Genomic DNA, 115,343 nt, shown 5'->3' with positions numbered 1-115,343 from the left:
CAAAGACAAGGTGCTCCAGTTTCTTTGGTCCATGCCTCTTTTCCAGTATTGCTGATGCTGTTTATGGTGCTAAAGCCTACCGTTTTTACCTGATCGGATAATTGAATGCCTAGATCGGCTTCGATCTGTGAATTGCTCAACATCTTGATATCCCTATTAAGCTTCATGCTGAGCACGGTACCTGCATAATTTTTCAATTCTGCAGTTTTCTCCATGCTTGCTGAATTTCCAGTTGCTGAGAGCAGGGTCCAAGCTTCCGTGTCAATGGCAGTTGGTGTTTTCCAGTTATCATAGACCATTTCACTGCCTTTTTCGAAGTATAGGGAAAATGGACCTCCTTCTGGACCTAGCCAGAGGCGGTCTTCCCCTCCATAGGCATTCATATGGGGATCAACCGGCGCAGAGAAGGCTTTGTAATTTACCCAGCCAAAACTTTTACCGTCCGGCCCATCTGCAGTTGAGGTAAATACCTTACCCTGATATTTTGGGGACACCAGGATCTGCCCTAGTCCACTTTCGTTGCTCAAAATCAAAATGCTATCATACTTCTGCAGGAATTGCAGGTCGTAGCCAAATTGCCCTTCATTATAGTTGGTGCTCACGGTATCCTGGATTGATGATTCTTGTTTTTTGGTTTCTTGGCAGGAGCTTGCCAGCAAAACTGCCGAAGCTCCCATAAATGCATGTAGCCATGTCTTTTTCATAGAAATTTAGTTTACTTCAAGATCGTTTTTGGATGGTAGATTTGGAAATTTGTTATGGGGTTCGGATTGATACCAATAGGCTACAGAGATCATATCGGACTTCTGCGGTAGGTATCTACCTTCCGAACGCCATCCTAAATCCTGTATGGTCACTTTAAGGTCCCCATCAAACCTCACTGGATCCATGATATGCCAACGGTACATTCCGAAGCGCGCCTGGGACTCATATACGCCATCAGGACGAATTACTTGGTGCAAGCCAGCGTATGGGGTGGAATATTCTTGATATTGCCTTGTGGCCTTGTTTTCGAAGTTGTAGGAGCCACAGAAATAATCCTCCAGTCCTGTTCCAACTATCGTTGCATAATCCTTATCACCATCCATAAAGAACTTAATCTCTCCTTCTCCCCACCAACCTATGTTGTTGACACCTACCCCTAAATATGTTCCTACGTACTGTCCTTTCCCTTTGATTCCATCGATTATAGTGTGCAAGGAGCCTTGAGTAGGATTGGATCGACGGTATTGGGCATGGAAATACCCTTCATCTTCAGGAACCTCTGTAACAGCATAATCTATCTGGTAATACAGGTTCATGGGCTCACTGGAAATATTCTCCATAGTAATCTTGGCACTTTTCCGAAATGGCATTTTCCAGTAGGAATTGAATGCACTTCCCGGATTAACGGTCATAGCCAAGGAATTCAATGGGGCGAAACGATGCCAAGCCATCCCAAAGAATGGCCCTACTGGAGATTCTACCGAAGGAGTTGACTCGCCGTCCCAATAAATCCTGAAAATCGTGTGGTTCCAATTGCCTGTTGGAGTCATCCACATGTGCTGGATTACACCTGATTCATTGATTTCGGCCATGGTAAAGGTCTCACCGGGCGCAATCGTGATATAGGGATTTACCTTCCAACCCACTCCTAGCTCCCTAGATGCATGTGAAGCATTGGCAACATTCTTTTGACCAGCCTGTTTCGCTGGATCTGCCATTCCTCCTTTCCCCTTGGCACCGGTAAAGTTTTCTGGACTAATTGATCTGGTTTTGGCATTGGAAAGTTTGGAAAGGTTTCCCAAACTCATATCTATTCCATTAAATGGCTGCTTTTGCTGGGCATAGGTCATGCCACAGAGCAATAAGGAAGCTAATAACAATTTAATTTTCATGATTTATTTATTAGTTGATTATTCAAATGTCCAATCGGAAGCCACATTCTATTTTTGAAAAGAACTACCAAATCTTTCGGTTAGTAAAGGGTTTTGGCTATTGCTTTAATCGTTTAAGCATCTTAAGCATAAAGGAAGACTGCTCAAGACAATTAGATTAAAACAAATGCGGAACTTTTCAGTTTATAATTACACAATGTTAATGCTTAAACGTTTAATATCAAAATAAAATCTTAAAATGTTAAGTCCGAATCTGATAAGAACCAATGGTTAGAAATGGGATTTTACATCAAAAACAGGATTTGTTTTAGATAGAATAAGATTTTGAATGAAGTATTTCGTTTGTAACAATTTATTTAGGAGGAAAGGGATAAAAAAAGAGCTGCTTAATGAAAGCAGCTCAATTGAGTTTACTAAAGGTTGATTACAAATATATCTTGTTATACTTAATCATTGATCAATGCTCTATCTAAGTGCACATAGCCCCCATCCACATGGATTAACTGCCCAGTAGTATGGCTTGATCGATCAGACAGTAAGAATACGGCCATATTGGCAATTTCTTCCACCGTAGTCATCCGGTTTTCAAGCGGAATCCTGCTCGTTATTTTTTTCAATGTTTCTTCTGGATTAGCAATGGTTTTTATCCAACTTTCATATTGCGGTGTCATGCTTTCTGCAACAACTATGGCATTGACACGAATGGAATATGGAAGCAATTCAACCGCCCATTCCCTTGTCAAAGCATTCCTTCCACCATTGGAAGCAGCATAACCGGATGTCCCTCCCTGTCCAGTTTCGGCAGTTTTAGAAGTAATGTTCAATATACTTCCTTTGCTTTTCTTCAATTCAGGGAGACAGTGGTGCGCCATCAGATAATAATGGACCAAACTATTGTGCAGCGACTTTACAAAAGAGTCATAATCGCCATCTTCTAGGCTCACACCATCATTCAAACCTGCATTATTTACCAATCCATCAATCCTGCCCCACTTACCTATTACAGCATCAACGGCCTTTTTACAGTCTTCTGGATTCGTTAGTTCAGCCTGCACCGCGAAAGATCTAAAGCCTTTTGCAGCTAACTCCTCCTCTACGGCAAGGTTGTCTTTTTCCTTTCTTCCAATAATTACCGGAACCGCTCCTTCCTCAGCTAAAAGCTCAACAATTCCCTTTCCAATTCCTTTGGCACCACCGGTAACCAAGACCACTTTATCTTTTAAATTTAAGTTCATATAAACTATTTTAAACCGTAGAACTTCACTGCATTATCTCCCCAGAAACCTTTCAATTCCTGTTCCGTAAAATCACCTAAGCGATGCTCAACAATCTTGAGCGCGTCCTCATAACTACCGGCCAACAGGCATACCGGCCAATCGGACCCGAACATCAATCTTTCCTTACCAAAGCATTGAATGACATGGTCCAGGTACTCCGTAAAGTGATCCAACTTCCAATGTTTCCAATCTGCCTCAGTGCCTAGTCCTGAAATCTTACAATGAACATTCGGATAGGAAGCCAATTGTTCGATATAGCTAGCCCATTCCGTAAATTCCTGGGATTTGATTGGTGGTTTAGCAATATGGTCCAAAACAAAAGCTTGATCCGGATTAGCTGCCACGCATTTTAAGGAACTCTGGTAATGCCTTGGGCGCAACAGAAGATCATAGGTGTATTTATATTTGGTCAATGCGGCAATTCCGCGCAAGGATTCATCCCGATGGAGAAAGTCAGGGTCATCCTCACCTTCAACGATGTGCCTGAATCCTTTGATGACCTGATGTTTTGAGAAGCTTTGGAGATGCTCTTCTACATTTTCAGACCTGAGATCCACCCATCCAACGATACCCTTGATCAAGGCATAGACTTGGGATAACTCCAGCAAAAACGCTGTTTCCTGATGGGATTGGTCTGCCTGAACAGCAACAACACCATCAAAACCTAGTTGCTTGAGGGTTCCAGAAATATCATTGGGAAGGAAATTCCGTTGTATTACCGACATTTCATCTGTAATCCAAGCGTCCTTTACGGGATCAAATAACCAAAAATGTTGATGAGTATCTATTCTCATGGTCTCTTTTAATTTTTGTAGAAAGCGATTACTTCCTGACGCTGCTCGCCAAGATAATCAGCCCCCAATTCAACCACATCTCCTTCTTTAAGATAAATTGGAGGATCAAAGCCTAAGCCAACCCCAGCAGGCGTTCCTGTGGAGATCACATCCCCTGGCAACAGGGTCATAAACTGAGAGACATAGGAAACTACAAATGGCACATTGAAGATCAGGTTGGCGGTATTTCCGTTTTGATAGGTCTTGCCATTCACTTTCAACCAAAGTTTTACGTTGTTGATATCAGGAATTTCATCAGTAGTCGTCATAAATGGGCCCATAGGCGCGAATGTGTCACATCCTTTCCCTTTATCCCAAGTTCCGCCACGCTCCAATTGGTACTCACGCTCTGAAACATCATTGTGAAGAACATAACCAGCAACATAGTCCAAGGCTTTAGATTCTTCGACATAAGTTGCTTTCTTACCGATAACAATGCAGAACTCAACCTCCCAGTCGGTCTTCACTGAATTCTTAGGAATCATCACTTGGTCATTAGGACCTACCAATGCAGTAGTGGATTTCATAAAGATAATTGGCTCTGCTGGGATCTTAGCCCCAGTTTCCTCCGCATGGTCTTTATAGTTCAAGCCAATACATACAATCTTGGATGGTCTCGTGAATGGAGCTCCCAATCGAGAATCTGCAGGAATCTCTATCAGTTTCCCATGATTCGCTTTCACAAACTCTTCCAGACGGGCAAGTCCATTGTCTGTAAAAAACTCTTCGTTAAAGTCTCCGCCAAATGCCGAAACATCATAATTCTTTCCATCGATGTTCACACCGATCTTTTCTCTTCCTGATTCTCCGTATCTGATTAATTTCATTTTTCTATACTTTTAGGGACAATAGACACGAGACATAAGAACAATCAAGTCACCAAAGTCTAATGTCTTTTATCTATTGTCTTATGTCTATTTTAATTATTCAACTTAACAAAACCTCCATCGATAGCATAGTCATTACCAGTAATAAACGATGCGTCATCTGAACAAAGGAACAAGGCTAATTTTGCAATTTCTTCCGGCTCTGCCATACGTCCGATAGGTTGGGTTTTAGAGAGCTTTTCAAACATTTCGGCCTCTTTACCAGGATAGTTTTTGGCGATGAATCCATCCACAAAAGGCGTATGTACTCGTGCCGGGGAAATGGAGTTTGATCGGATATTATCTTTCAGGTAATCCTTAGCTACGGACAAACTCATGGCAAACATAGCACCTTTACTCATGGAATAAGCAAAGCGATCTGGGATACCTACTAGGGTTGCAATGGAAGCCAAATTCAAGATTGCTCCACCACCATTAGCTTTCATCACCGGAACGACCGCAAATAAGGCGTTATAAGCGCCTTTTATGTTCACTTGGTAAATCCGGTCCATATCTTCCTCAGTACACCCTTCTAGGTTGCCTACATGAGCAATACCGGCATTATTCACCAATATATCCACCTTGCCAATCTGTTTTACCACATCCAGTACTTCAGCTTGCTTGCTCACATTACAAGTATGGACTTCACATTTTCCACCTTCGTCTTCAATCAACTTCTTGGTTTCTTCCCCACCAGTTGGGTTCAGGTCCAAAATATGTACAACTGCTCCCTCCTTGGCAAACAAAGTGGAAATGGCTTTTCCTATCCCACTTGCCCCGCCTGTCACAATCGCTACTTTATCTTTTAGCCTAGACATAATTATTTCTATTTAAATGTTTTATTATTATTTACTAAAGTGAAACTCCACGTCTCCAAGGAATAAAATCATCCTGACCAAGCTTAACTGCTTTTGCTGTTTCTTCACCACTCGCAACCGCAATGACATAATTCAAGATGCGGTGTGCAGCTTCCTCAATGCTTTCTTCCCCATCGATGATGGTCCCACAGTTCAGGTCGATTGCATCGTTCATTTTATTGTAGACTTTAGTATTGGACGACACCTTGATAACAGGAGTAATCGGATTCCCTGTTGGAGTTCCCAAACCGGTAGTGAACAAAACTACATTGGCTCCAGCCGCAACTTCAGCCGTGGTACTCTCTACATCATTTCCAGGAGTACATAGCAGGTTTAAACCAGGACCGTTTGCCAATTCAGGATAATCTACTACAGCTGCCACGGGAGAAGTCCCACCTTTCTTTGCAGCTCCAGCTGATTTAATTGCATCCGTGATCAATCCATCGCGGATATTACCTGGCGATGGGTTCATATAGAATCCAGAGCCATCAGCTTCCGCTTTCGCGTTGTATGTTCGCATTAACTGAATAAACTTCTCTGCGGTAGGTTCATCTATACATCGATCGCTCAATTCCTGTTCAACACCACACAACTCTGGGAATTCCGAAAGGATGACCGAGCCACCTAGGCTTACAAGCATATCCGAAAGGTATCCTAAAGCCGGATTTGCCGAAATACCGGAAAAACCATCCGAACCTCCGCACTCCAGCCCAATGCACAATTTATGCAACCCTGCTTCTTGGCGTTCCAGTTTATTTGCCTCTACCAATCCAGTAAAGGTGGATTTGATAGCTTTCTGCATCAACTCCTGCTCTGTCCCTTCAAACTGTTGCTCAAATACAAACAACGGTTTATCAAAATGGGGATCTCGTTTTGCAATCTCAGCTTTCAAAATAGAAGCTTGGGCATGCTGACATCCTAGGCTCAACACTGTTGCTCCGGCAACATTGGGATGCGTAATGTATCCAGCCAATAGGCCACATAGGGCATCCGAATCCATCCTAGTTCCACCGCAGCCCATATCATGGTTCAGGAACTTCACGCCATCTACATTGGAAAAAAGCCTCTTTTTAGACTTATTTTCTCTCGCGGCACTCAGGTCCACAGACATCAGATCATCTATGGAAGCTCCACTTTGATATCTGGAAATCAACTCATCAACCTCATCCGAATAATCTTTCGATTCAACTTGGTAACCTAATTTCTCTTCCAATGCCGACTTCAAGGTCAACACGTTCCTGTTCTCACAGAACACCAATGGAATAACCAACCAATGATTAGCCGTCCCTACCAATCCATTACTCCTATGGTAGCCTCGAAACGTTCTGCCTAAGAATCCAGAAACATCAGGCTTTTGCCATTCTAATTTTCTATCACCTAGTTTAAAATCGTCAGCGGCATGGCGCAGGTTATTTACATCCAATAACTCGCCACTTTGCAGGTCTTCATTCACCTTTCCCACCAAAACGCCGTACATATAAACCTCATCGTCCTTTTGGAAAGGATCTATGGTAAACTTATGCTTGGCGGCCACAGCTCTTTTCAGGCTGATTTCTTTCCCTTCAAATTCCAGGGAATAGCCAGCTGGCAGGTCACGAAGAGCCACCAGGACATTATCTTTAGGATGGATTTGTAAAAACTCCAATCTCTCTTTTTCCATTTGGTACTATAATTCAAATATTTGTTCCATCATTACCCATTTTTCGCCAGGTTTAGATCCTGGAATAGACTCCTGATATTTCCACATCAACTGCTCCCAAACCTGCACAGCAGGATTCTCAGCGTCCATCTTATCTTTTCGCTCAAAGCTAAAGCTCTCATCAACCTCCATGATCATAAACAGGCGATTAGCAAAGCGATATATATCCATCACCGTTACACCAGCATCAGTAATCGACTTTTTGATTTCAGCAGAAACTCGCCTATGGTGATCTTCATATTCGGCGATCATTTTTGGATCATCAACCAGATCCAAAGCCATGGCATATCTTTTAATACTCATAATCTTTTTATCAATGTCCCTGTTTAACAATCAGCTTATCGCTCTTGTTTTGGGTAGCAAACAAGGCCACCACTAAGAAACAAACCAAAACCACAAAATACCCGTATTGCATATGACCGGTCAAATCTGACACATACCCCAACACCGGAGGCAATAAAGCCCCTCCAACGATGGACATAATGATCAAACTTGATGCAGATTTAGTATCCGCACCTGTACCCTCTACTCCAATCGCAAAGATCGTTGGAAACATGATCGACATAAAAAATGCTATGGCAACCATACTGTAAAGCGTGATGACTCCTGTACCAAAAATACACAATAAGGTCAGTAAGGCCGAAATACCGGCATAATACAACAACAGCTTCGCCGGAGCGATATAACGCATAAAGAAGGTCCCAACAAATCGCCCTAACATAAACATCAAGCCAGCAACCCCTGCATAGTATTTAGCATCTTTCGCTTCAATACCTGATACTTCCACGGCATATACGATCAAAAAGCTCAACACACAGACCTGTGCACCAATATAAAAGAACTGTGCAAGGACGGCCCAAGCAACGTTTTTATGCCTCAAGGCCTTTAAAAAGCCTTTTCCTTCGCCCTCTTCTTCCTTTACTTCAGGCATCTTGATGAAGAAAAAGATCAATGCAACTACCAAAATAATGACCCCCAAAATAACATAGGGCCCTTTTACCACGGCCGTTTCCGTCTGTATATAGGCCAAACGCTCCGCATCAGTCAAGGCCGCAACCTGTTCAACGGTTTTGGGATCTTCCGTCAGAATAAACTTCCCTCCGACGATCGGAGCAACAAAAGCAGCCAAACCATTAAAAGATTGGGCGAAATTCAGACGTTGGGTGGCTGTATTAGGATCCCCTAAGACAGTCATATAGGGGTTTGCAGCGGTTTCCAGAATCGTGATTCCACAGGCCACCACGAATAAAGCAGAAAGAAAGAACATATAGCTCATCGTGTTGGCTGCCGGTACAAACAAAAAACACCCTACCGCAAAAAGGATCAATCCCACTAAAATCCCCACCTTATACCCATACTTCTGCATAATCAGACCGGCCGGAATACCCATGACCAAATAAGCAATAAACACTGCTGAATCCACCAATGAGGCTTGGAGATGGGTCAAACTGAACGCACTCCTGAGGTGGGCTATCAATATAGGGTCCAGGTTATGGATAAATCCCCAGAAAAAAAACAGGGACGTGATTAATACGATAGCTATAGTGTTACTCCTATTGTTCATAGTGTGGAATATAATTGAGAAACTAAATACGAGATATTTCAGCAAAAAGTATTGAACTATATTACCTAATTAATAAACTATTTTACCATTCACAGCCTTTGCAATTCAATTTTTATGAATAAATTAGACATTATGATCATCAAGCAACTCACTGTTCCAAAAACAGAGAATCAAAGTTTCCAGATGCGAAGGGATTATTTCCCCAAGCATCAATCCATTTGGCATTATCATGAAGAATGGGAACTGGTCTATGTCAAGAAAGGATCGGGAACTCTTTTTATTGGTGACCGAATAAAGAGTTTCCATGCTGGAATTGCTGTGCTTATCCCATCTCAGATCCCTCATTATTGGCTTTTTGATGAAATATCCAATCCAGAAAAGCCTGACGAAACAATAGATTGTGTTGTTGTCCATTTTATCCAGGACTTTGGAATAGAGAAGTTTTTGCAAGCACCTGAGTTAGTACAGATCAAACAGCTGTTGGATCAAACGAGTAGAGGCAGGTATATCCCCATTGATCAGGATGGTTTATTTGACCTGCAGATCCAGAAATGCATCCAATCCAGCGGAATGACCAAGTTTTTCCTCTTATTGGAATGCTTGCAGGAGGCATCCAACCTAGTAGCCGAGGAATTGATCAGTACAAATTATTCCATTCTCAATCAGTCAGAAGACCAATATCGGATGAACAGCCTGATGGGCTACATTCGTGAAAACTACAAACACAGAATCATGCTTCAGGACCTGGCCAAGGTTGCCGGAATGACCGAAAACTCCTTTTGCCGCTATTTTAAGAATAAAACCGGAAAAACGCCGGTGCAATTCATTAACGAAGTCAGGATATCACATGCCTGTTTTCAATTGCGGAACAGCAACATTAGCCTGAAAGAAGTATGCTATGACTCTGGATTCAATAATTTTGTGAGCTTCCACAAGTCTTTTAAGAGCATTACGGGCACCACGCCCAATCAATTCAGGACTTAATTACGAAGTAAATAAGTCCTTGATATTTTTTCTCGAATGCTCCCTTTTTTATTTTTTCAATTCATATTAAACGATATTTTTGCAGGCAGAATCACACTGCCATGAACAAACTATACAGATTTTTAAATTTACATTTTGGGGAAGAAGCGAAGGATAAGGTTTTGGAAAACGTCACCTCCAGCATATCTTTTCGCGGGGCCAATGTATGGATTTTGGCATGTGCCATTGTTGTTGCCTCGGTTGGACTGAATGTCAACTCCACGGCTGTCATCATCGGCGCCATGTTAATTTCTCCATTGATGGGTCCGATTGTTGGCGCGGGCTTTGCCTTAGGGACCTATGACTTCACCCTATTGAAGAAATCGATCAAGAATCTGGCTATCGCCACGGTTGTCAGTCTATTCGTTTCCTTTGTATACTTTCTTTTAAGCCCTTTTAAGGAAGCGCAATCAGAATTACTGGCTCGTACCGCTCCAAACATTTACGATGTCCTCATAGCATTCTTTGGTGGCTTAGCAGGCGTAATAGCATTGACCAGGGTGGAAAAGGGAAATCCTATCCCCGGGGTTGCGATTGCTACCGCACTCATGCCGCCCCTCTGTACAGCTGGATATGGTCTCGCCATCGGAAATTTCAGTTATTTCGGAGGAGCACTGTACCTTTACACCATCAACTGTTTCTTTATCTGTATCTCCACCTTCTTGATTGTTAAATTCCTGAAATACCCTAAGGTAAAATTCGTGGATGAAGCCAAGGAAAAACGCATTACAAGAACCATCAGCACCCTGATCTTGGTGATCCTAATTCCAAGCTTCTATTTGGCTTACCTCCTACTACAAGAAAAGAAATACAGCCAAAACGTTGATAATTTCATCCAAAATGAATTTGTGAACAAGGGCTACACCTTGATTTACGAGAACACCTATTTCAACAGCAGGCCCAAAAAGATTGAACTTGCTTTCCTGGACAAGAAATTCGACTCCTTGGAAATCAAGGATCTCAAAATGAAGTTAGCTACTTATAATCTAGAAAATACGGATCTTCTGATCAGACAGGACAGCACAGATCTCAAAAGAGATATTTTGGCAGAGATCAACAGGCAATCTAGAAATGTCTCTGAAAAGGATGTGACGATCCAGAACCTAAGGAAAGAACTCGCTTCCTATACCTTCGATGACCAGAACCTAATCAAGGAAATCAATATCCTATTCCCTGAATTGGCACCCTACAGCATAGGAAAACAACTGGTCGTTGTATCATCCGACAGCAGTCATTACCAGAATATCATTACATACAATGCTCAGAAGGATATAAACGCTGAGGAACTTGGCAAATTAAAGAAATGGCTGGAAAACAAATTGGAAACTGGCAATATCCAAATCGTAAGGGCAAATTCACAATAAAAAAAGGGAGGCATTTATCAGCCTCCCTTTGTTAATTACTTATATTCTTTCTTGGAATTTAAGGCGAGATATCCAAATACCCCCGCCAATAAAGAAGTCAATAAAATGGATAGTTTAGCTTCAGAAACATGGTCTGGATTGCTAAACGATAAGATGGCGATAAAGATGGACATGGTAAAACCAATACCAGCCAACAGCCCTACTCCAATAATATGCTTCCAATTACTTCCTTCAGGTAGAGAACTTAGTTTAGCCTTCGTACATAAAAAGGAAGTTAACAGGATACCGATCGGTTTCCCGACCAATAATCCCAATGAAATCCCCAACCCTAAGCCAGAAGTCAGTCCGCCCAACATTTCCTTTTCCAGGGTTATATTGGTATTGGCAAAAGCAAAAAGTGGAATGATCAAGAAGTTAACCGGCTTGGTCAAAGCATGCTCCAAACGCTCCAATGGCGATTCAATTGCCGTATCATTGGTAGGAATGGTCATCGCCACCAAAACCCCAGCAATAGTAGCGTGGATACCGGAATGATGGATAAAATACCAAATAAAAACACCCGGAATCAAATACAGGTAAGGATTCAGCACATTGAATTTGTTCATCAGGATCAATACAACCATACCCGCAACTGCATAGTATAGATAAGTCAATTCAATTCCCGAAGAATAGAAAAACGCGATCACCAAGATAGCGATCAAGTCATCCACGATAGCCAAGGCAGCTAGGAATATCTTGAGACTGGAAGGAATCCTGTTTCCCAACAGATTGATCACCGCCAATGCAAAGGCAATGTCCGTCGCCATTGGGATACCCCAACCACTTGCCGTTTCCTGTCCAGCATTAAAGGACAAATAGATCAATGCAGGCACAACAGCACCACCAATAGCACATAAAATCGGTAAACTCGCTTTTTTAGGTGAAGACAGTTCACCTTCCACGATTTCACGTTTGATCTCCAACCCTACCAATAAAAAGAAAACAGCCATCAGACCATCATTGATCCACAGCAGAACTGAATATTTCAAGTGAATGGATTCCGTTTCGAAACCTAGTGGCAGGTCCAAAAGATTTTGAAGGGCTGCCGCCAAGGGACTATTTGCAATGATCATGGATAGGATAACACATAGAAACAACATGATCCCACCCGCGTTACTCGACGCAAAGAAATCCTTAAAAACGTTCAGATTAATTAATTTAGCCATAGGTAATTATATATTTTTATTTTTCTCCCAAATCCCCACATCTGAAAACTTCGTTTCAGCATTATTAAATACCGGATCCTTTCCTTCTTTTCGTTGTTGGTTATAATCCTTGAAAAGTTTCAAGACCTTATTATGCAACAAAATAATGGCGATCATGTTTAGCCAAGCCATCATTCCTACGCCAATATCGCCCAGATCCCAGGCCATCTTGGCTGTTGAAATACATCCTAGATAGACCGAACCCAATATCATCACCCTCAAAACCCAGATCAAGGCAGTCCTGCTCCTGTTTTTTCCTATAAAGCTCACATTACATTCGGCGATATAGTAATAGGCCATAATCGTTGTAAAAGCAAAAAACATCAATGCGATGGCAATGAAACCCGCCCCTAAGGAAGGAAAATGCTGCGAAACGGCCAATTGGGTAAACTCCGGACCTGCTTCAATACCTGGGATGTGCTGCACAATAAATCCGCCAGCGGAATCTGCTACATTATATTGCCCTGTAAACAGGATCATCAACGCCGTAGCCGTACAAACAAATAAAGTATCCACATAAACTGAAAAACCCTGCACCAAACCCTGTTTTACAGGATGGCTCACCTCGGCAGCTGCTGCAGCATGTGGCGCAGTACCTTGACCGGCTTCATTGCTATAGATCCCTCGTTTTACACCCCAAGAAATCGCGGAACCCACGATCCCGCCAAATGTGGCATCCAAATTCAAGGCTGACTGGAAGATCAGTTTAAAAACTGCCGGAACTTGCTGGATGTTTAGGATTATGATGACAACGGCCATTAAGATATATGCACCAGCCATAAATGGAACCACATATTCGGCAACCTTAGAGATTCTTTTTACACCACCGATAATGATAAAACCCAATAACAGCACCAAAAAGATCCCGATAACCATTGGAGAAAGGTCAAAAGCTGACTTCATGGCCAAGGCAATGCTATTGCTCTGCACACTTGGCAATAAGAAACCCGTACTGATGATGGTCACAATGGCAAATATCCAAGCAAACACCTTACTCTTTAACCCTTTTTGGATATAATAGGCTGGTCCACCGCGGTATTGCCCATCCTTTTCCTCTTTATACAATTGACCAAGAGTGGCCTCAATAATCGCCGATGAACTTCCCAAGAAAGCAATGATCCACATCCAGAATACGGCGCCTGGTCCACCCATACCAATGGCTGTAGCCACACCAGCAATGTTTCCTGTCCCCACCCGACCCGATATGGCCAATGAAAAAGCCTGAAAAGAGGATATTCCCTTTTTGGAACTATTGCCTTTAAAGAGAAGGCGGATCATCTCTTTCAAATAAATTAGTTGTGGAAATTTAAAGCGAACCGTAAAATACACCCCTGCCAAAAGGCACAAGTACACCAAGGCATCACTCCAAACTATACTATAAATTTTGTCTATAATTTCCTGCATAAATCCATCCCTCAATTGGTAGGTCCGCTAAAATATAGAATACTTCCAACGCTTTACAGAATTATTGCATAGATAATCTCTATATGTCACGCTAATTTTATAGAAAGAATTGACCCAATTTTTCTATAAAATACAAGCAGAAAATTTAAGGAAAGGATAATTTTAACTAATATCAACACAAAAGAAAAAGCATCTTGCTCCAGTTTTACCTTTCTTCAAGATGCTTCTTACATTTCAGAAAATATGTTCTATTTAGATTTTTCTTCTGTAGACTTTACTGTGGTCTTATGTTTCCATGGATCTCTAGGCCTTTTTTTACCGTATGAACCCATGATGATCTTTCCTTTTCTACTTTTTTTATCTCCTTTTCCCATAAGCTTGTTATTATGTAATTGTTAAATAAAAATATATTTTGGATTCTCAAGTTACTAAAAATGAGACATATTACAAAATGAACAAAAAGGAAATAGGCGAAAACAAAACAGGGTTATGGCAAAACCATAACCCTGTTTAAATACCCCATGGAGGCGAGTTTATCCTCTACTGTTGTAGTTAGGTGCCTCTTTAGTAATTTGAATATTATGAGGATGAGACTCACGCAATCCAGCACCTGTGATACGAACAAACTTCGCTTCTTGTAATTTTTCAATGGTTGCAGCACCACAGTAACCCATGGAAGCACGTAATCCCCCGATATATTGGTAAACTACCTCTGCCAAGGTCCCTTTATATGGTACACGACCTACGATTCCTTCTGGAACCAATTTCTTGATATCATCTTCCACATCTTGGAAATAACGGTCTTTAGAACCTTTTTCCATAGCTTCTACAGAACCCATTCCACGATAGGACTTGAATTTTCTACCTTCTAATAGGATAGTTTCACCTGGTGCTTCTTCAACACCGGCAAACAATGAACCAGCCATAATGGTATTTGCGCCGGCAGCAATTGCTTTCGCAATGTCTCCTGTCTGTTTGATACCCCCGTCAGCGATCAATGGTACACCAGTTCCTTTTAAAGCCTTAGCGACTTCATAAACGGCATACAATTGAGGAACACCTACACCAGCAATGATACGGGTTGTACAGATTGATCCGGGACCAATACCCACTTTAACCGCATCTGCACCAGCGTCTGCTAACATTTTCGCCGCATCTCCCGTTGCAATGTTTCCTACGATCACCTGTAGGTTAGGATATGCTGCCTTTACCTCTTTCAATTTATTGATAACACCTAGGGAATGTCCGTGTGCAGTATCAATTGTAACCACATCAACACCAGCTTTAACTAAAGCTTCAACACGTTCTAGGGTATCTGGCGTAACTCCTACCGCTGCACCAACCAATAGACGACCATGTTCATCTTTTGCTGCATTAGGATAGTGTTTGTATTTCTGAATGTCTTTAAAAGTAATCAATCCTTTCAAGACACCGTTTGTATCAACTACTGGTAGTTTTTCAATCTTATGGTTCTGAAGGATCTCTTCAGCCTTGATTAGATCGGTCCCTTCAGGAGCAACCACCAAATTGGTTTTGGTCATCAGTTCACTGATCGGGCGGGCCATATCTTTCTGGAAGCGAAGGTCACGGTTTGTAACAATCCCAACCAGCTTACTTTCCAAATTAATAACCGGAATACCACCGATTTTATGATCTTTCATGATCTGAAAAGCATCACCTACGGTTGCATTTTCCAATAAGGTAACCGGATCTTGGATCATTCCGCTTTCTGAACGCTTTACTTTGCGCACTTCAGCTGCTTGTTCCGCGATCGTCATATTCTTATGTAACATACCGATTCCGCCTGCCTGAGCAATCGCTATCGCTAGATCAGCACCTGTTACGGTGTCCATAGCGGCCGATACCAAAGGAATATTTAATTTGATTTTCTTAGTTAAGAATGTACTTGTGTCTACGTCACGAGGTAAGATTTCTGAATATGCAGGAATTAATAATACATCGTCGTAGGTAAGTCCTTCTTGTACGAATTTTTGTGGATCTAATTGCATAGCAAATATTAAATGGGGTTTCCTATTTGCGAGGCAAATTTACGAAAATTTATAAAATAATAAAACTCTAAATAACTATTTACATAAAATCGACATTAAGGTGCAACTACCGGAAAACAGGTAATTGAGCAATTAGTTAAAGGAATGTTAAATTTTTGGCAAGCTAATTGCTATTCATGTATAAATTAAAGTTTAATTAACACAATATTTATGAAAAAGACATTACTATCATTAGCAGCTGCAGCTGCATTAGTTTTTGGTTTTAACGAAGCAAAAGCTCAGACTCCTTATAAAACAGCAATCGGTTTAGCTATTGACTTAGGTGATGGCGCAACTTTGTTTGGCCCACAGATCAAACATTCATTCGGTGGAAACAATGCTGGTAACGCGCAAGTTTTATTCGGTGATAACTTCACCGCGGTTGGAGCTGACTACTCTTACAACCAACAATTCGCTGGTACTAACGGTTTAGGATGGTATGTAGGTGTTGGTCCTCAGTTAGGTTTCGGTGGTGATGAGACTTGGTTTGCTGTACGTCCAGCTGCTGGTCTTGAGTACAAAATCCCTGCTGCTCCTTTAGCATTACATTTTGACTGGAAACCTTGGTGGAACCTTTCTCACAGCTCAAACTTTGAAGCTGCTCGTTTTAGCTTAGGATTTAAATTCACTTTGAAATAAGCTGAATCAAAATGTATAAAAAAGGCTTTTCGTTATCCGAAAAGCCTTTTTTAATGGATCAAATCCTAGACACTAAAAACCCTTGAACCATTCCTGGAACATAGGCCCAACCACTGGAACTGCATTTTCCTTCCCATTGATAGCGCCGATCAATCCGATTACCCAAAAGATAAACAGTGCGATAAAGACTAGATAAGCTACAATCCCTCCTACCCCTGGTATATAGTGCAAGACACCTGCAACCAGGCCCAGGATAAACAAACCTAGGTTTTGGCGAATATGGAACTTGACAAAGGGATCGTTCTTGTCCCTGTTCATCAAAAATGCCACTAACAAACCAATCCAAGTCAAGTAGGATACGACAGCTAATGTCTTATTGTCTTGAATCCTTTCCTCATTCATTTTCAAATCATTTCTGTTCATATTATTTCTGTTTATTTAATTAATAGTCCGTAAAAAGCCAATGTTCATCGATCAGAGTTGCAAACTTATCAAAATGGACCAGAGGAAAACATCCCTGAATTCAGGGCATTTTAGGGTAATCGAAAATGCATTGATCGGAAGAATGTGGAAAAGAATGCTTGGCTATCGCCAAAAAGTTTAACCCAATAATAACACAGAAAATTAGGAATTTGACGATTCCATTCTAATTGAAAATGAAGACAATATTTAATAACAACTTTTTCCGTATTAAGTTTGATATACTATTTTCATTATATAATTTTTTTATACCTTTGCGAATCTTGGTAAAATATTATTAAGCTTAAAAAAAACATAAAAAACCATAATTTATTACGATTAGACAATGAGTAAAGGGCTGATTAAATTTTTGGTGATAGTGGTTTCCTTAGCGTGCCTCTACTCCTTATCATTCACTTTTGTAACTAGAAAAGTTGAGAAAGACGCAGCGGAATACGCCAAAGGCGACATGGCTAAAGAAAAAGCCTACCTAGATTCCATTGCTGGTGAGGAAGTATATAATATAGGTATCGCTAAATTCACTTATCGCGAAGCAAAATCCAATGAAATTGCACTAGGCTTGGACCTAAAAGGTGGTATGAACGTTACAATGGAAATTTCATTGAACGAATTGATCGCCAATTTAGCAGACAATCCTAAGGATGCAAACTTCAACAAAGCATTAGAAAATGCAGTGAAAAAAAGTAAAACGACCAACACTTCGTTGATTGATTTATTTTTAAATGAATATAAAGCGACCGGTGCAAGCACGCCGATTGCTTCTTTCTTTGCTACAAAAGATAACTCCGCTGTAATCTCAGGTAACAGCTCTGAATCGGATGTCCGTAATTTCTTGGACAAAGAAGCTGACAACGCTATCCAAAACTCCTATAAAGTTTTGCGTACGCGGATCGATAAATTCGGTGTAGCTTCTCCAAACATCCAAATCCAACAAGGAACCAACCGTATCTTGATCGAATTGCCTGGTGTAAACGATGAAGAACGTGTTCGTAAGCTTTTACAAGGTTCTGCGAAATTGGAATTCTACGAAACTTACCAAAACCCACAAGTATATTCTTTATTAGAAAATGTGAACAGAACATTGGCAACGACCTTGAAAGCTGATAAACCAGCTGCAAACGTTGCTTCTGATTCTACTGCTGCTACTACAGCTGCAGACAGCACTAAGAAAGAAGATAACTTATTGGCAAAATTAGGGGCTAACCAAAAGTCTTCTGACTCTGCAAAAGCTGACTCTTCAGCTCAACCTAATGCAGCTGCTCTAGCAGACAATCCTCTATTTGCTGTATTATCTCCTTCTACCTTCAGCCAAAACGGCCAACAACAATTGGCACCTGGTGCTGTGGTAGGATATGCTAACTTGAAAGACACTGCTAAAGTAAATGCTTTGCTTGCTCGTCCAGAGGTAAAATCGATTATCCCTGCTAACTTGAAATTGTTATGGGCTGTAAAACCTGAAAACAATGCAAAGGATTTCCTTTCGTTATATGCGATCAAAACTACTGGTGCTGAAAACGGTCCTGTAATGACGGGCGAGGTTATTACCGATGCTCGTGACGGATTCGACCAACAAAACAGCCCTATCGTTTCTATGGAAATGAACGCTGATGGTGCTCGTCAATGGAAACGTGTAACTGCCCAAGCGGCACAAAACAGAGACGCTATCGCTATCGTATTGGATGGTGTCGTGTATTCTGCTCCTGGAGTAAACGAAGAAATCCCTAACGGTAATTCTCAAATCTCAGGTAACTTCACTATTGAAGATACCAAAGACTTAGCTAACGTATTGAAAGCTGGTAGGCTTCCAACAACTGCTAAGATCGTTGAAGAAGCTATCGTAGGTCCTTCATTAGGTCAAGTGGCGATTGATTCAGGTGTAAACTCAGCAGTTATCGGTATCATCGTTGTTATGGCGTTCATGATCGCTTATTACAACCGTGCAGGTATTGCTGCAAATATTGCTGTAATCTTCAACGTATTCTTCTTAATGGGAGTTCTTGCTTCCTTGAATGCTGTACTGACCCTACCTGGTATCGCAGGTATCGTATTGACGATGGGTACCGCGGTGGATGCAAACGTACTGATCTATGAACGTATGCGTGAGGAACAAGCACTTGGTAAATCTCCGCGTCAGATTGTTGCCGATGGTTATAAACATGCCATGCCTTCGATCCTTGACTCGCAGATCACTACATTCTTGGTAGGTTTGATCCTATTCTTTACAGGTTCTGGTCCTATCCAAGGTTTTGCAACGACGTTAATGATCGGTATTATTACCTCTTTGTTCACAGCGATCTTCATCACACGTTTGATTTTCGAATACATGTTGAGCAAAGACATGAAAATCACTTTGTCTTTCCCTTGGTCAAACCATACCTTGAAAAATGCCAACTTCCAATTCATCAAGAAAAGAAAAGTTGCATACGGAATTTCAGTTATAGCGGTGATCCTTTCATTTGCTGCTATCATGGTCAAAGGTTTCTCTTACGGAGTTGACTTCCAAGGTGGTCGTACGTATACCGTTCGTTATGATCAAAACGTTGTTCCTGATAATGTTCGTGAGAACCTAGACAATGTATTTGGTACAACAACAGAGGTTAAGACTTTCGGTAGTGAAAACCAATTGCGTATCACTACTTCTTACCATATTGAAGAAACAAGCGATGAAGCTGACAATGAAGTATTAGGTAAATTGAATGAAGGACTTTCCAAAATTCAAGGAAACAAATATGAAATCCTATCGCAACAAAAAGTAGGACCAACCATTGCAAGTGACATCCGCGACCGTGCTATCTATGCGTCAATCTTATCGATTATCGTAATTGCAGCATATATCTTGATTCGTTTCCACAAATGGCAATATTCAGCTGGTGCAGCTATTGCAACAGTTCACGATGCGATCATCCTATTGGGGCTATTCTCGATCTTAGATGGTATCGTACCGTTCTCATTGGATATTGACCAACACTTCGTTGCAGCGATCCTAACCGTATTAGGTTACTCGGTGAACGACACGGTGGTTGTATTTGACCGTCTACGTGAATACTTGAAGAAACCAAATGCACACCATGAGGACATGGGTACTACCATCAACAAGGCGATCAATTCTACATTGAGCCGTACCGTGATTACATCTTTGACTGTAATCTTCGTGTTAGCTGTATTGTTCGTCTTTGGTGGCGAGGTTATCCGTGGTTTCTCATTCGCTATCCTTGTGGGTATCGTAGTAGCTACTTACTCTTCTATCTTCTTGGCAGCTCCTGCTATTTATGACCTAAGTGCTGGTAAACACTTAGCAGACTCTGCAAAAGAAAAAGACAAAAAACAAGCTAAAGTAGTAACTCCATAATACTTGGAATCTACCTGAAAAATAGAAGGCCCTGAACATTCAGGGCCTTTTTTTATGCAATCTTAAATCCTTCGGTCAGAATAGGCCATTTATTATGTCAAAATAATGTTTATTCTAGGATCGCAGCCGGCATACTCTATATTTTTTATTAGTTTTGAATCTTAAACACAAGACATGAGAAATAAATTAATCCTATCCTCTCTTTGCCTTTCTTTAGGTGTATTAGCTGTGGGATGCAATAACCAACCGCAGAAAACAGAAAATACGGAAGCGCATGATGAACATGCCGGCCATGACCATGCTGCCCATGACCACTCAGCACATGAGCAAACGCCACAATCAAGCAACCCTGCTCCTGCTGCTCCCCAAACAACAAAAGCTGCGGCATTGAGTATCCCTGAGTTCAATTTTTATAAAGTAAAATCTGGAATCTCTTATACCAAGGCCGATCTGCCGGCTGGAAAGAATACCGTATTCGTACTGTTCGATCCAGGATGTAGCCACTGTCAAAATGAAACCAAAGGTTTAGCAAAGAATTACGATAAGATCAAGGACATCAATGTGATCTATGTATCCATGAATGACCCAGCTCTGATGGCGCAGTTCTTCACAACCTTCGGTAAAGAACTTGACGGAAAACCAAATGTTCAAATGCTGTGGGATAGAAACCAAGAGTTTGTTCAAAAGTTCCATATCCCGAATATGTTCCCTGCCAATTATGTTTATGGTCCAGACGGCCAATTAAAAACTTATTGGGAAGGTGAAAAAAACATCAATGAAGTAATTGCTGAATTTAACAAATAATGAGAATTGCCATCAATGGTTTTGGCCGTATTGGCCGCCATACCCTCAGAAATCTACTGAACAGAAACCTCGACCAGATGGAGGTTGTTGCCATTAATGACCTTGCAGATGCAAAGACATTGGCACATTTATTCAAATACGATTCGGTCCATGGGCCATTGAATCGAACGGTAGATTTTGATGGAAATCATTTGATCATTGATGGCAGATCCATCCTGATATTAAACCAGAGAAATCCAGAAGACCTACCATGGAAAGATCTGGATATTGACGTGCTGGTGGAATCTACAGGTTTCTTCGTCAAGGCAGAATTGGCAGCAAAACATCTGGACGCTGGCGCAAAACAGGTGGTCATATCTGCTCCTTCTCCCGACAAAGAGATCCCGACCCTAGTATTAGGCATCAACGATAAGGATTTTGATTGGAACAGCCCAATTTTCTCTAATGCATCCTGTACAACCAACAATGTTGCGCCATTGATCAAGATCTTGGATGAAAACTGGGAAATAGTAGATGGCTATATCACAACGGTACATTCCATGACCGGTGACCAGAATTTACATGATGCACCCCATCGAGATCTTAGGAGATCTAGGGCCGCATCAGCATCCATTATACCGACAACCACCGGAGCTGCAAAAGCCATCACCAATGTCTTCAAACATCTAGATGGTAAACTTGGAGGCGCCGGAATCAGGGTGCCTGTCCTAAATGGTTCTCTAACGGACTTCACCTGCAACCTAGCCAAAAAAACTACGGTGGAAGAAATCAACCAAAAATTTAAGGAAGCTGCAGAAGGTGAATTAAAGGATGTACTATACTATACGGAGGATCCCATCGTCTCCGTCGATATCATCAATAATCCCTATTCCTGCGTCTTTGATTCGGAACTGACCAGTATTGTGGGAGGCTTGGTCAAAGTTGTAGGCTGGTATGATAATGAATTTGGCTATTCTAACCGCTTGGTGGATATCCTCCAAAAATTATCGAATCGATGATCCGATTTATCCAAGTTGATGATGCTTTGCCGTTAAGAAGCGCTGTATTGCAAAAAGGCAAAGCTCTGGAACTTTGTATCAACCCCGAAGATTTAAGGCCAGACAGCTTCCATTTAGGGCTGTATGACGATGAAAACCAATTGCAATGTATTCTGACCGTTCACAGAACCAACAATCCCAAGCTTCCACATGAAGGGTACCGTTTGCGGGGAATGGCAACTGCCCCCGAAGCCAGAAGAAAAGGCTATGCAAAAGAATTATTAGGAGCGGCGATCTACCATATCAAATCCCAGTTACATGGAGATTATCTATGGTGCATTGCCCGTGAAACAGCATATCCCTTTTATTTGGATATGGGATTTGAATTTATATCTGATGAATTCGAATATAAGGATGCGGGTAAGCACAAGGAAATGTATATCCCCTTTTACTAAGTGCCTATAACTCCCCAGCAACTCCCAGTCCAAACAAAGCAAAATCATATTTAACAGGATCCTTGGGATCCAAGGACCGCAGATTTTCGGTCAGTTCCAAGGCTGTTTTCCAATTTACTTTATCCGATTGGATCAACCCAAACTTCCGGCCTACCCTTTCCACATGCACATCGCAAGGACAGATCAGGTCTTTGGCATCAATCCTCTTCCAGATCCCGAAATCCACGCCCTTATCATCTTTCCTAACCATCCAGCGAAGGAACATATTCAAACGCTTACAACTTGATTTCTGCATTGGCGAGCTCACATGCTTCCGGGTCCTTTCCGGAAAATCCGCCAAAGAGAAAAAATAAGATTTGAAACCATTTAAGGATTGCTCCACAGTAAACTCCTCTCCTGCCTCCATCTGCAAAAAGGCATCTTCCAAGCTATCGAAATGATGGTAATGGTAATGGAAAAAACTGATGAAGTAAAGGAGATCGGTATCATTGAAGGTCCTATGTTTGAAACCTAACATATTTTTCAGATCATGCCCCTGATGGTTCAGCATAAAATCATAGGGACTGCCATCCATACGTTGGATAAGCTCATTACATTTATTGATAATGGTTTTCCGTTGTCCCCAAGCCAATATGCTCGCAAAGAACCCCATGATTTCAATATCCTGCTTTAATGAAAATTGATGCGGAATACTGATGGGGTCATTAGGAATAAAATTCGGTTGGTTGAATTCCTCCACTTTACGGTCCAAAAATTCCTTTAATGATAAATCCATTGTTGCGAAAATAAGGAAAAAAGACAGGAGTTTCGAGGGAGAGTTTGAACCAGGATTGAAGGGATGGGAGGATGGACCAAGATTTGGGCATGAACCAGGATTCAATGGATGGGAGGATGGACCAAGATCAAAATTCCCGTATATGTTCGGCATATTTGATAGGAGCGTATCGCCTACAGCCACTTTATGATTTTGTATGTATAAGCGTACAGGTCCTCCATCTTCGATGGGGATGACAGCAGGTATTTGGACATTTACTTACAGATTCTTCACTTTTCGTTCAGAATTGGAAATGTGCTAAAGAGCATTCTGAGAAACGCGAAGAATCTATACGGTTCTCCTCCCACCGACCCTGTCATCCTTGACCGAAGGTCAAGGAACTGTACGCCAATCGCAGCTATAACCGAGGGCTAAGAAACTGTATGTGACAAAATAAATGATGGAATTATTATTGGAAGTTTGGATTGTTCCGAGATGTTTCGTTCCTCAACACGACAGAAAAAATAAAGATTTCCAGCGGAATGTCTGCCATAATCTTGGTCTATCCTCGAATCTCTTGAATCCTGGTTCAAAAAAAAGCCATCTTTCGATGGCTTTCATATCATTAAGAATTGATTTCTTTCCAGATCATGTCCTTCAGTTGCTGGATATTTTTTCCGGTAACGGAAGAAATAAATAGGTAAGGAATTCCTTTCGGTACTTGAAGGGCCATTTCCTTTTCCAGTTCTTCATCCAGCATATCCGATTTACTGATTGCCAAAAGCTTTGGCTTATCCAATAATTCCGGATTATAGGCGGTCAATTCATTCAATAGGATCTCGTATTCTTCAGCGATGCTACGGTCAGTATCTGCAGGCACCAAGAAAAGCAGTACCGAATTTCTTTCGATATGTCTCAGGAAACGGTGTCCTAAGCCTTTACCTTCAGATGCCCCTTCGATAATTCCGGGGATATCGGCCATTACAAATGACTTCCCATCACGGTAACTTACGATCCCTAGATTTGGCACCAAGGTCGTAAAGGGGTAATCTGCAATTTCAGGTTTTGCTGCCGATACCACAGATAGTAAGGTCGATTTACCCGCATTTGGGAATCCCACCAAACCAACATCTGCCAATACCTTCAATTCCAGGATCATCCACTCTTCGATACCCGGTAATCCCGGTTGAGCGAATCTCGGCGTTTGAACGGTAGAAGACTTAAAGTGCCAGTTACCCAAACCACCTTTTCCTCCCGGAGTCAAGATCTTGGTTTCTCCATCTTCGGTGATTTCGAACAGGACCTCTCCAGTTTCGGCATTCTTGGCAACGGTACCTAGTGGCACCTCCAGGATTTCATCCTTACCGTTTGCACCGGTACGCAAAGCACTTCCCCCAGATTCACCGGGTTCAGCAATAATATGTTTTCTGAATTTCAGGTGCAATAAAGTCCAGTGCTGATGCGACCCTTTCAGGATAATATGTCCACCGCGACCACCATCACCACCGTCAGGTCCCCCTTTTGCCGTGTGTTTATCACGGTGCAAATGGGCTGATCCGGCACCTCCGTGTCCAGAACGGCAACATACTTTTACATAATCAACAAAATTTGACCCCTGAGCCATATCTCTCCCTATTCAGAATATTTTTATTAATAATTATCGATAACGTTTGAAAGGTCGGCAAAAATCGTTTCGATTTCACCGATACCGTTCACTTTTGTCAACTTACCTTGATTTTCGTAGTAAGGCAACACATGAATGGTCTTTCCGAAGTATTCTTCGATACGTTTTTTCAATTTGTCAGCTGCATCATCCGCACGTCCTGAAATCTCCTGACGCTTAGCGATACGCTGGGTAAGTTCCTTTTCATCCACATCCAATGCAATCACTCCAGTGATCGATGTATTGTTCGCTTCCAAAAATTTATCCAATGCCTCTGCTTGAGCTACTGTACGTGGGAATCCATCAAAAATAAACCCTTTAGCTTCAGGATTGTTTTTCAACTCCTCTTCCAACATAGAAATTGTAATCGAGTCAGGAACCAAATTACCATCAGCAATGATCTGACTCACTTCTTTGCCCAGTGGAGTCTGATTTTTGATGTGCCCTCTGAACATATCTCCAGTAGAAATATGGTGCAAGGCATATTTATCGATCAATTTAGCCGATTGGGTCCCCTTACCTGCCCCCGGAGGTCCGAATAAAACTAGGTTTAGCATAATGTGTTGTTATTTTTTTAGATGTAAAAAAACAAAAGCCTAATCCCGTATAAGAATTAGGCTCTTTCCAAGTGCGCTCAAAGGGAGTCGAACCCCTAACCTTCTGATCCGTAGTCAGATGCTCTATCCAATTAAGCTATGAGCGCGGCAACCAATACTATACGACTGACGCCCTTTCTGTTTTGGTGATGCAAATATAAGGAAATAATATCCTCAGCAAAATTTTTTTTCACATTTAAAACCAATTCCTTTCAGCCTCAATGACTTATTTTTCCCCTTTTCGCTACGGGAATTCAATTTTTAAAGGAAGATGTTATGGCTGTGTTTATAAAAGAAAGTGCGCTCAAAGGGAGTCGAACCCCTAACCTTCTGATCCGTAGTCAGATGCTCTATCCAATTAAGCTATGAGCGCATTCTTTAAAGGACAAATTGTCCTTTGAGGTGGCGCAAATATCGGGACTTTTTTAGATTTTCCAAATCCTTTTTCCCTTTTTTGATCATTTTCAAACTATATTTTGCTTATCGTGTTGATATTTATATATTTAAAATTATGGCGGAACGTATAATTAAAAGCAACAAGATCCGGATTGGAGATATCAGTATCTCCTATTATATCAAAAAGGCCAGCGAACAACCTGAAAAAACGATCATTTTCCTACATGGTTTTCCCTTCAATAAAAAAATGTGGCGAGATCAGCTCGAAAGTTTAGAAGATAACATTACTGGTATTGCAGTCGATATTCGCGGACATGGAAATACAACAAAAGGTCATGGATTTTTTTCCATCGATGTATTTGCTAAAGACCTCGGCGTATTCATGCGCAAACTTGAAATTGACAAAGCTGTCCTCTGTGGGGTTTCCATGGGAGGCTATATAGCCCTAAGGGCCTATGAATTGTATCCAGATCGGATTTCTGGACTGATCCTCTCCGATACGCACAGCAAACCCGATGAAAATGCAGGTAAACAGAAGCGTTTTGATGCCATACAGGCAGTATTGCAATATGGTCGCAGACCTTATGCCATTGGATTTATTGCCAACCTGTTCTCGAAAAAAAGCATTGATTCCAATCCCGAAGCCATCGAATTGATCAAGAGCAGTATCCGAAGGAACAGCATCGAATCCATCTGTGCAACCTTGCTGGCACTGGCAGCCCGAACGGACACTACGGAAGTCCTTCCAAAGATCAATGTTCCCACTTTAGTGGTTCGCGGAAAAGAAGACAAGATCACCCCCGCCAATCTCATGGAAGAACTGTCAAAAGGAATCAAGGGTTCAAAATATATTGAAATGGAAGATTGCGGGCACCTTCCAAACCTGGAACATCCTGAGGAGTTTAATCTCCACATGAATAAATTATTGCTAGAGGTCGATTAAACGACCTCTTTTTCTTTCTCTTTTTCTTTAGGAGTTTTGCTGTTTTTCTTGGTCTCCTTCTTTTTTATCGGTACATCAGGAACCACTTTGTCCGTTAGCTCCTTCCCTTTCTCGATCATAAAAGATGCTTTGTCATAGTCCCAAATCCCTGCGATATTATGGGGAATATTGATCACGTAATCGGGCTTGTACAGTTCAACCGATAGTTGGCTCAATCGTCTACGCATCATAAAATAGGACTCCTGAAGCATGGATATGGCATTCAGTCCTTTTGCACCATTGTATGGCCCATATTCAGCATCCGGTTTGCCATCGAGATTGACCGCAATAATGATGTTCCTTCGCTTCCTCCTGACGTAATTGATGGGCAATGGATTGATGACCCCTCCATCCACCAGGTTCCAGTCCTCGCTTTCTATACTGGTAAAAACAGCTGGAATGGCAATGGAAGCCCGAATGGCTTTGTAAACGCTCCCTTTATCAAACACAACTTCTTTTTCGCTTACCATATCGGTCGCGATGGCCCGAAATGGAATATCCATATCCTCGATGTTCTTATCCGGGAAGATTTCTTTCAGGGATTCAAAGACCCTCTCGCCTTTGAGCAGCCCAAACTTTGGATTGGTAAAATCCATCAGTTTAAAGACCTGCCTTCGGGTAATGGACCGCATCCATTCTTCCAGTTTCCCCATTTTCCCTTCGACATAGGCCGCTCCAATCAAAGAACCGATCGAACATCCTACCACCTCATCAATTTCATATCCTTTCTCCTCTAAACTACGAATTACCCCAATTTGAACCAGTCCACGAGCTCCGCCGCTGCCTAAGACCAATGATACCTTGCGTTTACTTTTTAAGAAGTTCATCCTTAAAGTTAGAATTTATTTCCCGAAGCTCATTGTCATTTTGATGTATGTTTTTAATAGATGTTTGCAACATATAAATATCATTGTTACTTTTGCTAACACTGTTAACTAAATGCAGCATGGGACTTACAGAAAGAAAACTCAGACAACAGCAAGAACTTAAGGAACAGATCATCGTCTGCTCCCGAGAAATCGTCGAAAAAGAAGGTTGGGCGTCACTTTCCATCCGAAAGATTGCAGATGCCATCGAGTATTCTGTCCCTGTGATCTACAAGCATTTTGAAAATAAGGAGGCTATTTCTGCTTATTTCGTAAAGGAAGGATTTATCCAATTACTGGATTCCATCAATCAAGAGATAGACCCTCAAGAAAACATCGCAACAAAGATCAAACAGCTTTCGGTTGGATATTGGTTGTTCGCCGCAAAATACCCCAAACATTATGAGATCATGTTTGGTCTGGGAATCCCAACCTGCGAAAAAACCAACGAATCGGAAGAGATAAAAAGGGTATCTAACCTGATGTTATCCCTGATCGATGAAGCGATCAAGGCCAGCGGAAAGAAGGACCTTGACCGATACCTCAAACTGAAGACCCTATGGTCTATCCTGCATGGCATTGTCGCCATGGACTTGCTAGCTCTGAGCAGCAAGGAAAACATCTGTCCATCGGCTGTCCTTGCGGACGCCATAGATGGCTATATCAAATCTATATTGATTTAACGTAAAATACTATCATAAATTTCAAGAGAATGAGCTTACTACAAGATTTACAATGGAGATACGCTACTAAAAAAATGACAGGAGCGGCTGTAGAACAAGAGAAAATTGATTACATAACCGAGGCAGCTAGGCTTGCCCCCACTTCTTCTGGCTTACATCCTTTCAAGGTAATCGAAATCAGCAACCAAGAGATCAAAGAACAGATTCTCCCTTTAGCATATAACCAATCGCAGATCGTTGACTCTTCACACCTGTTGATCTTTGCGGCATACGATGAATACACCCAAGAGCGCGTGGATTCAGTGTTCTTACAACAGGAGCAAGAACGCGGATTGCCTGCTGGCTTCGCAAATGACTATAAGAACAACTTGATGACCAGGTTCAATAGTCAGACGAAAGACCAGCATTTTGAACACGCTGCACGCCAGGCCTACATTGGTTTTGGTATCGCGATTGCCGCTGCTGCTGAACAACGTGTTGATGCCACTCCGATGGAAGGTTTTAACAGCCAAGCCCTGGACCAATTCCTAGGACTTAATGAATTAGGTTTACGTTCTGTAACCATCTTGGCTTTAGGTCACCGCGACGAATCAAAAGATTGGTTGGTAAACTTGAAGAAAGTGAGGATTACCAAAGAGAACTTCGTGATCAGCAAAAACTAAAAGTTCATCCAACATATTTGAAGAGGCCTTGATAGATTCGTGGCCTCTTTTGCATACCTTTATTCCGAACTCGATCAGACGACCGAAAAGGCCTCCAATTTTTAAGGGCAAAGCCAAGGCTTCAGAAGAAAGTTTTTTAGCCAATTTACCCATTCAAACTTTACCCTTATTCGAGACATATTTCGAATTTTCCGAATATGGCTCGAATAAGGGTAAAGCTTCTCCCGAAGCTTATTCTTAGCCAAAATCTTATCCACAACAAAGAAAATGCGACAAGTTATGCCGCTAATTTTGCCTCGAACCAGCCATTTTTTGTATATTAAATCAGTAATCAACAAGACAAAACAGATGAATAAAAGCTCAAAAGAAAAGATGATCGCTGGCGAACCCTATATCGCTTCGGGAGATGAACTATATAAAGAAAGGCAACATGCCAAAGTGGAATTACAGAAGTTCAATCTAATGGACCCTACAAAGATCAAGGCGAGAAACCAGATCATCAAACAATTGTTTGGGAAGACCACAAGCCGATTCTTTATTGAGCCACCATTCTATTGTGATTATGGATACAATATTGAAATCGGTGATAATTTCTATTCCAACTATAATCTGACCATTTTGGACTGTGCCAAGGTAAAGATCGGGGATAATGTGATGATCGCTCCAAATGTAAGCCTGTTCACCGCTGGACATCCCGTTGATCCTGTATTGCGGGTTGAAGGTTGGGAATATGCACTACCCATTGAAATTGGTGACAATGTCTGGATCGGAGGCAATACGGTGATCAACCCTGGTGTGAAAATCGGCAGCAATACAGTGATTGGCTCTGGTTCTGTCGTAACCAAGGACATTCCCGAAAATGTAGTTGCGGCAGGAAATCCTTGTCGGGTATTGCGGGAGATCAATATCAGGGATAAGGTATACTACTTTAGGGACTTGAAATATAATTTTGAGGAAGAGTAATTTGGGGATAGACCCCAAGCGGCAATGTCGTTAAATTTAGGTTTTTTTGTGTCATGCTGAGGAACGAAGCTTCTCGGAGAAATGCGAACCTTCAAAAAGAAATACATTCATTGCTGTATTGGCGAACAGGTCCTTTACCTTCGGTAAAGGATGACAAGCATATTTTTATAAGAACCGTACAGATTCTTCACTGATCGTTCAGAATCGGAAGTGTGCTAAAGAGAGATTCAGAGTGAAACGAAGAATCTATTTTTGTGTTTTTAGGAAAATTTGATCATTCCAAAATCGTAAGTTGAGGAAACTATTTCAAATGAAGATTTGATAGTTCCTAGACCCTTCGTTTCACCCCCAGGTGTCACTAAAAGTTAAAAACTTGTCATCACAGGAATCCAAAAAATAAAAATACCTGAGATTGGGGATCTCAGGTATTTTTCCAAACCAATTATTAACCTAAATTATGAAATTATGAATTTACTATCTAAACGGTAACTAAATCGCTTTATTATAAGCGATTGAATATTTTTTTATTTTTACTGGAAGGTCTAAAAACAAAAATACCCGGAGCGGAGAACTCCAGGTATTTTACCAAACCAATTATTAACCTAAATATTTTCTATTTATCTAGATAGTGTATTAACGACATATACCTTGCCATATTGTGCGAAATCATAAAAAAAAGACCGCTTTTTTTGAAGAATATACATATCACATTGATTATCAGGAAAATAGTTTTATATTATTTTGAAATAACTTCTACAACTTTATCACTTAATTTAGTAATATCGGACTTCAGACCGACCATTATTGAAAGCACATTAACCGGATTTCCCTGCATTTTCCTAAAATTGTGCAGGTAACCTACTTCCATGCCCAAGAAGAATCCCTTGAACTTATAGTCCGACCCTACCCCCATTTTTATGGCCGGGGATATACTGTACTCGTAATTAAGTTCTACCGTACCGTCCCCTTTATCTTCAGAACGCGGTTCCATATTAAGCGCTCCGGAAGGACCTAAATAAGCATAGGTATTCAAGCGTTCCCATTGCTTACGCATCCCTCCTGCCAAACTCAATACATACATCGTAGACCTTGCATTCTTTAAGACCCGGTTGTATTCTGAATCATCCAATAGTTGATCGTAGCCGAAACTCAACATGTACAGGGTGGGTTGCAGGTAATATTTTGGATTTTTCAAGGAGATATCCAGACCCATACTTCCCGTAAATAGCTTTGTGGTGAGGACGTTCTTGGTTTTCCCCAAAGGAAATGAAAGGCCCGTTCCTCCAAAATAGTACACTTTACGGTAATGTAGGGTATCAGCACCTGTTTGTGCAAATGCTGAAATCGCCATAAAAAAGCAAAAGCAGATCAATACAATTTTCTTCATGAAATAGACTGTTAAAAAACAGAACGCTAAACATAAAGAAATTGTTTCAAGAAGAAAATAAAAACTGATTAGAAATAGTTTTTCGACTGGGGTCCTTGACTGAACAAAAGGTCTATAGTACTCAAATTAGGGAGAAACCCATTCTTATCTTCAAACAACTGATAATATGGCTTTTGTTGCTGTATTAGGGAAGGCAATTTAGGATGGATTGCTTTCCGAAAATCTATTTGGTTAGGCGATTCTGCCTCATATTTTTCACTGAGCACAATTTCACGGTTGATCTTTAGTAATTTAAGGATCAGCTTCAATTGGTCCACATTAAACTCCAGGAGATGGCTATATTCCTTTTCGTAAAATTCACGGAAATCATCCTCATAGTATTCAAAATAGGCCGAGCTACGGTAAGCTGTCTGAATACTTAACCAATGCAGCCTTTGCCAAGGATGGTCGTAATTGATCAAAACATCCTTCATGACCTGTCTCTGTTTTTTACCGTGCTGTATAGGCACTAACAAATCCAACACCCCATTTGCTGTAGCAATTTGGGTTCGGGTACGGAAGGTCTGTTTGGGAAAGTTTTCAAACTGTTCCACGATAATGGGACCATCGTTATTTTTTATGGTTTGTAAATAACTGATATTAGGCAGGTAGAGTGCCGGTAAAAGAATTCCTGTTGACATAAACGAATATTCACTTCAATTTGTCCGCAAAAATAACTTTATTTGGGGATATTTGTAAAGTACTTTAAAATTGGCATGAAGGAAAAACTGATTTACGGGACATTGTATTTGCTATCACTTCTGCCCTTTTGGTGCCTTTACCTGATCTCCGACTTCCTTTTCGTCCTGATTTACTATGTATTTGGCTATCGTAAGAAAGTGGTCTTTGAGAACCTGAGGAATGCATTTCCAGAGAAACCCGAGGAAGAGATCAAACAAATAGCCTATAAATTTTACCGTTATTTTCCCGATCTATTGGTGGAATCGGTAAAAATGGCGACCATCAGGCCCGAAGAAGTCATCAAGCGCATCGAATTATTGAATCCTGAGGAGGTATATCAATATACGGACCAAGGGAAAGGGGTGATTGGGGTGACCTCACATTATGGGAACTGGGAGTTATCGATCCACCGTTTGTCGTTGATGATGGATGTACCCGAGCTGATTGTCTACAAACCTTTAAACAATAAAGTCTTCAATAAGATTCATAATCAGATCCGTTCACGGTTTGGAGCAGAAATGGTTCCCATGAAACAGATCTTAAGACATATTATAAAGTTGAAAAATGTTCCGCATATTAGTATGTTTGTAGCGGACCAGACACCTACCTATCAGGATTCTGATTATTTCATGGAATTTTTGAACCAAGACACCTTGGTTTATACAGGTGCCGAGCGTATTTCACGATTGACGAAGTTTCCGGTGGTTTTCTGTGAGGTCAGGAGAAAGAAGAAAAGAGGATATTACAGCTGTAAGTTTACCACCTTGGTGGAAAATCCAGATGTGTATCCAGAACATGAGATTACCCATATCCATAATAGGTTTACGGAAGAAATCATCCGTTCCGAACCTGCCTATTGGTTATGGTCCCATCGTAGATGGAAGCGTAAAAGAAGAAATTAAATGTCAAATTACCCGAAAGTTGCCGTTGTCATATTAAATTGGAACGGGAAGTATTTCTTGGAGAAATTCCTTCCTTCGGTATTTAATAGTACATACCCAAATATAGAGTTTATTATCGGCGACAATGGATCGACCGATGATTCCATTAGTTATGTGGAGGAGAACTTCCCCATGTTCAAGATCATTCGCAACAGCGAGAACTTAGGTTTTGCTGGCGGATACAATGAAATCTTGAAGAAAGTGGAAGCGGATTATTACATCCTATTGAATTCAGATGTAGAGGTTTCAGAGAACTGGGTTGAACCAGTCATCGCATATATGGAGCAAGACCCATTATTGGTAGCCTGTCAACCTAAGATTCAGGCATATCATAGCAAGGGGGAATTTGAGCATGCAGGCGCTGCCGGAGGCTATATTGATTATTTTGGATTTCCATTCTGTCGAGGGCGGATCTTGGATAAAGTTGAAAAAGACCAAGGCCAATATAATGATGCCCAAGAGGTGTTCTGGGCGACAGGTGCCGCACTGTTCATTAAATCCAAGGCTTGGAAAGAAGCAGAAGGATTTGATGCTGATTTCTTTGCACATTTTGAAGAAATCGATCTTTGCTGGAGATTAAAGCGAATGGGTTACAAGGTGGGCTATTGTCCAGATTCCATTGTCTACCATGTGGGAGGAGGAACCTTAAAAACCAGCAATCCGCAGAAGACCTATCTCAACTTCCGGAACAATTTGGTCATGATGCAAAAGAACCTACCGGTTGCTGCTGGGATTTGGAAAATATCCTTAAGATTATGGTGGGATCTTTTTGCTTTAATCAAGTTTCTTTTTGATGGAAAAACGGCGGATGCTTGGGCTGTAAGCCGTGGTCATCAGTATTTTTTCAAGAATTTCTTCAAAACAGCAAAGAAAAGAAAGAAATATGCACAAAAAGAGAACAATAAAGGACAATATAAGAACTCCATTATTTGGGATTATTACATGAATAAAATCCATAAATACAGCGACCTTCATGAAAATAATTTCCATTAATCGCGAAAGTCCTGAATTATCTTTTCCCATATAATTTTCATTGTTTAGCAACACATTACGGGAGTAGCCAAATTTTGTTTTAAATTATTTTACCCTTAATATATTTTGTATTTTCGTGGTCTATGTCAATTGATATTCAAGCGAAGATAACAGAACTTACACGTGAGCTGAACGAATATAATTATCAATATTATGTTTTAGCGCAACCCTCCATTTCCGATTACGATTTTGACCATAAATTAAAGGAACTGGAAGCGTTGGAACTCCAATATCCTGAATTCAGAGACCCTAACTCCCCTACCCTAAAAGTTGGCGGAGATATCACACAAAGATTCCAAACGGTTCGTCATAAATGGCCAATGATGTCATTGGGCAATACCTATAACGAACAGGAGTTAAAAGACTTTGACAACAGGGTCAGGAAGGTAGTTGGTGATCAGGTTCAATACGTTGCTGAATTGAAATTTGATGGTCTTTCCATTTCTATTTCATTTGAAAATGGAAAATTGGTCCAGGCTGTCACCCGCGGGGATGGAACCCAAGGTGATGATGTGACCAACAATGTGAAGACCATCCGCAGCATACCGCATCAACTGAGGAAAGGCGACTATCCTGAAAGCTTCGATATCCGTGGGGAGATCTTTATGCATAAATCGGCCTTTTTGAGGTTGAACAAAGAAAGGGAAGAAAATGGAGAGCAGACCTATGCCAATCCAAGGAATTTTGCTTCTGGGACCATCAAGTTACAGGACTCCTCGGAGGTTGCAAAAAGACCATTGGACTGTTTCCTTTATTTTCTGTACTGTGATAACAGAAACAAATTATTCCACGACCACTGGCATAGCATTGAGGAAGTGAAATCATGGGGATTTCCAGTTTGCGAACATAGTAGACTGTGCAATTCCATCGAGGAAGTACTGGAATTTATCCATCATTGGGATGAGGCCAGACACCAACTTTCCTATGAGATCGACGGAATCGTGATCAAAGTAAATGACTTTGCACAACAGGAAGAATTGGGCTTTACGGCAAAATCTCCGCGTTGGGCAATTTCCTATAAATTTAAAGCGGAGCGGGTTGAAACGATCTTGAACAGCATCAGCTATCAAGTTGGGCGTACAGGGGCGGTGACTCCCGTAGCGAACCTGAAACCAGTCCTGTTGGCTGGAACAACAGTAAAGCGGGCTTCACTGCACAATGCCAATGAAATCGAGCGACTGGGCTTGCACGAGCATGATACGGTCTTTGTAGAAAAGGGCGGCGAGATCATTCCAAAGATTATTTCAGCAAACGTTGAAAAGCGTCGCGACGGAGCTAAACCATTTGAATACCCTACTCAATGTCCAGAATGTGGCACAACCTTGATCAGGGAAGAAGGCGAAGCAGTTCATTATTGCCCGAATGAGGATGGCTGTAAACCGCAGATTGTAGGAAAGCTGCAACATTTCATCGGCAGAAAGATGATGGATATACAAGGCTTAGGCGATGAAACCATCGAAACGTTCTTCAAGCTAGGATTGATCCGAAAAATTTCGGACATCTATACCCTAAAAGATAGGGAGCCTGAACTGGTCGGCATAGAAAGATTCGGGCAAAAGTCCATAGACAATATGCTGAAAGGTATCGAGCAATCGAAGAATAAGCCCTTTGAGAAAGTATTATTTGGTTTGGGCATCCGACATATCGGTGAGACCGTAGCCAAGAAATTGGCGCAGCATTTCAAAAACATCGATGCGATCCGTGCTGCTACCGTAGATGAAATTCTTTCTGTTCAGGATATAGGCTTGCGCATAGCCGAAAGCATCAATGCCTATCTGGTTAATCCAGAGCATTGGGAAGAGATCGAAAAACTAAAGGCCATGGGTTTACAGTTTGAGATTGAAGAAAAGGAAGTGTTATTAGCTAGCGATAGTCTCTTGGGCAAAACCTTTTTGATATCGGGCGTATTTGCGGACCATTCCCGGGAAGAATTGACAGAACTGATTGAGTCGCATGGCGGAAAGATGTTGAGCAGTATTTCTTCAAAACTGAACTATCTGGTGGCAGGAGACAAAATGGGACCATCGAAATTAGCGAAGGCAGAAAAACTTCAGGTTCCGATGATCTCGGATGTTCAGCTCCTGGCGATGATCAATAAATAAGAATAAAATAAATAAATAAATATACATAAACGATGAACGAGCTTCAAGGTGCGGGAGTGGCATTAGTCACTCCATTTCACGCAGACGGCACAGTAGATTACGAAAGCCTCGGCAATCTGATAGATTTTCAGATTGAAGGTGGCATTGATTATTTGGTTTCATTGGGTACCACTGGAGAAACAGCTACCCTAACCCAAGATGAACGAAAGAAGCTGTGGCAATTTACTTCGAAGCACGTTAATAAGCGTATTCCATTGGTAGCTGGAATTGGTGGAAACAACAGCTATGAAATCGTGGAGCAGATCAAGAACTTTGAGATCCTTGACTATGCTGCGATCCTTTCGGTTTCTCCATACTATAACAAACCAACACAAGAAGGCATCTATCAGCATTACAAAGCAATCGCGGAGGCATCTAAACTTCCTATTATCCTTTATAATGTACCAGGAAGGACGGGCAGCAATATAAGTCCAGCGACTACCGTTCGTTTGGCCAAGGATTTCAAAAATATTGTAGCGACCAAGGAAGCATCGGGGAATTTTGCACAGTTCAGTGAGATCCTTCGAGATAAACCAAAGGACTTTCTCCTGATTTCTGGGGATGACCCCGTTACATTGCCTATGATGGCGATGGGTGCGGCCGGAATCATTTCGGTTGTCGGCAATGCCTACCCTACCAAAGTTTCAGCCTTGGCACATCTATGTCGCGAAGGAAACTATGTGGAAGCAAGGGCCATTCACTTGGAATTATTGAAGATCATTGACCTTTGTTTTATTGAGGGAAATCCTGCTGGTGTCAAATATATCCTAGAAAAGAAAGGGATTGGCAAAGACCATGTTAGGCTTCCATTGGTTCCGGTAAGTGACAAGACCAAGGAAGCAATCGATGCAGAGATGCAGCTACTAGGTTAAAAAAAATATAAGGTTGGCAATGGAAATTCGCCAACCTTTTTTATTTTTAGGTATTCTTTTTGTTACCAAATAGAAACTGAATCAAAAAAAATGGAAACAACTAACCCACAACCTAGCACTAAAGGTTCAAAGTTCAAGAAATTCATCAGCTGGTTTTTACTTATTCTATTTCTGGCTTTTGCTGGATTTGTTTATTTCAAATATTATTTTGTATTTGGAGAAGGCGTTAAATCTGGCGTTTTGAATTATGCGGTAAAAAAGGGAAATTTATTCAAGACCTACGAAGGAAAGCTGATCCAAGAGGGAATCCGTTCGCAAAAGACCGGGACCGGTCTTTCGAGCAATGAATTTGAATTCTCCATTGAAAACGACTCAGTTTTCCATATCTTGGAACTAAATAGCGGGAAAGCCTTTGACCTTCATTATAAGGAATATCATGGCGTATTACCATGGCGTGGGAATACACGCTACGTGGTAGACAAAATCATTCAAATGCGTGATGCGAAGACAACTACCTTTTAGTTGATCGGAAATATATATCAGAAAAATATTGGGGCTTCAACCGACGTTAGAGAAGGGACTAACAAAGGTTGAAGCCCTGGTCTTTATAGGGAAAAGTGGTAATGGGATCTGCCAAAGAATAAACTTTTCAGAAAAAGATTGCAAAATTAAATTTCGTGAACTATATTTGCGGAGTACTTCGATAGTGGTACGCTAATCATTACCTCTCTAAAAAGATGGTCTTGATTTATAAAGAAGTGGCGAGAGACTGGCTCAATGACCCACTGGCAACCTTCAATAAGGATTGAAAAGGTGCCAATTCCTGTCCGAGGCAATAAAGCCCAGGAGCATATAAATGAAATAGACTATGACTTCAAAATTTTCAAAATCGGAATTAGTGTATCTTGTTGGAAAACCAGCAACAGATCTCAACATTCAATTTATTTCCAGCTGTATTATTTGCATTACCCGAATGCGATAGTCGTCACTATGTTTGAGCACGAGGAAAAAGTGCAAAAATAATAGAGTACAGACGACCAATAGCATAGCAAGAAAGGAAATCATATATTCAATTTACTAACATCAATAATCAACATAAAAATGGCAGACAACAAAAATCTTAAATTTGAAACACTACAAGTGCACGCAGGTCAAGATGTAGACCCTACAACTGGATCCAGAGCATTACCTATATATCAGACTACCTCCTATGTTTTCGAAAATGCGGAACATGGCGCGAATTTATTTGCCCTTAAGCAATTTGGAAACATCTATACGCGGATCATGAATCCAACTACGGATGTTTTTGAAAAACGTATCGCGGCATTAGAAGGTGGTGTGGCAGCTGTAGCTGTGTCTTCTGGTCAGGCAGCACAATTCTTGGCCTTGACCAATATCCTCGAGGCAGGTGAAAACTTTGTTTCAGGATCAAATCTTTACGGAGGTACCTATAACCAGTTCAAGGTTTCTTTTAAGCGATTAGGCATTGAGGCAAGATTTGCTGAAGATTCGGATGCAGATAAAATTGAAGCCTTGATCGACGATAAAACTAAAGCGATCTATGTAGAAACGATTGGGAATCCGAGTTACAATATTCCTGATTTCGAGCGTATCGCATCGGTTGCCAAGAAACATGACCTACCATTGATCGTGGACAACACTTTTGGTGCTGGCGGTTATCTGTTCAAACCATTGGAGCATGGCGCCAATGTGGTTGTAGAATCGGCAACAAAATGGATCGGTGGTCACGGAACGAGTATTGGTGGTGTGATTATCGATGGCGGTAACTACAACTGGGGAAATGGTAAATTCAAACAATTCTCAGAGCCTTCTGAAGGTTACCATGGTTTAGTATTCTCGGATGTATTCGGTGAAGGCGGACCGTTTGGGAACATTCAATTTGCTATCCGCGCTCGCGTTGAAGGATTAAGAGATTTCGGCCCTGCCCTATCTCCATTCAATTCATGGCTTTTGGTACAAGGTCTGGAGACCTTGTCTCTTCGTGTTCAACGCCATGTTGACAATACCTTGGAAATCGCACAATGGTTGGAAGCACATCCACAAGTAGAGCAAGTAAGCTACCCAGGATTGAAAAACCACCCATACCATCAGAATGCACAAAAATATCTGAAAAACGGATATGGTGCGGTATTATCCTTTACCATCAAAGGTGGAGTTGATAAGGCGAATGAGTTCATTGACTCTTTGGAATTGATCAGCCATTTGGCGAACGTAGGAGATGCGAAATCCCTGATTATCCATCCTGCGGCAACGACACACCAACAATTGAGTGCAGAGGCGCAGAAAGCAGCTGGAGTTGCTCCAGGTCAATTGAGACTTTCGGTGGGTATCGAGCACATCGACGATATTAAAGCAGACTTAACACAAGCATTTGACAAAATCAAGTAAGTGGGGGCTTAACTGATTTTTTAGGAGGAAGATAATTAAAGAGAATGAGTGTAAAGACTTTCGGATATAGCCAAGACTTCGAATTAGAGAGTGGTAAAAAACTGGCAAACCTACAGATAGCCTACCATAGCTATGGAAAGCTAAATGAGGATAAATCCAATGTAATTTGGGTATGTCATGCATTGACTGCAAATTCAGATGTTTTTGACTGGTGGCCAGGATTATTTGGCGAAAATGAGTTATTCAACGATAAGGATTATTTCATTATCTGTGCCAATGTACTGGGCTCACATTATGGGACGACGAATCCCCTATCCATTGACCCTGACACCAACCTACCCTATTATTCGGACTTTCCTCAGTTCACGATCAGAGATATTGTTAAAGCACATGGACTATTAGCTGATCATCTAGGGATCCAAGAAATCAACACCTTGATTGGAGGATCTCTAGGCGGTCAACAAGCTTTGGAATGGACGGTATCCAAAACCATAAAGATCCATAATCTGATTGCTATCGGAACAAATGCGTTTTTCTCACCGTGGGGTATCGCATTCAATGAAAGCCAAAGGCTTGCGATCGAAGCAGATTCCAGCTTTAAAGAGCAAAGGAATGATGCTGGATTGAACGGATTAAAGGCGGCCCGCAGCATGGCATTATTGTCGTATAGGACATACAATGCCTATGGAACGACCCAAGTGGAATCGGACCATGACAAAACAGACGCTTACAAAGCATCCTCCTACCAAGCCTATCAAGGGGATAAATTAGTCAAGAGATTCAATGCATTTTCCTATTGGTATTTGACCAAAGCCATGGATAGCCATCATCTAGGCAGAGGACGTGGACAGGTGGAGCAAGTATTAAGCTCAATTGAGGGCGTCAATGCCCTGATCATAGGTATTCCTTCGGATGTGCTATTCCCTCCACAAGAACAGGAATTCATCGCGAAACATATTCCAAATGCGGAATACTATGAGCTGCATTCCTTTTTTGGACATGATGGCTTCTTGATTGAAACAAAAACCCTGACTCAAGTCATAGGCAACTTTCTTGAGAAACATAATACAAAAGCAGAAAATCACTTAAATTTAATTAAAGAATAATGAGTAAGAAACTTACCATCGGGATGTTTGGATTTGGTGTGGTGGGACAAGGTTTATACGATATCATAAAAACAAAGAACCTAAACTTAGAGATCAAGAAATTTGTTATCAAGAACGCGGATAAAAAAAGGACCTTGCCTGCGGAATTGTTTACCACAGATGCCAATGCTATTCTGGAAGACCCAGAGATCAATACCGTTGTTGAATTGATCGATGATGCCGAAGCTGCTTTTGAGATTACAAAAAGAGCATTGACAACAGGAAAGAATGTTGTTTCTGCCAATAAAAAAATGATCGCTACCCATCTAGAGGAATTGACCGAGATCCAAAATCAACATGGTACTTCCCTATTATATGAAGGAGCAGTCTGCGGTAGTATCCCTATCATCAGAAACCTAGAAGAATACTATGACAACGAGCTTTTACACTCTGTAAGCGGTATCTTCAATGGTTCTTCCAACTACATCCTTTCCAAGATCTTCAATGAAAACCAAAGCTATGATGAGGCATTGAAAAGAGCCCAGGAATTAGGATTTGCAGAAACTGATCCGACATTGGATGTTGGTGGATATGATCCCAAATACAAATTGGCCATTGTAGCATCTCATGCCTATGGCATTTACATCAACCCGGACGAAATCCTGAATTTAGGGATCGACACATTGGGCAATGCCGATATCAGATATGCCAGAGAGAAAAACTATAAAATTAAATTGATCCCTTTGGCCAAGGAGATAACAAATAACAAGGTCGTTCTTTATGTTCTCCCTAAATTTATCTCCAAAGGCAATATCTTGCAGAATGTAGAAAACGAATACAATGGGGTATTGGTTAAAGCTGCGTTTGCCGATGAGCAATTTTTCTATGGCAAAGGAGCCGGTGGCCACCCTACAGGTTCTGCAGTACTTTCAGATATTGCTGCATTAAGATATGATTACAAATACGAGTACAAAAAACATTTAGAGGCACAACAGGTGGAATATTCAACTGACTACGCTCTAAAAGTTTATTTCCGATATGAAGATGAGGATGTTTTGGAAAACATTGATTTTATCAGTATTTCTGAGCGGTTCTTTAGCGATGATCATAAATATGTGATTGGAACCATTAATCTTCAAGAAATTATCGCCAAGCGCGAAATTATCCATCAACAGGGTAATTTTTTAGCTGAAATCATTTAATTCCATTTTAAATTAAGATAGAAAGTGTTTTTCCTGAAAAGGATTAACACTTTTTTTGTTTTAGAACGATTTCTATTTAGGCCATAAAGAGGTTGAAATACAATCAGATACCCTTCTATTTCATTTGAAAATTTTTGTTTTTTGAAATAAAAAAACAACTAAATGGATGACAATTACGTTTTCAGGGTAACATTATCATTACAATAGCGGATTTTGGCATTTAATAGGTTAAATAATTGTTAATACATTTGCTTTGTCATGGTTTTTGCGTTATATTATTCGTATATTATTATATAAACTTAAAAAACAAATTGATCATGAGAAAGTGGAATGTGTTAGTACTACTAAATGCAGTATCTATTGGTTTGTTTGCACAGGACAACACCAACGCTAGCACGAGTGAGGGATCTGCATTACCGTATTTAATAATCGGAATTATAGTTTTGACCGTTGCTATATATATGTTATATAGTCGACAAAAACGGAAATTCAACGATTAACAACGTATTAAAATATACGTATAATAAAAAAAGGCCTGATTAGATCAGGCCTTTTTCGTTGTATTGTGTTTGTATAATATTTCAAGATATTAAGCTTAGTCTCTTTTCAGTCCGAATTTTTCGATCTTACTGTACAGGTGACTTCTTTGTATATCAAGGTCATCAGCTGTCTTGGAGACATTCCAATTGTTTCTTTCCAATTTGTATTTAATGAATTCGCATTCAGAGAAGTCTTTAAAGTCTTGGAAAGAGGTAAATTGCTCCATATCAAATCCATTGCTCGTATGGTTTCCGGCAAGGCTATTTGCAGTGATCGGACCGCCTGGGTTAGCAAATTTCAACACATCTTCTTCGGTGATTTTCTTATCACACAAGATGATCAAGCGTTCGATCATGTTCCTTAGCTCACGGATGTTACCGCTCCAAGGCAAAGATTGAAGGGTTTTCATGGCATCTGGTGTAAAAGCTTTGACAGGCATGCTATACTCTGCACACACTTCTTCGCAGAAGGCATTGGCTAAAGTTGGGATATCATCCTTACGTTCGGCCAAAGAAGGCACATGGATCAAGATAACACTAAGACGGTGGTACAAGTCCATACGGAAGTTGCCCTCTTCAATCTCTTTCAAAAGATCTTTGTTGGTTGCAGCAATCACACGCACGTTGACATCGATTTCTTTTTCGCCACCTACCCTAGTAATTTTGTTTTCCTGTAATGCCCTCAATACCTTTGCTTGAGCAGAAAGGCTCATATCACCGATCTCATCCAAGAAAAGGGTACCATTGTTAGCTTGTTCGAATTTTCCGATTCGCTGTTTTACCGCTGAGGTAAAGGATCCTTTTTCATGGCCGAACAATTCAGATTCGATCAATTCAGAAGGGATTGCGGCACAGTTAACTTCGACCAAGGTTGAGCTAGAGCGAGAGGATTTCTCGTGCAGCCAACGCGCGACCAATTCTTTTCCGGCACCATTGGCCCCTGTGATCAATACGCGGGCTTCTGTTGGGGCAACTTTGTCAATGGTATCTTTGATCAAATTGATACCCGAGGAGTCACCAAGGATTTCTTTAGTTTTGGAGATTTTACGTTTCAGGACTTTTGTTTCCTTGACCAAGGAGCCTTTTTCCAGGGCATTCCTTACGGTTATCAATAACCTGTTGAGGTCAAGAGGTTTTTCCAGGAAGTCGAAAGCACCTTTACGAGCAGCTTCAACAGCTGTTTCGATGGTACCATGACCTGAGATCATGATGAACGGGATGTCGGAAAATTCTTTAGCAGCGGTCAGTACTTCCATACCGTCCATTTTGTTCATCTTGATATCACATAATACCAAGTCGATTTTTTCTTTCTGCAAGATCTTCAGACCGTCCTCACCGTTGTCGACATCGAGGACTTTGTAGTCTTCATATTCCAAGATATCACGTAACGAGCTACGGATTGGGCGCTCATCATCTATAATTAAAATTGTTGTCATAACTTAACACACTTGTTTATAGGCAATAGAAAATGTACAATAATTAAAAAAAAGAAGCAAACCTTGTAAGCCGGGTTCTGTATTCTAAAATAAGAATTTCTATCATTTATCTAGGTCTGCATTCACACACAGACTCCATCAACCTACCCATTGCAAGTGCCCGAAGGCAGAAAACGAGCCGCTTCCTAATCTTGCAACCTATTTGGTCTTTCAACATACGAGGTTTACCGAGATGTATGTCGCCATACAAATCCGTGAGCTCTTACCTCACGTTTTCACCCTTACCCCGAGGGGCGGTATATTTTCTGTGGCACTTGCTGTCTGATAAAAAATCAGCCTTCCCGTTAGGAAGCGTATCGCCCTATGTTGCCCGGACTTTCCTCTCCATGTAACATGCAGCGATAGAACCAGTTTGCTTCAATGTGCAAAACTACGAAAAATTCAATGGAATAAGGCTAAACATACATTTTTGATAGAATTGAAAAATAATTAACAAGAAAAGTAAATATTTTTCACTTCGCCTGTAGCGAGCTAAATTTTATTGTCGTTATATGATAAAACATAAGTCGACAAGATGTTCTTTTTAATTATTTATTAAACATTATTTATAACTTAACATGAAAACTACTACATTTTTAAGGACATTATTAGCTGTTACAGCAATGGCAGGCGCATTGACAACTATTTCTTGCACGAAAAAGGAGGATCCAAAACCAACAAAGAAAAAGACCAAGCTAGTAAATGTGGTCTACAGAATTAACTCTCAGGAAAAAGATTTGAAGTTAAAATCTTTAGTGGTAACTGGATACAAAGGTCAAGATTCAACTATCGCAGTTAAAGACACAGACAAACTTCCAAGAGAAATCAGATTGAGAAGACCGGCTCCAGCTAAGAACGCTGCATTGAAAATCAAAACTACAGTAGACAAACCAGGAAAAGTGAACCTAGAAATTTTGGTTGACAACAAATCAGTAAAAAAAATAGAGGCTAACATTACTGACATTAAAAAAGAAGGTCTTTTAGAGCACAAGTTTTAATCATATAAACCCAAGAACAAGAAACTACTTTTTCCAAAATAATTACCAAGGCTGTACGTAAAAGTTACAGCCTTTTTTATTGTCAGCAAGTTTCTCTTAAATATCTTGTGCGATAGCAAAGCCAGCGGCCCATGCCCATTGGAAATTGTAACCACCTAACCAACCGGTGACATCCACTGCTTCCCCTCCAAAATAAAGCCCTTCCTGCTTTTTACTTTCCAAGGTTCTTGGGCTCAATTCATCAGTGGCTATCCCTCCTCGCATAACCTCAGCCTTATCATAACCCTTATCTCCGGCAGGTTTAACTTTAAACTTATGGATGCTCTCTGATACCAATTTGGCATCAGCCTTACTCAGGGAGGCTATTTTTAGCTGAATAGGCAGGAACTCCCCTAAGGCATCTACCATCTTTTTAGTAAAATGGTCGTTCAATAACTGCCCAATAGTCCTTTTTCCAGCATTGTTTCTTTCTTCCTTGATCAGGTTTTCCAAATTGAATTTCGGCAAAAGATCAATGGTAAACTGTTCTCCAGGTTTCCAATAGGAAGAAATCTGTAGGATTGCTGGACCGCTTAGTCCCCAATGGGTAAAGAGTATATTTTCTTCAAAGGAGATCTTATCGTTATAGACTCTGGAGAACACGGAATTTCCCGCAAGCGAGGCATACCAATTTGCATCTTTACCAGTAATCGTCAAAGGGACCAAAGCAGGTGCAGTCTCTACTATCCTATGGTCAAACTTACGCGCCAGCTTGATGGCAAAATCGGATGCCCCTAATTTGGCAACAGGTAAACCTCCGGTAGTTAAAACGACTTTAGGTGCAGATATTTTAGCTTTTTTACCGTTTTTCTCATAGCTGATTTCGAATCCGGTATCTGTTTTCTGCACATCAGTCACTAAGGTATCTAACCAGATATCCTGCCCTGTATCATACATCAACTTGGTAAATACCGCGACAATATCCTTGGCTTTATTCGAGACTGGAAATAATTGACCTAAGGTCTTTTCATGGCCTTCAATATTCCCAAATTGTTCGAAGAAGGTAATGGTATCTTCCACCGTCCATTGGGAAAACACAGCATTAAGGAATTTCGGATTTTCTGAAACGAAATTATCTGTTGAGGTATATAGGTTTGTAAAGTTACATCGACCACCACCAGAGATCAGGATCTTGGCACCAGGTTTTTCATTGCGTTCAATCAACAAAGTTCTTTTTCCCAGCAATCCTGCCTGTACTGCGCACATCAGTCCGCAGGCACCAGCTCCAATGATTATCGCGTCATAATCTTTCATTAGGAAATCAGCTCTCCTTCCAAAGAAATGGTTCTTTGTTCTGCCCAAGATTTTTCTGCTAGCTCCAATATGCGAATGACATCGCGCGCTTGCTCAGGTTTGATAAACAAATCTTCCTCACCTTTGATGGTAGCGACAATATTCTTATAGAAATCTTGTCCTGACCCATATTCGCTTTCAATTTTCTCTTCCACATCTTTTCCATTTTCCAGAATGGAAAGGGTACCCTGAAAAGCTGGATCTTCCATACCCCAGTCTTGGATATTTGCGGGAACCGCACCATCACGCAATAAAGCTTCCTGAGCATCTACGCCCCATTTCACAAAACAGCCGTTCATACCATAGACCGCATATCTGGCAGTAGGGATTTTAGCTAGCATCTGTCCTTTAAGGGACACCTTAATCCCTGGAAAAGACAGGATAAATTCGAAATCATCAATAGCCTTGGCCCCATCGCGCTGAACACGGAGGTCAGCGAAAATGGATTCTGGTTTTCCAAAGACCTGCAATGCTTGATCGATCAAATGAGCACCTAGGTCATAGTGTATTCCTGACCCCGGAAGGTTCTCCTCACGCCAAGCTCCAGCTCTCAAGAAGTTCCTGAAACGGTCGTAACGCGCTTCATAATTCACTACCCGACCCAATCTTCCAGATTCAATTACTTTTTTAACGGTTTTGAAGTCTGAATGATAACGTGCATTGTGATGTACGGAAAGTAGAAGTCCCTTTTCTTTTGCCAATGCAATCAATTCATCAGCTTCAGAACTATAATTAGTAAATGGTTTTTCAACGATCACATGCTTACCTGCTTCAAGAGCAGCTTTCGCTAAACTGTAATGCACATCATTGGATGTAGCGATCGCAATGATATCCACTTCAGGATCATTGATGATATCATCTGCCGACAATACTCCGATAGCATTGGGATAACGCTCGGCCAACATTTTCTGTTGTTCCGGTTTGCGTGCGGTGACTTTGTATAATTCTAGATCAGGGTTGCCATCAATAAATGGGGCATGAAAAACATGCCCCCCTATTGAAAATCCGATTAATCCGACTTTAAGATTTTTCATAGTTACATTCTTTCCGGTACTTGGATCCCTAGCATGTTCATGCTTTCCGCAATAATCCTTGCTGCCGAAGCAGACATTTGCAGACGGAAACCTTTGACATTTTCGTCTTCAGCTTTAAGGATCGTTTCCTCGTGATAAAATTTATTATAAAGTTTTGCTAGATCATAAGCATAGTTAGCCAATTGCGCAGGACTGAATTCTTGCGCAGAAGCTTCGATGATAGCAGGATAATTTGCCAATGCCTGGATCAAGTCGCGCTCATAAGTTGAAATGGATGCAGGTGTTTTCACATCGGCACCAGTATATTCCGCTTTGCGAAGCACTGATTTAATCCTTGCATGGGTATATTGTACAAATGGGCCGGTATGACCTTGGAAATCCACGGATTCATTTGGATCAAAAAGCAAGCGTTTTTTAGGGTCTACCTTTAACAAGAAATATTTAAGGGCCCCCATACCGATGGTTTGGTAAAGCGAAGTTTTTTCTTCTTCATTAAAGCCTTCGGTCTTACCTAATTCTTCTGTTCTTTCCTTGGCCGTTTCTATCATTTCAGCCATTAGATCATCGGCATCTACGACTGTTCCTTCTCTGGATTTCATCTTGCCGGAAGGAAGGTCCACCATCCCATAGGATAAATGGTAAAGGCCATTTGCCCATTCCTTGCCTAGTTTTTTCAAGATGGCGAACAACACCTTGAAATGGTAATCTTGCTCATTTCCTACAACATAGATGGATTCATCCATGTTGAATTCATCATATTTCAATTGCGCAGTACCTAAGTCCTGAGTGATATATACCGAAGTACCATCACCTCTAAGCACCAGCTTTTGGTCAAGGCCTTCATCGGTTAGATCGATCCAAACAGAGTTGTCTTCTTTTTTGAAGAAAACACCTTTTTCAAGACCTTCTTGTATGATGTCTTTACCTAAAAGGTAAGTTTCAGATTCATAATAGAATTTATCGAAATCTACACCCAGTTGTTTGTAGGTTTTATCAAATCCAGCATATACCCAGCCATTCATGGTTTTCCAAAGGTTGATGACCTCTGCATCGTTTGCCTCCCATTTTTGGAGCATCACTTGTGCTTCTTTCATCAATGGAGCATTCTTTTTAGCTTCATCTTCGGTTTGGCCATCTTGTTTCAGCTGGTCAATTTCCTTTTTGTATTCTTTATCGAATACCACATAATATTTACCCACTAAATGGTCGCCCTTTAAACCAGCGGATTCAGGTGTTTCACCGTTACCGAACTTTTGCCAAGCAAGCATTGATTTACAGATATGTATCCCTCGGTCATTGACTAAGTTGGCTTTTATCACCTCATAGCCGTAAGCTTTAAGGATTTCAGCCACGGAATAGCCCAATAAGTTGTTACGAATGTGACCTAGGTGCAAAGGTTTGTTGGTATTTGGGGAAGAATATTCCACCATCAGTTTTTTACCGTTTTGAGGGTATTTTCCGAATGAATCAGGGAGGATGGTTTTGTTCAACAGTTCTATCCAGTATTCATCAGAGAAACTGAGGTTCAAGAAACCTTTGATCACATTGAAGTCGCTGATCTCTTGAATGTTTTCTTTTAGATAAGTACCTATTTCATTTCCAGTAACTTCCGGAGATTTTTTAGAAAATCGGGTAACCGGAAATACAACTAAAGTGATTTGACCTTCAAACTCTTTTCTAGTCTCTTGTAATGCGAGTTGAGAAGCAGGGATTTCCGCTCCATACAATGCATTTACCGCTTCAACTGTCTTCTCAATAAGCAGCTCTTGGATTGATTTTGCCATGTAAATATTTCGTAATATTCGTAACTTTCTGATAATGAATTTAAAAAATAACACGTTGATTATTTAGGTATTCATCGTGAAAGCATATCTTTGCCAAAAATAATAAAAAATGCAGAGCTATCAGGAATTTCTTGACTTAAGTGTTGGTTTTCCGCAAGACGGATTCGATATCATCGATGACGAATTGTACTTCCACGATTTGAATTTGATGGAAATGATAGAAACGTACGGTACTCCCCTACGTTTTACCTATTTACCCATTATCAGCAAAAAGATACAACAAGCGAAGATCTTATTTCAAACAGCCATGTTGAAATATAATTATCGCGGATCATATAAATACTGTTATTGTACTAAATCATCGCATTTCAAACACATCGTTGAAGAGGCATTGAAGAATGACATCCATTTGGAGACCTCTTCGGCTTTTGATATGCCAATGATTGATGCGCTGGAGAGACAAGGAAAAGTCACCAAGGACATTACAGTAATTTGTAATGGTTTTAAAACCTACCAGTACAAACAATATATCGTCGATATGTTGCATGATGGATACCACAATATCATTCCAGTTTTGGACAATAAAGAGGAATTCAACATGTATGATGATGAAGTTGAGCTTTCTGAACCTTGCAACTTAGGTATCCGTATTGCAGCGGAAGAACAGCCAGATTCACAATTCTATACTTCCAGATTAGGGATCCGTATGGAAGACGTTATCGACTTCTACAACAGCAAGATCGTAGATAACCCGCACTTTAAAGTAAAGCTATTACACTTCTTTATCAATTCGGGTATTTCTGACACACCATATTACTGGAATGAGTTGGAGAAATATGTGACCCTTTACTGTAAGTTCAAAAAGATCAATCCTGATCTGGATACCTTGGATATTGGTGGAGGTATGCCATTTAAAGACTCATTGGTTCATGATTTCGATTATGAATACATGGTCAATGAAATTGTAAACCGCATCAAGCAGATCTGTGCGCACCATGAGGTGGTAGAACCAGATATCATTACAGAATTTGGTAAATACACCGTTGCGGAGGCTTCAGGTATCCTTTATAAGGTATTGGGCAGAAAACAACAGAATGACCGTGAGAAATGGTTAATGTTGGATGGTTCGTTTATCACCAATCTTCCTGATGTTTGGGCTCTGAACCAGAAGTATATTTTGTTACCGATCAACAATTGGGATTCAGAATATGAGCGTGTTAACCTTGGTGGTATCACCTGTGATGGCCAAGATTACTATAACCAGGAAGCACATATGAACTCGGTATTTATGCCGAAAACAAGAAAAGTACAATACCTTGGATTCTTCCATACGGGAGCTTATCAAGAAGTATTGAGCGGTTACGGAGGTATCCACCACTGTTTACTGCCATCACCAAAGCATGTTTTAATCCGCAGAAATAGAGATGAGACATTTAACTATGAGGTGTTTGGCGAAGAGCAAAACTCAAAACAAGTCATGAAATTATTGGGATACCAATAAGCAAGAAGATTTTGAAATAAAAAAAGCAAGTTAACATACATTAACTTGCTTTTTTGTTTTATCGCTAAAACATGCTACCTTTCATCCATCCAGCAACATTAGCCCACTGATCTCTTTTCGTAACGGTCGAGGCAATTGCATAAATACCTCAGGTTTTAAATTTAGTTTTAGGTTTTTTGAGCCTGCAATTGGTAAGACCCAAAACAAATTTTGAAATCCCCCGCCTAACCACTTTCCATCATTAGCGAGGTACTCTTGATACTTCTTGTCCAAATCATTAATTGTTTTAAAAAACGACTGGATCGAAGAATCTTCAATTAAATACATGACTTACTGTTTATGTTAAAGAACTAATGTAAAATTATAAATGATATTTAACTATTCGTTAATTATTTTATTATTTATTGATTAACTTTTACATAATTATTGATATTAAGACTAGGATACTTTAACTAATTCATTTATTGCAATCAGATTACAGATAATACTGTAAATTGTGCCGCATTAACATGAAAAAAATATTTAAGATACTTATGTATATCATTCTTGCCTTAGTCTTGATCATCGCTGTGGCAGTATATTTATTGAGCCGGTCGGATCAAATGGGCGCTTTGGCTTCTGCGGATCGATTGAAAAGAATGGAGCATACCGCCACCTTTAAAGATGGGGTATATGACAATCTAGAAAAAACACCAGCAATCAAGGAAGGTGTAAGCCAAGTCGCTGTATTCAAGTCTTTTTTCTTTGAAAAGGATAAAAGGAATGTTCCTTCAAAACCATTACCGGTAGAGATTACTGATTTAAAAAATATTCCCTTGGACCAGAATGTCTACGTGTGGTTTGGTCATTCCTCCTATTACATGCAATTGGATGGAAAAAGAATATTAGTGGATCCCGTATTGAATGGGAATGCTTCACCGATTCCAGGCAGCGTGAAAGCATTCAAAATGACCCATAAATACAAGGCGGAGGATTTTCCTGAAATCGATATCCTTATCCTTACCCATGATCACTACGACCATTTGGATTATCCTTCCATATTGCAATTGAAAAGCAAGGTCAAGGATGTCGTGACAAGTTTAGGTGTTGGAGCCCATTTTGAAAAATGGGGCTATCCTACTGAACGGATCCATGAGTTATATTGGGGTGAAAAGTTAACCCTAGACAGCTTGCAATTCACTGCTGCGCCAGCAAGACACTTTTCAGGCCGTTGGTTAAAGAGAAATACCAGCTTATGGTCTTCTTTTGTCGTTGAATCCGATTCGTTGAAGATATTTGTAGGTGGAGATTCTGGCTATGGCAAACATTTTAAGGAAATTGGTGAGCAATACGGTCCTTTTGATGTTGCTATCCTTGAAAATGGACAATACAATGAATTATGGAAATACATCCACCTGATGCCTGAGGAAGCTGTTACAGCTGCCCAGGATTTACTGGCGAAAAGAATCATTCCTGTTCATAATTCTAAATTCCCACTTGCCAACCATGCTTGGGATGATCCTATGATCCGAATTAGCAAAGAAGCTAAAAATAAAAATGTTCCCATTTGGACTCCAAAAATGGGACAGCTTATTTACTTAGATAAAGATAATGACACCAAAGAATGGTGGATAGGGGTTGAATAAACCCCTATGATGTTTTTCTATAGTTCCAAATGGCAAGGCCATTCAGCAAAATGGCAAATCCTATAATGATCAAGAAATGATGCTGGATATCCTGAAAGTCACTTCCCTTTAATACAATCATACGGACCACTTCAATGAAGTATGTTACAGGGATCATTTTCGTCACCACATAAGCCCATTGAGGCATGCTGTCAATGGAAGTGAACAGGCCGCTCATCATCATAAAAATCATGATGAAAAAGAATGCGACCGACATCGCCTGTTGCTGGGTTTCGGAGATCGTAGAAATCAACAATCCTAAACCTAAAATCGCAATAAGGTAAATGGACAGGTATCCATACAACCAAAACATATTGCCTACTGGCACTAATCCATATATAAATCTGCCGACCACAAATAATCCAACCGTAAAGACAAACATTCCGATGATCCAAAATGGAATCAGCTTACCGAGGATGAATTGATATTTCTTGATTGGGGTTACATTGATCTGTTCAATGGTTCCAACTTCTTTTTCCTTTACGATATTCAGGGCGCACATATACGAACAGACCATGGTCACTAAAGCGACCAGAATCCCTGGTACCATAAACTTATTGTAAATCAGATAGGGATTGAACCAATTGGAAGAGGTGACATCTATCAGTGAATTGGCAGAAACTCCATTTTGATTGACCCATTTAGTCCGGATATCTTCATTGAAATCCATTATGATCCTACTGAGATAGCTTGATCCCAATCCAGCTTTTACTCCGTTGATGGCATTAGCGGCAATAAACAGCTCTGCAGACTTCTCTTTTATCAGATCTTTTTCAAAGTTTGTTGGAATTTCAAGTATTAAATCCGCCTTTTCACTTTCGATCTGCTTCAACGCTTCTTTAAAGGATTGCCCATAAGCGGTCAACCTAAAATATCCAGAGGCTGTCATCTTAGCAATCAATTGCTGTGAAGCCGGAGAATGATCATGGTCTACGATAGAAACATTGATGTTTTTCACCTCGTAATCCGCTGCAAAAGGTAGAATGATCAATTGCATGATAGGTGCAACAAATATCAAAGGGAGCAATGCTTTATTTCTAAAGATCTGCTTAAACTCTTTTCTCAACAAAAACAACAATGATCTCATTCTAACCTTGTTTTAAAATTTTTCAAACTTAATACCAAAAGGATAACTGTCATCCCTATCAAAATCAAGGTTTCCTTCCATATGGCAGCAATCCCAAGACCTTTCAGCATAATGGATTTTACGATGATATAATACCACTTTGATGGAACCAAATTGGATACCAGCTGCAATGGCATGGGCATGTTTTCGATAGGAAACATAAAACCGGTAAACAACAGGATCGGCAGCATCATCCCCATCATGGAGATCAGCATTGCTGCCTGTTGGGAGTTCGTCACATTGGAAATCAAAAGCCCTACTGACAAGGCACAGATGATCAACAGCGCACTCTCAGCGACCAACAAAATAAGACTTCCATGAATTGGCATGCCCATGAGCGTCACGGCCATGATCAGGATAACTGCCAAGTTGATCAATGACAACATAAAATATGGCAGAGCCTTAGAAACTATTACCAGAAATGGATTAAAAGGCGAAACCAGCAAGATCTCCATAGTGCCCATTTCTTTTTCCTTCACGATAGAAACAGCTGTCATCAGCACACAGATCAACATAAGCACCAATGCCATAATACCCGGAACAAAGTTCATCGCTCCTTTTAGCTCGGGATTGTAGAGCATCCTCAATTCGGTGTTGATGGAATAAGGCATTTCCTGTCCCTGCATCAGATCCATCTGATAATCCATGATGACAGCATTTGCATAGTTCTGAAGGGTACTGGCCGTATTCGGGTCAGAACCATCGGAGATCACCTGGATTTGGGCTTTTTTCAGGTGCATTAAATCCTCATTAAACTTTGCTGGGAACACCACAGCAAGCTTAATATTTTCCTTTTGAAAGGAGTCCTCAATATCTTTATAGCTCATCAAAGATTTCGTGACTTGGAAATTCCGATTGGCTTCAAACTTTCTCGTTATTTCCTGAGTGGCTATATCTTGGGAATAGTCACAGATTACGATTTTTGCATTCTTAACCTCGTTGGTCAGGGCGAATCCGAACAATACGATCTGCACGATCGGTAATCCAAACAACATCAGTAAAGTCTTTCTATCCCTGAACACATGGTAGAATTCCTTACGAACGAAGGACATAAACTGTTTCATCTAATCTCCCTTCCTTTTAGCGGCGCGAGCCAGTTCATAAAACACGTCATCCATGGTTTCCGCTTTATATGTTCTTTTAAGGTTTAGCGGGCTATCCAAAGCTTTTATCTCTCCATCCACCATCATCGAAATCCGGTTACAGTATTCCGCTTCGTCCATATAGTGGGTAGTGACAAAAATGGTTATCCCACGTGCTGCAGCAGCATATATCAGGTCCCAAAACTGCCTTCGGGTAACGGGATCCACTCCCCCGGTCGGTTCATCCAAGAAAACAATCTTTGGATCGTGGATGACAGCAACGGAGAAGGCCAACTTTTGCTTCCATCCTAAGGGCAAGGAGGCTACCAATTTCTTGGCTTCATTTTCCAGACCTAAGGTCCTTAACAGTTCAGTCCGTTTATCTTTCAGCTGCTTGTAATTGAGGCCATAGATACCGCCGAAAAAATCAATGTTTTCATTAACCGTCAAGTCCTCATAGAGCGAAAACTTCTGGCTCATGTAGCCTATATTTTTCTTGATTTCCTCCGTCTGTTTATAGATATCGAAACCAGCAATATTGGCATTTCCAGAACTTGGTTTTGAAAGACCGCAAAGCATTTTCATGGCGGTGGTTTTGCCTGCACCGTTGGCACCCAAGAAACCAAAGATTTCACCTTTATAGACCTCAAAACTGATGGAGTTGGTCGCAATGAAATCGCCAAATTTCTTAGTGAGCTTATCAGTCTTTATTACAACTTCGTCTGTCATGTTAGTTCATTAGGTTAATGAAACAATCCTCAATATTGGGTTTGATTATCTTGATATCCAATCCCAGATGGTTTTGATTTCCAAGAGATTTCAGCAGCATTTCTTCTGCATGATCGCTATCTTCTTTGAAACTGATATGATGGTACTCACCAAAGGCATTGCAGGTTTTGATATTGGGATTATTTCTGAGATCAACCAATAGTTTGCCCATATTATTAGCTTTGATGGCATACAAAGGGTCTGGATACTGCTTTATGATTTCATCTGGAGACTCAACGCTTAGAATCTTGCCATTTTGTATCAAGGCAATACGCTCGCAAAGGGTAGCCTCGTCCATGTATGGGGTTGAAACCAAGATCGTAATCCCTTGATCCTTTAGCCTAGCCAACATGTCCCAAAACTCTTTCCTCGACACCACATCAACTCCTGTTGTCGGTTCATCTAAGAATAAAACCTCGGGCTTATGGATCAGGGCGCAGCACAAGGCTAGTTTTTGTTTCATTCCCCCAGACAATTTACCCGCCCGTCTATCCTTGAATGGTTCGATCTGCACATAAATATCCTTGATCAGATCATAGTTTTCCTCAACCGTAGTTCCAAAAACTGACGCGAAGAAATTAAGGTTCTCCTCAATGGTTAGGTCTTGGTACAGTGAAAATTTACCGGGCATATAGCCAACTAGCTTCCTGATCTGTTTATAGTCTTTGACAACATCTAAACCTGCTACACTTGCAGTACCTTCTGTAGGCAACAGAAGAGTAGTCAAAATCCTGAAAATACTTGTCTTTCCTGCTCCGTCCGGACCAATTAGACCAAATAGCTCACCCTTTTTCACAGAAATATCCACATGATCCACAGCGGTGAGTGACCCTTTATTGTAGGTTTTTACCAGATCAACTACTTGCACCATATCCATATCAGATAAACTTTATTTCAGCATACATGCCAATCTTATACCTTCCATCATTCTTTACCTTGACTTTGATAGCATAGACTTGATTAGCCCTTTCGTCTTTGGTCTGTATAGTCTTCGGAGTAAACTCTGCTTTACTGTTAATCCAAGTGATGATCCCCTCAGAAGTATGGTATCCACCGTTTCCATCATCAGTCAACACCTGAACCTTTTGGTTCAACTTGACATTTGGAAGCTGATTGCCGGTAATATATGCCCTCAATATCATGCTGGACAGGTCGGCGATCTTATAGAGTGGTTTTCCCATGCCTGCAGATTCGTTCACTTCGGCATATTTAGTCAAGACCGTCCCTTGGACAGGATTCACGATTTTAGATTTCTTTAATTGATCTTCCAATTGATAGATCTGCACTTCCAAAGGCACGACCTCCTTCCCTATACTTTGATTTGAAATCGAAAGGCTGGATTGTTGTGCTTCTAACTGTCTATTGAGCAATTTTATCTGCGCATTGATATCATCTAACTGCTTAGGGGTCGCTGCGTCACCAGCGATCAGGTTTTGGGTCCTAATTCTCTCCCTTTCTAAGTGCTGGATTTGTTCTTTAATGGCAGATAGCTGGACAGGTATATTCGGTTTCCTACTTAATCCAGCCCCAACCTGAGCCTCTAATTGGCGCTTTTTTAGATAGGTCTGCACCGTATCTATATAGCCAATTTGTTGCCCCACAGCTAACTGGTCCCCTTCTTCTAGATTAAACTCTTTGATGGTTCCATTCGCCTCAGCAGAAATTATGGTCTCTATTGCCTCAAAACTCCCTGAGGCATCGAAGGTATCTTTATCATTTTTACAGGATCCCAAAGCCAGTATTCCAGTACTTAGGAACAAATATATTTTCAGTCTTTTCATTATGATTAGTTTTCTGCTTTTCCAGATGTTGTTTGTAAGTTATATTGAGCCATTAAGAGTTGAACTTCATGCAAGGCGAGGTTCTGTTTTGCCTGTTCCACCACATTCACCGAAATAAGGTAATCGTTGCTGCTGGCAGTGCCATAATTCAACTGGTTCAATGTAGAATTCTTTACTTGCTCCCGAAGGTCGATTATCTCTTGATCGGTTTTCAGCAATTCTTGAAACTTAGACAGTTCTGTTTGCTGTTGCGAAAGGCTCATTTTTGTATTGAATAGGAAAGTTTCCTCTTGCACATCCAATATCCGTTGGTTGTTCTTTATGATATTCTTTTCATTTTTCTGGGTATAGAAACTGTTCAGGTTCCAAGCCAAACGCAATCCGGCAATATAAAAGCCTTGCGTTTCGGGATTCAGCATATTCAATGCCGGCTGCCCAACACCACCTTGAACAAATAGGCTAAATTGTGGCAAAGACTTATTATCAATCAATTTATTCTGAACATCAAGAGATTTCCTTTGTAAAGAAAATAAGGTCTGTTCCGGCCTATGGATTTCATAATTCCATTGCAAGGCAGCTGGAGTCTGTAATTTGGTGTCAGGACCTAGCTTTTGTCCAATCATTACACCTAGAACTTCCAGATAAGCTTTCTTGTTGAAATCCAATTCTGTAATTCTTTGCTCAGCTTTCAATTTTTCCGCTTTCAGATTACTAGCAGAACTCCTAAGCGCAACACCATTGGCAACCGCAGTTTCCATTTTTTCAATGCCGCTCTGTAGGTCTTGGACACTCAGATTAATCTGTTCTTTTTGTCTATCCAAAAGCAATACGGCAAAATAAAGGTTATTGATCCTTTCTTTCAGCTTGTACATTTCCACCTCAACTTTTTGGTTTTCGACGGCAGAACTGGCATTTAGGTTTTCCTTTTGGTCCTTGAGATTAAAAAGACCAGTCAAGGATTGAGTCAGCTCAGCATAAACCTTATATTGACTCTTGCTTATGCTTGGGATATCCATATTGGGAAGCTTAATAGGCATCGATGTCACATCAGATTGATGTGTTGCCTGACCGGCCACAGACAACTGTGGCATGACAGCCTTTTGAGCATTATCCAAGGAAAACTCATTCGTCCTTGATATGAGATCTTGTTGCTTGATTAGTGGGTAATTGGAGCGAGCTAAAGTGTAGCAATCCTCCAAAATCAGTTTCCCTATCTCACTTTGGGCAATAGCGAAGCTATTCCCTATTCCCATAAAAAGAATAAAACTTAAAACTTTCGTAAAGATATTTACCTTAATCATATATTTTAATATATTGATTTAAACAATTGACCAATTTATAGACAAAAAATAGACTATGCTTTAAACATAGCCTGCACCCAAATGGGAATCAACTTCTTACGTTCTTCCATCAAGGCAAAAAATTCATTGTTGTTGAGCCCCGTTCCGTTCATGATCATAGGTTGAGCAATAAAAGGAAACAGGACCATACCCAAAACGTTCATAATAAATTGAATAGGACTAACCTCCTTCAGGGTTCCATTCTTTATTTCCTCATCCAATTGTTGGACAAAGAATGATTCTCCTAAGATTTCACGGACAGGAATTTTCTCGAGAATATTATTGACATTGGATCGGATCTCACTCACGATAAATCCAGGAATCTCGGGTTTATCCTTTATCGAATCGATATAATGCTCAGCAATGGCACTGACTTTCTCCAATAAGGTAGACTCATGGTCATTTAATACCAAGACCAAGCCTTTCATAAACTCACCTAGTGTTTCCAGCATAATGAGTTCGAAAAGCTTTTCCTTACTTCTGAAATAATAATTTAAAAGGGATAGGTTGATTCCTGCTTCATCAGCAATATCTCTGGTCCTAGTCGCTGCATATCCTTTCTTATGAAATACAATGCGCGCTGCTTCTTTTATTTTGTCTTCGGTTGATGTATCTAATTCCTTCTCTTCCTTCTTATTCATCTTTTGGCTTTTCACTTGAGATTGCCCAAAGGTAAGAACATTTAAGAGAATTAAACAAATATTTTAATCAAATGACCAAACTTTTTAAAGAAAATGAACTAAACAACCAATGGAAGCTTATTTTTTATGTAAAATCATCCCATGATCAAACCTCAAACTGTCCATATTTTTGAAAACAAACTTCGAATCGATCTCTTCCACATCGCCAAAGCCTTCAATCAACCCTTCTGGAACAATTCCAAAAACTGTCTCCCTAACAGAGTTTACCCCTTCTGACATAAAACTATATTCACCCACCAATAAAGAATCCTTGATTACTCCTCGGAATTCTCCATGGTTCTTGTCTTTTTCTTGAAAATTATAGCTTAATGGTCCAATAAGAGAGTCGTTTTGACTTTTCAGATCCAATAAAATCGTATCTCCATTTTCATCAAACACATATTTTCCGGCCAATTCTGAAGCGGTCCATTCATCTGCCACAGCATCATTTTCTTTGTTGTCTTTAGCCTCCTGTCCAGAATTATTACAAGCACTCATACTTAATACCAAAACCGGGACAACAAATAATGACTTAGCGATATTTCTCATGTTTATCTTTTTTTTATTGTTATAACGTATAATGATACGTAATGTTTCCGTAAAATCTTGATAAATCTATATTCCAGACCCATTTCCAGTAGATTTATATTTGTAACTTTATATACTATGAATATTCTTACAAAGTCTTTCGAGACGAATTATAATACAGCTCCCTTTTCCCAAATCAAAAACGAAGATTACGTTCCAGCCTTTCAGGAAGCAATAGCTGAAACTAAAGGGGAAATTGAACAGATTGCATCAAACACTCAAGCAGCAACCTTTGAAAATACGATCGAGGCACTATCCTTCTCTGGAATGCAATTAGATCGGATTTCCAATATATTTTTCAATCTCCATTCTGCAGAAACGAATGATGAATTAGAAAAGATTGCTGTACAGGTAGCTCCCATGTTGGCAGAATTAAGCTCCGACATCACCTTGAACTATGAGTTATTCCTAAAGATCAAGGAGGTATATGATCAAAAAGACAACCTAAATCTTAGCCCTGAACAAGAAACTTTATTGACCAAAAACTATAGAGATTTCGTTCGCAATGGCGCCTTGCTATCGGACGAAAAGAAAAAAGAACTCAGGGGAATCGACCAGGAAATGTCGGTATTGAAATTAAACTTCGCAGAACATGTATTGGCGGATACCAATGCCTATCAATTACATATCTTGAAAAAAGAGGACCTGCATGGCCTTCCTGATTCTGTGATCGAGGCAGCACATGAACTCGCAAAAGAAGAAGGCAAAGAAGGCTGGATTTTCACCTTAGACTATCCTAGCTACATCCCATTTATGACCTATGCCAGCAACCGCGAATTGCGAAAAGAATTGGCAATCGCTGCTGGTAAAAAAGGCTTTCAGGACAATGCAAACAACAATGAAGAAATAATCCTAAAAATTGCCAAACTGAGACATCAACGGGCTAAATTATTAGGTTATGATTCCCACGCACACTTCAAATTAGAAGAACGTATGGCTCAAAACCCCAATACCGTTACTTCATTTTTGAATGACCTCCTTGCAAAAGGCAAACCAGCAGCATTAAAAGAATTTGCCGAATTGAGCCAATATGCAAAAGAAAAGGATGGTTTAGACCATTTAGAAAAATGGGATGGCAGTTATTATTCAGAAAAACTGAAACAAGAACGTTTCAATCTGGATGATGAAAAGTTAAGGCCATATTTCAAATTAGACAATGTCTTAAATGGTGTATTTGAAATTGCCCACCGTCTCTATGGCTTGAATTTTAAGGAAATCCAGAATATAGACAAATATCATCCAGAAGTACAGACCTATGAGGTAAGTACAGATGAGGGTGATTTAGTCGCGGTTTTCTATGCAGACTTCTTCCCCCGTAAGGGCAAGAGGAATGGCGCATGGATGACCTCCTACAAATCGCAATATATTAAAGATGATCACAATGAGAGACCTCATGTTTCGATCGTCTGCAACTTTACTCGACCTACTTCAAGTAAGCCCTCTTTGTTAACATTCAACGAGGTTACCACCCTGTTCCATGAATTTGGCCATGCCTTACATGGCATGTTGGCAGACACGACCTATCCTACCCTTTCCGGAACTTCCGTTTTTTGGGACTTCGTCGAACTTCCAAGTCAAATTATGGAAAACTGGTGCTATGAAGAGGAAGCTTTAAAACTTTTTGCCAAGCATTATGAAACTGGCGAAACCATTCCCATGGAATACATCCAAAAAATCAAAGATTCTGCTTCCTTCTTGGAAGGGCTGACAACGGTCAGACAGTTGAGCTTCGGTCTTTTAGATATGGGTTGGCATGGACAGGACCCAAGTGCTATCAGCAAGGTGAAAGATTTTGAAACTCAACAGTTCGCGGAAACTGCGATCTATCCCGATGTCAAGGAGAATGTCATGTCCACATCTTTCTCCCATATCTTTGATGGCGGTTACTCTTCGGGATATTACTCCTATAAATGGGCAGAGGTCCTGGATGCAGATGCTTTCGATTATTTCCAACAGAAAGGTATCTTCAATCGGGAGGTTGCAAAAAAATTCAAGGACAATATTCTTTCAAAAGGCGGTACGGAACATCCAATGAAACTCTATAAACAGTTCCGTGGAAAAGAACCGTCCGTTGATCCTCTTTTGAAACGTGCTGGATTGATCTAATCCATATCGAACATAAATGAAAAAGGCTTAGATTAAATATCTAAGCCTTTTTGCAATTCTGATTCAAACACAGAATCTATTTTCCAGGTGGACTTATCTTTTGATGCCTTAACAGCCAATTGGTCACATCGCTCGTTTAGCGGATGCCCAGCATGGCCTTTTACCCATACCAACTTGACCTTATGCAGTTTATATACATTCATCAACCGCATCCAAAGGTCTTTATTCTTCTTTCCTTGAAATCCTTTCTGAATCCAGCCATACACCCATTTTTTATCAATGGCATCGATGACATATTTCGAATCCGAAAATACGGTCACTTGCTGATTGAGGTTCTTCAAGGCTTCTAGACCAATGATAACTGCCAATAATTCCATTCGGTTATTGGTCGTTTTCCTAAAGCCTCCAGAAAATTCCTTTTCGATTAGTTTACCTTGAAATTCAGGATTTGCCCCTTGATAAATTGCCCTTAAGATAGTTCCATAACCACCAGGACCAGGATTTCCGCTGGATGCGCCGTCAGTATATAATTCAATCATTGCTGTAAAAATAACGATTTAATTGTAAGTGATGGATTTATATTGTAACTCGCTGTTAGGCAGGCTCTGTAAATATCTTGTATTTTTCCCGCATGAATTGAATCACTCCTGAAGATACAATCACGATCGTCAACCCTATAATACAGCCAATGCCCGTCGATAGTGCACGATAGATTGGCGTATAGGCAATCTGTGTATGGTGAGGTTCTATCATGATGATCAATAAGGCCACGATTGCTACCCTTGCCATGTTCAGGATCTTGAATCCCCAACATAGGAAAATGGTCAGCACGATACCTGTCATAATAGAATATACCGACTTTGGCAACAGCCAAACACAGCCCATGGCTACGACCGACCCTACAAAATTCGACTTAAATCGCTCAATTGAAAGCCTTTTCGAATCCTTTTCCTCAGGAGAAATAACTAAAATAATGGATAATAATGCCCAGAAGACCTCAAACTGTTTAAACCTTAGATACAATAAGTATCCAATAACAAAACCAATCAGACACCGGATGATATAAATTAATAGAGGTGAGGTAATGACCCGCTTGACAAACCTCGCTGTATTACTGTTGAGATTCATTGCCGCAAAAATACTGTTTATTAAATTATAATTAAAATTAACCTCATAAGATTGAATGACCCTGACAAACCGATTTGGAAATCAGCGCTTAACAAGGAAACCGTCGATCCTACAAACAATAAAAAAGGCACAATTTTGAATTAATTGTGCCTTAGATATTATGCAATATAAATTAGTAATTTTCTCGATTTAATTGTTTTGCGTTCTTAACTTTTTCATCCAGTAGCGCCAATTTAACCACTTCACGCATCTCGCTTACATAATGGAAATTCAAGTCTTTGATATAATCTTCCTTGATCTCCAAAATATCCTTTTGGTTGGACTTACTCAAGATGATATCCTTGATGTTTGCACGCTTAGCCGCTAATATTTTCTCCTTGATCCCTCCTACTGGCAATACCTTGCCACGTAAAGTGATCTCACCGGTCATAGCCAATTTTGGTTTTACCTTATGTTGGGTAAACAAGGATGCCAAGGCAGTCAACATGGTGATGCCGGCAGATGGTCCATCTTTAGGTGTAGCACCGGCAGGCACGTGAATATTCACATCCCATTGATCGAAGACTTTAAAATCAATTCCAAACTCATCAGCATGAGAGCGTAGGTAGGCCATTGCAATGGCAGCAGATTCTTTCATCACGTCACCTAAGTTACCCGTCAAGCTCAGCTTCCCTTTTCCCGGGCTCAAGCTAGATTCAATAAATAGGATATCACCGCCAACCGAAGTCCAGGCTAAACCAGTTACAACCCCAGCGATATCATTGTTCTCATACAGGTCCTTGTCAAAGATCGGTGGACCTAAGATTTCCTCCACATCCTCTGCCGAAAGGTTATGATCATACGGTTTTTCCATCACGATCCTCGTTGCAATACCGCGTACGATCGAACCGATTTTCTTTTCCAGACCACGGACACCCGATTCACGGGTATATTCTTCAATGATTTTCTCAATCATCTTAGGTTTCAGAGCAATGTCTTTTGCTTGGATACCATGCATTTCACGCTGCTTAGGCAACAAGTGTTTCTTGGCGATCTCAATCTTCTCCTCAATGGTATAACCATTGACTTCAATAATCTCCATACGGTCCAAGAGTGCAGGCTGCACACCGCTCAATGAATTGGCAGTGGCAATGAACATCACTTTGGAAAGATCATATTCCATTTCCACATAATGATCGTAGAAGTGGGTATTTTGTTCAGGATCCAAAACCTCCAACAAAGCTGAAGAAGGATCACCTTTAAAATCAGAACCTATTTTATCAATCTCATCCAAAACAAACACAGGGTTTGAAGCACCTGCTTTTTTCAAGGATTGAATGATACGCCCAGGCATGGCGCCGATATAAGTTTTTCGATGCCCCCTGATTTCCGCTTCATCACGGATACCTCCCAAGGCCATACGGGTATATTTTCTTCCTAAAGCTTTAGCAATAGATTTCCCCAACGAAGTCTTACCAACTCCTGGAGGCCCTACCAAACATAAGATTGGAGCTTTCATATCATTTTTCAGCTTCAAGACAGCCAAATATTCAATGATACGTTGCTTCACTTTTTCCAGACCATAATGATCTTTGTTCAAAACCTTTTCTGCTCGAGCCAAATCGAAATTGTCCTTGGTAAATTCACCCCATGGCAAATCCAACAACAATTCCAAATAGTTCAACTGCACCGAATAATCAGCAGCAGCGGGATTGATACGGGCCAATTTCTCCAATTCCTTTTGGAAATGTTTGCCCACATCCTCTCTCCATTTTTTCGCTTTTGCCCTTTTCTTCAGTTCTTCGATTTCAAGGTCCGGGGTATTCCCTCCCAATTCCTCCTGAATGGTCTTCAGTTGTTGGCTCAAGAAATAATCGCGTTGCTGCTTGTCTAAATCAATCCTTACCTTATTTTGGATTTGATTCTTCAGCTCCAACATCTGGATTTCAGTCGTCAAATGCTCCAACAATTGTTTAGCACGCTTCACAAAATCCTTGATTTCCAATAAGTCCTGTTTCTGCTCCAGCTCCAATGAAAGATTTGAAGAGATAAAGTTCACCAGGAAAGTAGGACTTTCAATATTCTTGATAGCAATTCCTGCTTCACTTGGTAGGTTTGGCGATAGTTGAATGATCTGCAAAGCCATTTCCTTCACAGAAGAGATCAAAGCCTTGAATTCTTTACTGCTCGTTTTTGGTTTATCCTCCGGAAACTTCTCTACACGAGCGATCAGGTAAGGCTCAGTTTGAACCAATTCCTTTAGTTTCACACGCTGCTTACCCTGAATGATCACCGTTGTGTTACCATCAGGCATCTGAAGGATCTTGATGATATGGGCTACAGTCCCTACTTTGTTCAATTGTTCAAAAGTAGGATCCTCAACCGTCATATCTTTCTGCGATACCACAGCAATAGTGCGATCACCCTTATAGGCATCCTTTACCAATTTAATAGACTTATCTCGACCAACCGTAATAGGGATCACCACACCCGGAAAAAGAACCGTGTTCCTAAGGGGTAGAATCGGGAGTTGATCGGGAATTTCTGCATTCCTCATTTCATCCTCATCCTGTTGAGTCAATAAGGGAAAGAATTCAGTTTCTTCGTTTATGATAGGTAACGTTTGATTAAAATTGAATGAATCAAATTTGTTCATATGTACATGTCCAGCTTGCCGACATCTTGTCAGACGATCAGCTATTTTTTATTTTAAAATTAATGAACTCATATAGTGCAAGCAAAGTGCCAAGTCCGAAATTTGGTACATTTTATGCTATTATTGATTTGTATCTGTTAAATCGTCAGTAATCAGCACATTCTTTGTCACCTTTGTGTATAGATTTCTGCAATATTTAGAAGCAAGTTACAAAATGTGGAAATGTTTATAACTATTGATTGCGGCGTTAAACTATTTAACAGATTTTTACTCTATTAGTAGGAGTATAGAAATTTACAGGGAAAACAACATAAAAATTCAGACATGAAATTAAATAACTTGAATACACAGATGAAGACGATTAAGATTGGGTTAGCTACTGTTGCTTTGGCATTAGCTACAATGGGTGCACAAGCACAAGAAAAACAACACAGCGATCCAAATGTACGTGCTGGTGAAAAAGCATTATTGGACGGTGATTTTAAAACTGCAGCAACTCAATTCGAAAAGGCATTACCTAATGCTGGAAACGAACCTGAAGTTGTGTATTTATTAGGTTACTCTCAATTCCAAAATGGTGATTACAAAAAAGCTATCGCTAATTTCAACAAAGTAATTTCCTTGGATGCCAAAAACACTTCTGCTTACTACTACAAAGCAAAAGCGAACAACAACATGGCAGTAAACAAAGAATTGAAATTGAGCAACCAAGAACGTGAAGCTTTATTGAAATCTGCTACAGCTGACTATACTAAAGCAATCGCTATCAATGCAAATGACGCAAAATTATATCAAAACCGTGCTATTGCTTACCGCGATCTAGGAATCCTTACAGGTACTAAAGGTGCAGCTAACTACAATAAAGCAACAGCTACTGACGCGTACAACAAAGCTATTACAGACTATGAGAAAGTATTGACTTACGATGCTTCTCGTAAAGACATCCAAACTGAAGTTAAAAAAGCTACAGTTTACCGTGATAACCTTAAATAACAATTGAACAAAAACAGAAAGCCCGCAATTTGCGGGCTTTTCTGTTTTATTTAAATTTCAAGATTAGATCAACTGTTTCTTATAAACAGAAGGGCTAACCCCGGTCGTCTTTTTAAATTGGTTGCTCAAATGAGCGATACTGCTGTATTGCAGTTGTGCCGCTATCTCCGCCAAAGTGGCATCATAGCTCAACAGCTCTTTAACCTTTTCAACCTTTAGGTTGATTAAATATTTTTCGATACTCTCCCCTTGGACTTCGGAAAACGCACTACTCAGATAGGAATATTCCAGATTGAACCTTTCTGATAGATAACTCGACGTTTTGATTGACATTGACTCCTCCGCCTTCAACATCTCTGAGAGCGCTATTTTTATCTCTTCGACTAAAATCTGCTTCCTATCCTTTAATACTTCAAATCCAATCAACTTGAGCTCTTGGTCAAATAGAATACGTTCTGCGTCTGTAAAGGGTCTGCTTAAGTTAATGGAACCAATACTCACATCACCAAATGGAACATCCATCCTTTTCAAGATCTGTTCAACTGCCATAACGCAGCGAGGACATACCATATTTTTGATGTGAATTTGCATTGGATAAAGATAAGGATATTTTACCGGACCTAAATTAGCCTCTAGTCCAATGCTATCATTTGAATTTCATATTTACTCACTTTCATTCAAGAGATTCATAAAGGCAGAGGCCAAATGATCGATCAGATCAGATGCAATCAAACTGGTCTCACCTACCCAATCTTTCGCAAAATCACCTGCAGAACCATGAATATAAACCCCCAGAACAGCTGCATCTAAGGCATTATAACCTTGGGCAAGTAAACTACTGATAATACCGGTCAATACATCACCAGTTCCTCCAGTTGCCATACCAGGATTACCGGTAGAATTGAAATAAACCTCAGCAGCAGGATTCACAATAGCCGTGTTTGCTCCTTTGATGACCAAAATCACTTGGTTTTCACTGCAAAATGCTTTCACTTTATCCAATTTTTCCAAATCATTCTCCCATTCCCCAATCAAGCGTCTTAATTCCTTAGGGTGCGGGGTCAGAATAGTATTAATAGGTAGGTGCTTCAACAGATGTTCATTTTCAGCGATGATGTTTAGGGCATCCGCATCCAAAACCATTTTACTGTCCTCAGCAAGTGATTGCAACCATATTCCAAAACCGCGAACGGTTTCTTCATCCTTTCCCATCCCAATACCAACCCCATATGCAGAAAACTCACCCTGAACTTGGAAGTCAACTAACTTTTCTTCCGATGAATCCAATAAGACCATAGCTTCTGGAAAACCGATCTGCAAAACATTGTAGCCACATTTCGGGATATAAGCAGTTACCAGACCGCATCCAGATTTTAGGGCAGCCTTTGTAGCCATTAAAACTGCTCCCATTTTCCCCAAACTTCCTCCAACAATTGCTACATGTCCAAAGGTACCCTTATGCGAATACCTTGACCTGGAACGCAATAAGATATCAAGCATTCCTGCTTCAACATAGCGATTTGATGTACTTTGCTTCAGGATAGAATTCTCATCCAAGCCGATGTCCAAGACTTCGAATTCTCCTACAAAAATGGAATTCTGAGGAAGTAACAGTGCCAATTTAGGAAACTGGAAGGTGTAGACCTTGCTGGCACGGACAATAAGGTCTTCAAATTGACCAACAGCATCCAGCATTAAGCCAGAGGGCATATCAACCGATATTATCCTGCCTTGAAAATTATTCATCTGTTCAATGACTCCTCGCCATTCATCAGAAAGAGCTGCACTCAATCCATACCCAAATAAACAGTCTATTAAAAATCCTTCTATGGGAAGATCGAGGTCATCATCTAAATCGAAATACTGAATGTTGTCCAATTTATCTTGGTTCAACTGATTGTCGGCCGTATAATGATCCGACTTCAATAACCGAACTTCTACATCGTAGCCTGAATCCATCAATTGCCTCGCAATAGCTAATCCATCACCACCATTATTGCCCTTTCCACAAACGATGGCAATGGGCAGTTCCTTGATGACATCAAAATAATCATCCAAGATGGCCGTGCTGACTATGCTAGAAGCACGCTCCATGAGTTCCCAAGAATTGATCCCTTCATTTTGGATGGTTTCCTGGTCTACAATTTTCAACTGATCAGCGTTTAGGATTTTCATAACCGAATAAAATAAGTATAGCTCCTAAATTTAGGAGCTATACGCTTATATAACAACAGATTAATTTAAATGTTTGTGGAAAAAGCCCATCATGGCTTTATAGAATTCTATCTGATTTTCCTCTTTTCCAAACCCATGACCTTCATCATACTTCACCATATAAGGTACATCAACACCCTTTTCACGCAAAGCCTTTACAATTTGATCAGCCTCTGCAATTTTCACCCTCGGGTCATTCGCTCCCTGAACCACAAATAATGGGGCTTTTATTTTATCTACATGGAATATTGGAGAAACTTCTTTAGCAATTTCCGCTTCTTTTGGATCATCCAGATCATACCAAACCTGATAGAGCATTTCTTTATAAGGTTTCCAATATTCTGGAATGGAATTCATTAAGGTAAAGATATTGGACACCCCGACATAATCAACTCCCGCTTTATATAGATCCGGCGTCTTGGTCAGTCCTCTTAATACGGCATATCCTCCATGCGAACCACCATAGATAGCCACATTATCCTTATCAATCTGGCCCTGATCAATGACGTATTTAATACCATCTTCCACATCATCCATAGCTTTTCTACCAATTTCCTTGAAACCGGCCTTTAAAAAATCCTTACCGTAGCCTCCTGACACCCGGAAGTTGACTTGCAATGTCGCAAATCCATGAGCAGCAAATAATTGTGCTTCCGGATTGAATCCCCAACTATCACGAACTCCTTGTGGCCCTCCATGTGGATTGACGATCAATGGAACTTTCTTTCCATCCAAGGCTTCTTTAGGTAAGGTTAGATAACCATGCAATGTCAGCCCATCCCTTGATTTAAAAGAAATCGGACGCATCTCAGCCATATCTGCTTCCTTCAATTGCGGCATCAGATCATAAAGTAAAGTGATCTTTTTAGTTCCGGCATCTAAATGGTAGTATTTTCCGTACAGCTTATCGCTCTGCACAACCACTAAATATTGATCCTCCTTATCTGTCTTCCCAACTATGGAATATTCATAATTCGGGAATTCCTTCTGGAACAGGGAATAGATCTCTTTGAAAGTTTCACTCTTGGGTTCAATCTCCACTTTCTCACCCTCATAACCCACATAGTCCAACTCCCAATTTCTATTCCTGGATAGCCCTAATATGGTAGCATCATAATCTGGATTGGAATACACTTCCTTGATCAACTTTTTCTGACCTAGATCATACAGGACGATCCTAGCCTTGTCCGAATCCAAATTAGTTAACACATAGGCCTCGTCTGGATTTTTAGAGGCATAATTAAACGACAATACTGAAAAAGTATCATACCATTTCGTTGTGCCAAACAATTCAAACTCCGTTTTTCCCTGAGGTTTATAGAAAAATTGGGTATTTACTCCATTTTGCATCTTGGCATAGCCGCGTAAGTTTCCATCTTTATCAAATTCATAACCTACAATAGCATTCTCAGGATCCGTATTGGTAAAAAGCTTTTCCATTTCACCGGTCTGCACATTGACCTTGTACGGTTCAAAGACTTGCTTGTTATCCTTGTTCATTTGGATAATGATTACATCCTTTTGCTCCTTCAGCATATTCAGGATTCCTGCTTGAACGCCTTCAAATGGTGTAAGGTCAATATTCTTCGTACCATCAATATTGACAGCATACAGATGGTAATTCTCATTTCCTCCTTGATCCATAATGTAGACCAAACGTTCATCATTCACCCAGCCCATCCCACGGATCAATTCATCTTTCTCTTCTATCGCTCTGACCACTTTACCAGTAGCGACCTCCTTTACCATTACATGGCGTTTGTTGTTGGCGTCTTTTTCGCGATAAGAGATGTATTTTCCATTCGGCGACAAGGCAAAACTAGAGGATTTTGGTTTGGCAAAATAATCTTCTACCTTGTACTTGTAATTACCATTCCCCAGTTCTATCAATTTCGCCAATTCAGAGTCTGTTGAAACTAAACTTGGATCTCCGGGTTTGCTGATCTTGGTCTTAGCCAATTTCAATGGAAATTCCATTCCTGATTGCTTAAATATTCCTTCGAGATATTCCCCTTTAAGTTCTCCTTCATAGGATAAAGCTGGTTGCTCCATCGCCAGATTAAGCTTATTGTTCTCGAACTTTACGGTCGACATGGGCAATCCTGATGCTCCTTGAGCAGGGACATCCATGGTTGCCGCTAAATTTCCGTCTTTGTCACTGATGTGAAAGATTAACTCCATTTTGGCCCCTTGGACCTCAAGTTCTCCCTTCCAATCACCAGCAACCTGAGCTTTAGTACTTATCATACCCAAAAGTACAAACAGCATTGTGAATAATTTTTTCATAATCTAAAATCAATTTGTTAGTGTATAAATTTAACATATTGTTACAATATTTTCGGTAAATACCTTATTCTTTTCGCAAAGCTTCTAAAGGAGAACGATTGATGACTGACAAGCTGTTGATCAATCCGATCAGAACAGTCAATCCCACAATCAGCACCAACAACAAAGCGATCATACCAATAGATGGCACAAATACACTTTCAAAAACAAAAATAGCTAATAAATAACTCGCTAGAAGTGAAATTATTATACCCGTTAAGGCAGAAAGCAATCCTAAAAACAGGTACTCACTGATGGTAATGAGAAAGATCTGCTTTCTGCTTGCGCCTAATGTACGCAAAAGCACATTTTCGCGAATCCGCTGAAACTTGCTGATCCGCACCGAAGATATCAAAACGATGATTCCTGTAAGGATACTGAAAGCCCCCATAAATTGGATGATAAACCCAATTTTATCTAGAATTTCCTGCAGTACCGTTAAAACAGCATTCATATCGATTACGGAAACATTCGGGAAATTATTGACGATCTTCTGTTGAAATTTACTGGATTCTATTTCTGTAGGCACCTTAGTCATCATCAGATAAAACTGGGGTGCTTGATCGATGCTTCCCTTGGCAAAGACAACCCTAAAATTAGATTGGAAGCGATTCCAATCTACTTGCCTGATGCTACTGACCTTTGCAGGAATGATCAATCCCTGAACATTGAAAGACAACCTATCTCCAACCTTCACCTTGATGTTATCGGCATAATTCTGGTCCAAAGAAACCGAGGCGGTATCCTTATTTCCCACAACCCCTACCCATTTACCGGAAGTAATGCTTTCCGTTTTGGTCAAAGAATCGCGATAGGTCGCACGGATTTCCCCGCGAAACGCTCTTGAAGAAACTTCACTGCTGGTATCTGCAACAACATCCTTTAAAGTCACGCCATTGACACTCTGCAATTGCATGGTAACAACAGGTACTGCTTCTAATATGGGATAGCCCTCCTCTTTCGCCATTTTAGAAAGCGATTCATGCTGCGAAGGCTGAATATCAAACATCAGCATATTGGCCTGACTCTGTTCTGAAGAGATTTTCACCCGATTGATCAATAGATCCTGCACCAAAAACATGGTCGAGATCAGAGCCGTTCCCAGACCGATGGATATCATCAAGATCACCGTTTGGTTATTAGGGCGGTAAAGATTGGACAAGCCCTGTCGCCAGAGATAAGGCCATCCCTTCGGAAAGAATTTCCTGATAAGATATGTGAAAGCCTTTGCTACACCGTAAAGCAATAAAAAGGTAATGCCTACTCCTGCAACAAAAACTAAAGTCTGTATCCAATCTGCCATTTGAAGCCTGGCAAATCCGGTAATAAAGATCAAGATCAAAAGGTACACCCACCAGCTCATCTTATCCTTAAACATGCTTTCCTCTTTATCTGATATCCGAATAGAGTTCAGCGGAGAAATATTTCGTACGGCCAATAGTGGCAACAGCGCAAATAAAACTGCTATAACGACACCTAAACCAATGCCTTCTAAGATGGCAAGCCAGGACACACCAGTCGTCAAGCTCACTGGTATGACATCTTGCATGACCACGGGAATTAAATATTGGATCAAGGAGCCTAAAACTGCTCCAATGATACCTCCGATTAGCCCTATACCTGCAAATTGAACCAAAAAGATATAAAAGGCCTGCTTCGCTGTTGTACCCAAACATCTCAACACAGCAACAGAAAGCAGTTTTTCGCGAACATAGATCTGAACGGAACTTGATACGCCAATACAGCCTAGCAACAGGGCCACAAATCCTACCAATTCCATGAAGCTAGCCATGTCGGCAAAAGACCTACCGGTATTTTCTTTCGTAGTCTGTATGGTTGATGCCCTCAACTGCAGCTCCTCAATCTTTTTATCTAATTTTTCAACCTCCTTATCAACAGCAAATCCTTTAGGCAATTTAAAATAATAATGGTATTCAATTCGACTTCCCTGCTGTTGCAGGCCCGAATTCTTCAATTGGGCAATCGGTACAAAAACCGAAGGTGCCATGGCTCCTGCTATGGCAGCCTGTCCAGGCTGGGAAAGCACATTCCCTAAGATTGGATAACTGTTGTTCCCAAGTTGGACGGAATCATTTACCACAGCGTTAAATTGCAACAAAAGTGAATTCTCCACATATACACCGGCCTTGGTACCAAAATCCCGATAGCTATCGGAAGGATTAGTTTCCACTTCACCATAAAAAGGATAATGACCTTCAATGGCACGTACTTGCACCAATCTGGAGCCCTCCGCCTTTGGAAAACGGATCATGGACATAAATCTTTCTTCCTTGGCAAAATCCTCACTCATACCCTTAAGGGAATCAATAAATTTCATGGCTTCTGAAGAAGGCTCCCTGCGGCTTTCCAGTTCCAGATCCGCACCGATCAATTCCGCAGCTTGCGAATCAATGTCCTTTCTCAGATTTTCATTAAAGGAATTCATTGCAACCAAGGCCGCTATCCCCAATATAATGGAAGATATAAAGAGGAATAACCGCGATCTATTTTTCCGGCTATCCCGCCATGCCATTAAGAGTATCCAGCGCCAATTCATTGGATCCTTCCTCCCTTAATTGGAATTATCTTTTGTGTTTTGGCCGCTAGGTCCAGATCATGGGTCACGATAACCAAAGTAGTCCCAGATTCTTTATTCAACTGAAACAACATGTCTTCAATGATCGCGCTGGTTTCTGCATCCAGGTTTCCAGTGGGTTCGTCTGCAAATAATATCTTAGGTTTATTGGCAAATGCCCGCGCCAGGGAAACCCGTTGTTGTTCACCACCCGATAGCTGGGAAGGGTAATGGTCTGAACGAGAAGATAGACCTACCTTGTCCAACAGTTCCAAAGCATCCTTTTGTTTATTCTTCATTCCCCGCAATTCCATCGGAACCAATACATTTTCCAATGCTGTAAGCGTAGGCAACAATTGGAAATTTTGGAATACAAAACCAACATGTTCATTTCTTACCTGAGCCAATTTATCCTCGCTCAGCCCGGTTAATTTTATTCCATTTAGGAGGATATCCCCTTCCGAACTTTGGTCCAGACCCGCGCACAAACCTAACAAGGTGGTCTTGCCGCTGCCTGAGGGTCCCACAATAGAAACGGTGGAACCTTCTTCTATTTCAAAATTGATATCATTTAAGACTGGGATTTTATGGTCTCCAATTTGGTAATTCTTGAAGACATGCTGAACTTGTAGGATCATAGTAGATGACATATCTAATAAATTTATATATTATTTTTAATTAAATTAGCCTTATGAATCACATCAAATCTATAATATCAGCCGTTTCCGTTGTTTTTTTACTTGCATCTTGCAATAACTCCAACCCACAGCAGAAATCTCCATCATCTTCTGATAGTACAACGCTCGATACGACCAAAACAGAAAGCAGCAAGCGCATCCTGTTTTTCGGCAATAGTTTGACAGCAGGATTAGGGTTAGATGACCAGTCGGAAGCATTTCCGGCCTTGATACAAGGCAAAATTGACTCTTTGAATTTAGGGTATACCTGTATAAATGCAGGTCTGAGCGGCGAAACTTCAGCCGGTGGAAAAGATAGGGTTGATTGGTTATTGAAAGATAAGATTGATGTATTCGTCCTTGAATTAGGTGCCAATGATGGACTACGTGGGATCTCACCAGATGCCACTTACCAAAACCTAAACGAAATTGTTAACAAAGTCAAAAAAGCATATCCAGATTGCAAGCTTGTTCTTGCAGGGATGATGGTTCCGCCAAGCATGGGTGATCAATATTTCAAGGATTTCGCAGCAATATTCCCGAAACTGGCCAAAGAGCAGAATATGACCTTAGTACCTTTCCTATTGGACAAAGTTGCCGGAATCCAAACCCTGAACCAAGGTGATGGCGTACATCCCACTAAGGAAGGACAACAAATCTTAGCAGAAAACGTTTGGGCGCATTTAAAAGGTATATTATAGGGTATATGGGCAAAGAGCATAAATTATCCATGATCATTTTGGCCCATCCTCTAATCCTCGTTGGGTGAGTGGCGTCGAAGGGGATCCTGGGTCAACATAGCCTACAGTTCCTGCACCTTCGGTGCAGAATGACAGCATCTTTTAAAAAAAACAGTCTACAGATTCTTCACTGATCGTTCAGAATAGCAGTGTGCTAAAGAAACTTCCTACGGAACCATAGATCTTGGTCAATCCGGTGGGTGAGCCTGTCGAACCCCCATCCGAAGCTTGAGTGGCGTCGAAGGGGATCCTGGGTCAACATAGCCTACAGTTCCTGCACCTTCGGTGCAGAATGACAGCATCTTTTAAAAAAAAGCCTACAGATTCTTCACTGATCGTTCAGAATAGCAGTGTGCTAAAGAAACTTCCTGCGGAACCTTAGATCTTGGTCAATCCTCTCATCCTTCCCATCCTGGTTCATTCCCAGATCTTGGTCAATCCTCTCATCCTTCCCATCCTGGTTCAAAAAAAAGGATTCCCTTTCGGAAATCCTTAACTAAAAAATTTAAAAAACAACTAAAATTCTTGAATGCAACAAGCCTTATTTAAGGAAGACTTGTTGGTGTAATTGGTTGATATCGATATCAGGGAACTGTCTATCAAAATCAATTGACATATCCATCGAATCAATTTGGCCATCGCCATTGGAATCCCAATCCATTGAAACATAATATTTAATGGAATCTCCTTCTTGTACTTCTGGTTTGATCAATGTTAAATGGTCCATTGGGATTTCAAAATCCACGGTAAAGGGCACTTGTGCTGCCTCAAAGTCTACTTCATCTATCATGGTAGCTGATACATCGGCTACATTTGCTGGTACGGCAAATAATTTCACTTTTCCTTTGCTATTCTGAAGGACAGAATCTTGTTGACCTACAAACTCCACGGTCAACAATTGAGGCCCTTTTACGACTTCACCAGATCCCTTAAGTCCGCAACTGCTCAGGAACAAAGCACAAAGGCCACAAAAAACGATTAATTTTCTCATAACTTAATTATTTTAACGGTTAAATATAGTTTAAATTCTAATAACTCAAAGAAAGTTTTAATAGTTTAACAAAAACCTAACATAAATGTTTTTAGCATCATATTAATAAGGATTTGAAGATGAGGGAGGTATCCTAAAATAAGAGAACCTTGGTTTACCGAAGTAATCTCAAGGTTCACACAAGGATAATATAATATATAAACGGAACGGAAAAATATCTCTTTTGATTAGCCAAACTGGCCAGTAATGTAATTTGCGGTAACTTCGTTCAGCGGATTTCCAAATATTTGCTGGGTCAAGCCCTCTTCTTTTACCTCTCCTAAGTACATAAAGACTGTTTTATCAGCAATACGCTGCGCCTGTTGCATATTATGGGTAACAATAACGATCGTGTATTTCTCTTTCAGGTGCATGATCAGCTCTTCGATTTTCAAGGTACTCACAGGATCCAGAGCCGAACAGGGCTCATCCATCAAAATAACTTCAGGTCTCAGGGCAACCGCACGTGCTATACATAAACGCTGTTGCTGACCACCAGATAAACGGGTAGCAGGCATTTTCAAATCGTTCTTTACCTCTTCCCATAGGAATGCTTCACGCAAAGCCTTTTCAATGATAGCTTTATCATGTGGCAAATTGTTGATCTTTAAGCCATAAGCGATATTCTCATAGATACTCTTCGGAAATGGATTGGCTTTTTGGAAAACCATGCCAATTCGCTTTCTGATTTCCGTAACAGGAACGGATTTGGAATAAAGATCGAGATCCTCCAACTTCAAGGAGCCTGTTATTTTGGCATCTGCTGAAAGGTCATGCATTCTATTGAAAGAACGCAACAAAGTACTCTTTCCGCATCCTGAGGGTCCAATCAAGGCTGTAATTTCATTTTCTGCAAACTCCACGTTCACATTATTCAGCACATGCTTGGTACCGAAACTGATGTTTAGATTTTCTGCGGATAACTTAGTTTTCATTTTTTCTGTACTTATAACGAATATAAAATGCGGTCAGGTTTAGTAAGAACACAACAATGATTAATACGAGAGCCGTACCATAAGCGATCGGACGGACTTCATCGATGGATTGATGCTGTGTTGACAACATATATAAGTGATATGGCAAGGCCATAAATTCTTGATTGATAAATGCACTGGTACCATTGATGTAAAATGCGGCACCTGTAAATAGTATGGGAGCTGTTTCTCCGGCTGCCCGTGACAATGTCAGTACAACACCTGTCAAAATCCCTGACATGGCTGATGGAATGATCACATCTTTAATGGTCTCAAATTTTGTTGCTCCAACCGCTAATGCTGCTTCTCGGGTTGAATTCGGGATTCGCATCAGTGCTTCCTCTGTTGTGGTAATGATATACGGTAAGGACAGGAGCCCTAAGGTTAAGCCGGCAGCAATTAATGATGTTCCAAAATGCATGGCCTGTACAAATAATGCCAATCCAAAAAGGCCATAGATTATGGAAGGTACCCCAGAAAGGTTACGGATGGAAGCACGAATGGTCCTGGTTAACCAGCTATCCTCTGCATATTCTTGGAGATAGATGGCACAGGCAACGCCGAATGGAATGGAAAACAATGCCGTAATCAAAGTAAGCAAAACGGTTCCAATGATAGGTGTCAGGATCCCTCCTTTGGTCATTCCATCGGACGGAACTTTAGAAACAAATTCCCAAGAAAGTTGACTAGAACCTTTGGAAACAATTTCCCAAATCACAACCACCAGAAAAAAACACACCAATAAGGTACTGGTCAATAAAGTACCCCACTCAATGATACTTGATAATCTATGTGTTCTACGCTGCATGATATTTTCTGAATCGGTTAATAAAATACTCGCCCAACATATTTGCTGCTAATGTCATGATGAATAAAACTGTTGCAATGGCATATAGTGCGAAATAATGTGTTGTTTGATACGGAACTTCCCCCATTTCAATAGCGATGGTCGCTGTCATGGTTTTTACGGAGTCAAACATACTGGTCGGTAAGATGGATGCATTTCCGGTCGCCATCAATACGGTCATGGTTTCACCGATTGCACGGCCAACCCCTAGCATCACCGCAGCAATAATGCCCGGCGCCGCTGCTGGAATCACTACTTTACAAAGTGTTTGCCATTTAGTCGCCCCTACTCCATAACTTGCTTCCTTATATGTCTTTGGAACAGCATGTATGGCATCTTCAGCGACCGTAATGATTGTTGGCAAAGCCATTACAGCCAATAATATGGCGCCATTCAAGGCATTTAAGCCATTAGAAAGATCAGCTAAGCTCGCAATCCCTGGGCTTACCACCACAATACCTAAGAAACCGATCACCACGGAAGGAATTGCAGCAAGCATTTCAATCGCCGGTTTCAAAAAATTCTTCAACCTCGGACTGGCATATTCTGCAATAAATGCAGCTGTTCCAATCCCTAAGGGAATAGCGATCAACATCGCCCCGAAGGTGACGATCGTGGTACTAATGATTAATGGAAGCATCCCGTATTTTGGATTCTTTCCGGTAGGATTCCATTCCATCCCTGTAATAAAATCCAAGGGTCTGACATCCAAGAAAAATGAAAAGGAATTGTAAATCAACATGGCTAATATTCCGCCCAGTAAAGCTAGCACCAAAAATCCTGTGGCCTTGAAAACGAATTTGAAAAAAACGTCCAAGGATAATCTTGCTCTATATTTCATTTTTTTGATTTTCTAAGATATAATAACCATGGTCTTCAATTAATATTCTTCCCGCAGGGCTGCGTTCGAAATTGATAAATGGGCGAACCTTTTCCCAAGATTTTGCCAGGATAAATTGGTACAGCGGTCTTTGGAAGAAGTATGTACCATTATTGATCGCATCCTGATCCAATGGTGATATTGAATGGCTGGTTTTATCCTTTTTGATCTTTAGTATTTTTATGCCTTGCGCTTCTTGCGGATCTGGGGAAACATAACCAGCTCCTACATAACCAATCCCAGTCTTATCCGCCTTGACTCCCTCGATAATCTGGGCATTCCCAGTCATCTCCTTTGCCGTGTTGGCAAATTCAATCTTCAGTTTCTTTTTTACAAAGGAATGCGTACCAGAGCTGCTCTGACGACCATAAATGTTGACCGGAGAATTGATTGCATTAACCTCCGACCAATTTTTAATGCTTCCATCCATAATTTTCGCCAAGGTTTCTACATCAATGGAATCAATCGGCAAATCCTTATGAACAATAAAGGCTGTTGCATCCTCGGCAAAAACAACCGTTTTTATATCGATGTTCTTATCTTGGAATTGCTGAACCTCCTCCTCGGAAAGTGGCCTCGAGGAATTGGCAATGTCTGCCTGTCCATTCATCAAAGAAGTGATCCCTAATCCCGATCCACCACCAGAAATGGCAATGCTGAAAGTCGGGTCCAACTTGGTGAATTTCTCAGCCAAATTGACCGCCAAATTTACTTCCGTATCAGACCCCTTCATCTTGATGGAATTGGAATTATTACTACATGAATAGAAAAACGTAGTACCTAACAAAGTTAGGATTGGAAAAAAGCGAATTATACTATTTCTCATCCCCACAAAAATGAAGATTAAGAATTAACAAATTATTAAGCCAATATTAACGAATATGCATATTGATGTTTTTGTGTAAAGGAATTGTAAAATATACATTAAGACAAGGCTTCAGTACGCAGTGTAATGTTAAATATTTATTCAATTACTTTCTATTTTTTATTAATTAGAAAAATTAAACAAGAACCCTAGCGTTCATACAAGGCCTACATGGTTAATATTTTTTGTCGGATTAAAGCCTTAGTTTTTTAATAATATTTAATATTTTGCATTAAAATACTGACCAAATTAATGAGCCACGGAAAACTACGTGAAGAAAAAAACTGCTTAAACTGCGGTCACTTCGTCGAGGAAAGGTTCTGCCCCCATTGCGGACAGGAAAACACGGAAAACAGACAGCCTTTTCATTATCTCTTTACCCACTTTTTTGAAGACTTCACCCACTATGATGGTCAGTTCTGGAAAACCATGAAGTATCTTTTGTTCTTTCCAGGAAAGCTGACCAAAATCTACCTTTCCGGTAAAAGGCAAGGATATGTGCCCCCTGTCAAACTGTATATCTTCATTTCCTTTGTAACCTTCTTTATTGCGTCTTTCGTAGGCACTAACAATCATGCTGACAATTCAGGAAATGTTTCCCTGGATTCCTTGCAAAAGGAAATCCTACGGAAGGAACTAAATCAGGATCTTTTGGCCAATGGAAGCATTGGGGTTTTAGATTCTGCGGAATTAAATTCAAAAATAGACCAAATCTTTAATCTGGATAGCTTACAGCATGAAGATGATGCCGATTTAAGCAACACAAAGCTGTTCAGTTTTAATTCCTTAGCTGAATACGACTCCATCTCCCAAGTAAATCCTTCCATAATCAGAAAGATTTTCAGGCCATATGTAAATAAATATTTCGAACTGAAGGACCATCAGGTTCCATTGAATGATATAGTACAGAGCTTTGTGACTGTTTTTATGCATACTTTCCCAAAAGCCTTATTTTTCTACCTGCCGATATTTGCACTGATCCTGTACCTCTTCCATGACAAGAAAAAATGGTGGTATTACGACCATGGCGTATTTACACTTCATTATTTTTCTTTCTTGCTCATGATCGCTACCTTATTCCTTATCATGAACCTGATTGAACCGAGCCTTCACGCCTATGCCTGGTTCAACCATCTTTCCACATGGATTTACGGCATTGCCATGATATATGCAGGCCTGTATTTCTTTATCGCACATCACCGTTTCTATGCGACTAGGAAAAGAAGGAGTATTCTGATAGGAATATTAGTATTCATTGTCAATTCATTTGCTTTTTCAATCCTATTGATGATCTTGGTAAGCATTTCTCTGCTGCTGATCCATTAATCCAAAATACGATCTTTAACAAAAACCGCCCACAGAATTTCTGGGGCGGTTTTTTAATATTAACTTGTTGGTTGTATGCTTATTTATTTAAGATTGACTTCAAACTGCAAATGTTTGTCACTTCTGATATAAGTGGAAATAATTTCATAGGACAGTCTGGATTGGCCATCTTCGGCAGTCAAGATTTGAGTGGATTCTGGATAAAGGACCAATCGCTTTGTTCCCTTTCCTTCTTTTAGTTCCAGTTCAAAGTATAGGTCACTATTGTTCTTGATTTCATAATATCTGGTCTTCACTTTTGTTTTGCCATTGATTTTTTCATGATAGGATGCTGAGACCGAAACACAGGCATTCACTAATTCCCTAACATGTTCTTCCTTTCCAAAAAGATAGTTACTTGACCAAACTACGGTACGCCCTGCTTCCAAAGCTTCACGTATTCCAGCTGCTGAACGGTCTTTTGACATGACCAATGTCATAGTTCTATGAACCCCAGGTTTTTCCATATCATAATCATGGGCAATCAGGTTATGGATATCTGTATTTCCAATAATGGCCAGATTTCGGTCCAATGCCCAGTCCAACGCTTTTTTATGGAATCCAAGTCCATTAACCACTTCGATGCCATGTAGCTTTTTCTCTTGGTACATCTTTTCCACAAAATCGATCCATTCATAAGAGCCAGGTATGTTATTTACCTGCCAACCAGGATGGTTCCAGAAGATAAAGGCTTTCTGGGCATAAACCTTATCGATCGCTTCTTGGTCCAGGCTTGCATTATTATCGGAAACTAAGGTATTGGCATCTTGAATAAATAGCGCATTGAAATGGCCTGGAGGAGTTTGACGGGTAATTTCAGTACCTTTCACCAAAAGGACATTGTTTTCTTTTGCTAGTTCTACGGCTAAATCATGGGAACGGTTATGGTCTACCTTCACATCCGCACTGTGCGGGTTATATTCCATGTGTTCGGTATATGAAATAGCGTCCAATCCTTCACGCCAAGCTTCCTGAACACGGACATTAGGCCAAACATGACCATCGGTAAAGACCGTATGCATATGAAAATCACATTTCAAAACCTGGAAACCATTGACATTGGGAATATTTAAGTTCTTGCGTTTGACTGGATATGCAAACTCCGATAATTCCATAATGCCGTTATCAGTTTGGCCTTGTGTAACAACCACTGAAAGAAGCAATGCTCCCAAAAGAGTAGATTTGATTTTCATAGTTTAATCAGCTTAAGTTATGGTCACGAAAATAGCAAAGCTTTATTAAGTGAATATTAACATTGTGTTGTCGATTAATTAAGAAAATAAAAGTGTTTTACATTTTTTTCTATCACTTTTTTAAGGAAATTTGAATGAGCCGAACTGCATTTCGTTTGAGAATTCTTGTTGAGTTTTGGATGGACCTTATTCGAGACACATTCCGAATTTTCCGAATATGTCTCGAATGAGACCAAAAGAATGTTCGAAAAATATCCTTCATAATTTGTAGAATTTTAGTGGAATTAAAGGGATGGATTGGTTGAACCAGGATTAAAAGGATAAGAGGATAGACCAAGAACTGGGAAGGAACCAGGATGAAAAGGATGAGAGGATGAAACAAGATTAAAGCACCAAAAGAAAATTTCTTTAGCACACTGCTATTCTGAACGATCAGTGAGGAATCTATTTACTGTTTTTGAAGATCATGTCATCCTGCACCTTCGGTACAGGAACTGTTAGCTATATTGAACCAGGATGAAAGGGATGAAAGGTTAGACCAAGATCTGGGAAACAATGGCGTACAATTCTTCAATCTTCGATTGAAGATGACAGGCTGTTTGGGAGGACCACCGTACAGATTCCTCACTATTCGTTCAGAATTGGAAGTTAGCTAGTATTCTTTTAGAAGTGTAAATCTTGGTCTATCCTCCAATCCTTTCCATCCTGATTCAAAAAAAGCAACCCAGAAAGGGTTGCTTTTTTTTATTATCTGCTATGATCCTTAAGGCTTGATCACTGTCCAGCCCTCATTATTTAAGATCACGAGTTCTCCATTGCCACTTGGGGTGTATCCAATAAAGTCAAAGAGTTCGTCCTTTTTATACCCTCTTTCTTCAAGAGAATTCAGGCATTGAACCACCCGTACTCCTTTTTCAATAAGTCCCAAAAGCTGTTCTTCGTATTGATTGTCTTTGCGCATCACTTCCGTACCTCCGGAAAAGGTCACCAGTTCGACTTCCAGTTTGCCACTTAAACGTGGATCTTTGAGAAGGTTATTGATGTTTCTGAACGCTTTCTTTACGATATCAGGATTATCGGTATCCAATTGATACACGGCTTTATATTTCTCTTTTTGAGTATCTGCACCTGTATATTGTTGATTTTTTGCGATCAGTTCTTCACGTGATTGCGCGAAGGCATCATCTCCATGTAATCCAGCGAGTAGCATCATAATTATTATGTATTTCATTGATATTATCTTTCGTTTTCTTTTGTAAGATCGATTAATCCTTGTTTAAGTTTCTCGGACTTGAAATCCATCATACCGACCTGCTTGCCGATAATGTCTCCATTTTTGGCAAGGATTACAGTCATTGGAATGGAATTGGACATTAACTCCTCTGGGAGTTCCGACCCAACGGTGTACAAGGGCAAGGTATATTTGTTCTTGGCCATAAATTTGGCCGCCTTATCAATATCCTGATCCACTTCAATGGCCATAAAGACGATATCCTTTTCAGATTTCAATTCCTCATGCAATTTTTGCAGGGAAGGCATTTCTGCAATGCATGGCGGACACCATGTTGCCCAGAAGTTCATGACAACAACCTTTCCCTTAAGATCGCTCAATGCAACAGTTTCACCGTTGATATTGGTAAAACTTGCTTTCAGGTCATTTTGTTTGCCGACCATTTTCGCTTCTTGGACTTCTTCCGTGTTATCAACTTGAACCGTTGAATCAGCAGAACCTTCCTTTTTAGTCCCGGAACTACATCCAACTGCCAATAGGGCCAACATAGAGATTCCCAAAATCATTTGCTTCGTTTTCATATTTAAATTTGCTTAGATTATTTTATTATTTGAACTATTTGTCCAGAATTAATTTCTTCTGAACCCTTTTCAATGATCTGATCTGTTGGTTTTAGATCACCAAACACTTCCATCATCTTATCTTGAGCTTGACCTAAAACCACAGGAACGCGTTCTACCTTGTTTCCATCAGCAAGTTTAAGGACAAATATTCCTGACTGGGAATTCACCACAGAAGATTGGGGTACAAATACCGTAGGTCTTTTTCGCTTAAGGTTTAATTGGACATCCGTATAATCACCGCCATTCATGGCCCTGCTCTTATTCGGCACATCAAATTCTAAGGCCAAGGACCTAGAAACAGGATCTATTACCAAAGCATTCCTTTTCAACTGGGCAGTAAATACCGTATCAGGTTTGCTCAGCACCTTGAATCTTGCCACGGTACTGTCTGAGATAGACTGCGCATGTAATTCAGGCACGACCACCTTTAACTTTAAATTATTGTTATCTACCAATTTAAAAAATGGCATTCCCGTATCGCCCATCAATGCACCTACGGAAAAGTTCCTTTGGGTAATCACACCGGAGAATGGAGCCCTTACGACCAAATACTCACGCATTTGGTTTGATTTCTTGTAAGAGAAGTTACTCTCTTCCAATGCGGCGCTATCCCTCAACATCGAACCATAGGCTTGCTCGTATTCAAGGTCTGAAACAGCGCCTGAACTTTGGCTCTTCACCTTTTTCAAGCGATCGAACCGGCTTTTGCTGACTTCGAAATTTGCACTCAATTGCTGGGATTTAGCTCGGTCCGCTGTGGATTGGATATCCATTTCAGGAGCTTCCAAAACCGCAAGGATCTGACCTTTGCTCACTTGATCGCCCACATCAACATTGATCTTTCGGACAAAGCCTTTGATCTTTGCAAAGACATCCACCGATTCATAGGGATGCAATTCAGCTGGCAACTTCAAGCTGTACGAAGGTTGTTGTTCGATGGGTTGGGTAACCTTAACCGAAACCGTATTATTGGATGGACCCTCCTTTTTAGTATCTGCCTCTTTGCTGTTTGCCTGGCAACCAGCTAATAATAAGACAAGTCCGAATATGCTAAGTTTTTTCATGGTTTATTTCTCTAAATAAAATTTACTGTTTGAATCATCAGGATCCAATGAAGGTGATCCATAAGATGCTTTGTTCATGATAAGACTGAAAATCAATGGAATAATCAATAAGATAGTTAAAGTAGAGCTAAGCAGCCCACCAATAACAGCTTGACCTAATGGAGCAACCTGTTCACCACCATCTCCCATTCCCAATGCCATTGGCGTCATTCCCGCAAGCATGGCCAGGGCGGTCATCAGAATAGGACGGAACCTAGATTTGGCAGCTAATAATGCAGATCGAGAAGCTGTTAGATTCAGTTTCTTTCTATACCATTCTGCTTGATTGATCAACAAGACCGCATTGGAAACCGACACACCGATGGACATAATGATACCCATATAGGATTGTAGGTTCAAGGTACTTCCAGAGATCCAGATCATAATGGAAGACCCGGCAATCACTGCAGGAACTACAGAAAGGATAACCAGACTTACACGAACAGATTGGTAATAAGCCGACATCATAAAGAAGATGACGACAATGGCAATGGATAGTCCTGAAAGTAATCCAGCCAAGGTGTCCTCCAATAAAGTTAGGTTACCTTCTTTCCAGATTCGGGTACCGCGTGGAGCCTCTCCTACCTTTTCCAAGGATTCATTGACCGCTTTGTTGGCAGCACCAAGGTCTTTTTCATGGATGTCTGCAATAATGCTCACATACCTATTTGGTCCTCTACGGTTTACCTGTGCGGGAACCTCATTGGCGGTAATAGTTGCAATATCTTCCAATAAAGGCGTTGATGAGCCAGCTTTAACCGGAATAGACCTCAAATCTTGAAGCGTCTGGATCATATTTTCAGGTACCTGAACCTGCACTTGGAAAACCAAACCTGATTTAGGATCCACCCATAGGTTCTTATCCGTAAATCGGGTCGATGAAGTTGTTGCAGCCAAGTTTCGGGAAACTTCCTGAACCGTTAGACCAAATTCCGCTAACCTTCTGCGATCAATCTTGATATCAATGGTTGGATAATGTAAGGGTTCGGCTAGCTGCACATCCTTTAAGAAAGGATAGTTTGCCAATTCCTTTTTAATTTTTTCGGCAAAAGCTTCGGCGTTCTTCAATTGCGCAGAGCTTACTTTCACCTCCACCGGAGTCATGGACCCCTGTCCAATAATTTTTTCCATCAGTTCGATCGGTTCGAAATTTATCCTTGCTTCTGGATATTTCTCCTTGACATGGTTCCGAACAAACTCCTTGAACTGGTCTGTTTTCATCCCTAATTTCTTCTTGTCCAAGGAGAATTGCATGACAGCCTCTCCAGTTGAACTCGTAAACAAGAAAATAGGGTTGATTGGATTTGCTGATGGATGCATGCCGACAAAAGAAGATGAAATCTTCAGACTGTTTTCAGGCAACTCGGCAACTATACTTTTGGTCATCGATTTTACCGCCTCTTCCGTACGCTCCAATCTGGTACCATCTGGCATGCGCAGCCTGACTTGAAAGTCACCGCCTTCTGATTTGGGCATGATATCCGTACCTAAGATATTCACGGCTCCAAAAACTAACAACAGAGCTACCGCAACATATAGAACGGAAATCAATTTTGATTTCGCAAAATACGAGCGCAATCTATATACGTATTTCACCCCTACTTTGTCCACAAAAGAACGTTTATATTTCCCAGCATGATGCTTCTTGGTCTTCATGATCCAATTGGCCATGATGGGCACGAAGGTTTGGGAAGATATAAAAGAAGCGATCATGGCAAAGGCTACGGCCATGGACAATGGCATAAACATATCTCGCGGTATCCCTTCCATCATAAATGCTGGGGTCAGTACTGCCAAAATACTAAGTAGGATCAGCAATTTTGGAGCTGATATTTCTAACAGAGCATCCAGAATGGCCCGTGATTTTTTCTTCCCTAGCTCCATGTGCTGATGGATATTCTCAATGGTCACCGTGGCCTCGTCGACGAGAATACCGATAGAAAGTGCCAATCCCGAAAGGGTCATGATATTGATACTCTGCCCCATCATATGCAGGGTTATCACAGCAGTAATAATGGCAATCGGAATCGTCAGGATTACAATAAGGGCACCCCTTGGATCTCGAAGGAAGAGAAATACCATCAAGCCCGTCAATAAGGCTCCCAAAGCACCTTCAAAAATCAAATTGGAAAGTGACCGGGATATATAAACAGATTGGTCGAAGGCATAGGTAATCTTCACCCCTTCAGGAAGAAGGCTTTCCAACATGGGCAAAGCTTTCTTCAGGTTATCTACCGCATCTAAAGTGGATGCATCGGGCTTTTTGATAATCGGTAGGTATACCGATCGTTTTCCATTGATGATGGCATAACCTACGGTTTGATCCGCCGCATCCATGACGGTTGCCACGTCTCCGATCAATATGGTTCGTCCATTCAAAGATTTAATAGGCGTCTGTAAAAACTCATCCACTCCATTGGAAATAGAATTAATAGGCGCCATCAGGTTCTTATCGCCGATCCGTACATTTCCTGCGGGTGAAGGCATGGAGTTTTTAGTGACAGCAAGGGTCACTTCCTCTGGACTCAAGCCATGGGCTTTCATCTTCTGGGGATCAATATTGACCACCAAGCTTCGCATATTACCACCGAAAGGTGCAGGAGCCGTTATCCCCGGGATATTCACGAACATTGGCCGTACTTTCGTAACTGCCATGGTTTGAAGTTCGGTGACCGAATGTTGATCTGAGTCGAATACCAATTGACCAACCGGCAGTGAACTACCATCGAAGCGTACAACCATGGGAGGTACCGCTCCGGAAGGCAGGAAACCCATTGCCCTAGAAACCTGCATACTGATTTCTGCAGATGCCTGGGACATATCCGTTCCGGGATAGAAGGTCAATTTCATTAAGGAAAGACCCTGTACACTTTTGAAATCCAGCTCTTTGACACCGTTTACAAAGAGTAGTACTTTCTGGAATTCATTGGCCATAAAGCCATCCATATAGGCCGGTGAAAGTCCACCGTAAGGCATGGCAATGTACATGGCTGGAGATTCGATCTCCGGAAATATATCGACTTTAATCTTTTTGATAACCGGCCATGAAAAATAGGCAATCGCGAAGATGACCATGATGATGGCGATCGGTTTTCTTAAAGCAAAACGTATTAAATTCATAGTATTCTTTAAAAGTGAGTAAACAACTGACTGAAATCCGCTTGTTGATAGCTTTTATTGACCATCAGGTTCCAGTAATTCAAATAAGCCGTCAGGTTCTGTCTTTCTGTCTGAAGCAGGATTTCCTGAACTTGCAAGAGCTCCGAAAGGTTTATTAATCCACCTTCATAGCGTGCCTTATAGAGCTGATAGGCATCTTCTGCCTGTTGTCTACTGATATTTGATTCTTCAATGCCCTCAGCAGCCGCTGATATTTCGGCATTCAGCTGATTGAGGTTGCTGCTTATTTCATTCTGTAGCAGTTCCTGTTCATATAGATTGTTCTGAAGTTTTATGTTGAATTGCTTCTTATCCGATTTGGATCTAAACATATCCTGAAGATTCCAGGTTACACCAACACCTACAAAATAATTATTGGCAAAATCATTATAGATTTCACTGTAGTTGGCATTCACATATCCATTGGCTGTAATACCTGAGTTCCTATTGGCCAATCCTCCCAATAACATCACTCGAGGAAAAAGTTCTTTTCCCTGTTTTTTTTCCAAGAGGGTCAATGATTCCTCTTCTTTCTTTTTCATCATCAGCAATGGATGTTCAACCGCATTGGTCTGTTGACTCCCTATTACCTGTAAAAAAGCTTCCGGACTGGAATTTCCGACACTTACTACCTCTTCGTTGGTAAATTCTTTCAACAAGATCTTGGCGCCATTTAATTTCCCTTGGATTTGAAGCAAGTTACTTTCTACGTTCTTTAGCGATGAGGTAGCCAATAAGGTATCTGCTCCAGGAACAATTCCTGCACGCGCAAGGCCTTTGGTAATCTCCAAAATAGACTGATAGCGTTCGCTATGTTTTTTGTACCAATCATCCATTACCTGGAAAAACAGGAATTCGATATAGCGTCTGCTCAACTTTTGTTGGACGTTGTAAGAGAAATCCTGTTCTTTCAGTTTGGAATAGTCAACCTTGGTACTGGATATGTCCTTGTCAAGCGCTTTTCTTCCGAAGTTGATCAAATCCCAGTTCATACTACCGGAAAGGAAATGATTAAAGGTGGCGGAAGCTCCATCCAATTGATTAGGACCGGAAATATTCATAATTCCGGGTAGCGGAAGAAAAGCACCTGAAGTTCCTTCTACGGAGCTAAAGCCTTGTTGGAATTGCGCTTGAACTTGCGGTTTGTATTTTATCTGTTGGGCAATACTATCCTGTTTTGCCAATAGGATCTGTTGTTTCTGAACTTCAAATCCTTTGTAATAATTCCTTGTTTTGTCCCAGAGATCTTGCAGGTTTTGGGCATGGCTATCCATGGCAAAAAACATCCCCAGCAGGATCAATAGGCTATTTAATTTTAAACCCATATTAAATATTAAAATTTGAATTGATTGAATGGCTTGGCCATGCCACTGCACAGAAAATTTAGGAAAGGACAAGACAGTCCATTTCCAGGCCAACATACATTTGTCAGAATGACAAACAGATGTCAGGATAGCAATTCTATAAGTTTAATCGACGGAATTGAAGGAATAGGTCATTGGAATTTGTCTTTTGGGAATTCCAATGATAGTTTTTTACTTCTTTCCTAGGCAGGAAAGAAAAAAGGATTAAGGCAAGGCTAAACAAAGCAAATACAGCGGGCTGCACTTGAAAATCTTTAACCACGAGATCATGAGCTTTGATTTGCTCATTCGCAACGCTACAATCTACCGTTTCGTAGTCAATCCAAGAATCAGGCTTTGCTGATTTGTTGCTTCTGCTTTCAGTTTTGGTATCCTGATACAGATTTTGCTTGATTGATGCCTTAATCGGACAGGAGGTTAATACAAACAGCAATACTATCCCTAATACCTTAGCGATAAGGGGAAATTGCTGATTGAACCCGATTGTTGTGTTAAGCATAGGTGCAAAGTTATGGCTTCTGGGAGGAAATAAAAAATATTTTAAAAAAGTTACTAAGGTTTGACCTAGATGTTCGTTTTAGCTCCAACGACCATTATAAACAAAATGAAAACTTCCAGAGAAGTAGCTGCATTAATCAAAAAATACATTGAGGGGAATATCAGTTCGCTTGAGAGTGTCCGATTAGACCAATGGATAAAGGAAAAGCCAGAACATGAAGCATTCTTCAAAAAACTATTGACCGATGATGAATTGTTTGAGGATGCTTTGGTATGGGTAAACCTAAACCAATCAGACCATGCAGTATGGCTGGAAGACATGAAGTCCGATACCTTACAAAAAATCAGGAATGCCGAAGCAAAACCTATCCGTTATAAGAAACGGACCTGGTTGTATTATGCTGCCGCCATTGTCCTGATGCTGGGAATAGGATATTCTTTTTATCATTATCGTACGCCTGATTTTACAGAAATCGATGCAGAACTATCGTCCGTATTACCAGGTTCCAATAAAGCAGAATTAAAGTTATCTGATGGAAGGACGATAAACCTACGAAGTGACAAAGATGGGATAGTAATAGACCAGGATTTGGAATATTCTGATGGCACCCCACTCCTTGCTGTAGATAAAAAAGACCTCAGCAAGATCATGGCGACGATCAATGTTCCTAAAGGAGGTAAATATCAGATTGTATTGCCAGATGGCAGCAAGGTATGGTTAAACTCCATGTCCAAATTGGAATATCCTTTGGCATTTGAGCCAAATCGAAGGACGGTAAAACTTGAAGGTGAAGGTTATTTTGAAGTTGCGAAGCTGAACAAGAACAACAAAAGAGTCCCATTTGAGGTAATCAGTAGTGCACAGACCATTGAAGTAACGGGAACACAATTCAATGTTTCGGCATACCCAGATGAGGCCCAAACCATTTCTACCTTGGTAGAAGGTTCCATCAATATCCATTCCGCCTCTGGCAAAGTAAGCCTGACGCCCAATCAACAAGCGATCAATACAGCAAGTGGTCTAAGCAAGAGAACGGTGGATGTTGAGAGCTTTATTGCCTGGAAGAACAATAAATTCATGTTCTATGAAACGGAGTTGAGGGATGTGATGAAAGGCTTGAGCCGCTGGTATGACATACAGGTGGAGTACCAAGGAAATATCCCTGCTACCTATTTCTATGGAGAAATCGGCCGGGACAAAAACTTGGCTGAGGTCATTCGCTTGATTGAGAACAGTGGCGTGAAATTCAAATTGAAACAAAAAGGAAGTACTTATAAACTAATCATCATTTAATAAACTAAACAAATTATGAAAAGAAACCATTACACAATTCCCATTTAGGGTGATCATCATAAAAAACCGAACATGGTCTCTCACACCAATGTTCGGCTATAAATGAGGATCTCGAGAATACAGTAAACTGATAGTAAACCTTAATCATTTAAAATCCTAATTGTACAAAAATATGATTTTTATACAACAATTTGATTATGGCAGTAGGTCTGCCATACCTAAATTAAAACACTGGGTATTGACCATGAAATTAACCTTTTTATTGACTGTCCTAAGTGTAGTTCAAGTATATGCGAGCAGCTATGCACAGCATGTCAGCATAAAAGCAAAGAACTCACCATTGGTTCAAGTAATGCAATCCATTCAGAAACAGAGTGGCATTCCATTTTTCTTGAACGGCAAAGACATTGCAAATACCAAGATCAATGCAGACATCAAGGATGAAAAACTTGAAACGGCCTTGACCAATCTATTTACCGGGAAACCTATTTCCTGGGAATTGGTTGATGGCACGATCATCCTACGTCGATCAGAAAATCCAACCTTAGGAAACCAAGTTTCTACGGCAGAAAACAGATCCGCCCAACAGAGACGCATCAGCGGAAAGGTAAGCGATGAGTCTGGAAATGCTATTCAAGGTGCCTCCGTAGTCGTAAAAGGCAGCAACAACGGCACATCGACGGATGCAAACGGAAACTTCTCCTTAGAGGTTAATGGTAACAATATAACCTTGATCGTGAGCTACATAGGTTTCTTGAAATCAGAAGTTAGTATTGGCAATCAACAGAACATCAACATCATCCTAAAAGAAGAATTAGGTGACTTAGATGAGATTGTGGTTGTTGGATATGGTACCCAAAAGAAGAAATTGACTACAGGAGCAACCATTGAGGTAAAAGGAGAAGATCTTGAGAAATTAAGCACCCCAAGTATCTTGGAGGCCCTACAAAGTCAATCTCCGGGCGTGCAGATTACCCAAAGTTCAGGGATGCCGGGTGAAAGCTTCAAAGTAACGATCCGCGGTCTAGGAACCATTGGTAACTCAAGCCCCTTATATGTCATTGACGGAATTGCCGGTGGAGACATCAATATGCTGAACCCTTCGGATATTGAGCGTATCGACGTATTAAAAGATGCTGCCTCTGCAGCCATTTATGGAGCAAGAGCTGCAAATGGGGTTGTTTTGGTCACTACCAAGCAAGGTAAGGATGGAAAAATGTCTTTGCATATTGATAACTATTTAGGTTTCCAAAATGCCTATAAACTTCCTTCCCTATTAACAGCAAAAGAATATATGACGATCCAAGATGAACGTCGCTTTAATGAGGGTGGAGCTCCTTATGACTGGGCAAACCTTATTCCTAAACAATACCAACAAATTCAAGATGGAACCTGGAATGGCACCAACTGGATGAAAGAGATCCATAATGACAATGCTATCTTACAGAATACATCCTTAAACCTCATGGGAGGAAATGAACAGTCAAAATTCTCTATGGGATATTCCATAACCAATCGTGAAGGGATCATTGGAAAACCAGTTCAACCTGATTTCCAAAGACATACCGTTCGGATTAATTCAGACCATATCCTATTGAAAAATGATGAATTCAATATCATCAAAATTGGAGAGAACATTAATTACGGTTACAACAACCGCTCAGGAATCGGTATTGGTAACATCTATTGGAATGACGTTCATAACATGCTAGTAGGCAATCCATTATTGCCTGCATTCAATGAAAATGGGGGCTACTATGATCAACCGAGCAAAGTAGCAGATAAATGGGCATTGGATGGAGCTATTTCCAACCCTATGGCGGAGATGGTCTTCCGTAGAGGTCAGAATAAAGCAAAAAGCCATAGCTTATTTGCCAATGCCTATATAGAGGTCCAGCCTATCAAGAACTTGATATTCAAGTCAAATTTTGGATATAGAATGAGTGCATCGACCTACAGGCAATATACGGATGTTTATAACCTATCTACCACGGTTCAAAATGCGGTAGATGATATCAGTCAGAACCAATCTGTAGGATATAATTGGGTTTTAGAAAACACTTTAAGCTACCATTTTGAACCGATTACAGGTCATCAATTTGATGTTGTAGCCGGTCAATCCATGGAGAAAAGTGGTATTGGGGAAGACCTAAGTGTATCGACCTCTAACTCCTCATTCCCTGGCCAATGGGATAAAGCATGGGTCAGCAATGGACAAGGATACGATGGATTTATTCCAACCGTGAATGGTGTTCATTGGCCAATGGGTTCCATTGCCTCTGTTTTTGGACGTATCAACTACAACTACAATGAGACCTATATGGCTACTTTAACCCTAAGAGCGGATGGTTCATCTAATTTCGCTCCTGGAAAGCGTTGGGGATATTTCCCATCGGCATCTGTGGGTTGGGTAGTGAGCAATGAAGATTTCCTAAAAGGAAATGAAAGCATCAATTTCTTCAAATTGAGAGCAAGCTGGGGACAAAATGGTAATGCAAGCATTTCACCGTTTCAATACTTGGCTACCATTGCCATTAACAATAAAAACGGCTATTACTTTGGCAATAACATGAATACGCTTCTTCGCGGAGCATATCCAGATATTCTTCCTAATCCAGATGTGAGTTGGGAAACTTCCGAACAGATCAACGTAGGTTTAGATTCCAGGTTTGTAGACAACAAATTATCGGTAGTCTTCGATTGGTATAAAAAATCAACGGTGGATTGGTTAGTTCAGGCTCCGGTACTAGCGATCTATGGAACCTCTGCCCCATTTATCAATGGTGGTGACATCGTTAACAAAGGATTTGAACTTGGATTGAACTGGTCAGATAGAAATGATAATTTCAATTATAGCATCGGATTGAATGGTGCCTATAACAAAAATGAAGTTGTTCGTATCGCCAATTCAGAAGGAATTATCCACGGTGAAGAAAATGTACTGAGTCAAGGAACAAAAGAGATGTACCGTGCTCAAGTCGGTTTTCCAATAGGCTATTTCTATGGATTCAAGACTGATGGTATCTTCCAAAACCAAGATCAGATTGATGCATGGCGTGCTGCTGGAAAAGGCGTATTACCTACCGCACAACCTGGCGATGTGGCTTTTGTTGATGCAAACATGGACGGTGCAATTACTGATGAGGATAAAATGATGATCGGTAACCCACATCCTGACTTTAGTGGTGGTATGAACATCAGCTTGGGTTACAAGGGATTTGATTTGGGCATTACTGCTCATGGTTCATTTGGACATCAGATTGCAAAATCTTACCGTTCATTTGCTGACAGCCCATTACAGAACTATACGACTGAGATTTTTGAAAGATGGCATGGAGAAGGAACCTCCAACAAATTACCACGCTTAACCAGTGGTAGCCATACCAATAACCAATATATTTCTGATATCTATATCGAAGATGCCGATTTTGTGAAGATCCAAAACATTACTGTAGGTTATGATTTCTCCAAATTATGGAATAAATCGCCATTCAGCCAGATCCGTTTATATGGAACTGTTCAGAACCTGTACACATTTACCAAATACAGCGGAATGGATCCAGAAATCGGTTATGGATATGATAAGTCGTGGGTTACTGGAATTGATTTAGGATTCTATCCGCAGCCTAGAACTATAATGTTTGGTTTAAACCTTAAATTTTAATTGCAATCATGAAAAAGACGATATTATTATTGATGGCTGTAGGATTTCTTAGTTCTTGTGAAAAGTTTCTAGATTCTGAGAGTTACGATAAGAAAAATACAGCGAATTTTCCGGTCAATGTATCGGATGCAAACTCCATGCTTACAGGCATTTACTCCAGTTTAAGCGCAGCGATTTCGAATGTAGCGAATACACATTTCTACATGGCTGAACTGGCTTCAGACGACCGTTTTGGCGGTGGTGGTGAGAATGACCGAGATATGCAAGGTTTAGATCATCTGATGAATACCCAGCCCGACCGTTTCTTGACGTTTTGGACTGCAAGATACCAAGGGATCTTCAGGGCCAATACGGCATTGGAAACATTGGATCAGGTTCAAGGTTGGACCAGCGAAGGACAGAAGAATCAAGTTCTTGGTGAGGTTCATTTTTTAAGGGCCTTATATTATTTCGAACTCTCCCAAATGTTTGGTGAGGTTCCTTTAGTGACCAGTACTCAAGTTACCAATATCCCTAAAAACCCAGCAGCAGAGACTTATGCATTGATTGCTGAGGATTTGAAGACCGCGATCAGCTTGATGCCAGCAACGCCCTATAATTCAATCCCTTCGGGTCATGCGACCAAATGGGCAGCAGAAGCATTGATGGCAAGGGTTTTCCTTTTCTATACTGGATATTATAAAAAAGCTGATCTTCCTTTAGCATCTGGTGGATCGGTAACCAAAGCACAGGTCATTCAATGGTTAGATGATTGTATCAAAAACAGCGGTCATGACCTGGTAAGTGATTTCAGGAATCTGTGGCCGTATTCCAATGAGTTCACCAAGTTGGACTATAAATACGCAAAGGATAACAACCTTAAGTATGAAGGCGAAGGCCATAAGGAAACTGTATTTGCAGTGAAATTCGGTACCTTGGTGGATTGGGGAGATCAGTACAATTTGGGTTATTCCAATCAATACAACTTACACTTTGGATTGCGTTCTAACAACGGTTTAGCTGGAACATTCCCATTTGGCCAAGGCTGGGGAGCAGGACCAGTGAACAGCAACCTATGGAACGAATGGAAACAGGCCGAACCAACTGATGTAAGACGTGAAGGTTCCATCATCAATGCGACAGCTGATGTGGACTCCTATATCTTTGGGGCCGACAACCAAATGGAAGAAACGGGTTTTTGGCAGAAGAAATACATATCCATTACAGCCTATGACAAGGAAAGCGGCGCACTACTCCCATCCTATGCTATCTTGGCCAATGCCGCACAATCTGAAATGCAACTTGCGCATACCCAGGACCTGGCATTAATCAGGTTTGCAGATGTATTGCTAATGCATGCTGAGTTGACAGAGACCGCAACTAACCTAAACCGAGTAAGAGCGAGGGCAAAATTGACACCAGTAGCTTATTCATTGGCTGCCCTAAAAAAAGAACGTCGTTGGGAGCTATCATTTGAAGGCTTACGCTATTTTGATTTGATGCGTTGGAATGATGCTAGTACTGCCTTGGCAAAACAAGAAGGTGTGGACATCAAAAACAAAGGGATCGATACGAAAATGAAGGGATTTGGTGGTGGATATAAGGCGCGTTTTGATGCTACGGGCGGTTTTTGGCCAATTCCAAGTTCGCAGATTGCGCTTTCAGAAGGCGTATTGGTTCAAAATAAAGGTTGGGGAGATTCAAGCAATGAGTTCCCAGGTTGGTAATCAATAAACTTAATCAAATGAGAAATTTAATCTATATCATCATATTTTCGATTTCATTTGCCTTGTTATTGGGTTGTGAACCTATAGAAGATCGAATGGAATTGGGTTCGGCCATTGCAGCTGAGCAACTGGATATCTCTGCCACTGTTCTGACCGTAAATGGTAAAAAGAGCAATAAGGTAGTAGTCAACAACAATAGTCCGGTCCTATCCTCCTGGGATTATGGAACCGGCGTAACACAAAAGAAAACGGATACTGTTCTTCTAGTTTCTACCGGAGAAAATGAAATCATCTTTACAGGTCTAAACCCTGATGGCAGTAAGATCAGTAAGTCCTTGAAAGTCACTGTTGATGAGTTGTCATTTGCTGTACCTTTGGAATGGGGAATGCTAACCGATGGTAAGGACAAGACATGGGTATGGGATACGACCAAACCTGCAGTTTGGGGAAATGGAGGTTATATGGGCAGCAATGGTCCAGCATGGTGGACCTTGAAAGAGGCCGATATAGATGGTCAGGCTCCTGGAGAGGGAAAAGGCGCAAAAATGATCTTTTCCCTTCGTGGAGCGAAATTGACCAAAGTAAAATCTACAGGGCAACAAGAAGTGGGTAGTTTTTCTTTTGACATGGGCAAGAAAGTAACCTTGGACGATGGAACCGTTTGGGCCAAAGGAAAATTAACCACCAAAGGGGTGACTGTCCTTTGTGGTAAATCCCCAAATGAGGGAAATGCACCTGTCTATGAATATGATATCTTGATCATTAATGATTCAGAAATTGTATTAAGCTATCCTGAACCTGGTGTAGGCGCATGGGGAACTGCATGGTTCTGGAACTTTAAAGCTATTTAAGGACATAAGACAATAGACGACAGACTTGAGAATTTTGGGTTGTCTAAAATTGAAAATGAGTAAGTTTTGTTAGAGTCATTATATTATAATTGAGGAATCGAGGTCTGCGGAAGCAGATCTCGATTTTTTATCCTAAAACCTCAGTGATTCCCGTTACTGTTTATGGATAGTTTTTGTAAATAATTTAAAATAGGCTAATTTCTTTCTATTTTATTGCTTAAAAAATTGCTTTAAACTTTTTTATTTGTCAAATTAACATTAAATTTATATTGACCATTTTAATATTGCCTATCAAATCACAACATGAATAATTTTGACAAGGAAGTCATTGGCTTACAGCAGGGTAAAGAATCTTCTTTATGCTACTTCATGGATCAATACAGCCATGCCTTGCACTTCTATGCCTTCAAAATTATCAAGGACAGGGACATTGCTAGAGAGATTGTTTCTGAGGCATTTTTTAAGTTATGGGAAAAGAAGGAGAACTTTCATGCCGAGGAAAGCATTAAATCCTTCCTCTACCTTGTTACAAGGAACGAATGTTTGGACCATTTGAAATTGAAAAGAAATCAACTTCAGCATGATGAAGAATGGTTGGTTGACTTAGAATCAGGAGAGGAAAGTATCCTGAGCAAGATCATCTATACCGAGTTGATTGAATTGATTGTAAAAGAGATTGAGAAATTACCGAAACAGCAGGGAAAAATAATTCAGTTATCGGTATTGGAGGGTAAGGAAACGGCAGAGATCTGTGAGGAATTAGGGACAACTGCCAGTAATGTTTATTTTTCAAGATCTAAGGCAATCTCTACGTTGAAAAAGGTATTCAAACATAAAAACATTTCCTATTATCACTTGTCCCTATTATTATTCTTAATAGAGCGCTAGCTTTTATACTAACACCCTTATTTCATTCCGAAGTAACACGATCTTATCTTCATTTTCCAGCTTCTTAAGGATCCTTGAGACCACCACACGTGAAGTATTTAGGTCTAAAGCTATATCCTGGTGAGTAACTGTTAGAATTCTATCTTCAGTAAGTTTTACTTTCTCTTTTAGATAGTTCATGATGCGATCTTCCATTTTAGAAAATGCCAGGTTATCGATAGCACCAAGCATTTCATTCATTCTGGAGGAGTAACTATTGAGGATAAAGCTTCTCCAAGAACTATATTTGACAAGCCATTCATTGAGGTATTGATTAGGGATCATGGCTACCGCTGTTTCCATTTCAGCTTGAGCCCTGATTTCACTTTTTTTGTTACCTAAACAACAGGCAATCGACATGGTGCAAGTTTCACCCTTTGCTAAATAATAAAGTAACAGCTCCCCTTCCTTTTCATCCTCCCTCATGATCTTAATCGCACCTGTCAACAGCAATGGCATGGAACGGATATATTGACCGATATCAATGATAATATCACCAGACTGAAAGGTCTTTAAAGTAGCAACCGCCTCAATTTCTTCAATTAAGGCGGGTTCTAATATTCCGGTATAAGCGTTTTCTATTAGACTCATACTCAAATATACTATTTTGTTGTTTCTTTACCTTGGTTTTTCCAGTCAATAAAACTACCGGCGTAATTATAAACTTGATCGAAACCATTTTTTTCTAGGTAAGAAGCTGCAATAGTAGCTCTGTCTCCAGATTGACATTGAATAATGATCTTTTTATCTTTGATATCTGTAGGCAATTTCTTTCTAAAAGAGCCCACAAAACGATGTTCTGCTCCAGGGATATGTTCAGCTTTGAATTCAGAGGAACCGCGTACGTCCAGTAATACCGTGTCGGCATTATCTTTCATCGCTTCAACCGTATCCGCATCGACAAGCTTGGTTTTTTCCAGATCTGCTGTTTCCAAGTCAGTCACAAAACCTTTGATGTTATCTAAACCGATTCGCATCAATTTTCTTGTAATCTCTTCTTGGTTGCCTTCGTCAGCTATCATGACCATGTTTTCATCATAGTCAATCATCCATCCGGCCCAATTTGCCAAGGAATTATTGTTTTGAATATTGATGGAGTCCTTTAAGTGTCCTTTTGCAAATTCGGTTTTATGGCGAGTATCGATTAAGGTGATATCTTCCATTTTTTCAACTTCTTCTACCGATAAGGTAGGATGCTCAGGAACTTCAACCAACAGAGGTCTGTCTACCTTGTTCAATTTCTTCATCATGGCAAAGTAAACAGGGGCTTCAGGTTGGTCACTCAATAGGTAGTTCTTAAATCCTTCGTAGTCATCTCCGAATTGGAAAGCCCAGTTTCTGATTTTTTCATAGCCCACAGTACTGCTGGGAACCGCACCTAAGGCTTTACCACAAGCTGATCCGGCACCATGGCCTGGCCATACTTGCACGTAATCAGGTAAAGCAGCAAACTTTTTCAATGATTCAAACATTTGCTGGGCGCCAATTTCCTTGGTACCAACCAGACCAGCAGCTTCCTCCAACAGGTCAGGTCTACCGATATCACCTACGAAGACGAAGTCTCCGGTAAAAATCATTACAGGCTCTTCGGAAGCAGGATGATCCCTTAACAAAAAGCTGATGCTTTCAGGGGTATGACCTGGGGTATGCATAACCTCTAAACTTAGGTTACCCACTTTGATGACATCGCCTTCTTTCAGCCCTTCATGAGGGAATTCATATTGCCAATTCTCACCACCTTCATCAGAAAGATATAATTTAGCACCGGTTACTTCTGCCAGTTCGCGAGAACCAGCAAGGAAATCAGCATGAATATGTGTTTCAGCAATGTGCGTAATCTTCATGTTATTTTGCTTTGCAATTTCCAAATAGGTATCTATATCCCTTTTTGCATCAATTACAATTGCTTCATTTTTAGCTTGGCAGCCAATAAAAAAACTGGCTTGAGCTAAGGTTTTATCATAAACTTGTTGAAAAAACATAGTATTCCTTTAAAATATTAAATTTATAATTCTGTTAAGTTAATGTTTCTTACTTATTGTTTTGGCTCCAAGATAAAAATCCTCCTTGTAGATCGAAAATTTCTTTTGCCCCCATGTTTTCCAAGATCTTGGCTGCCATATGTGATCGAGCTCCAGAACGGCAATAGATAAAGATTGGCTTTTTAAAATCAATGTATTCTTTAGCCTGATCCATAAAATCAGAAGATTGAACATTAATCAACGTAGAGCCATCAATCTTACCTAATGAATATTCCATTTCTGTTCTCACATCGATGAGTTGAACGTCATTATTTTTTATTTGAGCCTTAAACTCTGGTACTGTCAATAATTTTATCATATCACAAATTTTATACAACAAAGTTAGGTCTATCAATAATCAGTATCCGCTACTTTTGTTACACATCAATTTGTTAATGAGGCAATTTATCTTTCACAAGACCATATAGATAGGTTCCCAGGATTGCAAAACCCGCAACGATCAACATGCTGTACAAACCTGAACCGATCAACACAAAAACTGGCCCAGGACATGCACCCACCAATGCCCATCCAAGTCCAAACAGAATTCCTCCAATGAGGTACCTAGGGATTGATTTAGCCTTCGGAGAAATGCAAACTGCATCGCCATTGACATTTTTCACTTTTTTGCGTTTCAAATATTGTACTGCAGGAACGCCAATCAATAAAGCAGTTGCCATAAATCCAAACATGTGAAAGGATTGAAAGCTGAACATTTCATAGATGCGAAACCATGATGCCGCTTCAGCTTTATACATGACAATACCAAAAGCCACGCCTAATAATATATAAATCAATTTTTTCATGTCTTAAAAAATAAGGGGGAAGAATAAATGAACCATGGCAAGTCCACCGATAAAAAATCCGACAACAGCAATCAGTGAAGGCCATTGTAAGTCACTCAGTCCAGAGATTGCATGTCCAGAAGTACATCCACCAGCATATCGAGTTCCGAAACCGATCAGCAAACCACCAATTGCAAGGATGGCGATGTTTTTAGCGTTTATGGTTTCGAAGATTTCTGTTGGGGAGTAGGCTTTTCCGGCGCTTTCAATTCCTAATTCCTTCAGATCAGAAACTGTCTGTTCGGAAATTTGAGGAATTTGATTGTCGGAAAGAAAATGTGCGGCAAGAAAGCCACCAAACACAGATCCTAGCAGGAACAACAGGTTCCAGATCTGTTTTTTCCAATCAAATTTAAAAAAGCTACAGGAATTGCCTGCCCCTAAGACGGCGCAGATGTTTCTGAAATTGGATGAAAATCCAAAAGTTCTACCTAGTAAAATTAAAGCCAGCATAATAAGGGCGACCAATGAGCCGCCGACGTACCAGGGCCAAGGCCCCATTAATAAATCCATAGTCGTTAAATAAATTTTGTGCAAAAGTACGGTCTTTAAAAAAGTCTTTCAGTAACCAAAGTTACTTATATCCTGAGCAAAACTGCTTCATAGATATGTAACTAATGTAACTAACTCCAAAAAATCTTTCCCTGAACTTTGCGGAAGAAAAATTTATTTATGGAGTATTTAGGATATTTTGCGTCGATTGGAATTGGAATTTCCCTTGGATTGATTGGTGGTGGAGGCAGTATTTTAACTGTACCTGTTTTGGTTTACCTTTTTCATATAGATCCATTATTGGCCACTTCTTATTCCCTATTTATTGTGGGATCTACCTCTGCAGTTGGAGCAATCCCCTATTTCCGAAATAATTTAGTTGATTTTCAAACGGCATTATATTTTGGTCTACCTTCCATTATTACGGTGTTTTTGACCCGGTTATATGTCATAGAGTCTATCCCAAATCATTTGTTTCAAGTTGGCAGCTTTGCAGTAAGCAAAAATATGGGAATCATGCTCCTATTTGCTGTCCTGATGCTGTTTGCGGCGTTGAAAATGATAAAAGGAAACCAGGAAGAGGAGTCTAAGAAATTAAGTCGACGAAGTATCCTGCCATTGCTGTTTCAAGGTGCTGCTGTAGGGTTTATCAGCGGATTAGTTGGTGCTGGAGGAGGATTTTTGATTATTCCAGCATTGATCATCTTTAATCAAATGCCGATGAAAAAAGCTGTAGGCACTTCCCTATTGATCATTGCGGCGAATTCACTTTTTGGTTTCATTGGAAAATTAGACTTCCATTTGATCAATTGGACTTTCCTATTAACCATTTCCGGAATTGCTATTGCAGGCATATTGATCGGTTCAAAACTGAGCCAAAAGATTGATGGAAAAAAATTGAAACCTGCATTCGGTTGGTTTGTTTTATTGATGGGGATTGTGGTCATCATCCAGGAAATAAGCAAGTAAGTCCAAGAATGGAATTTTCACCGATTATTTATTGGCAATTACCGAAAATATATATTGATTGACCTAATCTCGTAGTAGAGAAAGTTGTACAAGTCTTATCTTTGAGTAACAAAAATAACTTAGCAACAAATTGTATATCAAATAAAAACGAACAACTATGTCAATTAAAGAAACATTCTCAGTAACTGGGGAGAACTTATTAAAAAGAATCAAGGATTTAATCGCTGAAGGAAACGTTACGAAGATCAGCATTGCTGATAAGCACGGAAAAGACATTATGAGCTTTCCAGTAACCTTAGGTGTAATTGGAGTTGTATTGGCTCCGATCTTTGCAGCAGTAGGCGCGATAGCAGCTTTGTTAACTGAATGCAAAATTACTGTAGAACGCAGTGATAAACCAGAAGATAAAGACCCTAATGAGGCCGCAAAAACAGAAGAAAACACACAAAGTACGGATATTGAAGTCCACTAATTTCTTAGATTTTTTACTGAACGAAAGAGGCCGTTGGGAAATCCAGCGGCCTCTTTTATATTTTTATCGGTCAAGATTACATCAGGATAGCATCCTTTACCTGAACTTTGGTCCAATATTTACTGAATTTATCAACCGCTCCAAGATGTATTGGGTGATGTTCGTACGTATTGATATCATCCATGGTATTGAAAGTCACCAATAAATAGTAGGAAAAGGAGTTGTCTACGACATCGCGAGCTGTTGTAGGCGCAGGTTTTCCGAACCTCAAGGCTTTAGGTCCTGGAACTTTCTTTAGTTCTTCAAAAAAGTTCATGAAATCTTTCTCCTCCTCAGCAGTGATCCCTTCTTTAAGCCAAAAATACACATTATGTACAATTAGTCCCGACCCCAGCTCATCCTGTTGCGTAGCTGCTGCCGTTGAAGTGGTAGCCGCTGAAGTAGAGTCTGCATTTGAACTTTTGTTGGCATTAGATGATTCATTTGCGCAAGAATTCAATAATGCTCCTGAACTTGCTCCGACTAGAATGGTTGTGATAAAGTTTTTTCTTTTCATGTTTAAAATTTAGATTGATGTAGGTATATAAATATAAGAATTCTTTCTTTTTATTCACTTGATGAACCCTGTAAAAAGAAAAAATTGCACAGGTTTCACAAATGGAAGGAGAAACGCTACAGCGATATTATAATTTTACAAAAGTGGCTAAGCTATTTTTATTATAGAACTTGGAATCAGAAATATAAGACATCAATAATTCAAAATTTTTAAACAATAGTTTAATGTTATTTCAATATTTATAAATGAAAATACTTAGTGTAAACAAATTGATTATTAATAGAATATACGGCACATTCCTTGCTTTAATTCACCGAAAGACAATAAAGAAATCTAGGGTATTTTCCTTTTCAAACTATATATTTGCAGGAAAATTATGCTGCAATTAAATTGATTTATTATTAAACAAATGCAGCTAATAGGTGTTAGTAAGAGATACAATATTAATTATAAAAGGATATTTTTCAGGCTTTGAATAGATTTGGTCGAATTGTATTAAAAACGGTCTTGTGGATTATAGGGTCCATAATAGCTTTAATTTTACTTCTAATTTTTCTGATCCGTCTTCCCTCAGTTCAAAACTATGTGGTTGGCAAGGTTTCGAATTATTTAGAGAACAAGCTTGGAACTCAGGTAGATATTGGCCACATCTATATCAACTTCCCTAAAAAGCTGGAGTTGAACGATGTCTTTTTTGCGGATGAATCGAAGGACACCCTCATCGCGGGAGAATCCCTGATGGTCGACATCAATATGTTCAAATTATTAAAGAACACTGTTGAAATCAACGAACTTCAGTTAAAAGGGATTACTGCCAAAATCAACAGAAAGCTTCCTGATAGTACTTTTAACTTTGATTATATTGTAGCTGCGTTTTCTTCAGAAAAAGAAAGTACACCTACCGCTGACTCTTCTTCTGCCCTAACCTTTGATATTGACAAAGTCCTTTTTGAAAGGATTAAATTTGTCTATAAGGATGATGTGATCGGTACTTCTGCAGATATTTACTTAAATAAGTTTGATACTCGGGTATCTAAATTTGACCTGACGAATAATATGGCATTTGGCATGCCAAATGTAAAAATCGATGGTTTATCTGCTGATATCAAGCAATGGGCAGTAATCAGCTCGCAAGATTCCATTAAAGCATCAGATTTTGGTATTACCGATCAGAGTGTAGAACAAAGCTCCCTACTTCCAAGTATAGATATCAAGACGGTAGACCTGAAGAATATCTTTATCCGATATGATGACAAGGCGATCAATATGCAGAGCAAATTCGACATTAAGAACCTTGCTGGTAATATTGATCAGATTGACCTAAATAAAGAAATCGTAAAGCTGAAAGAAATCAAGCTTTCGCAATCCGATTCTGAGGTTCTATTTGGAAAAACAACAACAGAACACACTTTTGACGATAAGGCTGATACCACAACCTCCTCAGTCAACTGGAAGGTATCTGTTGATAAACTGGCCATTGAAAAGACGAATTTCTGGTTCAAGGATGACAATGAAGCCAGGACCAAGGGAATTGATTATTTTAACCTTAAGCTTACCGATATTGCCGGAGCATTAGATGGGCTCTATTATTCATCTGACTCTATTTCAGGTGATTTAAAAGGATTCACGGTAAAGGACCATTCTGGTTTTGACCTAAAAATGTTGAAGGGTGATTTCGTCTATACCAATACCGGAGCAACCATCAAGGATCTATTGCTTGAAACCCCAAATACCCTGATTCAGGATGAAATTGTCATTTCATATCCATCATTGGATGCTGTTTCAAACAATCCAGCGACCATGAGTATCAATGCCAATATCAAAAAGAGTCATATTGATATGAAAGACATTAGGTTATTAGCTCCTGACCTTGAAAAAGAGGAAGTTATGAAGCCTTTAATGAACAAGCGCTTTTATATTGATGGTAAAGTGATGGGTAAATTGAACGACCTTCGCATTCCTCGTTTTGAGTTCAAAACTTTGAACAATACCCATGTAATAGCTACCGCCCATATTAAGGGGCTTCCGGATGTAGATAAAATGTATCTTGACCTGAACCTGAAAAAATTGGTTACCGGCCGAAACGACCTCAATCAATTAATCGCTCCTTCCCTATTGCCTGATAGCATACAGTTACCTAGGAACATCAGTTTGACAGGTACCTTTAAAGGAGGCATGAACGGTTTTGACACCGACATGAAATTGATTACGGAGCAAGGAAATGCCACGGTTAATGGAAAGTTGAACATGGGTAGAGATACTACCTATAATGCCTTTGTGACGGTTGACAATTTCAACCTGGGCGAATTCCTGAAACAGGATTCTGTTTTAGGCTATGTATCTGCACAAGCCCAAGTAAATGGAACAGGCCTTGATCCAAAGACCATGCAGGCCGATATATTAGGTACGCTGAACCGATTTGATGCGATGGGCTATAGCTATAAGGACATTGATTTTGACCTCACGGCGCGCTCAGGGGATATTGCAGGTACTATAAACAGTCCCGACCCTAACATTGATCTCGATGCCAATATACAAGCAGATATGCGAGGTCAATTTCCGAAACTATATGCTGAAATGATGATTGACAGCATTAATTTCAAGAATTTGAAATTAATGGATCAAGATGTCCGATACCATGGAAAGATTGTGGCCGATTTTGAAAGCCTAGATTTGGATAATCTGAACGGGGCATTATTGGTAACCAATTCTTCAATTGCCTATGAGAAGGACCGCTATGCATTGGATACGATTTCACTGACGGCCCAGGCTGATACCGGTAAAAATACTTTAATATTAAACTCAGAGTTTATGAGTGCCCATTTGACGGGCAGTTATAAACTGACTGAACTGGGATCTTCCATTTCAGATATTATACAGACTTACTATAATCCTTCGGGGATACATCAGAAATATGAATATTCACCACAGCAATTTGAATTTTCAGCACGCTTATATCGTTCTAGGATCGTTAGGGATTTCCTTCCTGAACTGGAAGAACTACAGGATGTAACCTTAGATGGAACTTTCAACAGTGCAGACCGGACATTGATGGCCAAGCTCTTGGCACCGAAGGTCACTTATGCCGGTACTGAGATAGAAAATGTGGGTGTGGATATCATTACAGCCGACAGCACTTTATATTACAATGCCTTGATTGGCCATATCTTAGTTAGCAATATTGAGCTTAGAAATACGGTTATCAGTGGTAGTGTGGTAGAAAACAATGTTGATTTCGGTCTGTGGATCAAAGACAAGGAAGATAAGGAACAGTATCATTTAGGTGCGACCATGTTGGTTGGCAACAATAGCTATAATCTTTCCCTGAAAGAAGATGGACTGATGTTGAACTATGAGGACTGGGATATCGAACCGAACAATGTTATCAGTTTTGGACAGAGAGGTGTTCGCGCTTCTGGCTTTGTTCTGTCCAATGAAGGTCAGGAATTGCGTATTCAATCGCAGGATTCCACTTACAATGCCCCTATTGACCTTAGCTTCAACAATTTTAGAATTGAAACCATCACCGAGATGCTTCAATCTGAAACGCTAAAAGTTGGTGGAGGTATCAATGGAAACGCAACGGTATCTAGGTTTGAGTCTTCTCCAGTATTTGTTTCCGATTTGACAATCGATAAATTCTTCTTTGGCACAGATACCATTGGTAATGTCGCCTTAAAGGTGAACAACATCAAAGAAAATACGTATTCAGCCGATGTCAGAATTACGGAAAACGGAAATGACGTTCATTTGGTGGGTGATGTTATCTCTCCTCCAGAAGGAGATATGCAGATCGATGCTACACTGAACCTTAACCCAATGCGCATGCAAACTATCCAAGCTTTCAGTTTGGGTAATCTGAGGGATGCTCAAGGGGATTTATCAGGTGCGCTGAAAATAACCGGAACTACTTCTGCGCCAAGGATCAATGGTGAGCTGACTTTCCACGATGCCATAATCAATGCATCTATGTTGAACTCCAATATGCGCGCGGATAACCAAAAGATCTATTTTAATGATCAAGGGATTTCTTTCCGTCAGTTTAATTTGGTAGATTCCAAGAACAATGTTGCTCGCTTAAATGGTACTATCAGAACGACAACCTATACAGATTTTATCTTTAACCTGAACTTGACTACCGATGATTTCGAGGTCATGAACTCTACACGTCTGGACAATGATCTATTCTTTGGAAAGATGTATGTGACTTCAAACCTGCGTATAACAGGCGACTTGGATAAACCAAGAATCGACGGTAATGTCAAGGCTAATGACCGGACGGATTTCAACTTTATTGTACCTAATGACGATCCAGGTGTGGCTCAACGCGAAGGTGTCGTAAAATTCGTGGATAAGAGTGATACCGCAAGAGCCAATGTATTTGCTCAACTCGATTCCTTGACTACGGTATCAAGTCAATTATCAGGATATGATATCGCCTTGAACCTGAGCACAGATCCTGATGCAAAATTCAAGGTAATCTTGGATGAAGGAACTCAAGATGCATTAAATATTCAAGGGGTTGCAGAAATCAATACCAGTATTGATGCCAATGAGAAAATCACCATGTCTGGAACCTTTACGGTGGAAAAAGGTGACTATACCTTCTCCTTCGGCCCTATTTCAAAGGATTTCAGTTTCCAAAAAGGAAGTACCATTACATGGAATGGAGATCCATTGGATGCCAGATTAGACATTACAGCTGTTTACTCCGGTAAATTCGCTACACTGGAATTGGTACAGAACCAAATTGGTTCTGAGAGCCAAAACCTTTATAAACAAAGGGTTCCATTCAATGTATTATTGAAATTGACCGGCGAACTGTTTAAACCGCAGATCAATTTCGATATCGATTTGGATGAAAAGAATGCCATAGTTTCCCAAGATGTGGTAAGTAAGGTAAATATTGCCCTTTCAAATATGCGTGAGGATCCTGCAGAATTAAACAAACAGGTTTTCTCCTTGATTGCTTTGGGTCGATTTATGTCGGCTAATCCATTTGAAAGTTTGTCTGGAGGAGGTACAGAAGCGATGGTAAGAAGTACGGTAAGTTCATTCTTGACGGGTCAATTGAACAATTTGGCCTCTGACCTGATCAAGGGCGTGGAGCTTGATTTCAACTTGAATTCTGAAGAGGATTACTTGACCGGAAATGCGGAAACAAGGACCGACCTCAATGTTGGTATCTCTAAGATGTTATTTGATGATCGTTTGAAAATCACGATAGGTTCTAACTTTGAGGTAGAAGGAAATACACGTCCAGGCGAAAAAGCTTCGAATATTGCAGGTGATATTTCCCTAGATTATCAATTATCGAAAGATGGACGTTACTTTGCGAGAGTTTACCGCAAAAATCAATATCAGGCCACCCTACAAGGGCAATTTGTTGAAACTGGTATAGGTTTTATCATCAATATGAGCTACAACAGATTCAGGGAATTGTTTATGAATTCTAAAGCGCTACAGGAATATTATAATACCGACAGCCGTGGGTTCAGAAGAAGATTTGATGTGGAAAGGATGGAAACTGATTCGGTGTACCGTGATTCTGTTCGCATGGTCATCCGTGATAGTTTGATGATCCATAGCCCTGAATTCAGAAAACGCATGGAAGAACGGGAAAAAGAGAGAAAACAGGAAGAGTTGAAAACACAGCCGGATAGCACTGGCCTTCCTATAGATAGCACACATAGAGATACTTCAACAAATACCATTGAACCAAATAAGTCTGCCATTAAAAATGAAGAAGAGGAAGGGGGTAATAATGAAAATTAAGCACCTATTTGCATACTCCTTTGGACTATTGCTTGTCGCAAGCTGTAATCCTACAAAATACATTGCTGAAGGGGACAAATTCTATAAAGAAGGTGATGTTGTCATCCATAATGATACCATTCCTAAAGAGCGAAAAGAAGGTTTTGAGACTTTCTTGGAAAACTCTTTATTGCCCAAGCCAAACAGTAAACTATTAGGGGTTTACTTTAAGGTTGGTCTCTGGAATATGGGTGGAGGCCCAGATACCAGCAATAACTTCGTGAGACGTTGGTTGAAAAAACAAGGTGAAGCCCCTGTCCTATTAAGTGATGTTAATCGTGAATACAACGAAAACCTGCTAAGGAATAAGATGGAAAACCTGGGTTTCTTTACCGCGAGAGTTACCTCTGACACGCTTATCGATGGTAAAATGGCCACTATTCAATATGATGCCTTTCCAGGACCGATCTACAGGATCAATGAGGTTAAATTTGACGTGGATAGCAATAGCCGTTTGGGAAAATCCATCATCGGGACCAAGGACCAGACCTTGTTGCAGCCTGGAAACAACTATAACCTGGATGTTATCTTGAACGAAAGAGACCGGATTGACAATAAATTGAAGGAACAGGGTTATTATTATTTTAGTCCCGATAATTTATTGGTTGAAGTGGACAGTACGATTGGAGACAATAAAGTCGACATGTTCATGACCGTAAAACCGGAAACTCCTAGACAAGCAAAGGAGCCGCAACATATTGGTAATGTATATGTTTTTGCAGATTATAAGGAAACTGCTGGATCCAATAGAAGAAGGGTTCCCAGGAGCGTTGAGAAATATGATGATAAGTTCTATATCATAGACCCGCAGAACAAATACCGTAAAAAAGTTTTGGCCAACCACCTCTTCTTGGAACCAGAACAGATGTACAACCGTTGGAACCATAACATGACCATCAATCATTTGGTGAACCTGAACACCTTCAAATTCGTAAAGAACGAATTTGTGGATAGCCCTGATTCTACCGATCATTTGGATGTGTACTATTATTTGACACCAATGGAGAAAAAATCCATTCGTTTGGAGCTGGTGGGTAAAACTGCCGCCGTTTATAATGGTACGGAAGTAACTGCCAACTGGACCCTAAAGAATGCTTTTAAAGGATTCGAGAACTTAACCGTATCTGTTTTTGGGGGGTATGAGACCCAAACAGGTGGAAATGTAAACTTAAATTCTTCCTATATCCGTTATGGTGCCGAAGTAGGGATTACCTGGCCGCGCTTGCTTTCTCCTTATAAATGGACTCCAGGGAAACAATATATACCTAAGACATTCTTAAAAGCGGGTTATGAATTCCTGAACCGTAGGACCGCCTATACCTTGAATTCAATGACCTTAAACTATGGTTATGCATGGAAGGAAAACCAGCAGAAAGACCATAATCTAACGCTTGCCGAGATCATCTATGTTCAACCTCGTGGTATTTCAGATGAATATAGGGCGCAGATGGACACCGTACCTACCCTACGTCATATTGTTGACCCGCAATTCTCCTTTGGTCCAAATTACGTGTATACTTTCACGAATACGATGGAGAACAAAAAGCATACTTTCTATGCCAAAGCAGGGTTGAACACCTCAGGAAATATCCTGGGACTGATTCAAGGGGCGAACTATAATGAAGGAAAAATCAAGGAACTATTTGGCACTCCATATTCGCAATTTATTAAAGCAGAGGCTGATTTAAGGCATTATTTAAAGATTACTCCTACTTCAACCTTGGCATCCAGGATAATGATCGGAACGAGTTATTCCTACGGAAACTCGCGTTCTCTACCATATTTAAAGCAATATTTCACTGGAGGCCCCAATGGTTTAAGGGCTTTCAGGGCACGTGCGGTCGGACCGGGTTCATCCCTACCGGAAAACTTGGGAGAGGAAAACTTTTTTGCTGACCAAACTGGTGACTATAAACTAGAATTGAACACGGAATATAGAGCCAAGATTGCAGGAATGCTACATTGGGCCGCTTTTATCGATGCGGGTAACGTATGGTTGCAAAACAAAGATGAAAACAAGCCTGGAGGTCGTTTCAGTAAAGATTTCTTAAGTGAGTTAGCTGTTGGTGGAGGTTTAGGATTAAGGTTAGATTTAGATTTCTTGATTATCCGTACAGACTTTGCCATTCCATTTAGAGTTCCATATCGTCCTAAAGATGACCGTTGGGTATTTAAATATATCGACATACGGGACAGAGATTGGAGAAGAGATAATCTGGTGTTTAACCTAGCGATAGGTTATCCATTCTAGAAAAAAGAGCTGTTTAATAAACAGCTCTTTTATTTTGCCTGAATTATCCACTTTTAATAAAAATTAGGCTGGTTTATCCCTTTGATTTTTTCTGATTTTCTTTCAAGAAATTTGCATTGTAATTATTGATTTACATTAAATTGACGCTATTTAGCCTGCGATTGAGGATTATTTTTGTTAGATTTAGTGGAAATAAACATAACCCTTAACTATATGAAAATAACCGTAGTTGGAGCAGGGGCAGTTGGAGCAACGACCGCTGATAATCTGGTAAGAAAAAATGTAGCAGAAGAAATCATCTTGTTAGACATTAAAGAAGGATTTGCAGAGGGGAAAGCCCAAGACATGATGCAAACTTCTGCCCTTTTAGGATTTGATTCAAAGATAAAAGGTGTTACCAATGATTATTTAGCAACAGCAGGTTCAGCAGTGGCCGTGATTACTTCTGGAATTCCTAGGAAACCAGGTATGACCAGAGAGGAATTGATCGGTACGAACGCAAATATCGTAAAGACTGTAGTTGAAAATCTAATCAAACATTCTCCAGATATCATCATACTGATTGTTTCCAATCCGATGGATACAATGACTTATTTAGCTTTAAAATCTAGTGGATTGCCTAAAAACCGAATCATCGGTATGGGCGGCGCATTGGATTCTGCACGCTTTAAATATCAAATCAGTGATAAATTAAATGCATCAGCCAATGACCTGAATGCCATCGTAATTGGTGGTCATGGCGATACCACGATGATTCCACTGATCAAACATGCGACTTGGAACAGCGTACCGGTTGCCGATTTCCTAACTGAGGAAGAAGAGCAAGAAATCGTGAAGAAAACCATGGTTGGAGGCGCCACATTAACTGCTTTAATCGGTACTTCTGCTTGGTATGCACCAGGCGCAGCAGCAGCAGCGATGGTAGAAAGTATAGTTCACAACCAGAATAAATTATTCACGGCTTCGGTTTACCTAGAGGGAGAATATGGACAGGAAGACATCAATATCGGTGTTCCCGTTATCATCAATAATAAAGGTTGGGACAGAATAGTGCCGATGAATTTATCCGCGGAGGAAGAAGAACTGTTCAAGGCAAGTGCAGAGGCTGTACGCAAAATGAACGATGTTCTTTATGCCGAAGGGGTACTCAAAAAATAACTCAATATTATTTCAGAATTTTATTTAAATGCAAAATATTCCATTTGAAGTCATCGGCCTGCAAGCCGATGGCTTTCATATTATTACAGAGATCGAGATTTTTGACAAGAATTTTAAAATGGTCATCGACACAGGTGCTTCAAAAACCGTGTTGGACAAGGAAACCCTTTTGAATTCAGGAATAAACGAGGAGGAGTTCCTTAACACCGATATCTTATCCACTGGACTTGGAACCAACAATATGCAGAGTTTCATGATCACCATTCCCCAAATAAAAATGGCAGATTGGTCCACCAAAAACTTTACAGCGGCTGTTTTAGACCTGAGTTCCATAAATTATGCCTATAGTCAGATAGGTTTAGATCCGGTAATCGGAGTTTTAGGAGGCGATATCTTAAAATTATATGGAGCTAAAATAGACTACAAAAAGAATATATTGACCTTAAATCAGCGTAAATTGAACTTAAACAACCGGCGTTGAATATGAAGCCTTAGGTAAATATAGAACCCTATGGCCAATAGAATTCCACATCCACCCATAATATAAAGGGTGTTTTTAATACCTACAATTTCAGCTATAGCCCCTGTCAATAAACTTCCGACAGGGAAGATCCCTTGGAATGCCATCACATAATAAGACATGGCCCTAGCTCTGTATGCAGGCATTGCGTGGGTTTGTATATAGGTATTTATGGATGAATTCTGCATCATCATGGAAAATGAAACCGCCCCCGTGAACAGTAATGCAGACGGTAGATAATGGGCAAAAGCCAATAAGACCAATGAAATACCCATAAAAAAGGCTGCAAACATAATCCTATACCTGAGGTTTTCCCCAGTTTTTAACCTTGCCATATTGATCGCTCCGATCATGGCTCCTAATCCAGCAGCACTTTCAAACCAGGAGAAAGTACGTTCATTTCCCTGAAATAATTCCCTCGCCACTGCAGGTAAAAGTGAGGTATATGGAATAACCAATAAGCTAGATATGCTTAAAATCACGATCAAAGAAGCAATATGCGGCGATCTCTTGAGATAATTAAAACCATGTACGAGGCCTTGGAAGGAGGTTTCATTTGGAATTACAATGACGTGTTCCGTTACTTTCATTAGCAATAAACAGATAATTACCGGGATAAAACTCAAAAAATTCAGTGTAAAACAAGCTAATTCTCCATAAGTGGAGAGTAAAATCCCTCCTATTGCTGGCCCGACCATCCTCGCGGCATTGAATATTGAACTGTTTAAGGCAATAGCATTGGGCAAATCCTTACGGTTATCGACCAAATTCACCAGCAAAGCCTGTCTTCCCAAAACATCAAATGCATTCACAACGCCTTGAATAAAGCCTAAAATGGACAAATACAGTACGGATTCCAGCTTTAAATAAACCAATAAGGCCAATAAGCCGGCTTGAACCATCAGGCCGATCTGGGTAATCAGAACAAGTTTATATTTCTTATGTCTATCGACGAAAGCACCAATAAAGGGGGATAAAACAAGCGATGGAAGTAAGGAAATAAAGGAAACAAAACCTAGCCAAAAGACGGAATTTGTCAGTTGATAGACCAGCCAGCTGATGGCTATCCGTTGCATCCAAGTACCTAAAAGGGAAATTGATTGCCCTATAACATGTAATCGATAGTTGGGGTATTGGAGAGATCTAAATATTTGCATGAAATGCGTATTGTTGTTACAGCTTTTTAAAGATAAAGGATTGAAACCCAAAACGGAAATACCTATTGCAAGTGAATGAATTATTACAATAGCTTTCCAATATTAACAGGAGAAGGCTGGAAATTGTTGCATTTGATATTAAAAATGCGTTGAAACGTAATAAATATCTTGGATATGAAGCCAATAACTTCAAATCTTGAAACAATATAATTACCTTTGCCTATCCTAAAGGATAATCAAAAGTTCTACAAAACAAATTAATTCAAATACTATCATGAAATTTTTTATTGATACCGCAAACCTTGAACAAATCAA

Annotated in this window: 98 protein-coding genes, 2 tRNA genes, 1 other RNA gene and 1 riboswitch (2 of these 102 running past the window's edge); of the genes, 38 read left to right on the top strand and 63 right to left on the bottom strand. The window is 40.3% G+C overall.

The genetic code is table 11. The features are described from left to right. The 9 genes from NLF99_RS11750 to fucP form a co-directional block, all read right to left on the bottom strand. Nucleotides 1-704 carry the 5' portion of a DUF6786 family protein gene (locus NLF99_RS11750; RefSeq protein WP_254528374.1) on the bottom strand. The gene continues 541 nt to the left of window position 1, outside the view, so only the first 704 of its 1,245 coding nucleotides appear in the window; its start codon is at nt 702-704; its stop codon lies off the left edge, out of view. A gap of 6 nt (nt 705-710) precedes the next feature. Beyond that, nucleotides 711-1,877, bottom strand: a complete 1,167-nt coding sequence (locus tag NLF99_RS11745) for a glycoside hydrolase family 172 protein (protein WP_185217200.1) — start codon at nt 1,875-1,877, stop codon at nt 711-713. A gap of 446 nt (nt 1,878-2,323) precedes the next feature. After that, on the bottom strand, nt 2,324-3,112 hold the full coding sequence (locus NLF99_RS11740; RefSeq protein ID WP_254528372.1) for an SDR family oxidoreductase: 789 nt from the start codon (nt 3,110-3,112) through the stop codon (nt 2,324-2,326). A 5-nt stretch (nt 3,113-3,117) separates the two neighbouring features. Next, the gene (locus tag NLF99_RS11735) at nt 3,118-3,948 is read right to left on the bottom strand and encodes an amidohydrolase (RefSeq protein ID WP_254528370.1); all 831 of its coding nucleotides are present in this window, start codon (nt 3,946-3,948) and stop codon (nt 3,118-3,120) included. Between the two features lie 8 nt (nt 3,949-3,956). Next, nucleotides 3,957-4,814, bottom strand: a complete 858-nt coding sequence (locus NLF99_RS11730) for a fumarylacetoacetate hydrolase family protein (RefSeq protein WP_254528368.1) — start codon at nt 4,812-4,814, stop codon at nt 3,957-3,959. 92 nt (nt 4,815-4,906) lie between these two features. Continuing rightward, on the bottom strand, nt 4,907-5,671 hold the full coding sequence (locus tag NLF99_RS11725; RefSeq protein ID WP_254528366.1) for an SDR family NAD(P)-dependent oxidoreductase: 765 nt from the start codon (nt 5,669-5,671) through the stop codon (nt 4,907-4,909). A gap of 34 nt (nt 5,672-5,705) precedes the next feature. Beyond that, entirely contained in the window at nt 5,706-7,370 is a 1,665-nt protein-coding gene (locus tag NLF99_RS11720; protein WP_254528364.1) for a UxaA family hydrolase, read from the bottom strand. A 6-nt stretch (nt 7,371-7,376) separates the two neighbouring features. After that, on the bottom strand, nt 7,377-7,706 hold the full coding sequence (locus NLF99_RS11715; protein ID WP_254528657.1) for an L-rhamnose mutarotase: 330 nt from the start codon (nt 7,704-7,706) through the stop codon (nt 7,377-7,379). Between the two features lie 16 nt (nt 7,707-7,722). Then, nucleotides 7,723-8,973 (bottom strand): L-fucose:H+ symporter permease, encoded by a 1,251-nt coding sequence (fucP, locus tag NLF99_RS11710; RefSeq protein WP_254528363.1) that lies wholly within the window; start codon nt 8,971-8,973, stop codon nt 7,723-7,725. A 114-nt stretch (nt 8,974-9,087) separates the two neighbouring features. Between fucP and NLF99_RS11705 the strand changes: the two genes are divergently transcribed. Together NLF99_RS11705 and NLF99_RS11700 are read left to right on the top strand one after the other, a co-directional pair. After that, entirely contained in the window at nt 9,088-9,957 is an 870-nt protein-coding gene (locus tag NLF99_RS11705; RefSeq protein WP_254528362.1) for an AraC family transcriptional regulator, read from the top strand. Nucleotides 9,958-10,058: 101 nt separating this feature from the next. Then, nucleotides 10,059-11,360 (top strand): DUF389 domain-containing protein, encoded by a 1,302-nt coding sequence (locus NLF99_RS11700; RefSeq protein ID WP_254528361.1) that lies wholly within the window; start codon nt 10,059-10,061, stop codon nt 11,358-11,360. A gap of 35 nt (nt 11,361-11,395) precedes the next feature. On the opposite strand, the gene nhaA is transcribed toward NLF99_RS11700, so the two are convergent. The 4 genes from nhaA to guaB form a co-directional block, all read right to left on the bottom strand. Next, the gene (nhaA, locus tag NLF99_RS11695; protein WP_185217209.1) at nt 11,396-12,565 is read right to left on the bottom strand and encodes a Na+/H+ antiporter NhaA; all 1,170 of its coding nucleotides are present in this window, start codon (nt 12,563-12,565) and stop codon (nt 11,396-11,398) included. Between the two features lie 6 nt (nt 12,566-12,571). Beyond that, nucleotides 12,572-14,008, bottom strand: a complete 1,437-nt coding sequence (locus NLF99_RS11690) for a sodium:alanine symporter family protein (RefSeq protein ID WP_254528360.1) — start codon at nt 14,006-14,008, stop codon at nt 12,572-12,574. Between the two features lie 248 nt (nt 14,009-14,256). Continuing rightward, on the bottom strand, nt 14,257-14,382 hold the full coding sequence (locus NLF99_RS11685; RefSeq protein ID WP_093095150.1) for a 30S ribosomal protein THX: 126 nt from the start codon (nt 14,380-14,382) through the stop codon (nt 14,257-14,259). A 159-nt stretch (nt 14,383-14,541) separates the two neighbouring features. Next, the gene (gene guaB / locus NLF99_RS11680; RefSeq protein WP_093095148.1) at nt 14,542-16,017 is read right to left on the bottom strand and encodes an IMP dehydrogenase; all 1,476 of its coding nucleotides are present in this window, start codon (nt 16,015-16,017) and stop codon (nt 14,542-14,544) included. A gap of 210 nt (nt 16,018-16,227) precedes the next feature. On the opposite strand from guaB, the gene NLF99_RS11675 reads away from it, so the two are divergent. After that, nucleotides 16,228-16,695 carry a hypothetical protein gene (locus NLF99_RS11675; RefSeq protein WP_185211489.1) on the top strand — a complete coding sequence of 156 codons (468 nt, stop codon included), beginning with the start codon at nt 16,228-16,230 and terminating at the stop codon, nt 16,693-16,695. A gap of 72 nt (nt 16,696-16,767) precedes the next feature. Here NLF99_RS11675 and NLF99_RS11670 read toward each other — a convergent pair whose 3' ends face one another. After that, nucleotides 16,768-17,118 (bottom strand): DUF4870 domain-containing protein, encoded by a 351-nt coding sequence (locus NLF99_RS11670; RefSeq protein WP_254528358.1) that lies wholly within the window; start codon nt 17,116-17,118, stop codon nt 16,768-16,770. Between the two features lie 382 nt (nt 17,119-17,500). On the opposite strand from NLF99_RS11670, the gene secDF reads away from it, so the two are divergent. The 4 genes from secDF (at nt 17,501) to NLF99_RS11650 (ending at nt 22,760) form a co-directional block, all read left to right on the top strand. Next, nucleotides 17,501-20,524 carry a protein translocase subunit SecDF gene (gene secDF / locus NLF99_RS11665; RefSeq protein WP_254528356.1) on the top strand — a complete coding sequence of 1,008 codons (3,024 nt, stop codon included), beginning with the start codon at nt 17,501-17,503 and terminating at the stop codon, nt 20,522-20,524. 174 nt (nt 20,525-20,698) lie between these two features. Further along, complete coding sequence (locus tag NLF99_RS11660; RefSeq protein ID WP_185217213.1) at nt 20,699-21,328, top strand: peroxiredoxin; 630 nt, start codon at nt 20,699-20,701, stop codon at nt 21,326-21,328. Then, a complete protein-coding gene (gene gap / locus NLF99_RS11655) occupies nt 21,328-22,326 on the top strand; it encodes a type I glyceraldehyde-3-phosphate dehydrogenase (RefSeq protein ID WP_185217214.1) in 999 nt (332 codons plus the stop codon). Before NLF99_RS11660 ends, gap begins: the two co-directional genes overlap by 1 nt. Then, nucleotides 22,323-22,760, top strand: a complete 438-nt coding sequence (locus tag NLF99_RS11650; RefSeq protein ID WP_254528354.1) for a GNAT family N-acetyltransferase — start codon at nt 22,323-22,325, stop codon at nt 22,758-22,760. The genes gap and NLF99_RS11650 overlap by 4 nt, the downstream gene beginning before the upstream one ends. 4 nt (nt 22,761-22,764) lie before the next feature. On the opposite strand, the gene NLF99_RS11645 is transcribed toward NLF99_RS11650, so the two are convergent. The 5 genes from NLF99_RS11645 to NLF99_RS11625 all read right to left on the bottom strand — a co-directional run bounded on the left by NLF99_RS11645 (nt 22,765) and on the right by NLF99_RS11625 (nt 26,146). Continuing rightward, the gene (locus NLF99_RS11645; protein ID WP_254528352.1) at nt 22,765-23,535 is read right to left on the bottom strand and encodes a TIGR02757 family protein; all 771 of its coding nucleotides are present in this window, start codon (nt 23,533-23,535) and stop codon (nt 22,765-22,767) included. A 604-nt stretch (nt 23,536-24,139) separates the two neighbouring features. Then, a complete protein-coding gene (gene obgE, locus NLF99_RS11640; RefSeq protein WP_185211481.1) occupies nt 24,140-25,138 on the bottom strand; it encodes a GTPase ObgE in 999 nt (332 codons plus the stop codon). Between the two features lie 26 nt (nt 25,139-25,164). Beyond that, entirely contained in the window at nt 25,165-25,734 is a 570-nt protein-coding gene (locus NLF99_RS11635) for an adenylate kinase (RefSeq protein WP_254528350.1), read from the bottom strand. A gap of 72 nt (nt 25,735-25,806) precedes the next feature. Next, nucleotides 25,807-25,880 (bottom strand) — tRNA-Arg (locus NLF99_RS11630). Nucleotides 25,881-26,072: 192 nt separating this feature from the next. Next, a tRNA-Arg gene (locus NLF99_RS11625) sits at nt 26,073-26,146 on the bottom strand. 138 nt (nt 26,147-26,284) lie between these two features. Between NLF99_RS11625 and NLF99_RS11620 the strand changes: the two genes are divergently transcribed. Further along, the gene (locus NLF99_RS11620) at nt 26,285-27,112 is read left to right on the top strand and encodes an alpha/beta fold hydrolase (RefSeq protein WP_254528348.1); all 828 of its coding nucleotides are present in this window, start codon (nt 26,285-26,287) and stop codon (nt 27,110-27,112) included. On the opposite strand, the gene NLF99_RS11615 is transcribed toward NLF99_RS11620, so the two are convergent. Continuing rightward, nucleotides 27,109-27,978: a patatin-like phospholipase family protein gene (locus tag NLF99_RS11615; protein ID WP_185217218.1), complete on the bottom strand. Its 870-nt coding sequence runs from the start codon at nt 27,976-27,978 to the stop codon at nt 27,109-27,111. The genes NLF99_RS11620 and NLF99_RS11615 overlap by 4 nt on opposite strands. A 119-nt stretch (nt 27,979-28,097) precedes the next feature. On the opposite strand from NLF99_RS11615, the gene NLF99_RS11610 reads away from it, so the two are divergent. The 3 genes from NLF99_RS11610 (at nt 28,098) to NLF99_RS11600 (ending at nt 30,325) form a co-directional block, all read left to right on the top strand. Continuing rightward, the gene (locus NLF99_RS11610) at nt 28,098-28,700 is read left to right on the top strand and encodes a TetR/AcrR family transcriptional regulator (protein ID WP_185217219.1); all 603 of its coding nucleotides are present in this window, start codon (nt 28,098-28,100) and stop codon (nt 28,698-28,700) included. 29 nt (nt 28,701-28,729) lie between these two features. Then, the gene (locus NLF99_RS11605; protein WP_185217220.1) at nt 28,730-29,362 is read left to right on the top strand and encodes a nitroreductase family protein; all 633 of its coding nucleotides are present in this window, start codon (nt 28,730-28,732) and stop codon (nt 29,360-29,362) included. Between the two features lie 348 nt (nt 29,363-29,710). Then, entirely contained in the window at nt 29,711-30,325 is a 615-nt protein-coding gene (locus NLF99_RS11600; protein ID WP_185211475.1) for a sugar O-acetyltransferase, read from the top strand. A 736-nt stretch (nt 30,326-31,061) separates the two neighbouring features. Here the strand turns inward: NLF99_RS11600 and NLF99_RS11595 are convergent. Both NLF99_RS11595 and NLF99_RS11590 read right to left on the bottom strand, forming a co-directional pair. Beyond that, nucleotides 31,062-31,712, bottom strand: coding sequence for a hypothetical protein (locus tag NLF99_RS11595; RefSeq protein ID WP_185211474.1), 651 nt, complete (start codon nt 31,710-31,712; stop codon nt 31,062-31,064). 68 nt (nt 31,713-31,780) lie between these two features. Further along, nucleotides 31,781-32,392 (bottom strand): WbqC family protein, encoded by a 612-nt coding sequence (locus tag NLF99_RS11590; RefSeq protein WP_254528346.1) that lies wholly within the window; start codon nt 32,390-32,392, stop codon nt 31,781-31,783. Between the two features lie 75 nt (nt 32,393-32,467). On the opposite strand from NLF99_RS11590, the gene NLF99_RS11585 reads away from it, so the two are divergent. The 8 genes from NLF99_RS11585 (at nt 32,468) to NLF99_RS11550 (ending at nt 42,114) form a co-directional block, all read left to right on the top strand. After that, nucleotides 32,468-33,334 carry a lysophospholipid acyltransferase family protein gene (locus NLF99_RS11585; protein WP_185211472.1) on the top strand — a complete coding sequence of 289 codons (867 nt, stop codon included), beginning with the start codon at nt 32,468-32,470 and terminating at the stop codon, nt 33,332-33,334. Further along, entirely contained in the window at nt 33,335-34,366 is a 1,032-nt protein-coding gene (locus NLF99_RS11580; protein ID WP_254528344.1) for a glycosyltransferase family 2 protein, read from the top strand. Nucleotides 34,367-34,488: 122 nt separating this feature from the next. Beyond that, on the top strand, nt 34,489-36,507 hold the full coding sequence (ligA, locus tag NLF99_RS11575) for an NAD-dependent DNA ligase LigA (protein ID WP_254528343.1): 2,019 nt from the start codon (nt 34,489-34,491) through the stop codon (nt 36,505-36,507). 32 nt (nt 36,508-36,539) lie between these two features. After that, complete coding sequence (gene dapA / locus NLF99_RS11570; protein WP_185211469.1) at nt 36,540-37,418, top strand: 4-hydroxy-tetrahydrodipicolinate synthase; 879 nt, start codon at nt 36,540-36,542, stop codon at nt 37,416-37,418. A 90-nt stretch (nt 37,419-37,508) separates the two neighbouring features. Next, complete coding sequence (locus tag NLF99_RS11565; RefSeq protein WP_185211468.1) at nt 37,509-37,940, top strand: hypothetical protein; 432 nt, start codon at nt 37,509-37,511, stop codon at nt 37,938-37,940. Between the two features lie 223 nt (nt 37,941-38,163). Further along, nucleotides 38,164-38,277: riboswitch (SAM riboswitch) on the top strand. A 242-nt stretch (nt 38,278-38,519) separates the two neighbouring features. Then, complete coding sequence (locus tag NLF99_RS11560; RefSeq protein ID WP_185211467.1) at nt 38,520-39,827, top strand: O-acetylhomoserine aminocarboxypropyltransferase/cysteine synthase family protein; 1,308 nt, start codon at nt 38,520-38,522, stop codon at nt 39,825-39,827. A gap of 44 nt (nt 39,828-39,871) precedes the next feature. Then, nucleotides 39,872-40,933, top strand: a complete 1,062-nt coding sequence (gene metX, locus NLF99_RS11555) for a homoserine O-acetyltransferase (protein WP_254528342.1) — start codon at nt 39,872-39,874, stop codon at nt 40,931-40,933. After that, nucleotides 40,933-42,114 (top strand): homoserine dehydrogenase, encoded by a 1,182-nt coding sequence (locus NLF99_RS11550; protein WP_185211465.1) that lies wholly within the window; start codon nt 40,933-40,935, stop codon nt 42,112-42,114. The genes metX and NLF99_RS11550 overlap by 1 nt, the downstream gene beginning before the upstream one ends. A gap of 595 nt (nt 42,115-42,709) precedes the next feature. Here NLF99_RS11550 and NLF99_RS11545 read toward each other — a convergent pair. Then, a complete protein-coding gene (locus NLF99_RS11545) occupies nt 42,710-44,089 on the bottom strand; it encodes a sigma-54 dependent transcriptional regulator (RefSeq protein WP_254528341.1) in 1,380 nt (459 codons plus the stop codon). 50 nt (nt 44,090-44,139) lie between these two features. Next, an RNA gene (gene rnpB / locus NLF99_RS11540) (RNase P RNA component class A) lies at nt 44,140-44,507 on the bottom strand. A gap of 199 nt (nt 44,508-44,706) precedes the next feature. Here rnpB and NLF99_RS11535 point away from each other — a divergent pair. Continuing rightward, on the top strand, nt 44,707-45,126 hold the full coding sequence (locus tag NLF99_RS11535; RefSeq protein WP_254528339.1) for a hypothetical protein: 420 nt from the start codon (nt 44,707-44,709) through the stop codon (nt 45,124-45,126). 96 nt (nt 45,127-45,222) lie between these two features. Here the strand turns inward: NLF99_RS11535 and NLF99_RS11530 are convergent, their stop codons facing one another. Genes NLF99_RS11530 through argS form a run of 3 tightly spaced genes read right to left on the bottom strand, consistent with a single transcriptional unit; the run spans nt 45,223 to nt 49,276 of the window. After that, the gene (locus tag NLF99_RS11530; protein WP_254528655.1) at nt 45,223-46,419 is read right to left on the bottom strand and encodes an aminoacetone oxidase family FAD-binding enzyme; all 1,197 of its coding nucleotides are present in this window, start codon (nt 46,417-46,419) and stop codon (nt 45,223-45,225) included. Further along, nucleotides 46,419-47,492, bottom strand: coding sequence for a Gfo/Idh/MocA family oxidoreductase (locus NLF99_RS11525; RefSeq protein ID WP_254528337.1), 1,074 nt, complete (start codon nt 47,490-47,492; stop codon nt 46,419-46,421). Before NLF99_RS11525 ends, NLF99_RS11530 begins: the two co-directional genes overlap by 1 nt. Before the next feature lie 2 nt (nt 47,493-47,494). Continuing rightward, a complete protein-coding gene (gene argS / locus NLF99_RS11520; protein WP_185213638.1) occupies nt 47,495-49,276 on the bottom strand; it encodes an arginine--tRNA ligase in 1,782 nt (593 codons plus the stop codon). A gap of 109 nt (nt 49,277-49,385) precedes the next feature. Between argS and NLF99_RS11515 the strand changes: the two genes are divergently transcribed. Continuing rightward, nucleotides 49,386-50,777 carry an arginine decarboxylase gene (locus NLF99_RS11515; RefSeq protein ID WP_185213637.1) on the top strand — a complete coding sequence of 464 codons (1,392 nt, stop codon included), beginning with the start codon at nt 49,386-49,388 and terminating at the stop codon, nt 50,775-50,777. An 81-nt stretch (nt 50,778-50,858) separates the two neighbouring features. On the opposite strand, the gene NLF99_RS11510 is transcribed toward NLF99_RS11515, so the two are convergent. Continuing rightward, nucleotides 50,859-51,104 (bottom strand): hypothetical protein, encoded by a 246-nt coding sequence (locus NLF99_RS11510; RefSeq protein ID WP_185213636.1) that lies wholly within the window; start codon nt 51,102-51,104, stop codon nt 50,859-50,861. A gap of 182 nt (nt 51,105-51,286) precedes the next feature. Between NLF99_RS11510 and NLF99_RS11505 the strand changes: the two genes are divergently transcribed. Beyond that, complete coding sequence (locus NLF99_RS11505) at nt 51,287-52,402, top strand: MBL fold metallo-hydrolase (RefSeq protein ID WP_254528335.1); 1,116 nt, start codon at nt 51,287-51,289, stop codon at nt 52,400-52,402. Nucleotides 52,403-52,406: 4 nt separating this feature from the next. On the opposite strand, the gene NLF99_RS11500 is transcribed toward NLF99_RS11505, so the two are convergent. From NLF99_RS11500 to NLF99_RS11465, 8 genes are all read right to left on the bottom strand, one after another. Continuing rightward, on the bottom strand, nt 52,407-53,528 hold the full coding sequence (locus tag NLF99_RS11500; protein ID WP_254528333.1) for an ABC transporter permease: 1,122 nt from the start codon (nt 53,526-53,528) through the stop codon (nt 52,407-52,409). Beyond that, nucleotides 53,525-54,631, bottom strand: coding sequence for an ABC transporter permease (locus NLF99_RS11495; RefSeq protein WP_185213634.1), 1,107 nt, complete (start codon nt 54,629-54,631; stop codon nt 53,525-53,527). The genes NLF99_RS11500 and NLF99_RS11495 overlap by 4 nt, the downstream gene beginning before the upstream one ends. Beyond that, nucleotides 54,632-55,378 (bottom strand): ABC transporter ATP-binding protein, encoded by a 747-nt coding sequence (locus NLF99_RS11490; RefSeq protein ID WP_254528331.1) that lies wholly within the window; start codon nt 55,376-55,378, stop codon nt 54,632-54,634. It abuts the gene before it with no gap. Between the two features lies 1 nt (nt 55,379). Further along, complete coding sequence (locus NLF99_RS11485) at nt 55,380-56,294, bottom strand: ABC transporter ATP-binding protein (RefSeq protein ID WP_254528329.1); 915 nt, start codon at nt 56,292-56,294, stop codon at nt 55,380-55,382. A gap of 1 nt (nt 56,295) precedes the next feature. Next, on the bottom strand, nt 56,296-57,198 hold the full coding sequence (locus NLF99_RS11480; RefSeq protein WP_254528327.1) for an HlyD family secretion protein: 903 nt from the start codon (nt 57,196-57,198) through the stop codon (nt 56,296-56,298). A gap of 5 nt (nt 57,199-57,203) precedes the next feature. Next, nucleotides 57,204-58,499: a TolC family protein gene (locus NLF99_RS11475; protein WP_254528325.1), complete on the bottom strand. Its 1,296-nt coding sequence runs from the start codon at nt 58,497-58,499 to the stop codon at nt 57,204-57,206. Nucleotides 58,500-58,552: 53 nt separating this feature from the next. After that, nucleotides 58,553-59,179, bottom strand: a complete 627-nt coding sequence (locus NLF99_RS11470) for a TetR/AcrR family transcriptional regulator (protein ID WP_185213629.1) — start codon at nt 59,177-59,179, stop codon at nt 58,553-58,555. A 117-nt stretch (nt 59,180-59,296) separates the two neighbouring features. Then, nucleotides 59,297-59,767, bottom strand: coding sequence for a hypothetical protein (locus NLF99_RS11465; RefSeq protein ID WP_185217235.1), 471 nt, complete (start codon nt 59,765-59,767; stop codon nt 59,297-59,299). A gap of 117 nt (nt 59,768-59,884) precedes the next feature. On the opposite strand from NLF99_RS11465, the gene NLF99_RS11460 reads away from it, so the two are divergent. Then, nucleotides 59,885-61,912 (top strand): M3 family metallopeptidase, encoded by a 2,028-nt coding sequence (locus NLF99_RS11460; RefSeq protein WP_254528323.1) that lies wholly within the window; start codon nt 59,885-59,887, stop codon nt 61,910-61,912. 32 nt (nt 61,913-61,944) lie between these two features. Here the strand turns inward: NLF99_RS11460 and rnhA are convergent, their stop codons facing one another. The 3 genes from rnhA to lon form a co-directional block, all read right to left on the bottom strand. Further along, on the bottom strand, nt 61,945-62,451 hold the full coding sequence (gene rnhA / locus NLF99_RS11455; RefSeq protein WP_254528321.1) for a ribonuclease HI: 507 nt from the start codon (nt 62,449-62,451) through the stop codon (nt 61,945-61,947). A 55-nt stretch (nt 62,452-62,506) separates the two neighbouring features. Then, nucleotides 62,507-63,040 (bottom strand): aromatic acid exporter family protein, encoded by a 534-nt coding sequence (locus tag NLF99_RS11450; RefSeq protein ID WP_185213625.1) that lies wholly within the window; start codon nt 63,038-63,040, stop codon nt 62,507-62,509. 172 nt (nt 63,041-63,212) lie between these two features. Beyond that, nucleotides 63,213-65,675, bottom strand: a complete 2,463-nt coding sequence (gene lon, locus NLF99_RS11445; RefSeq protein ID WP_185213624.1) for an endopeptidase La — start codon at nt 65,673-65,675, stop codon at nt 63,213-63,215. A gap of 324 nt (nt 65,676-65,999) precedes the next feature. On the opposite strand from lon, the gene NLF99_RS11440 reads away from it, so the two are divergent. Then, entirely contained in the window at nt 66,000-66,668 is a 669-nt protein-coding gene (locus tag NLF99_RS11440; protein WP_093095065.1) for a tetratricopeptide repeat protein, read from the top strand. A 63-nt stretch (nt 66,669-66,731) separates the two neighbouring features. On the opposite strand, the gene NLF99_RS11435 is transcribed toward NLF99_RS11440, so the two are convergent. From NLF99_RS11435 to NLF99_RS11415, 5 genes are all read right to left on the bottom strand, one after another. Next, nucleotides 66,732-67,259 (bottom strand): helix-turn-helix domain-containing protein, encoded by a 528-nt coding sequence (locus NLF99_RS11435; RefSeq protein ID WP_254528313.1) that lies wholly within the window; start codon nt 67,257-67,259, stop codon nt 66,732-66,734. 72 nt (nt 67,260-67,331) lie between these two features. Next, the gene (locus tag NLF99_RS11430) at nt 67,332-68,843 is read right to left on the bottom strand and encodes an NAD(P)H-hydrate dehydratase (RefSeq protein ID WP_254528311.1); all 1,512 of its coding nucleotides are present in this window, start codon (nt 68,841-68,843) and stop codon (nt 67,332-67,334) included. A gap of 60 nt (nt 68,844-68,903) precedes the next feature. Continuing rightward, nucleotides 68,904-71,168, bottom strand: coding sequence for a S9 family peptidase (locus tag NLF99_RS11425; protein WP_254528309.1), 2,265 nt, complete (start codon nt 71,166-71,168; stop codon nt 68,904-68,906). Nucleotides 71,169-71,232: 64 nt separating this feature from the next. Further along, on the bottom strand, nt 71,233-73,740 hold the full coding sequence (locus NLF99_RS11420; protein ID WP_254528307.1) for an ABC transporter permease: 2,508 nt from the start codon (nt 73,738-73,740) through the stop codon (nt 71,233-71,235). A 20-nt stretch (nt 73,741-73,760) separates the two neighbouring features. Further along, nucleotides 73,761-74,432 (bottom strand): ABC transporter ATP-binding protein, encoded by a 672-nt coding sequence (locus NLF99_RS11415; protein WP_254528305.1) that lies wholly within the window; start codon nt 74,430-74,432, stop codon nt 73,761-73,763. A 41-nt stretch (nt 74,433-74,473) separates the two neighbouring features. Here NLF99_RS11415 and NLF99_RS11410 point away from each other — a divergent pair, with 41 nt between their 5' ends. After that, a complete protein-coding gene (locus NLF99_RS11410) occupies nt 74,474-75,160 on the top strand; it encodes an arylesterase (protein ID WP_254528304.1) in 687 nt (228 codons plus the stop codon). Nucleotides 75,161-75,740: 580 nt separating this feature from the next. Here the strand turns inward: NLF99_RS11410 and NLF99_RS11405 are convergent. The 5 genes from NLF99_RS11405 to NLF99_RS11385 all read right to left on the bottom strand — a co-directional run bounded on the left by NLF99_RS11405 (nt 75,741) and on the right by NLF99_RS11385 (nt 79,756). Next, entirely contained in the window at nt 75,741-76,190 is a 450-nt protein-coding gene (locus tag NLF99_RS11405) for a hypothetical protein (protein WP_185213616.1), read from the bottom strand. A gap of 227 nt (nt 76,191-76,417) precedes the next feature. Beyond that, entirely contained in the window at nt 76,418-77,164 is a 747-nt protein-coding gene (gene pstB / locus NLF99_RS11400) for a phosphate ABC transporter ATP-binding protein PstB (RefSeq protein WP_185213615.1), read from the bottom strand. Further along, a complete protein-coding gene (pstA, locus tag NLF99_RS11395; RefSeq protein ID WP_185213614.1) occupies nt 77,154-78,011 on the bottom strand; it encodes a phosphate ABC transporter permease PstA in 858 nt (285 codons plus the stop codon). The genes pstB and pstA overlap by 11 nt, the downstream gene beginning before the upstream one ends. After that, nucleotides 78,001-78,891, bottom strand: a complete 891-nt coding sequence (pstC, locus tag NLF99_RS11390; RefSeq protein ID WP_185213613.1) for a phosphate ABC transporter permease subunit PstC — start codon at nt 78,889-78,891, stop codon at nt 78,001-78,003. The genes pstA and pstC overlap by 11 nt, the downstream gene beginning before the upstream one ends. Further along, entirely contained in the window at nt 78,881-79,756 is an 876-nt protein-coding gene (locus NLF99_RS11385; RefSeq protein WP_185213612.1) for a PstS family phosphate ABC transporter substrate-binding protein, read from the bottom strand. The genes pstC and NLF99_RS11385 overlap by 11 nt, the downstream gene beginning before the upstream one ends. Before the next feature lie 291 nt (nt 79,757-80,047). Between NLF99_RS11385 and NLF99_RS11380 the strand changes: the two genes are divergently transcribed. Next, nucleotides 80,048-81,121 (top strand): DUF3667 domain-containing protein, encoded by a 1,074-nt coding sequence (locus NLF99_RS11380; RefSeq protein WP_185217243.1) that lies wholly within the window; start codon nt 80,048-80,050, stop codon nt 81,119-81,121. Nucleotides 81,122-81,204: 83 nt separating this feature from the next. Here the strand turns inward: NLF99_RS11380 and NLF99_RS11375 are convergent, their stop codons facing one another. From NLF99_RS11375 to NLF99_RS11345, 7 genes are all read right to left on the bottom strand, one after another. Continuing rightward, on the bottom strand, nt 81,205-82,353 hold the full coding sequence (locus NLF99_RS11375; RefSeq protein WP_254528303.1) for an Sb-PDE family phosphodiesterase: 1,149 nt from the start codon (nt 82,351-82,353) through the stop codon (nt 81,205-81,207). Nucleotides 82,354-83,116: 763 nt separating this feature from the next. Next, a complete protein-coding gene (locus NLF99_RS11370) occupies nt 83,117-83,584 on the bottom strand; it encodes a DsrE family protein (RefSeq protein ID WP_254528301.1) in 468 nt (155 codons plus the stop codon). Between the two features lie 5 nt (nt 83,585-83,589). After that, nucleotides 83,590-84,165, bottom strand: a complete 576-nt coding sequence (locus NLF99_RS11365) for a TlpA disulfide reductase family protein (protein ID WP_185213608.1) — start codon at nt 84,163-84,165, stop codon at nt 83,590-83,592. A 17-nt stretch (nt 84,166-84,182) separates the two neighbouring features. Continuing rightward, nucleotides 84,183-85,271, bottom strand: a complete 1,089-nt coding sequence (locus tag NLF99_RS11360) for an efflux RND transporter periplasmic adaptor subunit (RefSeq protein ID WP_254528299.1) — start codon at nt 85,269-85,271, stop codon at nt 84,183-84,185. A 3-nt stretch (nt 85,272-85,274) separates the two neighbouring features. After that, nucleotides 85,275-88,430 (bottom strand): efflux RND transporter permease subunit, encoded by a 3,156-nt coding sequence (locus tag NLF99_RS11355; RefSeq protein ID WP_185213606.1) that lies wholly within the window; start codon nt 88,428-88,430, stop codon nt 85,275-85,277. 8 nt (nt 88,431-88,438) lie between these two features. Then, entirely contained in the window at nt 88,439-89,794 is a 1,356-nt protein-coding gene (locus tag NLF99_RS11350) for a TolC family protein (protein WP_254528296.1), read from the bottom strand. Nucleotides 89,795-89,930: 136 nt separating this feature from the next. After that, nucleotides 89,931-90,332 carry a hypothetical protein gene (locus NLF99_RS11345; RefSeq protein WP_185217249.1) on the bottom strand — a complete coding sequence of 134 codons (402 nt, stop codon included), beginning with the start codon at nt 90,330-90,332 and terminating at the stop codon, nt 89,931-89,933. A gap of 105 nt (nt 90,333-90,437) precedes the next feature. Between NLF99_RS11345 and NLF99_RS11340 the strand changes: the two genes are divergently transcribed. The 5 genes from NLF99_RS11340 to NLF99_RS11320 all read left to right on the top strand — a co-directional run bounded on the left by NLF99_RS11340 (nt 90,438) and on the right by NLF99_RS11320 (nt 98,734). After that, the gene (locus tag NLF99_RS11340) at nt 90,438-91,625 is read left to right on the top strand and encodes a FecR family protein (RefSeq protein WP_254528293.1); all 1,188 of its coding nucleotides are present in this window, start codon (nt 90,438-90,440) and stop codon (nt 91,623-91,625) included. A 172-nt stretch (nt 91,626-91,797) separates the two neighbouring features. Further along, a complete protein-coding gene (locus NLF99_RS11335) occupies nt 91,798-95,289 on the top strand; it encodes a TonB-dependent receptor (RefSeq protein ID WP_254528290.1) in 3,492 nt (1,163 codons plus the stop codon). Nucleotides 95,290-95,297: 8 nt separating this feature from the next. Then, nucleotides 95,298-96,995 carry a RagB/SusD family nutrient uptake outer membrane protein gene (locus NLF99_RS11330; protein ID WP_254528287.1) on the top strand — a complete coding sequence of 566 codons (1,698 nt, stop codon included), beginning with the start codon at nt 95,298-95,300 and terminating at the stop codon, nt 96,993-96,995. Between the two features lie 17 nt (nt 96,996-97,012). Next, on the top strand, nt 97,013-97,846 hold the full coding sequence (locus NLF99_RS11325) for a hypothetical protein (protein WP_254528278.1): 834 nt from the start codon (nt 97,013-97,015) through the stop codon (nt 97,844-97,846). Nucleotides 97,847-98,149: 303 nt separating this feature from the next. Then, the gene (locus NLF99_RS11320; protein ID WP_185213600.1) at nt 98,150-98,734 is read left to right on the top strand and encodes an RNA polymerase sigma factor; all 585 of its coding nucleotides are present in this window, start codon (nt 98,150-98,152) and stop codon (nt 98,732-98,734) included. Between the two features lie 3 nt (nt 98,735-98,737). Here NLF99_RS11320 and NLF99_RS11315 read toward each other — a convergent pair whose 3' ends face one another. The 5 genes from NLF99_RS11315 to NLF99_RS11295 form a co-directional block, all read right to left on the bottom strand. Then, complete coding sequence (locus NLF99_RS11315; protein ID WP_185217252.1) at nt 98,738-99,364, bottom strand: Crp/Fnr family transcriptional regulator; 627 nt, start codon at nt 99,362-99,364, stop codon at nt 98,738-98,740. Between the two features lie 11 nt (nt 99,365-99,375). After that, nucleotides 99,376-100,755, bottom strand: coding sequence for a rhodanese-like domain-containing protein (locus NLF99_RS11310; RefSeq protein WP_185217253.1), 1,380 nt, complete (start codon nt 100,753-100,755; stop codon nt 99,376-99,378). A 49-nt stretch (nt 100,756-100,804) separates the two neighbouring features. Next, nucleotides 100,805-101,113 (bottom strand): rhodanese-like domain-containing protein, encoded by a 309-nt coding sequence (locus tag NLF99_RS11305; RefSeq protein ID WP_185213597.1) that lies wholly within the window; start codon nt 101,111-101,113, stop codon nt 100,805-100,807. A gap of 73 nt (nt 101,114-101,186) precedes the next feature. After that, the gene (locus NLF99_RS11300) at nt 101,187-101,600 is read right to left on the bottom strand and encodes a DUF6691 family protein (protein WP_185213596.1); all 414 of its coding nucleotides are present in this window, start codon (nt 101,598-101,600) and stop codon (nt 101,187-101,189) included. Between the two features lie 3 nt (nt 101,601-101,603). Next, nucleotides 101,604-102,152: a YeeE/YedE family protein gene (locus NLF99_RS11295; protein ID WP_254528275.1), complete on the bottom strand. Its 549-nt coding sequence runs from the start codon at nt 102,150-102,152 to the stop codon at nt 101,604-101,606. Between the two features lie 159 nt (nt 102,153-102,311). Here NLF99_RS11295 and NLF99_RS11290 point away from each other — a divergent pair, with 159 nt between their 5' ends. Further along, the gene (locus tag NLF99_RS11290; protein WP_185213594.1) at nt 102,312-103,100 is read left to right on the top strand and encodes a sulfite exporter TauE/SafE family protein; all 789 of its coding nucleotides are present in this window, start codon (nt 102,312-102,314) and stop codon (nt 103,098-103,100) included. 157 nt (nt 103,101-103,257) lie between these two features. Beyond that, the gene (locus NLF99_RS11285; RefSeq protein WP_185213593.1) at nt 103,258-103,572 is read left to right on the top strand and encodes a DUF4342 domain-containing protein; all 315 of its coding nucleotides are present in this window, start codon (nt 103,258-103,260) and stop codon (nt 103,570-103,572) included. Nucleotides 103,573-103,648: 76 nt separating this feature from the next. Here NLF99_RS11285 and NLF99_RS11280 read toward each other — a convergent pair whose 3' ends face one another. Further along, a complete protein-coding gene (locus NLF99_RS11280; RefSeq protein ID WP_185213592.1) occupies nt 103,649-104,128 on the bottom strand; it encodes a Dabb family protein in 480 nt (159 codons plus the stop codon). 585 nt (nt 104,129-104,713) lie between these two features. Between NLF99_RS11280 and NLF99_RS11275 the strand changes: the two genes are divergently transcribed. The 4 genes from NLF99_RS11275 to NLF99_RS11260 all read left to right on the top strand — a co-directional run bounded on the left by NLF99_RS11275 (nt 104,714) and on the right by NLF99_RS11260 (nt 113,832). Further along, nucleotides 104,714-109,903, top strand: a complete 5,190-nt coding sequence (locus tag NLF99_RS11275) for a translocation/assembly module TamB domain-containing protein (protein WP_254528272.1) — start codon at nt 104,714-104,716, stop codon at nt 109,901-109,903. Next, nucleotides 109,893-112,193 (top strand): BamA/TamA family outer membrane protein, encoded by a 2,301-nt coding sequence (locus NLF99_RS11270; protein WP_254528269.1) that lies wholly within the window; start codon nt 109,893-109,895, stop codon nt 112,191-112,193. The genes NLF99_RS11275 and NLF99_RS11270 overlap by 11 nt, the downstream gene beginning before the upstream one ends. A 213-nt stretch (nt 112,194-112,406) precedes the next feature. After that, nucleotides 112,407-113,351 (top strand): malate dehydrogenase, encoded by a 945-nt coding sequence (locus tag NLF99_RS11265; protein WP_185213589.1) that lies wholly within the window; start codon nt 112,407-112,409, stop codon nt 113,349-113,351. Between the two features lie 28 nt (nt 113,352-113,379). Next, nucleotides 113,380-113,832, top strand: coding sequence for a retropepsin-like aspartic protease (locus tag NLF99_RS11260; protein WP_185213588.1), 453 nt, complete (start codon nt 113,380-113,382; stop codon nt 113,830-113,832). Here the strand turns inward: NLF99_RS11260 and NLF99_RS11255 are convergent. Then, the gene (locus NLF99_RS11255; RefSeq protein WP_185213587.1) at nt 113,799-115,028 is read right to left on the bottom strand and encodes an MFS transporter; all 1,230 of its coding nucleotides are present in this window, start codon (nt 115,026-115,028) and stop codon (nt 113,799-113,801) included. The two genes, NLF99_RS11260 and NLF99_RS11255, sit on opposite strands and share 34 nt — an antisense overlap. Nucleotides 115,029-115,302: 274 nt before the next feature. Here NLF99_RS11255 and fsa point away from each other — a divergent pair, with 274 nt between their 5' ends. Next, nucleotides 115,303-115,343 carry the beginning of a fructose-6-phosphate aldolase gene (fsa, locus tag NLF99_RS11250; RefSeq protein ID WP_254528265.1) on the top strand. It continues 619 nt past the right edge of the window, so the window shows 41 of its 660 coding nt (coding positions 1-41); its start codon is at nt 115,303-115,305; its stop codon lies beyond the right edge, outside the window.

Source organism: Sphingobacterium sp. LZ11T8 (assembly GCF_024261425.1).
Taxonomy (GTDB): domain Bacteria; phylum Bacteroidota; class Bacteroidia; order Sphingobacteriales; family Sphingobacteriaceae; genus Sphingobacterium.
Note: the sequence above shows the minus strand (reverse complement) of the source record. Positions and strands in the feature narration are given on the sequence as shown.

Bases quoted from the DNA above. Each gene is read 5' to 3' on its own strand.
- NLF99_RS11700 (WP_254528361.1), top strand. From the start codon at position 10,059: ATGAACAAACTATACAGATTTTTAAATTTACATTTTGGGGAAGAAGCG.
- fucP (WP_254528363.1), bottom strand. From the start codon at position 8,973: ATGAACAATAGGAGTAACACTATAGCTATCGTATTAATCACGTCCCTG.
- NLF99_RS11535 (WP_254528339.1), top strand. From the start codon at position 44,707: ATGAAAACTACTACATTTTTAAGGACATTATTAGCTGTTACAGCAATG.
- NLF99_RS11660 (WP_185217213.1), top strand. From the start codon at position 20,699: ATGAGAAATAAATTAATCCTATCCTCTCTTTGCCTTTCTTTAGGTGTA.
- NLF99_RS11725 (WP_254528366.1), bottom strand. From the start codon at position 5,671: ATGTCTAGGCTAAAAGATAAAGTAGCGATTGTGACAGGCGGGGCAAGT.
- pstA (WP_185213614.1), bottom strand. From the start codon at position 78,011: ATGCAGCGTAGAACACATAGATTATCAAGTATCATTGAGTGGGGTACT.
- NLF99_RS11365 (WP_185213608.1), bottom strand. From the start codon at position 84,165: ATGAAAACGAAGCAAATGATTTTGGGAATCTCTATGTTGGCCCTATTG.
- NLF99_RS11705 (WP_254528362.1), top strand. From the start codon at position 9,088: ATGAATAAATTAGACATTATGATCATCAAGCAACTCACTGTTCCAAAA.
- NLF99_RS11735 (WP_254528370.1), bottom strand. From the start codon at position 3,948: ATGAGAATAGATACTCATCAACATTTTTGGTTATTTGATCCCGTAAAG.
- dapA (WP_185211469.1), top strand. From the start codon at position 36,540: ATGAACGAGCTTCAAGGTGCGGGAGTGGCATTAGTCACTCCATTTCAC.
- NLF99_RS11285 (WP_185213593.1), top strand. From the start codon at position 103,258: ATGTCAATTAAAGAAACATTCTCAGTAACTGGGGAGAACTTATTAAAA.
- NLF99_RS11475 (WP_254528325.1), bottom strand. From the start codon at position 58,499: ATGATTAAGGTAAATATCTTTACGAAAGTTTTAAGTTTTATTCTTTTT.
- NLF99_RS11675 (WP_185211489.1), top strand. From the start codon at position 16,228: ATGAAAAAGACATTACTATCATTAGCAGCTGCAGCTGCATTAGTTTTT.
- NLF99_RS11305 (WP_185213597.1), bottom strand. From the start codon at position 101,113: ATGATAAAATTATTGACAGTACCAGAGTTTAAGGCTCAAATAAAAAAT.
- NLF99_RS11600 (WP_185211475.1), top strand. From the start codon at position 29,711: ATGAATAAAAGCTCAAAAGAAAAGATGATCGCTGGCGAACCCTATATC.
- NLF99_RS11620 (WP_254528348.1), top strand. From the start codon at position 26,285: ATGGCGGAACGTATAATTAAAAGCAACAAGATCCGGATTGGAGATATC.
- NLF99_RS11315 (WP_185217252.1), bottom strand. From the start codon at position 99,364: ATGAGTCTAATAGAAAACGCTTATACCGGAATATTAGAACCCGCCTTA.
- NLF99_RS11690 (WP_254528360.1), bottom strand. From the start codon at position 14,008: ATGCAGGAAATTATAGACAAAATTTATAGTATAGTTTGGAGTGATGCC.
- NLF99_RS11530 (WP_254528655.1), bottom strand. From the start codon at position 46,419: ATGAAAGATTATGACGCGATAATCATTGGAGCTGGTGCCTGCGGACTG.
- lon (WP_185213624.1), bottom strand. From the start codon at position 65,675: ATGAACAAATTTGATTCATTCAATTTTAATCAAACGTTACCTATCATA.
- NLF99_RS11290 (WP_185213594.1), top strand. From the start codon at position 102,312: ATGGAGTATTTAGGATATTTTGCGTCGATTGGAATTGGAATTTCCCTT.
- NLF99_RS11265 (WP_185213589.1), top strand. From the start codon at position 112,407: ATGAAAATAACCGTAGTTGGAGCAGGGGCAGTTGGAGCAACGACCGCT.
- NLF99_RS11615 (WP_185217218.1), bottom strand. From the start codon at position 27,978: ATGAACTTCTTAAAAAGTAAACGCAAGGTATCATTGGTCTTAGGCAGC.
- NLF99_RS11370 (WP_254528301.1), bottom strand. From the start codon at position 83,584: ATGAAATACATAATAATTATGATGCTACTCGCTGGATTACATGGAGAT.
- NLF99_RS11270 (WP_254528269.1), top strand. From the start codon at position 109,893: ATGAAAATTAAGCACCTATTTGCATACTCCTTTGGACTATTGCTTGTC.
- NLF99_RS11550 (WP_185211465.1), top strand. From the start codon at position 40,933: ATGAGTAAGAAACTTACCATCGGGATGTTTGGATTTGGTGTGGTGGGA.
- NLF99_RS11580 (WP_254528344.1), top strand. From the start codon at position 33,335: ATGTCAAATTACCCGAAAGTTGCCGTTGTCATATTAAATTGGAACGGG.
- NLF99_RS11740 (WP_254528372.1), bottom strand. From the start codon at position 3,112: ATGAACTTAAATTTAAAAGATAAAGTGGTCTTGGTTACCGGTGGTGCC.
- gap (WP_185217214.1), top strand. From the start codon at position 21,328: ATGAGAATTGCCATCAATGGTTTTGGCCGTATTGGCCGCCATACCCTC.
- NLF99_RS11605 (WP_185217220.1), top strand. From the start codon at position 28,730: ATGAGCTTACTACAAGATTTACAATGGAGATACGCTACTAAAAAAATG.
- NLF99_RS11505 (WP_254528335.1), top strand. From the start codon at position 51,287: ATGAAAAAAATATTTAAGATACTTATGTATATCATTCTTGCCTTAGTC.
- NLF99_RS11730 (WP_254528368.1), bottom strand. From the start codon at position 4,814: ATGAAATTAATCAGATACGGAGAATCAGGAAGAGAAAAGATCGGTGTG.
- NLF99_RS11310 (WP_185217253.1), bottom strand. From the start codon at position 100,755: ATGTTTTTTCAACAAGTTTATGATAAAACCTTAGCTCAAGCCAGTTTT.
- NLF99_RS11380 (WP_185217243.1), top strand. From the start codon at position 80,048: ATGAGCCACGGAAAACTACGTGAAGAAAAAAACTGCTTAAACTGCGGT.
- NLF99_RS11335 (WP_254528290.1), top strand. From the start codon at position 91,798: ATGATTTTTATACAACAATTTGATTATGGCAGTAGGTCTGCCATACCT.
- rnhA (WP_254528321.1), bottom strand. From the start codon at position 62,451: ATGATTGAATTATATACTGACGGCGCATCCAGCGGAAATCCTGGTCCT.
- NLF99_RS11260 (WP_185213588.1), top strand. From the start codon at position 113,380: ATGCAAAATATTCCATTTGAAGTCATCGGCCTGCAAGCCGATGGCTTT.
- NLF99_RS11360 (WP_254528299.1), bottom strand. From the start codon at position 85,271: ATGAAAAAACTTAGCATATTCGGACTTGTCTTATTATTAGCTGGTTGC.
- NLF99_RS11610 (WP_185217219.1), top strand. From the start codon at position 28,098: ATGGGACTTACAGAAAGAAAACTCAGACAACAGCAAGAACTTAAGGAA.
- secDF (WP_254528356.1), top strand. From the start codon at position 17,501: ATGAGTAAAGGGCTGATTAAATTTTTGGTGATAGTGGTTTCCTTAGCG.
- NLF99_RS11515 (WP_185213637.1), top strand. From the start codon at position 49,386: ATGCAGAGCTATCAGGAATTTCTTGACTTAAGTGTTGGTTTTCCGCAA.
- NLF99_RS11325 (WP_254528278.1), top strand. From the start codon at position 97,013: ATGAGAAATTTAATCTATATCATCATATTTTCGATTTCATTTGCCTTG.
- NLF99_RS11480 (WP_254528327.1), bottom strand. From the start codon at position 57,198: ATGAAAAGACTGAAAATATATTTGTTCCTAAGTACTGGAATACTGGCT.
- NLF99_RS11300 (WP_185213596.1), bottom strand. From the start codon at position 101,600: ATGAAAAAATTGATTTATATATTATTAGGCGTGGCTTTTGGTATTGTC.
- NLF99_RS11375 (WP_254528303.1), bottom strand. From the start codon at position 82,353: ATGAAAATCAAATCTACTCTTTTGGGAGCATTGCTTCTTTCAGTGGTT.
- NLF99_RS11565 (WP_185211468.1), top strand. From the start codon at position 37,509: ATGGAAACAACTAACCCACAACCTAGCACTAAAGGTTCAAAGTTCAAG.
- pstC (WP_185213613.1), bottom strand. From the start codon at position 78,891: ATGAAATATAGAGCAAGATTATCCTTGGACGTTTTTTTCAAATTCGTT.
- guaB (WP_093095148.1), bottom strand. From the start codon at position 16,017: ATGCAATTAGATCCACAAAAATTCGTACAAGAAGGACTTACCTACGAC.
- NLF99_RS11430 (WP_254528311.1), bottom strand. From the start codon at position 68,843: ATGAAAATCCTAAACGCTGATCAGTTGAAAATTGTAGACCAGGAAACC.
- NLF99_RS11590 (WP_254528346.1), bottom strand. From the start codon at position 32,392: ATGTCAACAGGAATTCTTTTACCGGCACTCTACCTGCCTAATATCAGT.
- NLF99_RS11560 (WP_185211467.1), top strand. From the start codon at position 38,520: ATGGCAGACAACAAAAATCTTAAATTTGAAACACTACAAGTGCACGCA.
- nhaA (WP_185217209.1), bottom strand. From the start codon at position 12,565: ATGGCTAAATTAATTAATCTGAACGTTTTTAAGGATTTCTTTGCGTCG.
- NLF99_RS11385 (WP_185213612.1), bottom strand. From the start codon at position 79,756: ATGAGAAATAGTATAATTCGCTTTTTTCCAATCCTAACTTTGTTAGGT.
- NLF99_RS11440 (WP_093095065.1), top strand. From the start codon at position 66,000: ATGAAATTAAATAACTTGAATACACAGATGAAGACGATTAAGATTGGG.
- NLF99_RS11745 (WP_185217200.1), bottom strand. From the start codon at position 1,877: ATGAAAATTAAATTGTTATTAGCTTCCTTATTGCTCTGTGGCATGACC.
- NLF99_RS11465 (WP_185217235.1), bottom strand. From the start codon at position 59,767: ATGAGAAATATCGCTAAGTCATTATTTGTTGTCCCGGTTTTGGTATTA.
- obgE (WP_185211481.1), bottom strand. From the start codon at position 25,138: ATGGCTCAGGGGTCAAATTTTGTTGATTATGTAAAAGTATGTTGCCGT.
- NLF99_RS11585 (WP_185211472.1), top strand. From the start codon at position 32,468: ATGAAGGAAAAACTGATTTACGGGACATTGTATTTGCTATCACTTCTG.
- NLF99_RS11485 (WP_254528329.1), bottom strand. From the start codon at position 56,294: ATGGATATGGTGCAAGTAGTTGATCTGGTAAAAACCTACAATAAAGGG.
- NLF99_RS11345 (WP_185217249.1), bottom strand. From the start codon at position 90,332: ATGCTTAACACAACAATCGGGTTCAATCAGCAATTTCCCCTTATCGCT.
- NLF99_RS11525 (WP_254528337.1), bottom strand. From the start codon at position 47,492: ATGAAAAATCTTAAAGTCGGATTAATCGGATTTTCAATAGGGGGGCAT.
- NLF99_RS11650 (WP_254528354.1), top strand. From the start codon at position 22,323: ATGATCCGATTTATCCAAGTTGATGATGCTTTGCCGTTAAGAAGCGCT.
- NLF99_RS11255 (WP_185213587.1), bottom strand. From the start codon at position 115,028: ATGCAAATATTTAGATCTCTCCAATACCCCAACTATCGATTACATGTT.
- NLF99_RS11510 (WP_185213636.1), bottom strand. From the start codon at position 51,104: ATGTATTTAATTGAAGATTCTTCGATCCAGTCGTTTTTTAAAACAATT.
- NLF99_RS11420 (WP_254528307.1), bottom strand. From the start codon at position 73,740: ATGGCATGGCGGGATAGCCGGAAAAATAGATCGCGGTTATTCCTCTTT.
- argS (WP_185213638.1), bottom strand. From the start codon at position 49,276: ATGGCAAAATCAATCCAAGAGCTGCTTATTGAGAAGACAGTTGAAGCG.
- NLF99_RS11415 (WP_254528305.1), bottom strand. From the start codon at position 74,432: ATGTCATCTACTATGATCCTACAAGTTCAGCATGTCTTCAAGAATTAC.
- NLF99_RS11405 (WP_185213616.1), bottom strand. From the start codon at position 76,190: ATGAGAAAATTAATCGTTTTTTGTGGCCTTTGTGCTTTGTTCCTGAGC.
- NLF99_RS11635 (WP_254528350.1), bottom strand. From the start codon at position 25,734: ATGCTAAACCTAGTTTTATTCGGACCTCCGGGGGCAGGTAAGGGGACC.
- NLF99_RS11720 (WP_254528364.1), bottom strand. From the start codon at position 7,370: ATGGAAAAAGAGAGATTGGAGTTTTTACAAATCCATCCTAAAGATAAT.
- NLF99_RS11685 (WP_093095150.1), bottom strand. From the start codon at position 14,382: ATGGGAAAAGGAGATAAAAAAAGTAGAAAAGGAAAGATCATCATGGGT.
- NLF99_RS11645 (WP_254528352.1), bottom strand. From the start codon at position 23,535: ATGGATTTATCATTAAAGGAATTTTTGGACCGTAAAGTGGAGGAATTC.
- NLF99_RS11320 (WP_185213600.1), top strand. From the start codon at position 98,150: ATGAATAATTTTGACAAGGAAGTCATTGGCTTACAGCAGGGTAAAGAA.
- NLF99_RS11350 (WP_254528296.1), bottom strand. From the start codon at position 89,794: ATGGGTTTAAAATTAAATAGCCTATTGATCCTGCTGGGGATGTTTTTT.
- NLF99_RS11450 (WP_185213625.1), bottom strand. From the start codon at position 63,040: ATGAATCTCAACAGTAATACAGCGAGGTTTGTCAAGCGGGTCATTACC.
- NLF99_RS11500 (WP_254528333.1), bottom strand. From the start codon at position 53,528: ATGAGATCATTGTTGTTTTTGTTGAGAAAAGAGTTTAAGCAGATCTTT.
- NLF99_RS11435 (WP_254528313.1), bottom strand. From the start codon at position 67,259: ATGCAAATTCACATCAAAAATATGGTATGTCCTCGCTGCGTTATGGCA.
- NLF99_RS11410 (WP_254528304.1), top strand. From the start codon at position 74,474: ATGAATCACATCAAATCTATAATATCAGCCGTTTCCGTTGTTTTTTTA.
- NLF99_RS11425 (WP_254528309.1), bottom strand. From the start codon at position 71,168: ATGAAAAAATTATTCACAATGCTGTTTGTACTTTTGGGTATGATAAGT.
- NLF99_RS11330 (WP_254528287.1), top strand. From the start codon at position 95,298: ATGAAAAAGACGATATTATTATTGATGGCTGTAGGATTTCTTAGTTCT.
- NLF99_RS11470 (WP_185213629.1), bottom strand. From the start codon at position 59,179: ATGAATAAGAAGGAAGAGAAGGAATTAGATACATCAACCGAAGACAAA.
- NLF99_RS11460 (WP_254528323.1), top strand. From the start codon at position 59,885: ATGAATATTCTTACAAAGTCTTTCGAGACGAATTATAATACAGCTCCC.
- NLF99_RS11495 (WP_185213634.1), bottom strand. From the start codon at position 54,631: ATGAAACAGTTTATGTCCTTCGTTCGTAAGGAATTCTACCATGTGTTC.
- NLF99_RS11340 (WP_254528293.1), top strand. From the start codon at position 90,438: ATGAAAACTTCCAGAGAAGTAGCTGCATTAATCAAAAAATACATTGAG.
- NLF99_RS11355 (WP_185213606.1), bottom strand. From the start codon at position 88,430: ATGAATTTAATACGTTTTGCTTTAAGAAAACCGATCGCCATCATCATG.
- NLF99_RS11670 (WP_254528358.1), bottom strand. From the start codon at position 17,118: ATGAACAGAAATGATTTGAAAATGAATGAGGAAAGGATTCAAGACAAT.
- NLF99_RS11490 (WP_254528331.1), bottom strand. From the start codon at position 55,378: ATGACAGACGAAGTTGTAATAAAGACTGATAAGCTCACTAAGAAATTT.
- NLF99_RS11595 (WP_185211474.1), bottom strand. From the start codon at position 31,712: ATGAAGAAAATTGTATTGATCTGCTTTTGCTTTTTTATGGCGATTTCA.
- pstB (WP_185213615.1), bottom strand. From the start codon at position 77,164: ATGAAAACTAAGTTATCCGCAGAAAATCTAAACATCAGTTTCGGTACC.
- NLF99_RS11280 (WP_185213592.1), bottom strand. From the start codon at position 104,128: ATGAAAAGAAAAAACTTTATCACAACCATTCTAGTCGGAGCAAGTTCA.
- metX (WP_254528342.1), top strand. From the start codon at position 39,872: ATGAGTGTAAAGACTTTCGGATATAGCCAAGACTTCGAATTAGAGAGT.
- NLF99_RS11295 (WP_254528275.1), bottom strand. From the start codon at position 102,152: ATGGATTTATTAATGGGGCCTTGGCCCTGGTACGTCGGCGGCTCATTG.
- NLF99_RS11545 (WP_254528341.1), bottom strand. From the start codon at position 44,089: ATGACAACAATTTTAATTATAGATGATGAGCGCCCAATCCGTAGCTCG.
- ligA (WP_254528343.1), top strand. From the start codon at position 34,489: ATGTCAATTGATATTCAAGCGAAGATAACAGAACTTACACGTGAGCTG.